This window comes from Novosphingobium sp. B 225 (genome assembly GCF_002198665.1).
Taxonomy (GTDB): Bacteria; Pseudomonadota; Alphaproteobacteria; order Sphingomonadales; family Sphingomonadaceae; genus Novosphingobium.
In genome coordinates this window covers 1-110763 of the sequence record NZ_MWLM01000054.1, presented here as the reverse complement: position 1 = coordinate 110763, position 110763 = coordinate 1, and the positions used below count along the sequence as shown (strand labels likewise).

Here is a 110763-nt window from a genome sequence, read left to right as displayed (position 1 = left end):
GCATTTCCCTTGCCCCCCACCCCCTTTATCGATCCAAGCACACCCTTCGTCGAAGCTTGGTCGCGCCGGTGCGCGGAACGTGCGTTCGGCGGGGGTATTGGGCTGCTTGATACCGGGGCGGCCATCAGGGGAATTTCAGGAGCATGGTCATGTCGAGATTCAAAGCCGCACTGCTGTCCGCTTCCACCATGGCGCTGCTGCTGGCCACCGCGCCGGTCCGCGCTGAGAATGCACCGGCGGAACCCGGTGCGGAGATCGTCGTGGTCGGCCATCCGCAGATCGGCACTTTCGGGGTTGATCTGGCCGCGCGTGATACCGCGGCCAAGCCGGGAGACGATTTTGAACGCTATGCCTCGGGCGCGTGGATCGACAAGACCACGATCCCGTCTGACCGGCCCAGCACCGGTTCCTTCGCCAATTTGCGTGAAGACGTGCAGGCCCAGGTGCAGAAGCTGATCACCGATGCTCCGGCCGGGACCAAGTTCGGCGCGCTTTATACCGCGTTCCTCGATGAAGGCCGGATCGAACGCGCCGGGCTGAAGCCGCTGATGGCGGATATCGCTGCGGTCCAGGCAATTTCCGACAAGAGCGAATTCGCCCGCCACATGGGCAGCACCTATGCCAAATTCGGCTCCACCCTGTTCAATTTCGGCCCTTATGCCGATACTGCCAATCCCGAAATCAACGTCCTGTGGATGAGCCAGGGCGGGCTGGGCCTGCCCGAGAAGGACTATTACTTCAATGCCCAGTTCGCCAAGCAGCGGGGGGCCTATTACGCCTATGTCGAACGCACCATGCGGGCGCTGGGCAAGGCCGATCCCAAGGCGGCTGCGGCGCAAGTGATGGCGTTTGAAACCGAAGTGGCGGCGCTCAGCTGGGATTCCGATCAGAGCCGTCAGATCCAGCTGATCAACAACCCCTATTCCACTGCCGCGCTCAAGGCCTATGCCCCCGGGCTCGATTGGGACGCATTCTTTGCCGGAGCCAGTCTGCCCGAGCAGCAGCGGATGATCGTCAACGAAAACACCGCGATCCGCGCGATTGCCAAGCTGGTGGAAGCGACCCCGCTTGACGTGCTCAAGCTGTGGCAGGAATTCCACGTCGCCGACCAGGCCGCGCCGTACCTGAACAAGCAGATGGTCGACAGCCGGTTTGCCTTTACCAGTTCGATCTCGGGCGTGACCCAGAACCGTCCGCGCTGGAAGCGGGCGGTCGATCTGGTCAATACCTCGCTGGGTGAACTGGTCGGCCAGGCCTATGTCGCGCAGCATTTTCCGCCGCTGGCCAAAAACCGGATGGAAGCTCTGGTCGCCAATCTGAAAGTGGCCATGGCCGGGCGGATCAAGACCAACAGCTGGATGAGCGAACCGACCAAGCTGGCCGCGCTGGAAAAGCTGGCCAAGATGGACGTGATGGTCGGTTATCCCGACAAGTGGCGTGATTACAGCGGGGTCAAGGCTGACGCCGCAGACCTCTATGGCTCGGTGGCCAGTGCCACGCGTTTCAACGCCGATTACCAGATGAGCCAGCTGGGCCAGAAGGTTGACCGCAAGCTGTGGGGCATGTTCCCGCAGACCGTGAATGCCTATAACGGGGGCCTTGAAAACAAGATCGTGTTCCCGGCCGGGATCCTGCAGGCCCCCTTCTTTGATCTCAACGCCGACATGGCGGTCAACTATGGCGCGATCGGGGTGGTGATCGGGCACGAGATCAGTCACGGCTTTGACGATCAGGGCCGCAAGATCGACGCGGCCGGTGCGGTGCGCGACTGGTGGACGCCGGAGGACGGCGAACGCTTCAATGCCGAAGCCAAGATCTTTGGCGCGCAATATGCCGCGTTCGAAGTGGTGCCCGGTGCCTTTATCAACCCGGACCTGACCATGGGCGAAAACATCGCCGACTTTGCCGGGCTCAGCGTCGCCTATGATGCCTACAAGCACGCGCTGGGCGGCAAGGAAGCCCCGGTGATCGACGGACTGACCGGCGATCAGCGCTTCTTCCTGGGCTATGCGCAGGTCTGGCGCAGCAAGGCGCGCGAGGATTCGCTGCGCAATCAGGTGACCACCGATCCGCACAGCCCGGCGCGCTATCGCACCATCGCCCCGCTGCGCAATCTTGAGGCGTGGTATCAGGCCTGGGGTATCCAGCCGGGCGACAAGATGTACATCCCGCCAGAAAAGCGCGCCAAGATCTGGTAAGGCACGGCATTGCGGGACAGCTGGGGGGCTTTACCCCTCCACCACCCGCTGCGCGGGCGGTCCCCCTCCCCAAATGCGCTGCGCGAATTTGGGAAGGACCTTGCCTTGATCCTTCCCATTTTTGGCGAATGCTACAAATGGGGAGGTGGCAGCCCGTCAGGGCTGACGGAGGGGTAACGGGTTTAAATGATCGCCAGCGCCCGCGCGCCGCGTTCCCCCAGCCACTGCGCCTGCACCCCCCAGTGCCGCGCAATTGCTTCACTGCGCAGCGCCTGCTGCGGCGGGCCATCTTCCACCAGCGCGCCGCCGCTCAGCACCAGCACCCGGTCGGCGTGGTTCATTGCCTGGGCCAGATCGTGCAGCACCAGCACCACCCCCGGCCCGCGCTCTGCCAGGGCGCGGAAATGGGCGAGCAGGGCCAGCTGGTGCGCCAGATCGAGGTTGGCGAGCGGCTCGTCGGCCAGCAACCAGCGCGGCTCTCCGGCCAGCACCCGCGCCAGCAAGGCGCGCGCGCGTTCGCCGCCTGACAACTGCGATACCGCACGCTGGCGCAGCGCGCCCAGCTGCATCGCCGCAATCGCGGCTTCGACCGCCGCGTGATCCTGTGCTCCGCCGGTGCGCCACGGCAGCCGTCCCAACGCAACCAGCGTTTCCACGCTGACGTCCCAGGCCACATCGGCGCTCTGCGGCAAATAGCCGATCTGCTGCGCGCGCTTGTCCAGCGGCAGGGCGGACAGCGCCGCGCCATCCAGCATGGCTGCGCCCTGATCGCCCGCCAGCAGTCCGGCGAGCGCCGCCAGCAGCGAGCTCTTTCCCGCGCCATTGGGGCCGCAGATCGCGGTGACCTCGCCGGGATGAAGCTCGGTGGTAATCCCGGCCAGCCGCCCTGCGAGCGTAAGGTTCTGCGCGGCGAGCATCACGCCAGCTCCCGCTTCATGCGCAGCAGCAGCGCCAGAAAGAATGGCGCGCCCAGCAATGACAAGGCGATCCCCAGCCGCAGTTCTCCGCCCGCCAAAGGCAGCACCCGGCACAGGCAATCCGCCACCAGCAGCAGCAAGGCTCCGGCAAGCGCCGACGGCACGATCAGCTGCGAGGGCCGCCGGTCGGTAAACGGGCGGACGAAATGCGGCACCATCAGGCCGACAAAGCCGATGATCCCGGCCACCGCCACCCCGCTCCCCACGGTCAGCCCGACGCCGCCAATCATCAGCATCTGCAAGCGGCGCGGGTCCATCCCCAGCGAGCGGGCTGCCAGTTCGCCCAGCGTCAACGCATCGAGCGCGCGGCCCGCGAGCATCAAGGCCGCGATCCCCAGCGCGGTCAGCGGCGCGGCGATCCATACCTCGGCCCAGCTGCGATCGGCCAGCGCGCCCATCAGCCAGGTCACGATCTCGCTCATCGCAAAGGGCGTGGGCGACAGGCTGATCGCAAGGCTCATCAAGGCCCCGGCCAGACTGGCAATAATCATCCCCGCCAGCGTGAACAGCAACACGCCCCCACTGCGCCCGGCAATCAGCCCCAGCAAAGCCATCGCCCCGCCTGCACCGATCAGCGCGAACAGCGGCAAGGCCCAGCCCGTCGCCGCCCAGCCGGTCCAGAAGCTCAGCACCGCGCCCAGCGCTGCCCCGGGGGCGATCCCGAATAGCCCCGGATCGGCCAGCGGGTTGCGCAAGTACCCCTGCATCGCCGCCCCCGCCGCGCCCAGCCCCGCGCCCAGCGTGAGCGCCAGCATGGCGCGCGGCAGGCGCAGTTCCATCAGGATCGTCGCGGCGTGGGGGATGGTCGTTCCGGTGGGGTCGATCCACACCCGCCCCGCGAGCAGTGACAGCGGCACCAGCACGGCGAGAGCGATCAGGAGGGTAAGGTTGAGGCGGGTCATCGCGCTGCCCCCAAAATGTTGTGTGGGCGGCCACCACCCCCAACCCCCTCCTCTGAAGAGGAGGGGGCTTCACTGATGCTCCCCCTCCTCTTCAGAGGAGGGGATTGGGGGGTGGTGCGCGTCATGGCTCTGCGCACCTCGGCCAGTCGCTCCGCCGCACGCACGATGGTCGGCCCGCCGCACCACAGCAGGCTGGGGTCAAGCCGCGCGCGGGCGGTGCCGGTCAGGCTGGCCAAAGCCGGATGGCGCAGCAGGCGGTCTTCGTTGCCGTGCAGGTTCCCGGCGGTCAGGATCACTTGCGGTGGCCGCGCCAGCACGCGTTCCAGCGGCAGCAGATCGGCCTGCTTCAACCCCATGTCGCCGGCCACATTGGCAAAGCCGGTGCGCGCCAGCAGCTGCGAAATCATCGTGTCCTGCCCCGGCACCATCCCGCCCGATTGCCAGACCAGCGCCGGGATCGGCTGAGCGTCCGGCGGCGGGGCGGCGGCTGCTAGCGCGGCCTCGATCCGCCGCACCAGTGCCTCACCGCGTTCGGGATGGCCCGCGATCCGCGCGATCTGGCGGATCTGGGCATAGCTGTCCGCAACGCTGGGGGCCATGCCGACCCGTTCCAGCCGCATTCCCATCCGCTCCAGCGCGCGGGCGCTGGCGGGGGCCATGAAATTGGTGGTCAGCACCAGATCGGGCCGCACCGCCGCCACTTCCTCCACGCTGTCCCCCAGCGCCGCGAACCGCCGCGCGGTGGCGATATCCATCGAGCTGGAGGCGGGATCGCTGGAGTAACTGGAAAGCCCCGCGATCTGCGCCGGATCGGCCACTTCGGCCAGGATCGCATCGCTGCAGGGGTTAAGGCTGGCGATCCGCAGCGGCGCTTGCTGCGCGGCTTCCTGTGCCGGGGTGGCGGTGCAGGCGGTGAGGATCAGGGGGAGAAGACAGACCTTGATCCTCTCCATTTTGCGGAGCCAAATGGGGAGGTGGCAGCCCGCAGGGCTGACGGAGGGGCTGCGACGCTGGCGCCGAGGCCCCTCCGTCAGCGGCTTGACGCCGCTGCCACCTCCCCATTTGCGGCATTCGCCGAAAATGGAGAGGATCTGGTTTTGCTTCACCACTTCGCCCTGACCCCGACGGTGCCGGTGCGGCCATAGGTGCCGTAGTCGGCGACGGTCTGGTACTTGGCATTGCCGAGGTTTTCGACCCGGCCATACAGTTCAAACCCGCCCGGCAGCGGCACACTGGCGCGCAGGGTGACAAGGCCGTAGCCATCCAGCCGCCGGGTGTTCCCGGCATTGTCAAAGCTGTCCGAAACCAGCCGCACATCCGCACCCAGCTTCATGCCCGCCAGCGGCGTGGTCCAGTCCAGCCCGGCGGAAACCGCATTGCGCGGGCGGCGGGGCAGGTCTCTGCCAGTGGCACGGTCAGTGGCCTTGGTATAGCTATAGGCCGCACGCGCCTGGAAGGTGTCGCTGAGCGTCCAGCCGCCTTCCACTTCAAACCCCTGCGCGCGGGTGCGGCCGGTGTTGAAGTAGCCCGCCGGAAAGACGTAATCGATCAGGTTGGTTGAATCCCGCCGGAACAGCGTCAGCGCCAGATGCTGCCGGGCATTGCGGTCGCCCAGTTCGATTGCAACATCATAGGCCTTGCTGATTTCGGGCTTGAGCTTTTCATTCTTGCCAAAGCCGTAAAGCTGACTGAGCGTGGGGGCCTTGAACCCTTCGCCATAAGAGGCGCGCAGGCGCAGCCCCTCGGCCAGTTCGACCGAACCGTTCGCGCCGAAGGTCCAGTGGCTGCCGAACCGGTCGGAATCGTCCACCCGCACCCCGCCCGACAGGTTGAGCCCGCCCGCGTGATAACCCAGCAACATGTGCCCGCTGCTCAGCCGGGCATCTTGCTGCGGATCGAACATGGTTTCAAACCGGGTCCATTCGCTGTCCGCTCCGAAATCGAGCGAGACGCTTTCGGCCAGATCAGCGCGCCCGGTAAAATCCGCGCGCCAGCTGCGGCCCTTGGTGGTGAAGTTGGCCGCGCTGCCAAAGGTCGGATCGAAATAGGCGCGACGGGTGTCGCTATAGGCCATACCGCCTTGCAGGTTGAGGCTGCCGTCGTTGTAGGCCAGCCCCAGCCGCCCCGAACCCTGCTTGGTCGTCTGATATTCGGGCGTATCGGCAAAGCTGTAGAACGGCGCAGGAAAGCCATCGAAGTGGACCTTGCTGTCAGCATAGCGCGCAGCAGCATTGACCCACAGGTCACCCGCCAATTGCGCTTCCCCGCGCAAATTGGTGTGCCACTGGCGGAAGCCGTCCTTTTCAGTGCCCGGCGCAAAAGCCGAAATCCCGTCGGTATCGACATAGCCGCCCGATGCGGTGACATTGTAGCCCTCGCCCGCCATGCCCGCCGTGGCATCGGCGCTGACGGTCTCGTTCGAACCGTATTCGACCCCGGCCTTCACGCCGTTGAAGCGCTCGCTGGTCAGTGCCATGACCCCGCCCATTGCCGCCGAACCCCAGACCACCGAGTTGGAGCCGCGCAGCAGTTCGATCTTGCCGATCCCGCCGGGCAACATGGTGCCAAGGTCAAACCCGCCTGACGGCGCGGCGGCATCTTCCAGCCGCACTCCGTCCAGCGTCACCAGCAATTGCTGTGAAGGTGCGCCGCGCACGAACACCGCGGTCTGGCTGCCGAGCGGGCCGGAGCGGGCCATGGTCACTCCGGGCAACCGTTCGAGCACGCGGGTCAGGTCCGGACCCTGGATCGAGGCCAGTTCAGCCGCGCCGATCACGCTGATCGATTGGCCAGTATCGGCAATGCGCTGGGTGGAGCCTGATCCGACCACTACGATCTGGGTATCGGGAATGCGGCTGCCAGTGATCTGGTCGATCAAGCCGTCCAAGCAATCATTGGCCAGACGTGGCGAGCAATATGCCGGATCGGCGAGGCTCGCCTCTTCCTCAGCCACCTGCGCCCAGGCAGGAGCGGCAACGCACAGCGAAGCGGTCAGCGACAACAGATATTTCATAGTCAGTCCTCAACACATGAACGGAACGCCGTTCATGGCGAGGCGGCCAGCACGAAATCGCTGGTCCCTGCCTGCACCCGGTACACCCCGCCCGGCTGCGGAACGACCGTCATGGGCAGGTCTACTGGCTCCCGGATCAAAGCTTCGTCCCGCCTTCCCAGCTCTCCCGAAGGGCGGCCAGTGGCATAGTGGGACGTCGCTCCCCGGTCACAGTTGCGGGGGCAGCGGAGGTATCGCACCTCCTTCCCTCTTAGGTCCGGTCACCCGGACAACCTATGACGCGGGCCGCGCTTTACGCCTTTTGCGGGATCGGGGCAAGCGGGGGCGGAGAGCAGGGGATAGTTCACGCAGAGACGCGGAGAAGAAAGGGAGACGCAGCGGGCTAGCCCTCGCGGCGAAGCCGCCTTCCTTCCCAATCTGGCCGCAAACCGCCAGGTAGGGATTGGACAAGAGCCTTCGGCTCAACACACCATCTCCGCGCCTCCCTTTCTTCTCCGCGTCTCTGCGTGAACCATTCAAACCTCACATTGACCTGTTCTTTAACCGCTTCCCGCTAAGCCCCCCAGACCTGTCCCGGTTCGGCACGGCGCGAAATGCGGCGTGGCGGGGTGGGGCGTATCCGGCTTACGCGCGAAGGCGCGTAACCAAACCAAGGCCCGAATGACCCGTTTGCTGCCCCTGCCCTATGAACCCAAACCGCGCGATTTTGCCGCGCGGTTCAGCAACGCGCGCCACCGCACCGTGGGCATGCGGGGCCAGCGGCGGCATTGGGGCCGGCGGGCACTTGTGCTGCTGGCGGCGGTGGCAGTGCCCGCGATCGCCCGGCCCGATGCCTGGCAAAGCCTGGGGATCGGCAATGCCGGAGAAGCCCAGGTGCGGATCGACCCGATGCCGTTTGAGAAGCTGGGTGAAAGCTTCCCGGGTTCGGCCTTTTACTATCTGGCGCAGGACGAAGTGCTGCCGCCGCTGGTCGAAGGGATCCATTCCGACGCCGAAAACGCGCCGCTGCTGGTCGATCCGATGGCCGGGCCGATTGCGCGGGCGATCCGGATCGACAATTCCGGCGTCGATCGCGGCCGCGCGGTCGATTGCCTGACCGCCGCGATCTATTACGAAGCCGCCAGCGAGAGCGATCAGGGCCAGCGCGCCGTGGCGCAGGTCGTGCTCAACCGCGTGGCCCATCCCAGCTATCCGAACACGGTCTGCGGGGTGGTCTATCAGGGGTCGGAACGCAGCACCGGCTGCCAGTTCAGCTTTACCTGCGATGGATCGCTGGCCCGCATTCCCAACCGCCAGTTCTGGGCCCGCGCGATGATGACCGCGCAGGCCGCCTTGTCTGGCTATGTCGAGCGCAGCGTGGGTCTGGCCACCCATTACCACACCATCGCGGTGCATCCCTATTGGGCGCCCAGCCTGTTCCATATCACCACCATCGGGGCGCACCGGTTCTATCGCTTTAACGGTTCGGCCGGCCAACCGGGCGCGTTCCGCTTTGCCTATCGCGGGTCCGAACCGCTGCCCGGCCCTCACGCCCGCACCGCCACGGCTGACAAGGCGGCAGAGATCGCGCTTGATCCGCTGGCGATCCAGAAGGCCTTCGATGCCGGCCTGAAGGCGGCGCAAGGCGGCGCGGTAACCCCGGTCGCGGGCGGCGGTGTCGTCCCGGTCAGAGCCGCCCCGCCTCCGTCTTATTCCAGCGAAGTCGCCCGGCGCGGCGGCGAAGCGCTCTACCGCGCCGACAAGCTCCCCCCCAGCGTCAGCACCGTGCGGCCCGAGTTCGAGAATTCCGGGCGCTGGATCAACCAGCCGGGATCAAGCAGCGGGAATTAGGTTCCAAAAAGTCTCAATGTCACCGTTCGTGTCGAGCGAAGTCGAGACACGCTGACGCAGCGCTGCCGTGTCTCGACTTCGCTCGACACGAACGGACGTTTCCTTTGGTTTTGAGTTCATTTTTTTCTCACCCCAAACAAGGTTAAAACCTGGCAACCATAGCGCGGAACACTCCCTTAGCGGCCCCGGCGCTAGGGCTGCGGACAGTCGCCAACAACGCCGAGTCCGCTTGCCTATGTCGATCCGTTTCGCCGCTGCTCAACGCGCCATGTCGGTCCTGACCGGGCCGGCCGGTCATGCAAGGCTGACGGCCCGGGCGGCAAACGATAATGCGCCGACGGGCCGTGATGTGCTGCTGCGTGACGCGCTCAAGCACTTTGCGCAGCACGGCCTGCGTGCTGCGCAAGTGGCGCGGGACAATGCCATGGAAGCGCACCGCCAAAGCGACGCGGCCGCCTGCACCCACTGGACCGAGATTTGCCGCGCGCTCGATCGCCGCATGGCCATGGCCCTGGCCGCGCGGATCGAACCGGCGGATTGACACCACCAGATCCTCCCCCACCGGGGGAGGTGTCGAGCGTAGCGAGGCGGAAGGGGGCGAACGGATTTGCGCGCGGCAGCGCGCAGCCGCTGACGCGGCATCTGCTGATCAGCCCCCCTCCGTCTGCCCTGTGGGCTGCCACCTCCCCCCGAGGGGGAGGATCGGCAGGGCCGAAACATCGCTCAGACTTTCAATTGCTATTGCGAACCATTATCAGCAAATAGTTCTGCCTAGGTCCTTTTACAGCCTTGCATTCGTATCCGCACCGGCTTAGGGCCGCTGCATTAACCGGACAGCCTGCACCAGCGGGATGGAATGGGCTGCCCCTTTTTGCCAGACGTGATCCCGCACTTCAGGGAAGGACATCGTCGAATTATGGCTCGCAAGAAGATCGCCCTTATCGGCGCCGGCATGATCGGTGGCACGCTCGCGCACCTCGCCGCGAAGAAGGAACTGGGCGACATCGTCCTGTTCGACATCGCCGAAGGCATCCCCCAGGGCAAGGCGCTCGATCTGTCGCAGTGCGGTCCGGTCGAAGGGTTTGACGCCAGGGTCACCGGTTCGAACGACTATGCCGATATTGCCGGTGCGGATGTAGTGATCGTCACCGCCGGTGTCCCGCGCAAGCCGGGGATGAGCCGCGATGACCTGCTGGGCATCAACCTAGGCGTGATGAAGGCCGTGGGCGCTGGGATCAAGGCCCACGCTCCCGATGCTTTCGTGATCTGCATCACCAACCCGCTGGATGCGATGGTCTGGGCACTGCGCGAATTTTCGGGCCTGCCGCACAACAAGGTGGTTGGCATGGCCGGTGTGCTGGATTCGGCGCGCTTCGCCACTTTCCTCGCCTGGGAATTCGGCGTCTCTGTCAAGGACGTCAACGCCTTCGTGCTGGGCGGCCACGGCGATACCATGGTGCCGGTCACCAACTACACCACCGTCTCGGGCATCCCGGTCGACGATCTGGTCAAGATGGGCAAGTCGAGCAAGGAAGCGATCGACGCGATCGTCGCGCGCACCCGCGCCGGCGGCGGCGAAATCGTCGGCCTGCTCAAGACCGGCTCGGCCTATTATGCCCCCGCCACCAGCGCGATCGCCATGGCCGAAGCCTATCTGGGCGACCAGAAGCGCATCCTGCCTTGCGCGGTTTATGTTGACGGCAAGTACGGTCTCGACGGGCTCTATGTCGGCGTCCCGACCGTGATCGGCGCGAACGGCGCAGAAGAAGTGATCGAGATCGCGCTCGACGCCGAAGCCAAGGCCAATTTCGACGTGTCGGTGGGCGAAGTGCGCGGGCTGCTGACCGCGTGCAAGGCGATCGAGCCGAGCCTGGCGTGAAAGGTCGGGGCCCTAATCTGAAGAGAATTGGATGCTGGCTGTTCGTGCCATTCGCCGGCGCGACGCTGCTGTCCTGGATTTCTCCTCAGTTAGGGCTTCTGATCGCCCTGCCGCTGGCCGCTTTCGGGATCTTTTTTGGGATGCTTGCATTGACAGTCCACCGCGCTCGGGAAGCCTTTTTGGGGTGGCTCACGCCATTTGCTTTTGCCGCGCTGGGAACTGCCGCAGGCACACTTCTTAATCACACAGCGACCCATTAGGAATCGCAGGATGACTTGTGTTGACCTCAATCATATCAAACGTTTGGCTCTAATTCTCCGGAATTCCGCCATGCGAATGCTTGCGGTTTACAGCAAGGCCGAACCTTCAAGAGCCTGAACCATGGTAGCCGTCCTCCCCCTCCTCGCCGCAGTCGCTGCAGCCACACCCGCCCCACCCGCAGATGACCGCGCGCTGTTTGCGGCGTTCAGGGGCGTATGCAGCAATGTCCGCAAGCTGGACGCGATGCAGGCGGCGGCGAAGCGGGGCAAGTGGCAAGCGGTGGAGCCCAGCGCCCATCCCAACCTGCAACTGCTGGTCGAACAGGGCCTGAAAGCCGCAAAGCGGGATGAGCCCGACGCGACCTATACCGGCGGGCAATACCGCAAGATGGTTGGCGGGCGGTCCTTGTGGATGGTCCTGTCGCGCTACCGCGACAGCGAGGGTTACTGGTCGAACGGCTGCCGGATCTATCATTTCGAGGCGACTGCAGCGCTGCCGGGTGATGAGCTGACCCAGCTGATGGGCAAAAGCCCTTCCGGCACCCAACCGCTGCCCGATGATCAGGTCAAGTACCTGTGGGAACCGGGCTGGCGCAGCGGCCATTCGGTCGAAATCAGCTATATCGTCGGTAACGACGCCACTTCGCGCAAGTATGGACTCAAGGGTCAGGTACTGATGAGCCAGGCGATCGGAACCCCGCGGCGATGAGGATTAAGCGTGCGGATTACCTCCGCGCGGATCAGCAAGTTGTAATTCAGCAGTTTTTGGGAGTGTCTCTATGTCCATTCTGATCAACAAGCATACCAAGGTCCTGACCCAGGGCATGACCGGGGCGACCGGTTCGTTCCACACCCAGGCGGCGCTCGATTACGGCACGCAGATGGTGGCAGGCGTTACCCCCGGCAAGGGCGGGACCGAGCATCTGGGCCTGCCCCAGTTCGACACCGTTGCCGAAGCCAAGGCGGTGACCGGCGCGACTGCCAGCTGCATCTACGTGCCGCCTCCGGGTGCGGCCGATGCGATCCTTGAAGCGATCGACGCCGAGATGGAACTGATCGTGTGCATCACCGAAGGTATTCCGGTGCTCGACATGGTCCGCGTCAAGCGCGCCCTTTCGGGCAGCAAGAGCCGCCTGATCGGCCCCAACTGCCCCGGCGTGCTGACCCCCAACGAATGCAAGATCGGGATCATGCCCGGTTCGATCTTCAAGCAGGGCAGCGTCGGCGTCGTCTCGCGCTCGGGCACGCTGACTTATGAAGCCGTGTTCCAGACCACCAACATCGGTCTGGGCCAGACCACTGCGGTGGGTATCGGCGGTGACCCGGTCAACGGCACCAATTTCATCGATGTGCTGGAACTGTTCCTGGCTGACGATGCCACCAAATCGATCATCATGATCGGCGAAATCGGCGGTGATGCGGAAGAGCAGGCCGCGCAGTTCCTGATCGACGAAGCCAAGCGCGGGCGCAAGAAGCCGATGGCCGGGTTCATCGCCGGGCGCACTGCCCCTCCGGGCCGCCGCATGGGCCACGCCGGGGCGATCGTTTCGGGCGGCAAGGGCGATGCCGAAAGCAAGATCGCGGCGATGGAAGCTGCCGGGATCCGCGTCTCCTCCTCGCCCAGCCTGCTGGGTGAGACGTTGGCGGAGGTGCTCAAGGAACTGGTCTGAGCCGGTTTCCCTGAGCGCATTCCTAAGCCAGCGTTAACCACGTTTCGGGCATAGCGGACCTCCCCAGGGAACGTCTTTGCCCCTGAGTACTTTAAGCAAGACACGGGCGGTCCGGTGGACCGCCCTAGCCAAAGGGCGATGCTTACGATGGGCAACGAAAGCCACGATTTTCTTCCCGATGACCCGCAGCCGGGTCCAAGCTGGGGCCGTGCCGACTGGCGCAGCGCCAGCGATGATCTGACGGTCGCGCTCGATCCCACCCAGATGCAGGCCGCGATCAAGCAGGCTGCGGCCAAGGGCGGCGCACAGCTGGATGGCCGCGCGGTAGAGGAAGCCGCAGCGGATTCAATCCGCGCGATGATGCTGATCCGCACCTACCGGGTGCGCGGGCATCTGGCCGCCGATCTCGATCCGCTGGGCCTGTCGCACCAGAACCTGCCGGCCGATCTTTCGCCGGAATACCACGGCTTCGTCGGTGCGGCGCTGGATCGCAAGGTCTATGTCGGCGGCGCGCTGGGGCTGGAATGGACCACTGTGCGCGAACTGGTCGGCGTGCTGCGGCAGAACTACTGCGGCAAGGTCGGCTTTGAATACATGCACATCGCCGATGTGGAGGAACGCCGCTTTATCCAGGAACGGATCGAAGGCGGCGACAAGTCGATCGACTTTACCCCCGCCGGCAAGAAGGCGATCCTGCAAGCAGTGATCCGCGGCGAACAGTACGAGAAATTCCTCGGTCGCAAATATGTCGGCACCAAGCGCTTCGGGCTTGATGGCGGGGAATCGATGATCCCGGCGCTGGAAGCCGTGATCAAATACGGCGGCCAGCGCGGCGTGCGCGAAATCGTTTACGGCATGGCCCACCGCGGCCGGCTCAACGTGCTCGCCAACGTGATGGCCAAACCGTACCGCGTGATCTTCCACGAATTTTCGGGCGGCACCGCAAACCCCGAAGACGTCGGCGGTTCGGGCGACGTGAAGTACCACCTGGGCACCAGCACCGACCGTGAATTCGACGGGGTGAAAGTGCACATGAGCCTGGTCCCCAACCCGTCGCACCTTGAAACCGTGGACCCGATCGTGCTGGGCAAGGCCCGCGCCAATCAGGTGTTCCGTGACGATATCGGCCCCGGCAAGCACAAGCAGGTAATGCCGATTCTGATCCACGGCGACGCGGCCTTTGCCGGGCAAGGGATCGTCTGGGAATGCTTCGGCTTTTCCGGCGTGAAGGGTTACAACATCGGCGGCTGCATCCACTTCATCATCAACAACCAGATCGGGTTCACCACCAGCCCGCAGTTTTCGCGCGGCTCGCCCTATCCTTCAGACGTGGCCAAGGGCGTCATGGCCCCGATCATCCACGTCAACGGCGATGATCCCGAAGCCGTGACTTTCGCCTGCAAGCTGGCGATCGACTACCGCCAGACTTTCGGCCGCGACATCGTGGTGGACATGTGGTGCTATCGCCGCTTCGGCCACAATGAAGGCGACGAGCCCGGCTTTACCCAGCCGCTGATGTACCAGCAGATCCGAAAGCACCCACCGGTCAGCAAGCTCTATGCCGAGCGGCTGGCCAAGGAAGGCGTGATCGCGTCCGGGCAGGAAAACGAAATGGAAGCCCATTTCGTCGCCGCGCTGGAACAGGAATTCGAAGCATCCAAAAGCTACAAGAGCAACCATGCCGACTGGTTCGGCGGGCGCTGGCAGGGGCTGCACGCCCCGGCTGACCCGGAAACCGCGCGGCGCAATGTGCATACCGGGATCGAACAGAAGCTGTTCGACAGTCTGGGCCGCACTTTGACCACGGTCCCTGCAGGGCTGACCATCCACAAGACGCTGGCGCGTGTACTCGACGCCAAGCGTGAGATGTTCAGTTCAGGCCAGGGGTTTGACTGGGCGACCGGTGAAGCACTGGCCTTTGGCAGTCTGGTGTCGGAGGGTTACGGGGTCCGCCTGTCGGGGCAGGATTCGGGCCGCGGCACTTTCAGCCACCGCCATGCGGTGTGGGTCGACCAGACCGACGAGCACAAATACGTGCCCTTGACCACGGTGCCCCACGGCAAGTTCGAAGTGCATGACAGCCCGCTGTCCGAATACGGCGTGCTCGGTTTCGAATACGGCTATGCCAGCGCCGATCCCAAGAGCCTGGTGATCTGGGAAGCCCAGTTCGGCGATTTCGCCAATGGCGCGCAGATCGTGATCGACCAGTATATCGCCAGTTCGGAATCGAAGTGGCTGCGCGCCAATGGCCTCGTCCTGCTGCTGCCGCACGGCTATGAAGGGCAGGGTCCGGAGCACAGCTCGGCCCGGCTTGAACGCTATCTGCAACTGTGTGCGCAGGACAATATCCAGGTCTGCAACATCACCAGCCCGGCGAACTATTTCCACTGCCTGCGCCGGCAGATGCACCGTCCGTTCCGCAAGCCGCTGATCATCATGAGCCCCAAATCGCTGCTGCGCCACCCGATGGCGAGAAGCGAGGCCAGCGAGTTCGTGGGCGAAGCGCATTTCAAGCGAATCCTGTCCGACCGGAACGGCGCGGAGGATAGCAAGACCAGGCGCGTGATCCTGTGTTCGGGCAAGGTCGCCTATGACCTGATGGAAGCCCGCGACGCGGCCGGGCTTGACGATACCCAGATCATTCGCCTTGAACAGCTCTACCCCTTCCCCGGCGAACCGCTGGCGCTGCGCTTCTCCAAGATGCCGCAGCTGGAAGAAGTGGTCTGGTGCCAGGAAGAACCGCGCAACAACGGGTCGTGGTTCTTCGTCGAAAGCCTGATCGAGGAAGCCCTGATCGCCGCCAAGCGCAAGGTAACCCGGCCCCGCTATGCCGGCCGCGTCGCCAGCGCCTCGCCCGCCACGGGCCTGGCCAAGCGTCACGAAGCCGAACAAAGCGCCCTGATCAGCCATGCCCTGGGCCTGTCGGTCCGGAGCGAAATGCGTCGCCGTAAGAAGGCCTGAGGAAGAAATCATGTCCACCGAAGTCAAAGTCCCCGTGCTGGGCGAAAGCGTTGCCGAAGCCACCATTGGCGAATGGCTGAAGCAGCCGGGTGATCCGGTTGCGGTCGATGATCCGATCGCCAGTCTGGAAACCGACAAGGTCGCGATCGAAGTCACCGCCAGTGTTGCGGGCGTGATGGGGCAGCAGATCGCCAAAGTGGGTGACAATGTCGCCGTCGGCGCAGTTATCGCGACGATTGAGGCCGGTTCTGGTGCGGCTCCCGCAGCATCGGCCGCCGCTGCTCCGACCCCTGCCCCGGCGCCAGCTGTCGCAGAAGCCAGCGAAAGTGCGGTCCTTTCCCCCGCCGTGCGCCGCGCGGTGCTGGAACACGGGATCGACCCGGCGCAGGTCAAAGGCACCGGCAAGGACGGCCGTCTGACCAAGGAAGACGTGCTCGCCGCTGCCGCCGCCAAAAGCGCGGCCCCGGCTCCGGCAGTCGCCGCGCCGGTCGCAGCGCCTGCCCCGGCGGGTGCCCGCGGCGAGGAACGCGTCAAGATGACCCGCCTGCGCCAGACCGTCGCCAAGCGATTGAAGGAAGCGCAGAACACCGCCGCACTGCTGACCACGTTCAACGATTGCGACATGAGCGCGGTGATGAAAGCACGCGACACGTTCCGCGATGCTTTTGAAAAGAAGCACGGCGTGCGGCTCGGCTTCATGAGCTTCTTCGCCAAGGCTGCCTGCCTCGCGCTCAAGGACTTCCCGGCAGTCAACGCTAGAATCGAGGGCGACGAGATCGTCTATCACCCCTATGTCGACCTCTCGGTCGCGGTCAGCGCGCCCAACGGGCTGGTCGTGCCGGTGGTCCGCGATGTTGACCAGCTGAGCTTCGCCGAAATCGAAAAGGCGATCGCCGGGTACGGCAAGAAAGCCAAGGAAGGCACCCTGACCATGGCCGACATGGCCGGCGGCACTTTCACCATTTCCAACGGCGGCGTGTTCGGCGGGTTGATGTCCACCCCGATCATCAACCCCCCGCAGTCGGCCGTACTCGGCCTGCACCGGATCGAGGACCGCCCGGTCGTTCGCGACGGGCAGATCGTGATCCGCCCGATGATGTACCTCGCGCTGTCCTATGACCACCGCCTGATCGACGGGCGCGAGGCGGTGACCGCGCTGAAGACGATCAAGGAAGCGATCGAGGATCCCACCCGCCTGCTGATCGACCTCTGAGGAATTCGAAATGAGCGAATACGACTACGACCTTATCGTCATCGGTGCCGGTCCCGGCGGCTATGTCGGCGCGATCCGCGCGGCGCAGCTGGGGCTGAAGACCGCCTGTGTTGAGGGCCGCGAGACGCTGGGCGGGACTTGCCTCAACGTCGGGTGCATTCCTTCCAAGGCACTGCTGCACGGGTCGGAGAAGTTCGAGGAAGCCGCCAGTGGCACCCTCGCCCGCTACGGCGTCAAGCTGGGTAAGGTTGAGCTTGATCTGGCCGCGCTGCAGGCGGACAAAGCTGATGCGGTCAAGGGGCTGACGGGAGGGATCGAATTCCTGTTCCGCAAGAACAAGGTCGACTGGCTGAAAGGCTACGGCGCGTTCAAGGACGCGCATACCGTAACCGTCGCAGGCAAGGATTACACCGCCAAGAACGTGGTGATCGCCACCGGATCGAGCGTTACCCCGCTGCCGGGGGTTGAGGTTGACAACGACAAGGGGATCATCGTCGACAGCACCGGCGCGCTGGCGCTCAGCAAAGTGCCCGCGCACTTGGTGGTGATCGGCGGCGGGGTGATCGGGCTGGAACTCGGCTCGGTCTGGCGGCGGCTTGGCGCAAAGGTCACTGTGGTCGAATACCTTGACGCTTTGCTGCCGGGGATGGACGGCGAGCTCCGCAAGGAAGCGGCCAAGATCTTCAAGAAGCAGGGCATGGAGCTTAAACTTGGCACCAAAGTCACCGGGGCTGCAGTCAAGGGCAAGCAGGCCACGCTGACGCTGGAACCGGCCAAAGGCGGTGGGGCTGAAACCATTGAGGCAGACTGCGTGCTGGTCGCGATCGGGCGCCGTCCCAATGTCGATGGTCTGGGTCTCTCCGCGATCGGGCTGGAACTCAACGCGCGCGGACAGATCGAAACCGACCACGACTTCCGCACCAAGATCGGCGGCGTCTGGGCGATCGGTGATTGCATTCCGGGGCCGATGCTGGCGCACAAGGCCGAGGACGAAGGCATTGCAGTTGCGGAAAACATCGCGGGGCTGACTGGCATTGTGAACCACGATGTCATTCCCGGCGTGGTCTATACCAACCCCGAATTCGCGGGCGTAGGCCTGACCGAGGAAGCCGCGAAAGAACTGGGTGAAATCAAGGTCGGCAAGTTCCCGATGATGGCCAACAGCCGCGCCAAGACCAACCATGAACCGGACGGCTTCGTCAAAGTCATTGCCGATGCCAAGACCGATCGTGTGCTGGGCGTCTGGGCCATTGCCAGCGTCGCCGGCACGATGATCGCCGAAGCCGCCCTGGCGATGGAATTCGGCGCGACGAGTGAAGACATCGCCTATACCTGCCACGCTCACCCGACCCACAGCGAAGCGGTGAAGGAAGCGGCGATGGCGGTGACCGGCAAGCCGATCCATATCTGACGCCAAAGATCCTCCCCGTTTTGCGAAGCCAAATGGGGAGGATCTTGTTTTGACGCGCGCTGCCGCGCTCGATAGGCTCCCTGAAAAAGTGGGAGCCTGCGATGATCCTGAAACTCACCGACGAACCCGGTGCGATTGCCACCGCAGCGCGGATTGCGCGCGGCGATCAGTCCCCGCTTGAAGCCGTTGATGCCGCGATCAGCCGGATCGAGCGGTTCGATCCGCAGGTCAATGCCGTGGTGGTGCGCGATTTTGACCGCGCGCGCGCGGCAGCCAGGGCGCTCGATGGGCAGCGCCCGCGCGCCGACCAGCCGCTGCTGGGCGTGCCAATGACCATCAAGGAAGCTTTCGACATCGAGGGCCTACCGACTACTTGGGGATTGGAGGAATATTCTGGCCTGATCGCCCGGCGCGATTCCGCAGTGGTGCGGCGGCTCAAGGCGGCAGGCGCGGTGTTTGTCGGCAAGACCAACGTGCCGCCCTTGCTGTCAGACTGGCAGGCAGACAATCCGATTTACGGGCGCACCCACAACCCCCACGCCGTTGACCACACCCCCGGCGGCTCTTCCGGCGGATCGGCCGCAGCGCTGGCGTTGGGTATGGTTTCGGCGGAATATGGCAGCGACATCGGCGGATCGATCCGCGTGCCCTCGCACTTCAGCGGCACCTGGGGGCACAAGACCACCTGGGGTCTGGTAAGCAGTGAAGGGCACGAATTCCCCGGCAGCGACGGGCACGATATTGCGCTGGGCGTGGTCGGGCCGATGGCGCGCGATCCGGATGACCTGGCACTGCTGCTGAACCTTACCGCCGATCGCCCGCTGATCAGCCGCCCGCGCCCGGTGGGAGCCTGGCGGGTGCTGTACCTGGGCGATCATCCGGTCTGTCCGGTAGACAGCGCCGTGGCAGGCCCGGTTGAGGCAGCGGTTACCGCAGTCGAGGCCGCCGGAGCCATGGTTGAGCGCAGCAGCGATCTGACCCCCGATCTGGCGCTGCAGTACGGCGAGTACATGCGCATGCTGATGATCGCGATGAGCAAGGGTGCGCCCGGCCCTGAGGGGCAGCAGGCCAGCGCAGCAGACTGGTTCGCACTGATGGATGCGCAGGCGCGCTGCCAACGCAGCTGGCGCGCGCTGTTCGAACGCTATGACTTCGTACTCGCCCCGCCCGCGCCGGTCGTCGCGCATCCCTATGACCTGACGCCAATGGCTGAACGAACATTGACGATCAATGGCCAGCAAGTGCCATATGGCGCGGCATTGGCCTGGGCTGGGATGGTGACCTATCCTGGACTGCCTTCCACCGTGCTGCCAGTGGGATCGAGCGCGGGCAAGCCGGTGGGCATGCAAGTGATCGGCCCGGCCTTTGCCGATCTGGATTGCATCGCGGCAGCCAAGGCGATCAGAAATTTGCTGGATTAGGGCTGGCAATCACCGCGCGATCCGGGCAATGCCGCCCGCCTGACTTTCCAACACAGGACCCCTGATCATGGCCGATACCCACACCGTGAAGCTGACCGAAGACGAAGTCGGCATTCTGGTCGACGCGCTGGAAGCCGACATGGAAGGCTACGTCGAAGCCGCCAAGGAAGCGCGCGGCAACAACCGCCGCGATGAAGTGGCAACCTTCACCGAAGCTGCCCAGCGCATCCTCAAGCTCAAAACCCGGCTGGAAGAACTGATCGAGGAATAGTTCCCTATCCCACCCCACTGTCCGTTCGTGTCGAGCGAAGTCGAGACACCTGATGCTGGGGTGTCTCGACTTCGCTCGACACGAACGGCAAAGGGTAGGGATGGTTCAACGCCGCACTTTGCTGACCGGCCTCGGGCTGGCGCTCTTGCCGCAGCGCCTGTTCGCGCAGGGCCAGACGCTTGACACCCTGCTCAGCGGCACCATGTCCCCCGCCCTGCTCCGGTCCCTGCGCGTCGCGCTGGCCACACCCGCAATGGTGGCAGGCTGGCAACGGCGAGGCTATGCCGCCGAATTGCTCGCCGATGGCCTGCGCGCCGCCGGGCAGCCTGCTGCGGTGACCGTGCAGGACAAATGGCATATCGGATCGATCACCAAGGGCTTCACCGCCCTGTTGTTCGCCCGTGCGGTTGAAGCCGGGGTAATCGGCTGGGACACGCGGCTGGGCGATCGCTTATCCGGAGTGCCGCGTCCCTATCGCAAGGTCACGGGAATCGAACTGCTGAGCCACCATGCCGGTTTGCCCGCCGACATCGCCTTGCCCGATCTGCTCGCCCTGCCCCGGATCGAGAACGATGCCCGCGCCAGCCGCCAGCGCTATGTCGAACTGGCGCTGGCCCTGCCGCCGGCAGCCAAACCGCGCAGCACTTTCAGCTATTCAAATTGCGGACCGGTCCTGGCGGCGCGGATGCTGGAAGTGGCGACGGGCAAATCGTGGGAGGACCTGCTCCAGCAACAGGTGCTCGATCCGCTCGGGCTGACCAGTGCGGGCTTTGGCGCGCCGACCGGCGACCAGCCGCGCGGGCACGATCGCGGCGTGCCGATCCTGCAGGACAATCCCGCCGCGATGGGCCCCGCCGGACGGCTGCACATGAGTATGCCCGATCTGCTGACCTACCTGGCCGCGCACCGCGACCGCAATGCCCTGCTCAGCCAGGCGGGCTGGGCGCAGCTTCACACTCCGCGCTTTGCCAGCAATCATGCGCTCGGCTGGTTTGTGGGCAGGCAAGGCGCGCTGTGGCACAACGGGTCGAACACGGCGTGGTACGCCGAAGCGGCGGTTGAACCGGGGAGCGGACTGATCATGGCACATTGCAGCAACGACGCGGCCCTGCTGAACCGCCTGCAAGTGCTATTGCCCGCGATCCGCCGCGCCGCCGGGGTGCCTGCGTGAGCGCTACCTTGCCCGCCCTGCCGCCAGTGCTTGATCTGATCGGCACGGCCGTGTTCGCGCTGACCGGGGCACTGCTCGCCGCGCGGCTTCGGCAAACGTTGGTGACGATGAGCTTTTTCGCGCTGGTCACCGGGGTCGGAGGCGGATCGGTGCGCGATCTGCTAATCGGCGCACCGGTGTTCTGGGTGCGCGATCCGTGGGTGGCTCCGGTCTGTCTGGGGGTGGCGCTGCTGGCGTGGTTTACTCCCCGCAAATGGTGGGACGGTCAGCTGCTCGAATGGGCCGATGCGGCCGGTCTGGGGACCTATGCAGTGCTGGGTACGGCCAAGGCGCTGGCGTTTGGCGTGGCGCCGGTTCCGGCAATGGTGATGGGCGTGGTGACCGGCTGCGTCGGCGGGATCATCCGCGATGTACTGGCCGGACGACCATCGATCTTGATGCGGCCGGAGCTTTACGTCACCGCCGCCGCGCTCAGCTCAGCGTTGGTGGCGCTAGGGCAAGTCGCGGCCTTGCCCCATGCGCTGGTCTGGCCGCTGGCTGCACTCGCCGGATTTGCCCTGCGCGGCATGGCAATCCGGTTCGGACTGGCCTTGCCCGCTTACCGAAAGGGCTGAGCAAGGCGGCGCACGCGGCCGATGGTCAGCGCCAAAGCCCCCGCAGCTAGCAGCATAAGCGGGGTGATCCACAGGCCGAGTTGTTCGGTGGCACCGGAAGGCACGTCCTTGAACACGCCAATCGCGAAACCATCATGATCGATGAACAATCCAGTCTGGTCCGGAATGACGAACTTTGCCGCCGCGACGAGTGCGAATTCAACAGCCAGCAAAAGTCGCAGCCCGTCGAAGCCGTAGCTGGCCGAGCGCCGGGCCGATCCGACCATTTGCGCACCAATCTGCTGCCAGGGCGATTGGTCCTGCGTCACGGCCTGCGGCAGAGGATCATGGATGATGTCCGCGCCGAAGATAGTCAGCAACGCCTTGGTGCTCTCCAGCGATGCGGGGTGACCGGCCTCGATCCGCTGGATCGTGCGTGCGCTGAGGTCGGTGGCGATCGCCGCTTCTTCCTGCGACATTGCGCGGGCCAGGCGGGCCTCTGCCAGTTTTACCGGGTCAATCTGCATTGCTGCCTCCTGTCTTGACCCGGACTTTCTGCGCGCTGCCGACTGGCCTGACCACGACATCTTCACGACAGCGCCCGATTTTTCGCCCGTCACGCGCGCGGCAGCTCTTTTAGCGGGCGCGATGTGTCGGCCAAATCTTCCGCCGCAATCACTGCGCCTTCTTCCACCAGCTTGCGGGCCTGGACATAGTCCTTCATCGCATTGACCGCATCGACCGCGATCAGCTTGCCCGCTTTCAGGTATAGCACCGAGAATGAGCGCTCCGCCGGATCGCCGCGCAGCACAGTCTGATCGTGCCCGCCCGACAGGCCGACCGTCTGCAGTTTGAGGTCATACTGGTTCGACCAGAACCACGGCGTCGCCATGTAGGGCTGCGGATCACCCAGGATCGATGCGACCGCGATCTTGGCCTGATCGTTGGCGTTCTGGACGCTTTCCAGCCGCATCACCGCGCCGTCGGCAAAGCCATTGGCATGGGCGGCGCAATCGCCGATCGCATAGACATGCGGCAGGCTGGTGCGGCAGAACTCATCCACGTCCACCCCGTTGCCGCCAGCGGCACCCGCAGCCAGCAGCGGGCCGACTGCCGGGATGATGCCAATGCCGACAATCACCAGCTCGCAGGCCACTTCGCTGCCATCAGACAGTTTGACCCCGCTGACGCGGCTATCGCCCAGCACCGCCTCGATCCCAGTTTCCAACCGCAAATCGACGCCGTGGGCGCGGTGGTCGGCTTGGTAGAATTCGGACAACTGCGGCCCGGCGACCCGCGCCAGGACGCGCGGCAGCATTTCCAGCAAGGTTACCTCCTTGCCCAACTTGCGCAGCACCGCCGCTGCTTCCAGTCCGATATAGCCGCCGCCGATCACCACTACGCGGTTCACCGCGCCCAGCTCGGCCAGGATCGCATCGGCATCCTCGCGCGTGCGCACGCCGTGGACGCCGGGCAGGTCTGCGCCGGGGCAGGTCAGCCTGCGCGGATCGCCGCCGGTCGCCCAGATCACATCGCCATAAGTGCAGGTGCGGCCATCGGACAGAGTGACACTCTGCGCTTTCGGATCGAGCGCGGTCACTTCCACGCCCAGCACCATGTCGATGTCCTTGGTCGCCCAGAATTCGCGCGGTCGGACCAGCAGCCGGTCGAACGTTTTTTCGCCCAGCATGTATTCCTTGGACAGCGGCGGACGTTCATAGGGCGGCTCTGTTTCACGCCCGATTACCCCGACCGATCCGGTGAAGCCCTGCTGCCGCAACTGGATCGCCGCCGCCCCGCCGCCTTGCCCGGCGCCGACAATCACAACGTCATAATGCATAGGTCCGACTCCCTTTGGACTTCCCATAGCCGCGACAGGTGGGGCCGCAAGCGGGAATCAAAAAGAAGCCCTCTCCCCTTTAGGGGAGAGGGTTGGGAGAGGGGGTGTGAGCACACTTCCCCTCTCAACTTCGGCTAGTTCGCTACGCTCACAAGCCTGCGTATCTCTCCCCTGAAGGGGAGAGAGCATGTCTGGTTCAAACCCGTTCGATGATGATCGCCGGGGCCATGCCGCCCGCGGCGCACATGGTGATCAGGCCGTACTTGCCATTTATCCGTTCCAGTTCATCCAGCGCGGTGCCGATCAGCATCGAGCCGGTGGCGCCAATCGGGTGGCCCAGGGCCATCGCGCCGCCGTTGGGGTTCACCTTGGTGCGATCAAGATCGAGATCGCGGATGAACTTTTCAGCGACCACGGCGAAAGCTTCGTTGATTTCGAACACGTCGATATCTTCCGTGGTCAGCCCGGCCTTGGCCAGCACCTTCTTCGCCGCGGGAACCGGGGCGTTGAGCATCAGCGTGGGATCATCGCCACAGTTGACGTAGGCCACGATCTTGCCGCGCGGCTTGAGGCCGTGCTTGTCGGCATATTCCTTGCTGGTGATCAGCACAGCGGCCGCGCCATCGACCACGCCCGAGCTGTTGCCGGCATGGTGCACGCCCTTCCATTCCAGATCAGGATAGCGGCGCTGGATCTGCTTGCGGAAAGTGGTGCCGCCCAGATCGAAATCGGCGATGCCATCGAAGCTTGCCTTGAGCCCGGCGAGCCCTTCAGCAGTGGTTTCGGGGCGCGGGAACTCTTCATGGTCAAGCGCCACGGTGCCGTCATCGTTGTAAACCGTGACCACCGACTTGTCGAAACGGCCTTCCTTGATCGCGCGAGCGGCGCGTTCCTGGCTGACCAGTGCAAGCGCGTCGAGCGCCTCACGCGGGATGCCTTCCATCGCCGCGATCGCATCACCGCAGACGCCCTGGTGGCTTTGCGGGTGAAGCGCGTCGAGCGCAAGGTTGCCCGAGCCCATGCCCATCGGCTTGATCCCGGCATTGGCCTCTTCCGCGCCGACCTGCGCGGTATAGCTCATCATTTCGGTGCCGCCCGCGATCACGCAGTCTTCCATACCGCTCATGACCGCCGCAGTGGCGAGGTTGACCGAAGTGATGCCGCCGCCGCAGAACCGGTCGAGCGTCATGCCGCTGGCGCTGGTATCATAACCAGCGGCCAGCGCAGCCATGCGACCCAGATCACCGCCCTGCTTGCCCTTTTGGGTGGAAGTGGACCAGATCACGTCATCGACGGTGCTGGTGTCAAGATTGTTACGCTCTTTCAGTGCCTTGAGCACGGTGGCGGCAAGGTGCTGCGGGTGCAGGTGCGAAAGCGCGCCTTTGCCGGGCTTGCCCACCCCGCGCGGGGTGCGGACTGCATCGATGATATAGGCTTCGGCCATGTCAGTTACTCCTTGAAATCGAATATCAGGCGACCATGCCCGCAAGGCGGCCACGGATAATTGCTTCAGCATCGGCGACGATCCGGCTGACCAGCTCGTCGCAGGTCGGGATGTCGTGGATCAGGCCCTGGATCATGCCGGCGGTCCAGATGCCGTGTTCGGTATCGCCAGTGGTCAGGCCCTCGCGTCCGCGCACGCCCTTGACCAGGTCGGCCACGGCGCTGAATTCCTTGCCTTCAGCCTCGGCGGCAACCACCTGCTGGGCGATGCCGTTCTTGGCGACGCGGGCGGTGTTGCGGAAAGTGCGGAAGATCAGGGCGGTGGCGCGTTCATCATTATCGACCATCGCCTGCTTGAAGTTCTGGTGGATCGGCGCTTCGACCGTCGCGCAGAACCGCGTGCCCATATTGATCCCTTCGGCCCCGAGCGTCAGCGCGGCGGCAAGGCCCCGGCCATCGCCAAACCCGCCGCTTGCAAGCAGCGGAATCTTGACCTTGTCGGCCGCTGCCGGGATCAGGATCAGGCCCGGAATATCGTCTTCACCCGGGTGCCCGGCGCATTCGAACCCGTCGATGGAGATCACGTCTACCCCGGCCCTTTCGGCGGAGAGCGCATGACGCACGGCGGTGCATTTGTGCAGGATCTTGATCCCGTGGGGCTTCATCATCTCCCACAGTTCGCGCACCGCAGGGGTCCCGGCGGTTTCTACCACCTTCACACCGCTATCGATGATCGCCTGGGTATAGGCCTTGTAATCCGGCGGGTTGATCGCGGGAAACACGGTCATGTTCACGCCGAAGGGTTTGCTGGTCATGCCCTTGCAGCGTTCGATTTCCGCGGCCAGCGCTTCTGCGCTCGGCTGGGTCAGGCCGGTGATGATGCCAAGCCCGCCGGAGTTGGAAACGGCGCTGGCCATCTCCGCCGTGCCGACCCACTGCATCCCGCCCTGAACAATCGGATGTTCGATCCCCAGCAGTTCGGTAATCCGTGTCTTGATTGCCATAGTTGCTGCCCTCCTCAGGCTGGAATCTGGTTGAAAGCCACACCCTTGTCCGGGCGGTGGTCCTGCGGCAGGCCCAGAATCCGCTCGGCAATGGTATTAAGCAGCACTTCGTCCGAACCGCCTGCAATCCGCCCGGTCGGCGCATTGAGCCAGCTCGCGCCCCAATCTTCCTTGACGTAGGCGTGCGGATCGAAATGCAGGCCAAGGTTGCCCTGTAGGTCCATCGCCAGTTCGGACAGCTTTTGCCGGCTGCGCACCGCGACAAGTTTCTGCAACGATCCTTCCGGTCCCGGCTCCATCCCGGCCTGCAGCATCTGGAAGGCACGACTGGTGATCGAGTCAAGCCCGGCGCGCATGGCATGATTGCGGGCGATCTGCTGGCGCACGCGCGCATCCTTGAGCGCGGGCTGGCCGTTCAAGTCCAACCCTTTGACAAGATCGGTGAACACATCGAGATGCGGGCCGAAACCGCCGCTGTCGGTGGCGATGTAGCGTTCGATCATCAGCGTTGCTAGTGCAACGCCGAAGCCTCCGCCAACCGGGCTCATCCGCTGGCTGTCTTCCAGCCGGACATCGTCGAAGAACACTTCGTTGACGTGGCTGTCCCCGCCCGCGAGCTTGATCGGGCGCACATCGACACCCTTGGCCTTCATATCGACCCAGAAGTAAGTCAGGCCCTTGTGCTTTTCGACATTGGGGTCGGTGCGGACGACGATCACGCCGTAATCGCAATACTGCGCCCAGCTGGTCCAGATTTTCTGCCCGGTCATGCGCCAGCCGTTGCCGTCCGGCTCGGCCTTGGTGCGCAGACCCGCCAGGTCCGATCCGCCTGCGGGTTCGGAGAACAGCTGGCACCAGATCTCCTCGCCGCGCAGCGCCTTGATCACGCGCTCCTTGACCCAGGGGAAATGTTCCTTGTTTTCACCCATGCCGAACCGCATCAGGATCGGCACTGGCATACCCAGCGAAATGCCGAAGAACACGGTCGGCATGCCGTAGTTCATTTCCAGGCCATCGTAGGTGATCTTGTGAAGGTGGGTCAGCCCCTGCCCGCCAATTTCCTTTGGCCAGTTGATCCCGGCATATCCGGCTTCATACTTCAGCGCCTGAAATTCGCGGCCCATGGCCAGCGAATCCACTTCGCTCATTCCCCGGCGCGCGTCACGGCCATATTTGGGGGCCATCGTATCCAGCCAGGCCCTGGCCTGATCCCGGTAGGCGTCCAGATCGCTCATGCCGCTTCTCCCGTCAGCTGTTCGACCAGCAGGTCTTCCCAGAAATAGAGGTTGCCCAGTTCCACCGCCAGGCTGCGCGCGCGGCGCATGTGGAGGTGAAGGCCAAGTTCCCAAGTCACCCCGATCCCGCCGTGGATCTGCACACAGTCGCGCGATGCAGTGTCATAGCCATCGGTTGCGGAAATCCGCGCATCGGCGGCGGCGATCAGGAAATTCGGCTTGCCCTCGCTCGCGGCGGCATGGATGCAGTTTGCGCGGGCCACTTCGACCAGCCCATACATTTCGGCAATGCGGTGCTTGATGGACTGGAACGCACCGATCGGCTGGCCAAAGGCCTTGCGGGTCACGGCATATTCGCGCGCGATCTTGAGCAGTTCTTCTGCCCCCCCGACCTGTTCGTGCGCCGTAACGACGGCCATGCGGGCCAGCAGGTCCAGCGCGAGCGTGCGTGCCGCTGCGCCTTCGGCCAGCAAGGTCGCAGGCGCATCGGCAAAGGCGATGTCGGCATAGACGCGCGAATTGTCGTAACTGTCGACCGGCGCGCGCGCTGCGCCCGCCAGTTCAGCCAGCACCAGCGCGGGCTGCCCGCCATGGCTGGCCCAGACAATCGCCAAGTCCGCCTTGAGCCCGCCGGGCACGGCTTCCTTCGCGCCGGACAGCTTGCCCCCGGCATAGACAGTGGCCGGCACAGGCGGCAGCGGGCAGGTGCCTTCGCCAAACGCCACTGTGCCAATTGCTTCGCCGCTGGCCAGCTTGGGCAGCCAGGCAGTCTGCAGTTCGGTATTGCCCGAAGCCACCAGTGCCTGTGCCGCGCCATAACCAAAGGTCAGGAACGGCGCACCTGCCGTGGCCGCACCGCTGGCGAGTGCCACCAGCCCCAGCTCAACCAGGCTAAGTCCCAGCCCGCCGTGCTCTTCCGGGATCGCGAGCGCGGTCCAGCCTTGTTCGACCGCCGTATCCCAGAAGCCTTGGTCATAGTCCCCAACCTGCTCGAGCAGTTTGAGCAAGCGGTCCTTGGACACGCGCGCATCCAACACGCGGCGTGATTCGGTAGCGATGGCCTGTTGGCCTTCGTCGTACAAGATCGACATGGGCGAATCTCTCCCTTCGATTTCCCGTTTAATTGCTCGATTAAATTTGGCAATGGACTAGGTAACAGCGAGTGCCATGGAGGATGTGATGCAGGACGAACGGTTGCCGGTGATCGTCGGGGTCGGTCAAGTGAACGATCGCCCCACCGATCCGCTGACCGGACTGGACCCGGTCGAACTGATGGCCGCTGCCTTGCGCAAGTGCGAGACTGACGCAGGGGCGAGCCTGATCGCGGACGCCGATTTTCTGGGGGTGGTCAAACAGATCGCTTTTCCCGCAATTGCCGATGCCTGCGCGCCCCTCGCGACCACGCTGGGGATCGCCCCGGCGCAGGTGCTGCAAAGCGAAGGCCCCAATGGCGACAGCCCGGTGATGCTGCTCAACGAAGCCGCCAACCGGATCGGCGCGGGCGAGGCGAAGATCGCCCTGATCTGCGGGGCGGAAGCCCTGCGCACCGCCGCTGCGCGCACCGCTGCGGCACAGGGCGGCGTCAAGCCTGACCAGCTGCGCGACGCATCACACCGCCGCAAGCTGGGCTATGCGCAAAGTTACGGTCTGGTCGCCCCGGTCGATGTCTACCCGCTCTATGAGAACGGCCTGCGTGCCAAACTTGGCCAATCGCTGGAGGAAGCACAGGCCGAAAGCGGGGCGATCTGGAGCAAGTTTTCCGAAGTCGCCGCCGCCAACGAAAACGCCTGGATCAGGAAGCCGGTCAGCGCAGCCGATGTGGTCACGCCCGGCGAAAGCAATCGCCCGATCGCATTCCCCTATACCAAGCTGCAAGTCGCCAATTCGGCGGTCAACCAGGGCGCGGGGTTCATCGTTACCAGCGTGGGCGAGGCGCGGCGGCGGGGGATTCCGGCAGCGAAGTGGATCTATGTCGGCAACGGCGCGGCGGCGCACGAGGACGACAGCTGGATGCGGCGTGACACTTATGACCATTCGGCCAGCATGGACGTGTCGATCCTGAAGGCGCTCGAATTGAACGCGGTGTCGCCCTCTGATCTGGACGCAGTGGAACTCTATTCGTGCTTCCCCTGTATCCCCAAGCTGGCGCGGCGGATCATCGACTGGCCGCTGGGCAAACCCGCCACGGTGTTCGGCGGGCTGACCTTTGGCGGCGGTCCAATCGGCAATTACATGAGTCACGCCGTCGCCAGCATGGTTGATCATTTGCGCGCCGCGCCCGGCACCGGGTTGCTGTTCGCCAATGGTGGCTATGCCACGCACAACCATTCGATCGTGGTATCAAGCCAACCGATTGCAGCGGCGAGCTTTCCCAAAAGCTATGACTTTCAGGCCGAAGCTGACGCCGCGCGCGGGGCCATTCCGGGGCTGGATAAGGACTATGCCGGCCCTGCCACAATTGAAACCTTCACCGTGTTCTACGGCCGCGACAGCCAGCCGCGCTCGGGCGTGGTCGTTGCACATACCCCGGCGGGCAAGCGCGTGCTGGCGCAAGTGCCCGGCGATGACACAGACACACTTGCCCGCCTGACCAGCGCGCAGGGCACCCCTGTCGGCGCAGCCGGAACCATCACGCGCGGCCAGGACCTCAGCCGCTGGACTTTTGCGTAAGGATTCGCCCCATGTCTGATCTGTCCCCCATTTCCGACCACGCCCGCCAGATGGCCGCGCAGGTCGAAGCGTTCGTGCGTGAAGTGATCGCGCCCTATGAGCAAGATCCCCGCCGCGACCATCACGGCGCGCCGACCGACGAACTGGTCTATGAAATGCGCGCAAAGGCCCGCGCAGCCGGAGTGCTGACCCCGCATATCCTGCCCGATGGTGGTCACCTGAACCAGCGTGAAACCGCGATCGTGTTGATCAAGTCGGGTCTCTCCCCGCTGGGCCCGCTGGCCTGCAACACCATGGCGCCGGACGAAGGCAACATGTACTTGTTGGGGCATAAAGCCAGCGCCGAACAGAAGGAACACTTCCTCAAACCACTCGTCGAAGGCCGCGCCCGCAGCGCCTTTTTCATGACCGAACCGGCTGAGGAAAACGGCGCGGGCAGTGATCCCGGGATGATGCTCACCACCTGCCGCCGCGATGGCAACCACTGGGTGATCAACGGCCGCAAGTGCTTCATCACCGGGGCCGAAGGGGCCAGCGTGGGGATCGTCATGGCCAAGGACGAAGCGGGCGGCGCCTGCATGTTCCTCGTCGACTTGCCCGATCCCGCGATCCGGATCGAGAGCGTGCCCAACACCATCGACAGTTCAATGCCCGGCGGCCACGCCACCGTGTTGATCGATAACCTGCGCATTCCCGCCGACCAGATGCTGGGCGAAGCAGGCGAAGGGTTCAAATACGCCCAGATCCGCCTCAGCCCGGCGCGGCTATCGCACTGCATGCGCTGGCTGGGGTGCTGCGTCCGCGCGCACGAAATTGCCAGTGATTACGCCTGCCGTCGCATGGCCTTCGGCAAGCCGCTGATCGAGCACGAAGGCGTGGGCTTCATGCTCGCCGAGAACCTGATCGACATCAAGCAGGCCGAACTGATGATCGACTGGTGCGCGAGCGTGCTCGACACCGGCAGCCTGGGCACCACCGAAAGCTCGATGGCCAAGGTCGCGGTATCCGAAGCGCTGATGCGCATCGCTGATCGCTGCGTGCAGGTGATGGGCGGAACCGGCGTGTCCGGCGCAACCGTAGTCGAGCAGGTGTTCCGCGAAGTGCGGGCCTTCCGCATTTATGATGGCCCGACCGAGGTTCACAAGTGGAGCCTGGCCAAGAAGGTCAAGCGCGACTGGCGGGATCGGACTGCTAACGCCTGAGCTGAACCTCCCCCTCCTCTTCAGAGGAGGGGGTCGGGGGGTGGTGGCGGCACGGCACCGTCACTGGGGAACCACACCACCCCCAACCCCCTCCTCTGAAGAGGAGGGGGCTTATATGCTCACTCCTGATCTTCTCACCCCCGCAGCCACGCCCGTTCGCGCCGGAACCGGCTTGGCTCGATCCCGGTCCGCGCCTTGAAGAAGCGGCTGAAATAGGCCGGATCGGCGAAGCCCAGATCCTGCGCGATCTGCGCCACCCCGGCGGCGGTGAAGGTCAGTGCGCGCATCGCCTCGCGCAGCAGGCGGTCAAGCGCCAGTTCGCCGGGCGGCTTACCGGTCACCTGGCGGCAGGCGCGGGTCAGGGTCTGCGGCGTGGTGCCGAGTTCGCGGGCATAATCGGCCACGCCCCACTGCGCGCCGTAATGCTGATCGAGCAGCGCGGTGAAGCGGCGGACCAGCGCGAGGCGGCGGTCCGGCGGTCCCTCTCCAGACTGCGCCCGCGCGGCGGCCTCATCGACCAGTGCCAGCAGCATCGCCAGGGTTGCCAGCGTTGCCGAGCTGGCATCCGGTCCGCGCGAATGCAGCGTTGCGAGCAAGGCATCGGCCAGCGCCACCTCGCCCAGCAGCACTGGCCGCACCCGCCCGCCGCGCAGCGCCGATCCCGCCGCGAAGGGCGCCAGCCGCGGGTCGTCGAGCAGGGCTTCGGCCAGACTCAGCACCCAGCCCTGCGTATCAGGCGCAAACCGGAAGGCATGGACCAGCCCGGACGGTGCCACGGAGAGTGATCCGGGCGGCAGTGCCGCCTCCCCCTCGCCATCGGCCAGCACACCCTGCCCCGCCACCACCAGCAGCAGCTGCACGATGCCGGGATGGGCATGGGGCGAAATGGTCCATTCATACAGGCTGGACCGGGCTGAAATCGGCTCGATATGCACAAATTCAGGCGCAAGATCGCCACCGACCTCTCCATAAAGGCGAAATTGCGTGATTTCAGTTGGCTGACCCATGGCAACGGCCAGCATGGCTGAATGATCGAAAAGTGCAAGTAATTGTCGCAAAGCTGAGTGGCCGCAGCCGCCGCATCCTGTCATTGTGGCACGATAAGCCAGTTGTGAGAGGAGCCCGCCATGGCCTTCCGGTTCGACCCCTACGATCCGGCCTTCGATGCCGATCCGTTCCCCGCCTACAAGGTGCTGCGTGACGAGCACCCCTGTTTCTATTCCGAAGAAGCCGGGATGTGGGTGCTGTCGCGCTATGACGACATCCTTGCCGCGCTCAGCAACTGGCGCACATACAGTTCGGCCAAGGGCAACCTGATCGACGAATTGCCGGGCCGCGCCGGATCGACGCTCGGCTCCAGCGATCCGCCGCGCCACGATCGCCTGCGCGCGCTGATCCAGTCCGCCATGACCAAGCGCGCACTTGACCATGTGATCGAACCCGCGCGTGCGTCCTGTCACAAGCATCTGGCCGCACTGCGCGACCAGTCGGTGTTCGATTTCGTCGGTGACTATGGCTCGAAGATGACGGTCGACCTGCTGTTCTACCTGTTCAACCTGCCCAGGGCCGATGCCGAAGTGGTGCGCGACAACGCCGTGCTGATGGTGCAGACCGACGCGAAAACCCGGCAGAAAACCGAGGCGCACCTCGCCGCGTTCCGCTGGATGGCGGACTATGCCGAAAACCTGGTTCAAGAGCGCAAGAAGAATCCGGGCGACGATCTGCTGTCAGGCTTCATCACGGCCGAAATCGACGGCGAAAAGCTGCTCGACAAGGAAGTGCAGCTGACCGTGACCACCCTGATCATGGCCGGGATCGAAAGCCTGTCCGGCTTTCTTGGCATGTTCGCCTATAACCTCGCCAACGAACACGACGCGCGCCGCGCGGTGTCTGCCGACCACGGGCTGATCCCCGATGCCATGGAGGAATCGCTGCGCTTCAACACCTCGGCCCAGCGTTTCAAGCGCTGCCTGCAGGTGGATACCGAGTTGCACGGTCAGACCATGAAGGCCGGGGACTTCGTTATGCTCGCCTATGGCAGCGCCAACCGCGACGAACGGATGTTTGAGAACCCCGATTCATACGACGTCGCCCGCCGCCCCAAACGCCATCTTGGCTTTGGCGGCGGAGTCCACGCCTGTATCGGCTCGGCCCTCGCCCGTGTGGCGACCGAGGTGATTTTCAGTGAATTTCTGAAAGCAGTGCCCGAATTCACCCGGGTGGATGATGTGCTGCCGTGGGTGCCCAGCTCCAACTTCCGCAGTCCGCAAAAGTTGCGATTGGCCCGGGGCTAGGCCGCCAAAAGTATTGGCCCGCCGCACCAAGGGGTTGGTGCGACGGGCCAGCTTTCCTCCCCAGGAAAGACAGAGCGGCGTCAGGCCGCGAACTGATTCATCGTGTTGTGTTCGCCGCCAGCCTTCAGTGCAGCTTCCCCGGCGAACATTTCCTTATGGTCGTCGCCAATGTCGCTGCCAGACATGTTCTGGTGCTTGACGCAGGCGATGCCCTGGCGGATTTCCTCACGCTGGACGTTCTTGACGTAACCCAGCATCCCGGCATCGCCGAAGTATTCCTTCGCCAGATTGTCGGTGCTGAGCGCCGCGGTGTGATAAGTCGGCAGGGTGATCAGGTGGTGGAAGATCCCCGCCTGCGCCGCGGCATCGCGCTGGAAGGTACGGATGCGTTCGTCGGCTTCGTTCGACAGTTCCGTACCGTCATAATCCACGCTCATCAGTTTGGCGCGGTCATAGGCCGACAGGTCCTTGCCCTCTGCGGTCCAGGCATCGAACACCTGCTGGCGGAAGTTCAGCGTCCAGTTGAAGCTGGGGCTGTTGTTATAGACCAGCTTGGCATTGGGGATCACTTCGCGGATCCGGCTGACCATGCCGCCGATCTGGCCGATGTGCGGCTTTTCGGTTTCGATCCACAGCAGGTCCGCGCCGTTCTGGAGCGAATTGATGCAATCGAGCACGCAGCGGTCTTCACCGGTGCCGGTGCGGAACTGGAAGAGATTGCTGGGCAGGCGCTTGGGCCGCATCAGCTTGCCATCGCGGCTGATCAGCACGTCGCCGTGGCCGATCTCGGTCACTTCCTCACAGTCGAGGAAGGCGTTGTACTTATCGCCGATGTCGCCGGCTTCGCGGGTAAAGGCGATCTGCTTGGTCAGTCCGGCGCCCAGCGAGTCGGTGCGGGCAACGATGATCCCTTCTTCGACGCCCAGTTCCATGAAGGCGTAGCGGATCGCGCGGATCTTCGCGAGGAAGTCTTCATGCGGCACGGTGACTTTACCGTCCTGGTGGCCGCACTGCTTTTCGTCCGAAACCTGGTTTTCGATCTGAATTGCGCAGGCGCCCGCTTCGATCATTTTCTTGGCGAGCAGGTATGTCGCCTCGGCATTGCCGAACCCGGCATCGATGTCGGCGATGATCGGCACAACATGGGTCTGGAATTCGTCAATCTTGTGCAGGATGCGGTGGGTATTGACCGCGTCCGCAGCGGCCTTGGCGGCGTCAAGTTCGCGGAACAGGCCGCCCAGCTCGCGCGCATCGGCCTGGCGCAGGAAGGTGTAGAGTTCCTCGATCAGCGCCGGAACGGTGGTCTTTTCGTGCATTGACTGATCGGGCAGCGGCCCGAATTCGCTGCGCAGCGCGGCGATCATCCAGCCCGAGAGGTACAGATAGCGGCCCTTGGTGGTGCCGAAATGCTTCTTGATCGAGATCAGCTTCTGCTGCCCGATGAACCCGTGCCAGCAGCCCAGCGACTGGGTGTAATTGGCCGGATCGGCATCATAGGCGGCCATGTCCTTGCGCATGATGGACGCAGTGTAACGGGCGATGTCGAGCCCGGTCTTGAACCGGTTCTGCAGCCGCATCCGCGCCACGCTGGTCGCGTCAATTCCGCTCCAGGTCGTTTCGAACGGAGCAATTTGCTTGCCCGCTTCGGCGATGGTCTGCGAATAGGTCATGGCTCGTTTCCTTAATAAGGCTGCGACGCTTTCGGGCCGCTGTGATGCCCGGGGAATGACGCCAATGCTGCGCTGCGGAAAGGCGGTGCGGAGTCAGTTTGTCAATCATTACAACTATTCCTTGTAAAGTTGTGTAGCTATGACAAAAGGTGGCTATGGCCGATTCCCGCCCACTCTATCTTGGCCCGCGCCTGAAACGCCTGCGCCGCGAACTGGGGCTGACCCAGACCGCGATGGCGCAGGATTTGCGCATTTCACCCAGCTATATCGCGCTGATCGAACGCAACCAGCGCCCGCTGACTGCCGATCTGTTGCTGCGCCTGGCCAAATGCTATCGTCTCGATCTTGCCGAATTCGCCGGGGACGATGCCGAAGCCTATGAACAGCGGCTCGCCAAGGTGTTGCGCGATCCCCTGTTTGCCGACATCGAACTGCCCGCGCTTGAAGTGGCGGACCTGGCGGGGAGTTTTCCGGGTGTAAGCGAGGCGCTGCTGCGCCTGCACGAAGCCTACAGCCGCGAACAGCAAGCCCTGGCAGAACAGCGTGAAGCCCCCGGCGTTGGCGACCCTGTTGCCGAGGCACGGCGGTTTGTCGCGCGCGAACGGAACTACTTCCACGCACTCGATACCCGGGCTGAGGAATTGGCAGCGGAGATTGCGCGCGCCGAGTCCATGGCCGACTGGTTGGGCAAAACGCGCGGCACCAGGGTGCGCTATCTTCCGCCCGACGTGATGATGGATGCATTGCGGCGATACGATCGGCACAACGAACAGTTGCTGATCGACGATACGCTCGACGCGGCGAGCCGCCAGTTTCAGGTTGCGATGCACATTGCCTATACCACGCTGCGTAAGGAGATTGCGGCGGTGCTGGCCAGCGCGGATCTGGCCAGCCAGACCGCCTCTGCCTTGGTCAAGCGCGAGCTGGCGGCCTACTCAGCCGCCGCGATCCTGATGCCATATGATCGTTTCGCCCGCGCGGTTGAGGCGCGCGCCTATGACATCGAAGCGCTGAGCCGCCAGTTCGGCACCAGCTTCGAACAGGTCACCCATCGCCTGACTACGCTCAACAAGCCGGGCATGCTGCGTGTGCCGTTCTTCTTCATCCGGGTCGATCCGGCGGGCAACGTGTCAAAGCGGCTCGACGGTGCGGGTTTTCCCTTTGCCGCACATGGCGGGGGCTGCCCCCTGTGGAACGTCCATACCGTGTTCCGCACGCCGGGAGAGATCGTCACCCAGTTCCTTGAACTTCCGGACGGTCAGCGGTTTTTCTCGATCGCGCGAACTGTTTCGGCAGGCGGTGGTAGCCATCTGCGCCCCCGCGTGACTCGCGCCATCGCGCTGGCCTGCGCCGCCGAACATGCGCCGAAGCTGGTCTATGCGCTAGGCTGCGATCCGCGCGTTGTCGCGGCGACCCCGATCGGCGTCACCTGCCGCTTGTGCAACCGCGCCACTTGCCCAGCCCGCGCTGCACCGCCCATGGGCCGCGAAATCATTGGCGATGACAATCGCCGGGGCATCGCGCCGTTCGGGTTTGCAGAGGGGTAGTCACCCCATTTCCTTCGGCTCCCACAGTTCCACCTTGCGCCCATCGGGATCGAGCAAGTGCGCAAATCTGCCGTTGAATTCATCTTGCACCGGGCCGAGCGGCTCGACGCCCTCCGTCTTGCAGTGCTGCAGCATGGTGTCGAGATCATCAACCATCAGGTTAAACATGAAATCACCGGTCGATGGAGCGAAGTAGCCGGTCGTCGCTTCAAACGGGCTGAACACCGTGCCCGCGCCGGGCTGCGCGGCGGCAGCGGCAGGATCGAATACCGTGCCACCCCAATCGTCGAACGCAATGCCCAGAACACGAGTGTACCAGGCGCGGGTTTTGGCTGGATCGGGACTTTTGAAGAACAGACCGCCCAGCCCGATCACTTTGGCCATATTTGCATCTCCCTCCAGTCACCTTTCCTGCAGGCTATCAGGCTCTGGTAGAAAGTCCAATTCACCGTTGTTCTATTAGGATTTCGCGATATTCGGATCAGTTAACTAACGGGAATGGACAGCGGTCCGCGCGTTACATAGATGCTGCATTGCAATGAACGGCGCATCCGCCCGGATCGCCCGCAACAGGTAAGCAGGTTCAGTCGCAAATGTGCGGAATAGCCGGAGCGTGGTGGCCCGCGGGTCAGCCTGCCGAACACCTGGAACAGACCGGCCTGGCTATGGCGCGTGCGCTGCGTCATCGCGGTCCCGACGCGCTGACCGCATGGAGCGAGCCGGCCGCCGGGCTTGTGCTGGGCCATTCGCGGCTGGCGGTAATCGATCTGACCGAAGCCGGGGCGCAGCCGATGCATTCGCATTCGGGGCGCTACGTGATCGCCTTCAATGGTGAGATCTACAACCATCTGGAAGTGCGCCAGCGGCTGCTTGCCGGAGGACACTCACCGGCCTGGCGCGGGCATAGCGATACCGAAACGCTGTGCGCAGCGATCGACGCCTGGGGGCTCGAAGCCGCGCTGACCGCATGCTGCGGGATGTTTGCACTGGCGTTGTGGGACCGGGAACGCCGCGTGCTGACCCTAGCGCGTGACCGGCTCGGCGAACGGCCGCTCTATTATGGCCGCGTTGGTAAAGGGTTCGGCTTTGCCTCTGAACTGCGCGCGCTGCGGCTCTTGCCGGATTTCGATGCTGCACCCGATCCACAGGCGGTGCTGGCCCTGCTGGCCTACCAATACATTCCCGATCCGCTTTCGATCCACCCGGGAATAGCCAAACTGTTGCCCGGCCATCTGGTTGAAATCCACGCTGGCCAGGCAGGCACCCCGCACGCCTGGTGGACCGTCGAACAATCGGTACTGGCCGCGCGAGACCATCGCCGGGCCGGACATGGCGATTTGGTTGGGCGGCTTGAAGCGGTGCTTGGCGACGTAATCGGGTCCCAGATGCTCAGTGACGTGCCGCTGGGTTGCTTCTTGTCCGGCGGAATCGACAGTTCGCTGATCGCCGCGATGATGCAAGTGCGCAGCCGCACTAAAATCCGCACCTATGCGATCGGTTTCGCCGATTCCGCCTATGACGAGGCACCGCATGCCCGCGCGGTGGCAGCCCATCTGGGAACCGACCATACCGAAGCAATCCTGCACGAAGAGGATGTGCTTGCACTCGTCCCCGAAGTACACCGCCGGTACGATGAACCTTTCGCAGATTCTTCACAGCTGCCAACGCTGTTGCTCGCCCGGCTGGCACGGCAGGACATCACTGTGGCCCTGACCGGCGACGGTGGAGACGAAATTTTCGGCGGCTATCCGCGTTACCTGTCAACGCCTCGGGTCTGGGACAGGCTTCAGTCCATCCCTGCGCCCCTGATTGGCGCAGCAGCCCTGGGCGGCAGCGCTGCGGCAAGGCTGCTCGGCCTGCTGACCCCTCTGCTGGGAGCCAGTGGCCTGGCCCGCAAGTTGCCCGACAACTTGCCCGCCCGACTTGACCGAGCGGCACGAATCCTGCGCAGCCGGGGTGATCCCGTCCAGTTCAACACCCAGTTCAACCGCGTGGCCAGTGATGCCCGCGCGCTGCTGAACCCGGATCTGCGCGACGGGCTGGAAGTGCCCGGGGTGCGCGGCATGGATCCGGCATTGCTGCCGGATCTGGGCATGGCGCGTTGGATGATGGGCAACGATTTGCTGGGCTATTTGCCGGGCGATATTCTGGTCAAGATGGATCGTGCCGCGATGGCCGCCTCGCTTGAAGCGCGCGCGCCGCTGCTGGACGTGCGGCTGCTCGATTTCGCCTGGACCATTCCCGACCGCGAACTGCTCGCCGCGGGCGGCGGCAAAGGTGTGCTTCGCCGGTTGCTGGATCGCTATGTACCCCGCGCACTGGTTGACCGGCCAAAACAGGGCTTTGCAGTCCCGATGGATCAATGGCTGCGCGGGCCGCTGCGTCCCTGGGCCGAAGACTTGCTCGGCCCAACGGCGCTGGCCCGCACTTCCTTGCTCAATCCTCGTTCGGTCACGCGGCTGTGGCGGCGGCATCTGGCCGGCGAATCCGGACTGGGACAGACGCTCTGGGCAGTGCTCATGCTCCAGGGCTGGGCCCTCGGCGATACGGATCCGATCTGACCGCACTGGTAGAGGCTCCGCACCCTGCAGAGCTGCCCGAATTACAGGGTCAAAACCCGATCGATTACTTGCGCTACCCCGGTCAAATCCGCCAGAATGGCAGGATCAGATGGAGGCATGCTTGAAGACTTCGATTGCGACGGTTTCGGTTGGCGGAACGCTCGATACCAAGCTTGAAGCGATCGCCCGCGCCGGGTTTTCTGCTGCCGAAATTTTCGAGAACGATTTGCTATCCAGCCCGCTACCCGCGCTCCAGATCGGGGCCTTGATGCGCGACCTGGGACTGGATTGCGCGATGCTCCAGCCGTTCCGCGATTATGAAGGGATGCCGGGTGACTTGCGCGATGCGGCGCTGGAACGGATGCGGCGCAAGTTCGCAGTGATGGACGATCTGGGCACCGACCTGATCCTGCTTTGCTCGAACTGCTCCCCCCATTCCAGCGGAGAACGGCAAAGGCTTCTGGATGACCTGCACCTGCTAGGTGAACTGGCTGCCAGCCACGGCAAGCGCATCGCTTATGAAGCCCTGGCCTGGGGGCGGCACGTGTTCGACCATCGCGACGCCTGGGCGCTGGTGCGCGATCTGGACCATCCCGCTATTGGCCTGACCCTGGACAGTTTCCATTCGCTGGCGCGCGGGGTTCCCAGCGCGAGCATTGGCGATGTCCGCGCTGACAAGTTGTTCATCGTCCAACTGGCTGATGCTCCGATGCTTGAGATGGATTTCCTGAACTGGAGCCGCCATTTCCGCTGCATGCCTGGACAGGGCGATTTCGCGCTGGATGAATATGGCGCCGCGCTGAACAAGATCGGGTACCAGGGATACTGGAGCCTTGAGATATTCAATGATCGTTTCCGCGCCACTTCGGCCGGCCAGATTGCGCGCGACGGGGTGCGCTCGCTCAAGGCGATGCACGAACGCGCGCGGCTTCGGCTGGGGCAGCTCCCGGCAATCCCCGCACCAATCGATCCGGACCGCTTCGAATTCATCGAATTCGCAGCCAGTCATGAGGAAGCTGAGGATTTCGGCCGGATGTTTGCCGCGCTCGGTTTTGCTCCGACCGCGCGGCATCGCAGCAAACAAGTGGTCCGCTGGCAGCAGGGCGGGATCAATCTGGTAGTAAATTCAGAGCCTGAGGGACTCGCTCACAGCTTTGACATTGTCCACGGCGGCTCGGTCTGTGCGGTCGGGCTGGCGGTGCCGGATCAGGCCGGAGCAATCGCACGTTCCGAAGCGCTTGATGTGCAGCGCCACGAACAGACGATCCAGCCCGGCGAGTGGCAAATTCCGAGCCTGCGCGGGGTTGGCGGCAGCCTGCTCTACCTGGTCGAAAGCCAGACCAGTACGCAGATGTGGCAGGACGAATTTCCTATCACACTCGATTGCCCGGCCCCACGGACTGACCTGACCGTGATCGACCACGTTGCGCAGACAATGCAGTATGAGGAGTTCCTCAGCTGGCTGCTCTACTACACTTCGTTGTTCGATTTTTCCAAAACTCCACAGCTCGAAATCGCCGATCCAATGGGCATCGTCTATAGCCAGGCGGTGGAAAGCCGCAGCCGCGCAGTGCGCTTTACGCTCAACGGATCGATGGCCGCGAACGCGCTGAGTTCGCGGTTCATCCAGAACTATTTCGGCGCAGGTGTGCAGCATGTGGCCTTTGCCACTCAGGACATCTTCGCCGCCGCCGAAAATGCCCGTGCGGCAGGCTTGCCGATGCTGGAAATCGGACCCAACTACTATGCGGATATTGAGGCACGCTTTGCGCTCGATCCGGCGCTCGTCGCGCGCATGGCAAGTCTGAACCTGCTGTATGACCGCGATGGTGAGACTGAATATTTCCAGTTCTACAGCCGCGCGGTGGCCAAACGCGTGTTCTTTGAAGTGGTCGAACGGCGTGGCTATCAAGCCTATGGGGCAGCCAATGCGCAAATCCGCCTGACCGCACAGGCCGCCCACCGCGACCCGGTTGGAGTCTGATCAGGCTGCTGCGCGGACCCGCTCCGCAACGAAAGCTGCAAAGCTGCGCGCCATCCGCGCCCTGTCGGGCTGGCGATCAGTGAAAATCTCAAACGCATCTGCCGCTTGACCCACCGCCATGCCGCTGCCGTCCAGCAGGCGGCCATGCTTGCGTCGGGCTTCGGCGAGGAATTCGGTAACCAGCGGGAAATAGACGATATCGCCAACCCAGTGACGTGGCTCAATCGCGCTGGCTGGCAGCGGCATTCCGGGGAACTTGGCCATACCCATCGGTGTTGCATTGAGCAGCCCGTCCACCTCTGCCGCGCCCGCAACCGGGTCATCGCAAAGCGCTACACGGTCTTCGCCATAGGCTTCGGACAGCTGGGTATAGAGCGCTGCCGCGCGGACCGCGTCGGTATCGCTCAGCAGCAGCCGTTCTGCCCCCAGTGTGCCAAGCAGAGCATGGGCTGTGGCGCTGCCCGCCCCGCCGCACCCCAGTTGCAGGACGGTGCCTGGCGCGTCCTGCCCCAGGACAGCGCGAAAACCATCGGCAAACCCGGTGACATCGGTGTTGTACCCGATCCGCCGGCCATCACGGAACGCCACGGTATTGACCGCACCGATCGCCCGCGCGCCACCTGACAGTTCATCCAGCAGCGGGATCACCGCTTGCTTGAAGGGGAAAGTTACATTGATCCCGGCAAAGCCGACCTGCTGACAAGCATCGAGCAACCGTGGGAGTTCAGCGTCCGACCAGTTTCGATCGGTGAAATCGAACAAGGCATAGGCCAGCCGCAGCCCCTGCGCCTCGCCTTCACATTCATGCATCCACGGGGTGCGACTTTCCAGGATACCGCGACCGGCCAGGCCGACCAGGACCCGCCCATTGCCAACGCCGATCGATTGTGCGGAGCTGGTCAAAGTCGGAGTTCCTGCAGGCAATTTGGAAAAGGACCCGCCCCGGACAGAGAATGCCGGGGCGGGTAAGGGTGGAAGGATCAGAATTTGGCCCGGAAGCCAACGTAAAAGTAGCGTCCGATCACGTCATACTGTGCCGTGTCGGTGCTGGTCTGGTTGCTCGACACGATCGGCAGATCCTTGTCGAACAGGTTGTTGACCCCGCCGCGCAGTTCGAACCGGCTGCTGACCTTGATCGAGCTGAACAGGTCCCAGGTGGCATAGGCCGGAACGCCAACCGCAACATTGGTGGGCGTGTTGACCTTGCTGACATCGTCGATGGCGTTCTGGTACTTCCAGCGCAGACCGCCGCTGAAGAAATCGGACCTGTAGCCGAACGTCGTCAGCGCTTTCCACTTGGGCGTGGCACGCGGCGGCAGGCTGCCGTCACCGGCGCTGCCGTTGCTGATCCCGGTGTAATCCAGGAAAGCCGCGCCGGGCAGCAGCTGCACCTTGTAGCTGTTGAGGTAGCCAATCGCGGAATCGATGTAGAGCTTGCCGCTCTGCGCCAGGAACGTGGCCGGCACGCCCCAGTGGACCTGCACTTCGACGCCGTCGGTCTTGACCGCGCCAAGATTGCGGAACGGGGTGTTGACGGCAATGATCTGCCCGGTCAGCGTATCGCGGGTGATCAGCTGGCAATTGGAATTGGACGTCGCATAGCTGGGGTTGCTGCCATCAAGGTTATAGCAGCTCGACAGCACGGTCAGACCCGGCACCGGCGAGATCACGTTGTTGATCTTGATGTTGTAGTAATCGACCGAGAGCGAGAAATCGCCCAGCAGCCCGCTGCCACGCGGTGCGTTGAACACGAATCCGGCGTTGAAGGTATCGGCCTTTTCCGGGGTGATCGCAGTGCTGCCCGGGATCAGCTGGCCAACCGCGGTGGTCGGGAACTGATAGGTGGCAATACTGGGCACACCCTGCGCGGTGCACAGCGCGGCAACCTGCGCGGCGTTGGCGCCGGTGCGGGCGGTGGAGCGGGTATCGCACGGATCACCCAAAGCGGCCGGAGGCGTACCGATTGCCAGCTGCGAACCCTGCGGGGGCGAGAACAGCTCGGCAATGTTGGGCGCACGCACCGCGCGCTGATAGCTGCCGCGGATCAGCAGGTTGTCGGTCGGCCGCCAGCGCAGGTCCGCTTCATAGCTGCTGACCGAACCGCTGACCGAATAGTCCGAAATACGGCCCGCTGCACCAATTGCCAGTTCCTTGAAGAACGGCTTGTCGGCAATCAGCGGCACGTCGATCTGGCCGGCGAATTCCTTCACGCTGATCGCCTTTTCAGGCACGGCCAGCTGAACGGTGTAGCCTTCAATGTTGCCTGCCGGGGCGAACCCGGAATTGGCGGTCGAATCTGCATCCGGAGCATAGGAATAGGTGTTCTTGCGATAGTTCGCGACCATTGCGATCTGCGCCGGACCAGCCCCCAGATCGAACAGCTTGCCGTTGACCTGGCCCTGAATCTGGCTCTGGCTCACGCGTTCCTGGCTGAAGGCATCCTTGGTGATATAGGCCTGGCAAGCGTCCGACAGACTGCGGGCATTGGCATCACCGAACGGATTGAACCCGCCCGCGCAGATCGACTTGCCGCCGTCCGCCGCGTTGAGCAGCGTCTGGACCCGGCTCTTCAGCACGGCATGACGCATGATCGAATTGTGGATCGAGCTGTCGTAGGAACCAAACACGTCAAAGGTCCAGCCCTCGGTGATGTCACCTTTCAGCCCGGCCATGTACTGCTGGATCGTGTAGTTTTCGTCCCAGCCCTTGTAGGGCACGCCAACATACCGCGCGCTCCAGTTGAACGTCGCCGTGGGGTTGGGACGCGAAGCAAGCACGGTCTTGAGGTCGGTCGGGATGAACGGGTTGGTCACCGGGATGGTGGTCAGCGTCGGGAACTGGGTGAGGCTGCCGCCTGAATGGGTCACGGTGGTCAGGTCGACATACATGAACTGGCCATAGGCGGTCAGACCGGGGGTGAGTTCATAGTCCGCCTTGACGAAGGCCGACTTGCGTTCAAGCCCGTTGATATAGTCGATCTGCTGGCCGACCGGCATGCGGACGTTGCCGCCAACCACGGCATAGCCGCCCGTGCCGTTCGGTCCCTTATAGTTGAGCGCGCCAGTCTGGGTGAACAGGGTGCCGTCGTTGTTGAAGGCCAGGTTGGACGCCAGCGGGTTGCGTGCACCGGCAATGCCATAGGAATTGAACAGCGTGGTCAGTACGGCCGCGCTCGGGGCATTGGCACTGCTTGGCACGAACGCGCCGCTGCCGATGAAGCCCGACGGGGTGCGGGTGAAAAAGAAGTCACGCTCGCTGCCGTTCAGCGAGTCCTGCTTGGCATAAGCGAAGGCGGCAACCACGTGGCCGCGATCATCGGCAAAGTTCGAGCCGAACGCGACCGAACCCTTGAACTTGAACGCGTCCCCGCGCGAGCTGATCCCGGTCTGGGCGTCAAGCACCACGCCTTCAAGCGAACGGACCGACTTGAAGTTGACGACGCCCGACATCGCGTCCGAACCATAAACCGCCGAAGCACCACCCGAAATCGCATCGACCCCGCCGATGATCGCATCGGGCAGGATGTTGATGTCCACGTTGCCGCGAATATCCGAAACCGGCAGACGGCGGCCATCGAGCAGCACGAGGTTGCGGTTGGTACCCAGGCCGTGCAGGTTGATCGTCGCGCGGCCGCCGGTGCCCTGCCCGCCGGTCGCTTCGTTACCGCCGACGGTGAAGCCGGGCAGCTGGTTGAGCGAATCGACCAGGCTGGTCTTGCCGCTTTCACGGATCGCCGCTTCGCTAATCGAAACGATCGGGCTGACCGCAGTGTTGTTCGGGCGCTGGATCAGCGAACCGGTGACGACGATTTCCTGCGGCGCGGCATCAGCCGATTCAGCATCATCGGCGGCCTGGGCCCATGCGCCACTGGCAAAGCCAAGGCTTAGCGCAACGGCAGAAGTCTGGACGGCAAAACGGATCTTAGAACGCATCGGGCTCCCCTCCCATGGGACGACCGGCACCCGCGCGGCGCCGAATTAACCGATTGGTACATGAACTAACTGGTACATGTCAATACCGCGACTGAGCCATGGCCCGGCGAGCCGCAGCCGCGATTGGCGCGCAGCAACTCGCGGCGCAGCGCACGCGCCCTGCCGACCCGCAGCAGGCGGCCTCAATCGAGAGCTTGAATTAGACCCTGTTTCACTTAGGTGGATGCATCGTCATCGCATCAGGAAACCCGCTGGCAAGGCGCGGTGTGCAGCAGGGGCTGGTTGCCCCTGCAAGCAAGGCAACGCTGTCCAGCGGGTTTCCTGATGCGACCCGCAGGGCGGGCCTGATTTGGCCCAGCGCTGCGTTGCTTGTCGGTCACTATGCGATGGCATGGCTCCCTCCTCGCGCTGAGCCAAATCAGGCTCCGTGCCGATGCTTCCACCTAAGTGAAACAGGGTCTAGCCTGCAGGGTTCAAGCAGCCGGGGGATCGGCCTTGGTGTGGCGCCCGACCAGCAAGGCGCACAGCGCGCAGAGCAGCAACGGTGCGCAATAGATTGCCAGGATGGTCGGCAAGCTGATCTTGGCGGCCAGCAGGTAGCCCGCCATGATCGGGCCAACCACCGCCCCGCCGCGGCCGATCCCCATCGCCCAGCCAATCCCGGTCGCCCGGTTCCCGGCGTCATAAGCCCCAGCCGCCAGCGGCCACATTCCGTTGTAGCCCCCTTGCAGGGTCAGCCCGATAACAAAGGCCATGAACAGCGCCCCGCCGACCGACAGCGATGCATTGCCGAACACCAGCAGGGCTACCGCAGCACAGGTCATCAGCGCCGGGGCCAGCACGCCGGGCCGGAACTTCAGCGTCAGCAGTCCCATGCTGATCGTGCCGACAAAGGCCCCGAAGTTATAGAACGCCCCGGCATAGATGCTGTCCGCATCGGATAGCCCGGCACCGCTCGCCAGCTTGGTAATCCAGCTTAGCATTGAATAGAGCACCAGCAGCCCGGTAAAGATCGCCAGCCATAAAAGCAGCGTGCGGGCACGCAGCCGATCCCCAAACAGGGCCGCAACGGCGGCACGCGCCGATAGGGTCGCCTGCGTCGTACTCGCCATCCGTGCCGGCAGGACCAGCCAGGCCAGCGGCAGCAACGCAACGGTCAGATAGGCCGCCCAGCGCAGCAGCGCTTGCCAGCCGACCAGCGGCTCGGCCCAGGCAACGACAAAGCCCGTTCCCACCGCAGCCAGCGGAAAACCGGCCTGAACAAAGGCCACAGACAAGTCCTGCCAGCCCGGCGGGGCCACTTCTGCCGCCAGCGCGGCCATGGCTGCCAGCACCGTGCCGATCCCCATGCCCACGCACAGCCGCGCCAGCATCAGGGTTTCGATCGAGGTCGCATAGCCGCTCGCCAGCATGCCCAGGCTCATCAATGCCAGCGCGGTCATGATCACCGGCTTGCGGCCATGGCGGTCTGCGAAGGGGGCGATCAGCAGTGCGCCAAAGCCCATGCCCAGCGTGCCCGCGCTGAGCACATAGCCCATCGCATCGTCGGCCACCTTCCAGTCCCGCGACAGCGCGGCGCGGATGAAGGACAGGATGTTGACATCCATCCCATCGACCATGTTGATCAGAAAGCACAGCGCAACTATCCCGGCGGCACGGATCGTCCAGCGCCCGCGCGTTTCGCTCACTTGCCGCGTTCCCGCAGCCAGATCACGTGGCGCACCGCCAGTTCATAGCCTTGCACGCCCAGCCCAGTGATCATCCCCGTGCAAACCTGGGTCATGATCGATTTGGATCGCCAGGCCTCTTCCCGCCGGTGGACGTTGGAAATGTGGACTTCGATCACCGGGCAATCGGCAAGCTTGATCGCATCGAGCACCGGATAGGCAGCATAGCTGAAGGCTGCCGGATTGATCACGATCCCGGCCATGCCTTTGCGCCCGGCTTGAAGCCATTCAACCATTTCGTGTTCGGCATTGGTCTGGCGGAAATCGATGGCATAGCCTTCTGCTTCCGCCACGGCCCGGCATGCCGCTTCGACATCGGCCAGGGTTTCATGGCCATAGATCGCCGGTTCCCGTTCACCCAGCAGGTTCAGGTTCGGCCCGTTGAGCACCAGAATCGTGCGGCCCATCGTCATTATCCCCTCAGCTTCGTGGGTACCGGTTTAATCGGAACCGATCCGCTTGCAAGCCAGTTTATGTACTAACTGGTTAATAAAACGAATTCGGGCCCTAATCACGCGCCCTGCCGGCGGCGGCAGGGCGATCTGGCGGAGATATCGCGGCCTCGCTCAGCAGCGGCAATGCTGCGACGTTTGGCCAGCCGATCACTCTCACCTCTTCCCCCAGCGTCAGCACCTTGGGCGCTTTCGGATCGAACCGGGGCCAGTCTGCCCGGGGCACGCCGCTGCGGGCAAAGGACAGGATCAGGCCCGACATGGTATCGCGCAACTGCAGGTCCATCGGGGTCCAGTCACGCGTCTGGCGGAACAGGTTCAGGCTATCCAGGTTGCGCAGGAAATAGGGCACTTCCCCGGTGTGGTAGGCTCCGACCGTGGCCGGATCGTGATCGACAAAGGTGATCCCGGGGGCATAGGGCTGGCGGCGGGTGAAGAAATAGCCCCAGACCGGCTTGGTCCCGCTGCGCGCGGCGGCGCTGGCCCAGTTGAACATTTGGCTGCCGACCGACATGTCGCGCGTGATGTCCACCACGGCGCGCGCAGTGGCGGCATCGTCCTTCGCCGGATAGGCCTTCAGCACCTGTTCGGCGGTCTGCGGAAAAGCCTTGCGCACTGCCGCCTGGTATTCCGCCAGAGTGCCAACCGGCCCTAGGCTGGCAAAGCGTTCGTCGCGGGTGAAGCCCAGCATGACCGCAACGTCGTTCTGCTGCCGGGCGGCAAAGACCGCCTCTGGCTTGCCGGTAACTTGTGCGCCATCGATCACGATCGGGTGGCGCGGAACCCCGGCGGCGATGGCCAGCACACGATCCCCCGGCAGGTCGCGCATCGCCTCGATCCCGGTGGCACCTAGCGCCTTTTGCAGCGCCAGCCCCTGTTCCTCACCCGTCGCCAGCGGCACCGGGCCAACCAGCGGGCCGAACGGACTGACGCTCATCCCCACAGCCTTGTGGAACAGTCCTTTGGCCTTTGGGTTGATTTGCAACAGCGCGACCGAGGCCGAGCCTGCTGACTGACCCATCACCGTGACATTGCCCGGATCACCCCCGAACTGCGCAATATTGCGCTGGATCCATTCGAGCCCGGCAACCTGGTCCATCAGGCCATAATTGCCCGAATGCCCCCCGCCCTCGCGGGTCAGTTCGGGGTGGGCCAGAAAGCCGAGCGGCCCGACCCGATAGGCGATCGACACATAGACCACCCCTTCGCGCGCCAGGTTGGCCCCGCCGTAATTGGCCATGCTGGCCGAACCGACATTGAACGCTCCGCCATAGACCCAGACCACCACCGGCAGCTTCCGCCCCGCAGCACCGCGTGGGGCCCAGATGTTGAGGTAAAGGCAGTCTTCGCTGATCGCTTCGTTGCCGAAATAGTGGTTCATCGTCCGGCTGCGCAGCGGCTGCAGGCACATCGGTGCGAACCGGTCGGCATGATAGACGCCCTGCCACGGCTCGACCCGCTGCGGGGCGCGCCAGCGCAGTTCGCGCAGCGGCGGCCGGGCGAACGGCACGCCGAACCAGCCGTCCACCCCGTCGGCCAGTTGCCGCCCCTCGATTTGCCCGCCTTCGATCCGGACCGGATCGGCTGCCAGCGGGCTGGCCAGCACGGCCAACAGCAGGATCAGATAGCGCAGCACTCTGGCAGCCTTACTTCGCGGGGCGATCGAGCTGCTGGTGGAAGAAGTCGAACGTCGCGTTGACGGCCCGCAGTGTCGCGGTGCGGGTTTCCGGGGCAGTCTTGCCGATGAAGCTGTGGTCCACACCGGGGATGAAGATGCTCTGCACCGGCACCCCGGCGGTCTTGAGCCGGGCCTCGGCCAGATGCGATTGCGCCGCGGGGACCACCTTGTCCTCATCACCGTGGATCAGCAGGAACGGCGGATCCTTGGCATCGATGTAAGTCACCGGGCTGACAAGCGCGAGGCTTTCGGGCTGGCAGGCCCCGTTACAGCCCAGCAGCCGCGCTCCGGCAGAATCGACCCCGCCCGGGCGGCCCGCCGAAAGCGCGGCGAAATCGAACACTCCGTACCAGGTCACCACCGCCTGAGCGCATTCGCTGCCCGCTGCGGCCTTGGTGCCAGCCGGATCGAGGTAGCCCACCCCGCAGGTCAGCCCGGTCAGCGCCGCCAGATGCCCCCCGGCCGATCCGCCCCACAGGCCGGTGCGGGCGGGATCGATCCCGTACTTCGCCGCATTGCCCTTGAGGAAGCGCAATGCCGAGCGCGCATCCTGCAACTGCGCGGGAAAGCGCGCTTCATCGGCCAGCCGGTATTCCAGACTGGCGACCACGAAGCCCTCGCTCGCCAATTTGGCCAGCGCCGCCGGGAAGTTCGCCAGCGCGCCGGAATGGCGGGTATGCCCGCCGATCCAGCCGCCGCCGTGGATGTAGAGGATCAGCGGCTTGGGCCCGCCCTTTTTCGGCGGCATGTAGATATCGACCACCATCGGGCGATAGCCGGTGACCGTGGCATAGGTCACATCGGCCAGGCTGGTCACCCCGCCGGGCCACTTGGTTACCTGTGCCGGATAGCGATCTTCCAGCACCGGCGCGGCATCCACCGGGAATTGCCGCTCTGCCGCCTGGGCCGCGCCGCCCAGCAGCGCCAGTGCTGCCAGGCCAAGAATGAATGCCCGCATCGATTCCTCCACCAAAATTATGCGTACCAGTTCGTACACACCTTTGCGCCGGGAGCAAGCCCGCGGCTTCGCTCCCTTTCTCAATCAGCCCGGCCTAGTGCCGACGGACCCAGCCCAGCACACAGTCGATAATCTGTTCGCGGCGCTTGGCGCGCACGGCCGGAGCGGCGAAATCGACCCCGAAATTGTGCTGGAACGTATGGCGGTTCGACACGTTGTAAAAGCTGAGCGCGGAGATCGTGGTGTGCAGATCGACCGGGTCAATTCCGGGCCGGAACACCCCCTGCTCCACCCCTTTGACCAGGATCGCGCGGAGCTGTTCGATCGCGCTCTGGTTGCGCTGCTTCATGCTTTCGATCTGGGCAATATGTTCGCCGTGGTGAACGTTTTCGTTCATCACCAGGCGCACGAATTCGGGGTGTTCGAAGTGATAGTCGAAATTGTGCCCGACAACGGCCCGCAGCGCTTCCTCGGGCTGCAATTCCTCAAACTGCGCGGCCTGTTCCTGCGCGCGGATCCGGGCGTAGGCGCGTTCAAGAACGGCGCGGTAGAGTTCGTCCTTGCCGCCGAAATAGTAATAGATCATCCGCTTTGACGAATTGGTCTTTTCCGCGATCTCGTCAATCCGGGCCCCGGCCAGACCCTTGTCCGCATATTCGCGGGTCGCGACTTCCAGAATGTTCTCGCGGGTTTCGAGCGCTTCCTGCTTGCGGCGCGATCCGGCGCTGGCGGGTTCATGTACCATGGGTGTGAAGTAGCCCGGCAAGCGCCAAGGTCAAGCCGCACGGCAGCATTATCCGGGATGGTCATGGCCAGACTGCCCGGTTGAATTCGATTGCGGCATTTGCACCCGCGCCAAATCGCTGCTTGATGACACCAGCCACGCGCAGACAGGAGGACGGACTGACCATGGCGGAGCAACTGATTGGGGCAATCGAGGCTGGCGGGACGAAATTCGTCGTCGCTCTGGCGCGCGCGGATGGGACGGTGCTGGCGCGCGAGCGGATCCCTACCGAAACGCCCGCCACTTGCTTTCCCGCGCTGGCCGCGTTTTTCGGACAGGCAAGCGCCGCGCACGGCCCGATCGCGGCGTTCGGGGTGGCGAGCTTCGGTCCGATTGACATTGACCCGGCATCGCCCGGCTATGGCACTTTCACCACCACACCCAAACCCGGCTGGTCAGGCGCGCGGTTTCACGATGTGCTGGGCCGGTTCGGTGCGCCGATCGTGGTCGATACCGATGTCAACGGCGCGGCGCTGGGTGAATGGCAGGCCGGCGCGGGGCAAGGCTGCCGGACGCTGGCCTATACCACGGTCGGCACCGGGGTGGGCACCGGGGTGCTGCGCGACGGCAAGTCGCTGATGGGCTTTTCGCACTTCGAGAGCGGCCACATCCCCGTGCCGCACGACCGGACGGCAGACCCCTATGCCGGGTTCTGCCCCTATCACCACGATTGCCTGGAAGGGCTGGCAGCGGGCCCGGCGATCAAGGGCCGCTGGGGGCAGAGCCTGTCCGAGCTTGGCAGTCCGTCCGACAAGGTTGAACTGATCGCCGGCTATGTCGCGCAGCTGGCGGTCAGCCTGGTCTTGCTGCACATGCCCGACCGGCTGATCTTTGGCGGCGGGGTGATGAAGACCCCGGGCCTGATCCCCGCACTGCGCAAAGCGACCGAGGCGCGGCTGGCAGGCTATATCAAGGCCCCGCAGCTCGATCCCGGGCTGGAACGCTACATCGTTGGTCCGGGTCTGGGCGACGATGCCGGGATCACCGGCGCGATCGCACTGGGGCGGCAGGCGCTGGGCTGAACCGGGGCCAAAGGTCACACGGTTGACACGGTTGACACTGTTCTGGGCAAAGTTTCCCCCACCCCCCGGCGGTCCTTGCCAAAGGGGCCAGTGGAAGGGGCTGGATCGACAATTTCAAAGAGCGAATCGGCTTGTAACACTTTGCCGGGATGTAGGAAAATCAAGCCGCGACAGCAGCCACGGCCATTGCCCGGGTCAAGCTTTTGCCCGGGCAGACCGCGCCGCGAACCGCGCGATCAGTTGGCCCAGTAGACATATTCCTGATCCCCCTGCCACGGCGCATTGAGCGGAACATCGATCCGGATCGGGGCTTCGAGCAAACCGGGCCAGAGCGGCTTTGGCATCGGCGCATTCTGATCTTCGATCAACTTGCGCAGCTGGGCAACGCGCGCCGGTTGCTGACCGGCGAGATTGACTTGCTCGGTCGGATCGCTGGCAAGGTTGAACAGCCAGACCTTGTCCGGCCGCTTTGACACTTGCAGCTTCCAGTCACCCGCGCGGACCACGCGGTAATCGCCCGAACGCCAGAAAGTGACATCGCGCCGGGGCCCGCTGCCCAGCAGGTTGAAACTGTCCATCACCCGGTCACCCGGCATCTGTGCGCCTGCGGCTGCGGCAATCGTGGCGAACATGTCAAGGTGCTGGGCCGTGTCGCTGCGCACCGTTCCCGGAGCAATATGGCCCGGCCAGCGCATCAGCAACGGCACGTGAATGCCGCCTTCAAAGAAGGTTCCCTTGAACCCGCGATACGGCTTGTTGAGATCGGGTATCCCGGCATACCAGGCCCCGCCATTGTCGCTGGTGAAGATCACCAGCGTGTTCTGATCGATCCCGGTATCCTTCAGTTTCTGCAGCACGTCGCCGATCCGCCGGTCCAGCTGGCGGATCATCGCGCCGTAAACCCGCTGGGTGTGATCCTTGATCTGCGGCAGCGCATCATAGTCTGCCCTGGTCGCCTGCAACGGAGTGTGCGGCGCATTATAGGCCAGGTACATGAAGAACGGGCGGTTCTTGTTGGCATCGATCGCAGCGATCGCATTGTCGGTGAAATAGTCGGTCAGATGGCCCTTGGGTCGAAACCGCTGATCATCGCCCCAATGGACCGAATAGGGCAGGTTGGCCCACAGGAACCGGTCGATCGGATCCCACGGCAGCTTCGCGTCAACCACCTGCCCATCGCCCTTGGCGGCGTACATTCCGCCGCCTGCGCGCAGCCCCAGACTTTCGTCAAACCCCTGCGAGGTCGGGCGCAGCGGCTGGGCTTCACCCAGATGCCATTTGCCAATGTGGACCGTGTGATATCCGCGCGGCTTCAGGATTTCAGGCAGCATGATCTGATCATGCGGCACGCCCATATCGGCATAGGCGGGCAGATCGTGGTTGAGTTCCTTGTGATAGATCGCCGGATAGAGCTGATTGGTGCCGGCATGCGCCATATTGCCCACGAAAGCGGCCGGGACGGCGGTGAATTCAAAGCCAAAGCGGGTCGGGTAACGCCCGGTCATCAGGGCTGCGCGCGATGGCGAGCAGGTGGCATTGGCGGCATAGCCGTTGGCAAAGCTGACGCCCTGTCTGGCGATGGAATCGATATTGGGCGTCGGCACCGCCCCACCAGCCACGCCGCCGCCATAGAGCGAGATGTCGTTCATCCCCAGATCGTCTGCGACAATCAGGATCACATTGGGCGGACGTTCACCACGCGGCGGCTGGGCCGGGCCGCGCGCCCAGGCAACCGGATGGTTTTCCGCAATCGGTTCACGCAGTTCCGCAAGCTTGCCAGGAATGTAGATCCCGTATTTCTGCAGGCCGAGATAGCCCGCGCCGATCACCAGCGCTGCCGCGCCGAGCCATTTCAGCTTGCGGGTCATTGCAGGCCTCTGGATTGATTTGCGGCAGGCCGCAGGGCGAGCGCCAGGAACAGCAGGATCACCGGCACCAGAACCAGGCTGGCATAGTGTTCGGGCGGATGGTGACCACCGGCTTTCCCTGCGCCAATCCAGGCCGACCAGCTCAGCAAGCTGCGTTCCAGCAGGCTGACCAAAAGGAATAGCGGCACCAGCGAGCGATAGAACAGAGCGACAATCAGCGTCACAATGCCGTGGGCAATCTGCGTCGCGCCAGCCCAGGCAAACAGGCCCAGAATCAACCCGCGATTGTGACTAAGGTCGAGCCCGGCAATCGTGCCCGCACCGCCATCGGGCAGGAAGCTGTGGATCATCCCCGGCACGGTCCAGCCGATCCCGTAGAGCGCCAGAAACCAGGCTGCATAACGCGAGCCGTGATACTGGCGGTTGGTGCCGGGTGGCAGCAGCGCGGTCATCAACTGAATGTCAGCAATGCCAGGTGGCCCAGCGCGGCGGCCAGCGCCAGCGCCAGCGCCACGGTTACGCGCGGACTGACATAGAACGAAACCACCCGCTGGGTCGGGAAGGAAAAGGTGGCCAGCGTGCCCAGTATCTTTTCCGGGTGGGCATCCATGAACGACGGGTCCAGCGCCAGCTTCATCATGTCCCGGCGGCTGCGGTATCGCATCAGGCCGAAGATCGTCCAGCCGGGATCGGGCTCGGTATTCCAGGCATCAACATAGCCGCCAACCTTGCGGCCAACCATCCCGGGGTGGCCGCCATTGCGGAACAGCACGGGCATGAAGCGCTTGGAATAGCGTTTGAGCAGTTCGAACCCCTGGATCATTTCGCCGCTGGCCGGATCCCTGACCTGGTCCATCTGCGCCTTGACCAGATTGAGCATCACGAATTCGCGGCCATCATCGGCTTCCAGAAATGCGCGCATCATTCCCGGGCTGTTGCCGGTGCCTTCATAGCGGCCTGCCATTTTGGCCAGAAAGGCATCGACTTCAGCCGGTTTGAGCGGACCTGACCAATTGTCATACCACAGCCGAAACAGGACATAGGCGGCCAATGCTGCGATCCAGATCATCCACGGCGTCATCCCGCCCACTCCCCATTCCCGACTCAATTGACATTGGTTGTGCCATAATCTAGCGACATTGGTCAATCAATCTCAGCCCGAAGGTGCATGTGCGGTGATCAAACCGGCGATGGCTGCAACGAAACTTCCCCCTGCCTTGTCAAAGCAAGCCCCGCTTGGTGATGGCCGCCGCGAACGCAGCCGCTCCAGCCGGTCAAAGATTGTCGCCGCCTTGCTCGATCTGGTCGGTAAAGGTGATGTTTCGCCCAGCGCGGCCCGGGTTGCGGAAGTGGCCGGGGTTGGCCTGCGGTCGGTATTCCGGCATTTTGAGGATATGGACGCGCTATACCGCGAAATGGGGGAAGTGATCGAGGCACGGATCCTGCCGATCTTGCTCCAGCCGCCAGGCGGCGCGACCTGGAAGGAGAAAGTCTTCGATTTAGCGGAACGCCGGGCCAAGGTGTTCGAAACGATCATGCCCTATCGCATTTCGGCCAATCTTCGGCGCTTTGAATCGCCTTATCTGATGCACGACTATCGCCGGATGCTGCGTTTTGAGAGCGAATCGATCGAGGCGCATCTGCCCGAAGCAGTCCGGGCTGATGCCGCCGGGGCACGCGGGCTGAACGTGATCCTCAGCTTTCAGACCTGGCGCCTGCTGCGCCATGATCAGGAGCTGCCGGTTGCAGCGGCCAAAGACGTGGTCCGCCGCCTGCTGGGTGCCGCTTTGGCGGAACTCCCCGGCGATTGACCCCTGATCGACCTTATGGCAGTTATCGTGCCATATTATTGAACCGACGGAGCATCCCATGAAAGTCCTGCGCACCCCCGATGCGGCCTTTGCCGGGATCGCTGATTTTCCGTTCGCGCCGCACTATCTGGAAATCACCGATCCGGATGATGGAACCAGGTTGCGGGTCCACTATCTGGATGAAGGGCCGCGCGACGCGCCGGTTGTGCTGATGATGCATGGCGAGCCGAGCTGGTGCTACCTCTATCGCAAGATGATCGCACCGGTGGTCGCGGCAGGATTCCGGGTGGTAGCGCCTGACCTGATCGGGTTCGGCAAGTCGGACAAGCTCAGCAGGAAAGCCGATTACAGCTATGCCCGCCACGTCGGCTGGATGCGCCAGTGGGCCGAAGCGCTGGACCTGACGCGGATGACGCTGGCGTGCCAGGATTGGGGTTCGCTGATCGGGCTCAGGCTGGTTGCCGAAATGCCGGACCGGTTCGCCGGGGTGGTGCTCTCCAACGGCGGCCTGCCCGAAGGCGGAACCCCGCCGCGCGCCTTTGCGATCTGGCGCGCGTTCTCCAAATGGAGCCCGGTGTTTCCGATCGGCCGGATCGTCAACGCCGGGGCCAAGCGCGCGCTCAGCCCGGCGGAAATTGCCGCCTATGACGCGCCGTTCCCCGACAGCAGCTATAAAGCCGGGGCGCGGATTTTTCCCAGCTTCGTGCCGTTCGAGAACAACGTCGCGGTGCCCGATCAGAAGCGCGCCTGGCAAGTGTTTGAACAGTGGGACAAGCCGTTCCTGTGCTGTTTCAGCGATGGTGATCCGGTCACGCGCGGCGGCGAAGCGCGCTTCATCGGGCGTGTTCCCGGCACCAAGGGCCAACCGCATTGCACACTGAAGGGCGGTCACTTCATTCAGGAGAATGATCCGCAAGGCTTCGTTGACTGCATCCTGAAAGTGGTCAGGGCGTGAAGGGGCTGAGCGCCGCCGGCACGGCTTTCGCATAGCTTTCGGACGATCCGGTCGGGTCTAGGTCACAGACCCCGATCAAAGTTCGAACGCGGTATTCCGGATGTCCAGACCGGCCGCGCAAGCACTGCACTTGGGCTGCAGGCCCAGCGGCTGCCCACAATTGCGATGGGTCAGGAGCAAGGGTGGCCCCTGCTCGTCGGCAAACCAGCGGTCGCCCCATTGCAGCAGGGCAAGCAGCACAGGATAGAGGTCGCGCCCCTTTTCGGTCAGGCGATACTCAAACCGGTCCTGATGCGCGGAATAGGGCACCGCCTTGATGATCCGCTGAGCAAGCAATTGCTCGATCCGGCCAGACAGGATGTTGGTGGCCATCAGCGTGTCGCGCTGAATATCGTCAAAGCGGTGGATCCCGGTGAAGCAGGCGCGCACCACCAGCGTCGCCCAGCGATCGCCGAACAGTTCGATGACTGAATCGACCATGGTCTGGTTGCCGCGTTTGGCGCTGGCCGCGGCGGTTTGCTGGCGGCGGCGGGTATAGACCGGGGTGACCTGGGCTAGGCCGGGCCCCGGAGCCCAATCAACCGCGCGTGGATCGATCTCTGTCTGGCAAGCGGCGCAATGCGGGACCGGCTCCATCGCCTGGCCGCAGCCGCGATGGACCAGCCGTACCGAAAAGCCGCGTTCGCCCGGTTCCCAGCGGTGCTGCCAGCGCAGGATCATCAGCGCGACCGGAAACAGACCGCGGCCCTTTTCGGTCAAGGCATAACCGGCCTGCCGCTGCGCCGCCTTGCGCAGCACTCCGGCCTCGACCAGTTTGGCCAGTCGGCCGCTCACGACCGAACGCGCCAGCCCGGTCTGCTTGACGAAATCGTCGAACCGGTGCCGGCCGAGAAACGCCTGCTCAAGGATCAGGAGCACCGCCACGTCGCCGACCACGTCGAGCGCGCGCCAGATCGAGCAGGCCCTGATGGTTTCGTGCTTCACTTTCCGCCCATCAATCGCTCCGCGATGGCCTGATAGGCAGGCAGCGAGATACCGTCAAAACTGCTGTTCGTTGCACGCGGGTTCGATGCGAAACGGACGATCACCATTTCCGCAGTCGGATCGATGTAGATCGTCTGGCCATGCACCCCGCGGGCATTGAACGCGCCGTGGGCATTGTGAGAGATCCACCACTGGCTCTTGTAGCTCCAGCCCGGAAGCAGCTTGTACCCGGCCTTGGCGAAATCGCCTGGGCTGCCGCCGGTCCGGATCTTGGCGATCACCGCAGCCGGAACGATCTGCTGTCCGTTAAACCGCCCGCCGCGGCGGATCATTTCGCCAAAGCGGGCCATGTCACGCAAGGTAAGGTTGAGGCCGCCTGCGGTAAACGGCGTGCCCGCGCTGTCGACGATGATCGAAGCGTCATGCTCCATTCCCATTCTTGACCAGATGCGTTCGCTAAGCACGACGTGTGGCAGCTTGCCGGTAATCTTGGCGATCAGCCAGCCGACCACTTCGGTGTTGACCGATCGGTAGGTAAAGCCTTCGCCGTGCGCCCCTTTTTTGGGCACGGTCGGCAAATAGTCATAGGCCGCGCGCGGACCGGCATATCCTGGCGGCGCGGGGCCTGCACCAACCGCCAGCGAGAATTTCGCGATGTCAGCATCCGGATTTGTATAGTCTTCGGAAAAGGCGAGACCGGTTGTCATGTCGAGCACCTGACGCACCGTTGCATCACCAAAACCGCTGCCGCTGAGTTCGGGGATGTAGCGCGATACCAGCGCGGTTTCATCAAGCTTGCCTTCGGCAATCAGCATCTCGGCCAGCGTGCCGAAATAGCTCTTGGTGACCGAAAATGCGATATGCGGCTGGTCCGGCCCCATCACGCCGTTGTAGCGTTCGTAGACGATCCTGCCCTTGTGGAGGATCAGCACCGCGTCGCCATAAACGGCTTCATAGGCCTGCGACCAGCTCATCGCGGCACCACCGCCGAGCGGCGTGAAGGTTACGCCATCGAGATCCTTGCGCAGTGCCTTTGGCAACGGGGACACCGAGCCCGGCCCCCGCGCGATCGCCGCAGTTGGCATGAGTTCGCGGATATGCGCGAACGACCAGCGCAACCTGGGGAAGGTAAAAAAGCTGCCATCGCGAAACAGGATGCGTTTCTCTGGCGGGGGCGGACTGCCTTGCATCCAGCCCAGTTTGACCGGATCGCTATCGGCAGGGCTTGACGGGGCCTGCTGCGCCTGCGCCGAAGCGCAGGTCAGCAGCAGGGCACCGACCAAGAGAGCAGCGGTGCGGCGCACGGCCAGGCTCAGAACTTGCCCTGGAACTGCACCGCAATGTTGCGCGGACGATCGAAGATCCCGGAATAACCCGTTCCGGTATTGCCCGTCAGCGTGTTCGAAAGCGGAAGCTGGCCTGATGTCAGAACGATCCGCTTGTTGGTCAGGTTGCGGCCGACCAGGGCGATTTCCCAGTTGTCATCGATATGGCCGAGCCCAAGGCGCGCGCCGATTCTGGCAAAGCCAGCCTGATCGGTGAACGGATCGAGCACGTTGCCCGAACGATAGGCGCTGGAAAAGTCCGCGTTGATATTCAACGAGACTTTCATGTTCGTCCCGACCGGATAGTTGAAGTCTGCAGCCGCATTACCAGACCATTTCGGGGCAAAGGTGGCGCGTGTGCCGGTATAGTCGCAGAAGTTTCCGGGCTGGACATTGGCCGCAAGCCCGAACGGGCACTGCCCGCGCCGCCAGTCGGTGTACTTGAAATCGAGATAGGCAAGCGCACCGCTGAGCTGGAGATGATCACCAATCGCCACCCGCGCCTCGGCCTCGATGCCCTGCACCTTTGCCGCCGAAGCGTTGTCCACGTTGAACCCGATCCCGCCGTCGAAGGTGCTCGTCTGCAAGTCCTTGTAGGTGGTATGGTAATAGCTGACCGCGAGCGAAAGGTTGCGGCTGCGATACTTCAAACCACCTTCAAAGCTGTCAGCCTTTTCGGGACGGAAGATGAACGAGCCCGGGAACGTGGGATGCGTCGGCGCGGCGTTGGAACGGATATCGAAACCACCTGCTTTCGCCCCGCGAGCATAAGACGCATAGGCCATCAGTTCATCGGTGATATCATATTGGATATTCGCCATCGGAGTGGTCGAATCTTCCGAAATTCGGCCACTAAGCGAATGCTCGGCCACGCGCACTGCCCCCCACACTGCCCTGATCGTCGTGATCGGGAACAGGTTGGTCGAACCGGCGACGATCCCCAGCTTGCGCGAACCGTCCTTGCTTTCATGGTTGAAGCGCACGCCAGCGGTCAGGCGAAGCTGCTCGGTCAAGGCATAGGTTGCCTGGGCAAAGCCCGACCACAGCGTCGACGTTTGCCGGAAGGCCCGAACCGACCTTGAATCACCCAAAGGCCTGAAGGCGGCAAACGGGCCGCTCAGCCCCTGAAAGAACGAACCCAGCTGAATCGTGTCATTGGCCGAAAGTTTCGAGGTCTGGAAATAACCACCCAGAATGTAGGTCAGCGGGCCTTCATTAGGCGAGGTCAGCCGCACTTCCTGCGAAAGCTGGTCATACTTCTCGTCCTGGTTGGTCCCGTCGAGCATCGGCAGCGCGGTGAAATCTACGTCGAGGATTTCCGCAGCCGAATAATGGACATAGCCAGAAGTCAGATTGAGCGTGTGACTGCCGATCCCGACATCGACGTTGAGAGTCGAGTTGAAGATCTTGGTCTTGCTGTCAAAGCCATTGTTCTGGCTTCTCCAGTCGAGCACGGTGTCCACGCCGCTGAAAAACGGTGAGACGCTATAGGTTCCGCGCGGGCTGAAGTTCTCGCGCGCTTGGCCAAGCACCTTGAAATCGGCATATTCAAGCTTGAGCGTCGCCGATATCGGACCGTCGTCCAGCGCAAAGGTTCCGCGCAGGAACGTGGTGTCGACATGCGGTTCGTCACGATTCAACGTGGTGTTGAACATGTAACCGTCCATGCTCCGGTGATAGCCCACCAGGCGCATCCCGGCCTTGTCACCCATCGGCACGTTGATCACGCCGGTAACCTGGGCCTCCTTGTGTTCGAATTCGTAAGAGGCATTGAGCGACCCCCCGAATTCGTCGGTCGGCTTGCGGTTGATGATGCTGATCGCGCCGGCGATGGCGTTCTTGCCGAACAGGGTCGGCTGCGGGCCGCGCAGCACTTCGACGCGCTGGACATCGACGATCGGCATGCGGACCAGCTGGTCACGGCCATAGTAGACGCCATCGACAAACATCGCCGCCGACTGCTCGAAGCCCTTGTTGTCGCCCGAAGAGATGCCGCGGATCGCGATGCGGTTGGCGATCCCGGTCTGGGTGATGCGCAGGTTGGGAACCGTCGAGGACAGCTGCTCAAGGTTGGCCGTGCCCTTTTCGGCGATGGCATCTCCGCTCACCGCCGCGATCGAGATCGGCACGCGCGAAAGACCTTCCTCGCGCTTCTGCGCGGTGACCACGATTTCTTCAAGCCCGCCTGCTTCCTCGGCAGGTGCTCCGTCCTGGGCCCAAACCATCTGCGGCGTAAGCAATGCGGTGCAAGCGAGCAGCTTGAGCGAAAATCTGGTCATCAATTCCCCTCCCATGTCATCCGACCTTCCTTGTGTCGGCTCCGAAAGTATGTTTATGCAAGCAAGTCCGGTTAGGCAAGTCGATTCAGAATTTGTCACCGGCGGGAGATGCGATGTCAGTACCGGCCTCCTTGCAAAGGAATTTGGCGCTCCCGGCGATTGCCGCGCCAATGTTCCTCGTTTCCGGACCGGAGATGGTGATCGCCGCCTGCCGCGCCGGGATGATCGGCTCGTTCCCCGCGCCCAACGCGCGGACCTCGGCCGATCTGGAGGACTGGATCGGGCAGATTGAAGCCGCGCTGGCTGAAACACCCCAGGCCGCGCCCTGGGCGATCAATCTGGTGGTCCACCCATCCAATGATCGCTTTCCTGCCGATCTTGAATGCGTGGTCCGGCACAAGGTACCGCTGGTGATCACTGCGCTGGGCTCACCCACCCGGGTGATTGACGCGGTGCACAGCTATGGCGGGCTGGTCTTTGCCGATGTCAATTCGGTCGGCTTTGCGCGCAAGGCCGCTGCCGCCGGGGTCGATGGACTGGTGCTGGTTGCCGCCGGTGCTGGCGGCCATACCGGGCAGACCGCTGGCTTCGCCTTTGTCGAAGAAGTGCGCCAGTTCTGGAGTGGCCCGATCGTGCTGGGCGGAGCGATCTCGACCGGCCAGGCAATCCGCGCCGCAGAAGTGCTCGGTGCCGACCTCGCCTATCTCGGCACTTCGTTGATCGCCTGCGAGGAAAGCCTTGCCGCACCCGATTACAAGGACATGGTGGTCGCCGCCGGAGCAGAGGACATCGTTCCTTCAAAGGGCATCACGGGCGTCACCGCCAACTGGCTCCGGCTGAGCCTGGTTGCAGCAGGGTACGATCCGGCCAACATGCCCGAGGACAAGCAGCCTAATTTCGAGAATGCCCAGGACGATGCCAAGGCGTGGAAAAACGTCTGGTCTGCCGGGCAAGGGGTTGGCGCAGTGCGCGCGGCCGAACCGCTTGGCGCAATCGTCGAACGTTTGAAATCCGAATATGCCGCGGCATGCAGCCTGCCGCGCTTCGCTGCGAAGGAGTGATGCAAATGACGGTGGAACTGGTCGGGACCGTGCGATCGACGCTGAAGAACACGGACCATCCTTATATGCAGGGCGCCTGGCGCCCAACCTTCAATGAATGGAACGCAATCTTCGCCAATGGCGACGCGGAGGTGATCGGCACGATCCCCGACGATATTGACGGTGTCTATGTCCGCACCGGTGAAATCCCCGTGCACGAACCGATTGGCCGCTATCATCCGTTTGATGGCGACGGGCAGATCCACAGCATCAGCTTCAAGAACGGCCGCGCCAGCTATCGCAGCCGGTTCGTGCGGACCAAGGGCTTCCAGGCCGAACAGGAAGCTGGCCAGGCGCTGTGGGCCGGACTGATGGAGCCGCCGCACAAAAGCACCCGGCCAGGCTGGGGCGCGCAGGAATGGCTCAAGGATTCGTCTTCGACCGACGTGGTGGTCCACGCCGGCAAGATTCTCTCCTCGTTCTACCAGTGCGGCGAGGGCTACCGGCTCGATCCCTTCACGCTCGAACAGTTCGGGACTGAAGGCTGGGTCCCGCTTGATGGCATTTCCGCGCATACCAAAGTGGACGAGGCAACCGGCGAGCTGCTGTTCTTCAACTATTCGAAGCATGCCCCATTCATGCATTACGGGGTGGTCGGGCCGGACAACAAGCTAAAGCACTATATTCCGGTGCCGCTGGCAGGCCCCCGTCTGCCCCACGACATGGCCTTCACCAAGAACTATGCCATCATCAATGACATGCCGCTCTACTGGAACCCGGAGCTGCTGGAACGCAACCTTCACGTGGTGCAGTTCCATCCCGACCAGAAGACCCGGTTCGGGATCATCCCCCGCATGGGTCAACCCGAAGACATCCGCTGGTTCGAAGCTGAGCCGACCTATACCCTGCACTGGCTCAACGCCTGGGAGGAAGGCGACGAGGTGATCCTTGACGGCTATTTCCAGGAAGAGCCCCAGCCCAAATCGCATCCCGATGCGCCCGATGGCCTGGAACGGATGATGGCCTATCTCAGCCAGGGTCTGATGAAACCCAAGCTGCACCGTTGGCGCTTCAATCTGAAGACTGGCGAGACCAGCGAAGAGCGGCTGGACGACCGGATTCTGGAATTCGGGATGTTCAACCAGAAATACGCCGGCCGCAAATACCGCTATGCCTATTCGGCCGTGCCCGAACCGTACTGGTTCCTGTTTACCGGGCTGGTCAAGCATGACCTTGAAACCGGCAAGAGCGAGGAAATCAGCTTTGGCCCGGGCCGCTATGGCAGCGAAACGCCCTTTGCCCCGCGCATCAATGCCAAGGACGAGGACGATGGCTACCTGGTCTCGTTCATTGCCGATGTCGAAGGTGACCGCAGCGAATGCGTGCTGATTGATGCCAAGAACTTCGCCGCCGGGCCGGTCTGCCGGATCGTGCTGCCCGAACGGTTCTGTTCGGGCACGCACTCGGTCTGGGCCAATGGCGACGACATCGGCATGGGCCCCAACACGGTCCTGGCCGGATAGGATGATCGTCGCAGGGGAGAACAAGCGCGCGGCATATCGGAACAGCGGCTGGTGGGGCGACAAGACCCTGGCCGACATGTTCGAAGCCAACGCGGTGGCGCATCCGGACCGGATGGCGCTGGTCGATGCACCCAACCGCGGGCAATTCGCCTTTGGTGAGCAAAGGCGGCTGACCTATGCTCAGATGAAGGCCGAGGTGGATCGCTATGCCGGGGCACTGCTCGCAGCCGGAATCGGCAAGGATGACGTGATTGTCATCCAGTTGCCGAACATCAGCGAATTCGTCTCGCTCTATTTCGCGGCGGCGCGGATCGGGGCCGTGGTCAGCCCGGTGGCGGTGCAATACCGCAGCCACGAGCTGTCAGCGATGTTCGGGATTGTCGAGCCAAAGGCGTTCATCTGCGGCACCCGGATGCACCACGCGGATCACCTGGGGGTGGTACGCCCGTTGCTGGGCGATGCTATCAAGCTGATGACCGTCGGTCCCGATGCGCCTGCTGACGCAGTCGACCTGTGGAACGAACCGGCCCGCCCTGAATTGCTCGCCGCGCACCTGACCGCGACCAAGATCGACGCCGACGATGTCTTCACGATCTGCTGGACCTCTGGCACCACCGGCGTGCCTAAAGGCGTGCCGCGCAGCCACAACCATTGGGTGGGGATCGCGCCCGGCACCTATGTCACGGCGCGGCTGCAAGACGGGGATGTGATGCTCAACCCCTTCCCGCTGATCAATATGGCCTCGATCGGCGGGATCACCATGAGCTGGCTGCGCGTCGCGGGCACGATGGTGCTGCATCATCCGTTCGATCCGCAGGTTTACCTCGCCCAGATCGCCAGCGAGCGGCCCAGCTTCACTATCGCCCCGCCCGCCGTGCTCAACATGCTGCTGCAGAACGAGGCGCTGCTGGCGCAAGTGGACCTGTCCAGCCTGCGCACGATCGGCTCGGGCTCGGCCCCGCTGGCCCCGGCGATGGTCGCAGGCTTTCAGGAACGGCTTGGCCTGCCGGTGATCAACATCTTCGGATCGAACGAGGGGATGACCCTGATTACCGGACCCGACGATGTCCCCGATCCTGTCGAACGCGCCAGCTATTTCCCGAACGGACTAAACCTGACACCCTTCTTTGGTGATGCCCCCCAGCGGATCATGGAAAGCCGGCTGGTCCCGCCCGAAGGCGGGGAGGCGATCACGGCCGAAGAAGTGCCGGGCGAACTCCAGATCCGCGGGCCTGCCGTGTTTGAAGGCTACTGGAAAGCGCCAGAGCAAACTGCGGCGGCCTTTACCGAGGACGGCTTCTTCAAGACCGGCGACCTGTTTCAGATTGAACAGGGCGGCCGGTTCCTGCGCTTTGTCGGGCGCTGCAAGGATCTGATCATTCGCGGCGGGGTGAACATTTCGCCCGAAGAGATCGACCAGCTGCTGGGCGGGCATCCGCTGCTGGCCGAAGCCTGCGTGTTCGGCATCCCCGATGCTGTAATGGGCGAACGGATCGGGGTTGCTGTGGTGCCGCGCGGCGATTCCACGGTCAGCTTCGGTGATGTCACTGGCTACCTGCGCGAACAGGACCTCGCCATGTTCAAGCTGCCCGAACGAATGTTCGTGTTTGATAGCCTGCCGCGCAATGTGACAAACAAGGTGATGCGCAGCGAAGTGCGCGAACTGGCGCTCAAGATGATGGAACAGGGAGGCTGACCATGGCCGCAGAAGTTTTCGTATTGGGCGGAGCCCAGAGCGATTTTGCCCGCAATCTCGAACGCGAGGGCGGCGGGATGTTTGAACTGTTCCGCGATGTTGCAGAGGCTGCCTTTGCCGCGACCGGGATTGAACCCAAGGAAGTCGAGACTGCTCACGTTGGCAACTTCGTGGGCGAGCTGTTCGCCGGGCAAGGCCAGCTCGGCGGGTTTTTCGGCCACGTCCATCCGGATCTGGCGGGTGTTCCGGCATCACGCCACGAAGCCGCTTGCGCCTCAGGCTCAATCGCGTTGTTGGCTGCCGGTGCCGAGATCGAGGCGGGCCGTTATGGCCTGGCGCTGGTGCTTGGGATTGAGCTGATGCGCAACGTGCCCGGCCAGCGCGCCGCCGAGTACCTCGGTTCAGCCGCCTGGGCCGGGCGCGAGGCGCAAGAGGCACGATACCTCTGGCCCTACATGTTCTCCGACGTCGCCCGCGAATATTCCGAACGTTTCGGGCTGGACCGCGCGCACCTCAATGCGATCAGCGAAATCGCCTTCAGCAATGCCAAGCGTAATCCCAATTCGCAGACCCGCAGCTGGGCGATCACCCCCGAACACCTCAGCGATACCAACGATGAGCTCAACCCACCGATCGAGGGATCCTTGCGCAAGTCCGATTGTGGGCAGGTGACCGACGGTGCCGCTGCCATCTTCCTCGCCTCGCGCGAGGTGGCTGAACGCTATGCCAAGCGGCGCGGGATCGCGCTCGACAGCTTGCCCCGGATCAAGGGCTGGGGCCACACCACTGCGCCTCTGCTCTATTCCACCAAAGTCAGCGCCAGCCGCGGCCAGCCCTATGTCTTCCCCAGCGTGCGCAAGGCGATGCTGGACGCGCTGGACCGCGCCGGAATGGCGGATGTCTATGGGTGTGACGGGGTTGAGGTGCATGACTGCTTTTCGATCACCGAATATATGGCGATCGACCACTTCGGAATCACCCCGCCAGGCGAAAGCTGGCGCGCGGTGGAAGACGGCACGATTGCGCTGGGCGGCAAGCTGCCGGTCAACCCCTCGGGCGGACTGATTGGCCTTGGCCACCCGGTTGGCGCCACCGGGGTCCGCATGATGCTCGACGCCTGGCGGCAGGTGACCGGCAATGCCGGTGATTACCAGGTCGAAGGCGCGAAGAACTTCGCCACCTTCAACGTCGGCGGCAGTGCAACCACATCGGTCAGCTTCGTGGTCGGCATCTGACTTGGCGCATCCGGTTTTCATCTATGACGCGCTGCGCACCCCGCGCGGCAAGGCACGGGCTGATGGCGGGCTTGCCGCGCTGACCCCGCCCGGGCTGGTTCAGGCGCTGGTTGATGCGCTTGCCGAACGGACCGGCGGAGCCTCGCGCGATCCCGGCGCACTGCTGCTTGGCTGCGTGACCCAGGCCGGAGCTCAGGGCGGCAACATCGCGATGGCGGCCAAGCAGCATGCCGGCCTGCCCGATACCTGCGCTGCCCAAACACTCAACAACTATTGCGCCTCGGGCCTGTCGGCGATCGGCCATGCCGTGGCCACGGTTGCTGCTGGACACGAACGAGCCGTGCTGGCCGGCGGTGTCGAGATGATGAGCCGGGCGCCGTTCCTCAGCGACCGGGCGGAATTTTATGGCGACACAAGCCTGCCGCCGGCCCGGCGGTTCTTGCCGCCGGTGCTCGCCGCCGACCGCCTGGCTGCGAACGAGGGGATCACCCGCGCCGAACTCGATGCCTGTGCCTTCACCTCGCAGCAGCGCGCGGCGGCAAGTGACCGCGACCCTCTGCTCCAGGCATCCCGGCTCGACCTTGGCGCGCTGGCTGGCGAGGAATGCATCCGGCCCGGGACCACCCTGGAATCGCTTGCCCAGTTGCCTCCGGCTTTCGGGCAGCTGCAGAATGACTATGCCGAGGCGCTGGAAGGACGGAGGTTCGATCCGCTCCACACGCTCAGCCACGCCCCGCCAGTCTGCGATGGGGCGGGCCTCGCCTTGATCGGAGACGAAGGACTGGGCGACCGGCCGCGCGCCCGGGTCCTGGCCTATGCCGAAAGCGGAGGCGATCCCGCCGCCTCGCTCACCGCCGGGTTCGCGGCGATGGACAAGGCGCTTGCCCGTGCCGGTCACCGTCTCGAAGACATGGACCGGATCGAGTTCATGGAAGCCTTCGCGGTGACCATCGCCAGGTTCATGCGGGATCGTTCGCCCGATCCGGAAAAGGTCAACGTTTGTGGCGGTCATCTGGCCAAAGGCCATCCGATGGGTGCCACGGGTGCGATCCTGACTTCGACACTGCTGGATGCGCTGGATGCCAACAATGGGCGCTTTGGCCTCATCGTCACAACCGGTGCAATGGGCGTTGGAGCGGCCATGGTGGTTGAAAGACTGGCGCCCTATGCGGCTTAAGGCTGAAACACTTACCTCCTCATGGCAATTCGAAGCATGGCAGATGGCCTGTTCCGATCGCGGCATGTTCAGGCCATTTCGATGGTGTGCAGATCCGGGTATGGCGTAAGCGACCCTGTCCCGGCAGGTGAAGGGGATTAAAGGCCGCTGCCTGGTCGGCTTCTGGACAGCGCCGAGAATCTGATGCGTGAGACACAACGGCTCTTATGCTAGTGCGCTCATCATGGCCGATCCGCATGAGATCATGATCCGCGTTGCCGCACTGGAAGGGTTCAGGACATTTGTGTTCGAACTCGGCCATGATCCCGTGCCGATCCTGCTGCGGGCCGGGATTGATCCGGCACAGCTGGGAAATCGCGATTTCAGGATCCCGACCCGGTGTTTCAGGCTAGCCTTGAACGAAGCAGCCGCGGCGACCGGGCTGGCCCATTTCGGCTTGCTGCTTTCCCAGCGACAGAGCTTTTCCAAGCTGGGCGCAGTGGGATTGCTGGTGCGCCATGCGGCGGACCTGAGCCAGGCGATCGATCGGCTGGCGCGCTATACCCGCACCCATGATGGCGGAACGCTCAGCCAGTTACAGATCGATGGGCAATCGGCGATGTGGCTCTATGGCCTGGCCGGGGTAGCGGGCGATTCCGCGATCCAGCAAACTGAATTGACGGTTGGTCTGACCTGCAATTTCATCCGCTCGGTGTTTGACGAAGGCTGGACCCCGCAGGCGGTCTATTTCGAACATGATCGCCCTGCCGATGTCCGCCTGTTTGACCGGGTATTTCGCTGCCCGGTGCTGTTCGGGCAGGCCGCGACCGGCATCGAGCTGAGCCGCGCTGACCTTGGCCGCTCGCTGCGCACCGCCGATCCGCAGCTGTTCGGGATACTCCACGACTATCTTGACCGGATCGACCGCGAGATGACCGAAGATTTCATCGCCCGTTCAAAGCAGGAGATTCAGCGATTGCTTGGCGACAGCGTCAGTCTTGAGGCGGTGGCCGCTGCCCTAGGCGTCAATCGCCATGCCTTGCAGCGACGTTTGAAGACTATGGGAACGAGCTATCAACAATTGCTGGATGATGTCCGGTTTGAGATGGCTCAGCACTATATGCGCGATACCGGCCTCTCGCTGGGCGAGATCAGCGCCATGCTGGGCTATTCCGAACCAGCAGTATTCACTCGCGCATTCCGCCGCCGCGCCGGGCAATCACCGCGCGGCTGGCGGCAGGCACGGCTGGGTTGATCGCGGTCAGGACACAGTCAGCCGATCAGGTGGCGTTGCCCCACTCAGGAAGGTCAGCAGATTGTTCAAGGCCCGCATCGCCATGTCGGTCCGGCAAGCCGAGGTGGCCGAGCCGATGTGGGGCGTCAGGACAACCTGATCCATCGCCAGCAGCGCCGCCGGTACGGCCGGTTCCGCTGCAAATACATCCAGTCCGGCAGCGGCCAGGTGACCCGATTGCAGGGCTGCGACCAGCGCCGCTTCATCGGCCACACTGCCGCGTGCGGTGTTGATCAGGACTGCACCGGGCTTCATCGCGCCCAACCTCGCGGCGTCGATCAGAGCTTCGGTCTCTCCGGTCAGTGGCAGGTGAAGCGACACGAAATCGGCCTGACCCAGCAGCTCGTCCAGATCAGTGCAGCGGGTCACACCCAGCGCGGTAGCCGCATCATCGCGGGCGCTGCGGTTCCAGTAGAGCACTTTCATCCCAAACCCAGCAGCGCGGCGGGCCACGGCCTGGGCAATCGCGCCGAACCCGACCAGGCCCAGTGTGGCTCCGCTAACCCGCTGGCCAAGTGTCCATGGTTCGCCAGCGCTCCAGCTTCCGGCCCGGACATAGCGGTCACCCCGCGCTACCCCGCGTGCCGCCGCGAGGAGCAAGGCAAAGGCCAGATCGGCGGTATCCTCGGTCACCACCGGCGTGTTGCTCACCACGATCCCGCGCGCGGCGGCAGCAGCCAGATCGATGTTATCCACGCCCACCCCGATATTGGCGATCAGTCCAAGCGATGGGGGAAGCTGTGCAATTGCCGCGGCATCGAGCCGGTCGATTGCGGGAACCACGATTGCCCGCGCGCCAGCAGGATCGCCGTCACCCAGCACGACAAAGTCAATCGGTTGGTCCCCGCACTTGAGCGGAGGCAGCGGCAACAGCCGGGTGGTCAGAACCTTGATGCTCATGCCGCTAGATCTCCCGAATCCCGCCCTTGTCGGCGCTGGCAGCAAAGTGGGCATAGGCCCTGAGAGCCTTCGAGATCACGCGCTTGCGCGGCTCAGTCGGCTGCCAGGGATTGGCGCGTGCGGCCATCGCGGCGCGGCGCGCAGCGAGGGTCTCCTCATCCAATTCGATCCGGATCGCCCTGCCGGGAATGTCGATGGTAACGGTATCGCCTTCCTCAATCAGCCCGATCCCGCCGCCCGCAGCCGCTTCGGGTGACATATGCCCAACCGACAGTCCGGACGTAGCACCCGAATAGCGCCCATCGGTAATCAGAGCGCAAGTTTCGGCCAGCCCCATGCCCTTGAGCATGGTGGTGGGCAGCAGCATTTCCTGCATTCCGGGGCCGCCCTTGGGCCCTTCATAGCGGATTACCACGACATCGCCGGGCTTGATCTGCCGGGTGCCGATCGCATGGACGGCTGTTTCCTGTGCATCGAACACACGCGCCCGGCCCGAGAACACCAGCATGTGATCCTTGACCGATCCGGTCTTCACCACGCAGCCGTGCTCGGCGATATTACCGGTCAGGATCGCCAGCCCGCCTTCCTTGCTGTGGGCGTGATCCACATCGCGCAGGCAGCCGTTGGCCCGGTCCGTATCCAGTTCGCCCAGCGTAGCGTGCGAGAGCGACTGGGCGCCCGTCCGGCCCGAGGCATCGGCGCGGTACCAGTCGAGCGTGGCGGGATCGCTGCTGCGCAAGATGTCCCATTGTGCCAGAACATCGGCCAGGGTTCCGCCGGGGCTGGCCAGATGCGGGGCCGAGGCATCGACATGCCCGGCGCGCTCAAGCTCGCCCAGAATGCCGATCACCCCGCCGGCCTTGTGAACATCCTCCATGAAATAGTCGGGCGTGGCCGGGGCAACCTTGCACAGGAACGGCACCCGGCGGCTCATCGCGTCAATATCGGCCATGGTGAAATCGACTCCGGCTTCATGCGCCAGCGCCAGCAGGTGCAGGATCGTGTTGGTCGATCCGCCCATTGCGATGTCCATCGCCATCGCGTTCATGAAGGCCGGCCGGGTCGCCACAGCGCGCGGCAGCACGCTGGCATCGCCATCGAAATAGTGGCGCTTGGCCAGACTGACGATTTCGCTCGCTGCGCGCTGGTACAGCGTCTTGCGGTTGGCGTGGGTGGCTACCAGCGATCCGTTGCCGGGCAGTGCCAGCCCCAGTGCCTCGGCCAGGCAGTTCATCGAATTGGCGGTAAACATGCCGCTGCACGAACCGCAGGTCGGGCAGGCGTTGGCCTCAACCTCTTCCACCTGCCCGCCGAGATGGCTGGGATCGAGCGCTGAGATTACGGTGTCGGTGGCATCCATGCGCCGGACCTGACCGTTGACGGTAATCCGGCCGGCTTCCATCGGCCCGCCCGAAACATAGATCACCGGAATGTTGAGGCGCAGCCCGGCCATCAGCATTCCGGGCGTGATCTTGTCGCAGTTCGAGATACAGATCAGCGCGTCGGCCAAGTGGCCCTGCACCATGTATTCGATCGAATCCGCGATCAGATCGCGGCTGGGCAGCGAATAGAGCATCCCGTCATGGCCCATGGCGATCCCGTCATCGATCGCAATGGTGTTGAATTCGCGGGGAATCCCGCCTGCCTCCCAGATTGCATCGCAGACGATCCGGCCGATCGTGTTGAGGTGGACGTGGCCGGGCACGAACTCAGTGAAGCTGTTGGCCACAGCGATGATCGGCTTGCCAAAGTCGGTGCCCTTGACCCCGCCAGCCCGAAACAGCGCCCGTGCGCCCGCCGAAAGCCCGCCAGTGGTAACGCGGTCAGAACGAAGTGCCATGTCAGTCCCCCTCAAAGTGCAGTCCCGGCGATTTTGGTGCAACAAATGGCGCGGTGCTTGGCGCAAGACCGCACTCTTGCGCTGAAAAATCAATTAAAGCACTTTTCGGTCAATTTCAGACCTGAGATTGTGCCATGGTAGAGCCTTGGGAATCCGGAAATCGGGAGGGGACTGGTTGTGAGCGAAACTAGGTTCAAGGGACTGGCGATACTGGCAGCCGGACTGGTAACATTGTCTGGCTGCGGCGGCGGTCTGTCAGACGAGGCCGCGACGCGGGCGATCGCCGAAGCCGCCAAGACCGGCAAGGAATGGCTGACCTATGGCGGCAGCTATGACGAGCAACGCTATTCGCAGCTGGGCGCGATCACCAAGGACAATGTCTCCACGCTCGGCATCGCCTGGTCCTATGACATGAAAGTCCCGCATGGGGTTGAAGCGACCCCGATCGTGTCGGACGGCGTGATGTATGTCACCAGCGCCTGGTCGATCGTCTATGCGCTTGATGCCAAGACCGGCAAGGAGCTGTGGGTCCACGATCCCGAAGTGCCACGCGAAACGCTGGCCAAGGGCTGCTGCGACGCGGTCAACCGCGGGGTCGCGATCTATGATGGCAAGGTCTTCGTCGGCACCTACGATGGCCGCCTGCAGGCACTCGACGCCAAGACCGGCAAACTGGTGTGGAGCAAAATCACAGTCGATCAGACCAAACCCTATACCATCACCGGCGCGCCGCGCGTGGTCAAAGGCAAGGTGCTGATCGGTAATGGCGGGGCGGAACTGGGCGTGCGCGGCTATGTTTCGGCCTACGACGCGGCTGATGGCGATCTGGCCTGGCGGTTCTACACCACGCCCAACCCGGAGAAGAAGGCCGATGGCGCGGCTTCCGATGAAGCACTTGCCGCGCAGGGCAACGCCACCTGGGGCGACAAGGGCGGCTGGCAGACCGCAGGCGGCGGCACCGTGTGGGACACGATCGTCTATGACGAGGTCAATGAAAGCGTGCTGATCGGCACCGGCAATTCATCGCCGTGGAACGACGAAGTGCGCGATCCCGGCGGCAAGGGCGACAACCTGTTCGTCTCTTCGATCGTCGCGCTTGATCCGGCGACCGGCAAGTACAAGTGGCACTTCCAGGAAACCCCGCGCGACAAGTGGGACTTTACCGCGACGCAAGGGATCGTGCTGGCCGACCTGCCGATTGGCAAGGACGGCGCCAAGCAGCGCGTCATCATGCACGCGCCCAAGAACGGCTTTTTCTATGTGCTCGATGCCAAGACCGGCAAATTCCTGAGCGGCAAGGCCTTTGCGCCGATGACCTGGGCGACCGGGCTTGATGCCAATGGTCGGCCGATCGAGAATCCCGCGGCACGCAATCCCGATGAAAAGGGCACATTGGTCGTCCCCGGACCTCCGGGCGCGCACAACTGGCCACCGATGGCCTTCAACCCCGATACCGGGCTGGTCTATATCCCGACCGAGGTGAACGGGCAGCTCTACCAGGTCAAGCCTGGCGAAAAGCTGGCAAAGAGCTTCTGGAATGTCGGCTACAACATGGCTGGCGGCATTCCGCCAGGCCTGCCCAAGGGCATGCTGCCGCAGGTCCAGTCGGGCCAGAGCGGCGGACTGCTCGCCTGGGATCCGGTCAAACAGGAAGCGCGTTGGTCGGTTGATCTGGGGGCCCCGGGCAACGGCGGCATCCTGACCACCAAGACAGGCCTGGTGTTCCAGGGCACCAAGGCCGGACTACTCCGCGCCTACGATGCTGCGAATGGCAAGGTGCTGTGGGAAACCAATCTCAAGCGCGGGGCATCGGCCGCACCGATGACTTATGAGATTGACGGTGAGCAGTACATCGCGATTGCCACCGGATGGGGCAGCGCCTGGGGGCTCAACCATGGCCTGTTCTGGAAGGAAAAGGTCAACCGCGAAATTGGCCGACTGGTGGTTATCAAGCTGGGCGCGAAAGGCACCCTGCCCGACAACGCCCCGCTCGCGGTCGAAGCCAGCCCCAAAGGTGCCGCCTTTGGCACGCCTGAACAGGTCGCCTTGGGTTTCCAGCGCTATGCTGAGAACTGCATGGTCTGCCATGGCCCGATGGTGCAGAGTTCTGGTGTGCTACCAGACCTGCGTTGGTCGGCGGTTACTGCCGATCCAGCCACCTGGCGTCAGGTGGTGATTGATGGGGTACTCAAGCCCAATGGCATGGTTGCCTTTGGGCAAAATCTGACGCCGCAGGAGGCCGAAGCGATCCGCGCCTATGTCCTTGGCCAAGCCTGGATGGCAGTCGCCAATGGCGATGCCAAGCCGCCTAAGAGCAAGTAACTGCATCTGAAATGGGCCGGACCTGCGGGTCCGGCCAGTTTGCATTTGTACCTCCAATAGCCCTTGAGGAATCCAGCCATGAACGGTGCCGAGGCCCTGATCGAAACCCTGCAACTATGCGGTGTGGAAGTGTGCTTTGCCAATCCGGGCACGTCGGAAATGCAATTGGTTGCCGCGCTCGACAGTCACGCCCGGATCAGGCCGGTGCTGGGGCTGTTCGAAGGCGTGGTGACGGGCGCTGCGGATGGCTATGGCCGGATGGCCGACAAGCCTGCCGCCACCTTGTTGCACCTGGGTCCGGGGTTGGGCAACGGACTTGCCAACCTGCACAATGCGCGTCGCGCCGGATCGCCTATTATCAATCTGATCGGCGATCATGCCACCTATCACCTGCACTATGATGCGCCGCTGACTTCGGATGCAGCAGGTGTAGCTCGGCCGATGTCGGACTGGGTCCGGGTAGCGCGTTCGGCGCGGGATCTGCCGCAGGCCGGAGCCGAAGCCTATGCTCAGGCGATGCGTTACCCCGGCGCCATTGCTTCGCTGATCGTCCCTGCCGACCACGCCTGGGATGAAGGGGCGAGCACGGTCGCCGCAGCGATCCCGGCCGCGCCGCCCAAAGCGCCAGCCGCCGTGGTTGCCGATGCCGCCGAGGCCTTGCTCAGCACAGGACCCACCGCACTATATCTCGGCGGTCGTGCCCTGCGCGGCCAAGCGCTCATTGCAGCCGGGCGGATCGCCGCCGCCACTGGAGCCCGGCTGATCTGCGAAACGTTTCCAGCCCGGATGGAACGCGGGGCAGGCCGGGTCGCGGTCGAAAAGCTGCCCTATTTCGGCGAGCAAGCGGCTGACTACCTGAAGGACTTTACCGCAATCGTATTTGTCGGGGCTGAACCGCCAGTCTCGTTCTTTGCCTATCCCGGCAAGCCCAGCTGGCTTTCCCCCGATGGTGCGCGGCTTGTCCGGCTCGCATCGCTGCGGGAAGACGCCGAAGATGCGCTGAGTTCTCTAGCCGCAGCATTGGACGCCCCGACTGAGCCTGGTCTGATCCAGCCAGCCGGAATCCCACCGGCGCCTGATGGTCCGCTCAACCTAATGAGCATGGGGGCAATCGTGGCCGAACGGATGCCAGCCGATGCAATCGTTTCGGACGAAGCCGCGACGGCGGGGCTGGCGCTTTATCCGATGACTGCGGGCGCGGCCCCGCACGACTGGATGACGCTGACCGGCGGCGCGATCGGCCAGGGCTTGCCGTTAGCGGTGGGCGCCGCGATTGCCTGCCCAGACCGCAAGGTTCTGGCGCTCCAGGCCGATGGCTCGGGCATGTACACGTGCCAGGCGCTGTGGACCATGGCGCGCGAAAAGCTGGATGTAACCACGGTGATCATCAACAACGGCTCCTACGCCATCCTCAACATCGAACTTGCCCGGGTCGGGGTGCAGAACCCCGGGCCCAAGGCCCTGTCGATGCTCAGTCTGCGCGATCCGGCGCTAGATTGGGTGGCGATCTCGCAAGGCATGGGGGTCCCCGCGGTGCGTGCGACCACAGCCGCCGAATTTCGCGCTGCGCTGGCCGATGCGATTGCCCACAAGGGCCCGCGGCTGGTTGAAGCGATCGTCTGAGGAACACCGATGCCCAGCCTCAATCTCGTACCCGCAACTGTCGCCGATTATCGCCGCGAAGCAGAGGCGCGACTGCCACGCTTCCTGTTCGACTATCTCGATGGCGGTGCTGGTGAGGAAATGAGCTTGGCGAGCAATATGGCCGATTTCCGCGCAATCCAGCTGGATCAGCGGGTGATGCGTGACGTTTCCGAGATCGACATCAGCATCGAGTTGTTTGGCGAAAAACTGACAATGCCGGTTGTGCTCGCTCCGGTCGGTCTGGGCGGGATGATGGCGCGGCGGGCCGAACTGCAGGCCAAGCGCGCGGCAGACGCGGCCGGCATCCCGATGTGCCTTTCAACCGTCGGCATCTGTTCGATCGATGAAGTGAGACAGGTTTCCGACCGGCCGTTCTGGTTCCAGCTCTACATGCTGAAAGACCGCGGCGTGGTGCAGGAGATTCTGGACCGCGCCTGGGCAGCGGGGGTTCGCACCTTGGCCTTTACCGTCGATCTGGCCGTATTGGGCGCGCGCTACCGCGATGTCCGCAATGGCATGGCTGGCGGAGCGAGCGCCTGGGGCAAGTTTCGGGCTGGTCTCGGCGATTATCTGCTGCATCCACGCTGGCTCTATGACGTCGGCATCAAAGGCGGGCCGCACACCTTCGGCAATCTGCAATCGTATGTCCCGGCGGCCAAGAACCCCGAACAGTTCAAAGTCTGGGTCGACAGCCAGTTTGATGCTTCCACCAACTGGAAGGACATCGCCTGGCTGCGCACCATCTGGAAAGGCAATCTGGTGCTGAAGGGCGTGCTCAACGCCGATGATGCCAAAGAAGCCGTTGCCAATGGCGCCGACGGCATGGTGGTATCCAACCACGGCGGTCGCCAGCTTGACGGTGTGGCATCGGGGATAGCCGTGTTGCCTGAGATTGCCGATGCGCTGGGCGGATCTTCGACCTTGCTGGTCGATGGCGGGGTTCGCAGCGGTCAGGATGTTGCCAAGGCTCTGGCGCTTGGCGCCAAGGCAGTGATGATTGGTCGGCCCTGGGTCTATGCCGTGGCCTCGCGCGGCGAGGCAGGGCTTTCAGCACTGCTGGCCAGCTTCAAACACGATCTGAAGACCGGATTGGGCCTGACCGGCACAACCAGCGCCGCTGCAGTTGGACGTGACATTATCCGAAAGCGCTAACCGCGCCGTTCGGATGGGATCTTGAGGGAGAGAACCGATGACGAAGGCAATGCGAATCCCGTTTGCTCTTGCGCTGGCCACAACGGCGGCTTCGGTGGCCATGGCTTCCAGTCTGGTCCAACTTCAGTCCAGTCCAGAGCATCATGCCGCCGCCAGCGACAAGCCAGCTGCCGCGCCGGCTGGCGGCGGCAAGCATCTCTATTGGGGTGACACCCATTTGCACACCTCGCAATCGTTCGATGTGTACCTGTTCGGAACGCCGACTTCGACTGCCGAAGCCGCCTATCGCTTTGCCCGCGGTGAAAAGGTCACCAGCCCGACAACCGGTAAAGACTGGCAGCTGTCGCGACCGCTCGACTTCCTGGTGGTTGCCGATCACGCAGAGCTGGTTGGCAGCGTGCCCAAAGTCTATGACGGGGAGCACGGCTATGCCGATACAGACACCGGCAAGGCGCTGCTGGCCCAGCCGGGTATTCCGGGTGCCGATCAACTGCTCCACGCTTATCATTACCTTGTCAAAGTGGGAACCGGCACGACAGGCCCGGGATTTGTCACGCCGAAACAAGCCTATGTCGATCTGCACGGCGGTACCAAACGGCAGTCAGCGTGGTACAACTACATCGATACTGCCGAGCGCTATAACGAGCCGGGTAAGTTCACCACACTGATCGGCTGGGAATGGTCCTCAATGCCCGGCGGCGGCAATCTGCATCGGGTCATTTTCACTCCTGACGGCGCCGACAAGGCCAAGCAGTTCATGCCGTTCAGTCAGCTCGAGAGCGAACGGCCGGAAAAGCTGTGGGAATGGCTTGGAGCGACCAGTAAGGCGACCGGCGCGGATTTCGTGGCGATCCCGCACAACTCCAATCTCAGCTGGGGCAAGATGTTCGCCGGAACTGACAGCGACGGGAAGCCGATCACTGCAGAATACGCGCAAAAGCGGATGCGCTGGGAGCCGGTGGTCGAAACCACCCAGATCAAGGGCGATTCCGAAACCCACCCGGCGCTCTCTCCAACCGATGAATTTGCCGACTACGAAAAGTACAGCTTCGTCATGGTCCCGACCGGCCCGATCGCCAAGCCGGACGAGGCTGACTATGTCCGCGCGGCGCTGCGCCGTGGGCTGGAAGTTGAAGCAAAGACCGGCGTCAATCCATTCAAGTTCGGACTGATCGGATCGACTGACGCCCACACTGGCATGTCCGCAATCGAGGAAAACCGCTTCGCCGGCAAAGGTCAGCACGACGCGACACCGCAGCAGCGCAAGGAGCCTACCGGGCTGGGATCGGCACGCGGTTGGGACATGGGCGCTGCGGGATTGGTTGCCGTCTGGGCGCCCAGCAATGATCGCCGTTCAATCTACGAAGCTTTCAAGCGCAAAGAGGTCTATGCCTCGACCGGACCGCGCATGGCAGTGCGGATGTTTGCCGGTTGGAACTTTACCCGGCGCGATCTGGATACGCCGCGCTTTCCCCAGTCGGGCTATGATCGCGGCGTACCGATGGGCGGCGATCTGATTGGCCGAGGCCGCGCGCCGAGCTTCATGGTCGAAGCCATGAAAGATCCTGAAGGCGGCAATCTGGACCGGATCCAGATCGTCAAAGGCTGGGTCGATGCCAGCGGCAAGGCGCACGAAACGGTATTCAATGTGGTCTGGTCGGACGCGCGCAAGCGCGGGCGTGATGGCAAGCTGGCGCCGGTCGGCAATACGGTCGATCTGAAGACCGGGGCCTATACCAATACGATCGGGGCTACGTTCCTGCGCACCTTGTGGCGCGATCCGGAATATCGGCCGGGCCAAAAGGCGTTCTACTATGCCCGGGTCCTGCAAATCCCGACCCCGCGCTATTCGCTGTTCGACGCGATCCAGCTGGGGATCGATCCTAAATCAACCGGCAAACCGCTGACCATTCAGGAACGTGCCTATACCTCGCCAATCTGGGTTGCGCCCAAGTGATGCGCCATGTGATGATTTTTGCCGGTGCGATCGGGCATGATTGAAGCACTGACCGGACTTGCACCGTTATCGATGCTGATGGTTGCGGGGATCGTGCTGATCGCGGGGTTCGTACGAGGGCTTACCGGGGTAGGACTGGCAGTAGTGCTGGTGCCGCTGGTCAACCTTGTGTTGCCACCCGAACGGACTGTTCTGCTGGCAATTCTGGTCGGTTGCCTGGCAGGCACGATGGGCTATCGCGCGGCCTGGCGAAACGTCAACCGACGGCAAGTGAGCATTATTACCCTGGCAGCAATCGCAGCAACACCGTTGGGGCTGGCACTGCTGTTCAACACACCGCCCGACATAGCCCGACTGGCAATCGCCGTGATCGCATTGGCGGCTTTCGTCGTGATCGTTATTCCGCGCCCACCGCTGCCACCATCGGGCATCGGCCCGATGATCGTAACCGGCTTGTTGACCGGGCTACTCGGATCTTTCGCCGCGATCCCTGGGCCGCCCGTGATCTACTATTTCGTGCGCAGAGGGGTTCCTGCTGCCTTGACCCGCGATTCCTTGATCGTGATATTCCTTTGGGGCCCCTTGTTCGTCGCGCTCGCGGCGCTGGCGCTGGGCAAACTTGATTGGCAACTGGGCGGGCTTGCCCTCGCCTGCTTTCCAGCGCTTGCCATCGGGAATGCGCTGGGCAGCCGGTATTTTGGCAAGATTCCCGATCGGCACTGGCGGGCGCTGGTAGTTGGCTTGATTGCGATTGCCACCCTGGGAGCGATGTTGCGGATGGCGGGGTAGTTGGCTGCCGTCAAAGGTCAGCTGCCGAACCATTCATGTCGCCCCCTGCCAGCTCAAGCGCTTCGTCAGCCTTTGAGTTGATGAGCAACCGACAGGTTCCAAGCTGCACCGGACGAACGTTGAGCGACCGCAATGTTAGCGGGAGCCGGCATCGAGCCTTCTCTCACCTTGAATGACCGCTTCCGCTACCATGGGTCTGAAAAGTGCCATTCTGGATCCGACAACATCGCCGACAAAAACCCTCCACAGAAACCTTGTGGCCGATCTTGTTTACCTCTCACCGGAAGAAACGGTGCCTGGTGAGGGCGACGAGGGGCGATGGCTTGTCGTCGAAGCAGTGAGCGACAAATATTTCGGTTCCGGCGTTTCATGGAAGCTGGCAGGGGAGCATCGCCGGCATGGCTAGTCCGTCAGGAAATCCTTGGTTTCTTGAGTTTTTTTAGAGATTTGATAGACCCAACATCATAGGATCGGATTGGATAGCACCCCGCCGCCGCATTCAGCATAAATCAGCGTTGGTTGACAGCTTGCGCAATTGCTCTTGCGACCGAGGGGTCTTCGATCGTGGGCGGGATCGTGTAGTCTTCGCCATTGACGATCTTGCGCAGCAGGTTGCGCAGGATTTTACCCGATCGGGTCTTGGGCAGCGCGGTGACCACGAAGGCAGTCTTGAGTGCGGCGACTGCGCCCAGTTCATTGCGAACTGCCGCGATGACCCGGCCGTGCAGCGAGGCATCGCCTTCATGACCGGCGCGCGCGACCACAAAGGCGACCGGAATCATCCCCTTGATCGCATCGTCGGCACCGATCACCGCGCATTCGGACACGCCGTCCTGGCTGGCGACGATCTGTTCCATCTGCCCGGTCGAGAGGCGGTGGCCCGCAACATTGATGATGTCGTCGGTGCGGCCCATGATATGCAGGAACCCTTCGTCATCGAAATGCCCGGCATCACCGGTTTCGTAATATCCCGGAAAGCCCGCGAAGTTCTTGTCGAACCCGGCCTGATTGTTCCACAGCGTGCGAAACGCGCCCGGAGCCAGCGGGGCCTTGATCGCCACCGCGCCGCTTTGCCCGGCGGGCAGGGGCTTGCCGCCCTCGTCGAGAATTTCGAAACGGTAGCCGGGGACCGGAAAGCCCGCGCTACCGCGCTTGCGGCGCAGGTCGCCAAGCGCAAAGCAGGAAGCCACCCCGGGCCAGCCCAGTTCGGTCTGCCACCAGTGATCGATCACCGGTAGACCGCTGTGCCCTTCTAGCCAGCCGATCGTATCAGGGTCGGCGCGCTCGCCGGCGAGGAAGATCACCCGGCAGTCACCCGTGCCGATCTCCTTCAGCAGTTTGGCATCGGGATCTTCCTTGCGCACCGCACGGATCGCGGTGGGGGCGGTGAAGAAGCTCTTGACCTGGTGGCGGCTCATTACCCGCCAGAATGTGCCCGGATCGGGGGTGCCGACCGGTTTGCCCTCGAACAGCACTGTGGCGGCACCGACCAGCAGCGGGGCATAGACGATGTAGCTGTGCCCGACGACCCAGCCGACATCGCTGGCCGCCCAGAACGTGTCGCCAGGGCCGATCCCATAGATGTTGGCCATCGACCAGGCGAGCGCCACTGCATGCCCGCCGTTCTCGCGCACCACACCCTTGGGGGTGCCGGTAGTGCCCGAAGTGTAGAGGATGTAGAGCGGATCGTCGGCGGCAAGCTCGGCCGCCGGCGGGACCGGATCGGCGGCGCTGGCGCCGCGCAGCGCTTCCCAGTCGAGGTCGCGGGGGGCCTGAAGTTCGGCGCTGATCTGGTCGCGCTGGAGCAGCACGACATGTTCAACCTGGTGACTGGCGAGGGTCAGTGCCTCGTCGACCATTGGCTTGTAGGCCAGGATCCGGCTGCCTTCGATCCCGCAACTGGCGGTCAACAGCACCTTGGGCGCGGCGTCGTCGATCCGTTTGGCGAGTTCGAGCGGGGCGAAGCCGCCGAACACAACCGAGTGGATCGCCCCCAGCCGCGCGCAGGCCAGCATTGCGAAGACGGTCTGCGGGATCATCGGCATGTAGATGATAACCCGGTCACCCTTGTCCAGGCCCAGCCGGACCAGCATCGCCGCGACCCGGCCGACCTCGTCTTGCAGTTCGCGGTAGGTCCAGGTGCGGACGGTATCGGTCACCGGGCTGTCATAGATCAGCGCGGTGCTTTCACCGCGGCCGGCCTCGACGTGACGGTCGAGGCAATTGGCGGCAGTATTGAGTGTTCCGCCGGCAAACCAGCCGCGCACATCGTCCCAGGCGCGCTGGGGCGGTGTGGTCCAGTCGATCGCGCGCGCGGCCGTGCTCCAGAACAGTTCCGGATCGGCGATGCTTTGCTGCCAGGCGTCCAGGTATGCTTGGCTCATTGCATCACGCTCCCTTGATCTAGCGGAAGGTCTTCGAAAGGATCACGAGCGTTGGATCACCGTCAAACGCTTCGGGAGTAAAGCCCTTTTCGCGTTCAAGTTCGATCGCTGCGTGATTGTCGCGGCTTTCGATCGCGATCACCCGGCGCACACCGCGCCGCTGCGCTTCGCTGCCGAGCAGGTCGAGCAGTGCCCAGCCAACGCCTTTGCTCCGGTAATCGCTGCGGACCGAAACCGCGATCTCGCCAGTGTCGAGCGCCTTGTCGCAGGCCAGCAGTGCCGATCCGACCAGTTCGCCATTGGCCTGATCGAACGCCAGAAAGCTCTCCGACTGGAAATGGTCGGAATGGATCAGGGGATCGAGCTGTTCGTGGCTGACGTGCTCGGCTGCGGCCAAAAAGCGAAAGCGCCGGTCCTCATCGCTGACCGAATCGAAAAAGGCTGCCAGCGCCGGCTCGTCGGATTCGCTGGCGGTGCGCACGTCGAGGACAATCCCGGCCCGGGTACTGAGCTTGGTAGTCATGATATACTCCATTTGGTCGAGGCACTGCCTATGCCCATGGCAAAATGCCGCGCCATGATCGGGATCAAGGCGCGGCATCTTCCTGGGAGAACGGGTCAGTCGTCGATGTTCCGCTTGAACGTTTCAGGCAGGAACAGCAGCCCGATCACCACGGTGGCGGTGGCAATCGCGACCGGGTACCACAGGCCGTAGTAGATGTCCCCCTTGGCCGCGACCATCGCAAAAGCCGTGGTGGGCAGGAACCCGCCGAACCAGCCGTTGGCAATGTGATAGGGCAGCGACATCGAGGTATAGCGGATCCGGCTGGGGAACAGTTCGACCAGCATTGCCGCTATCGGGCCATAGACCATGGTCACCAGCAGCACGAGGTAGAACAGGATCGCGATCGCCAGCGGCTTGTTGATCTGCGCCTTGTCGGCGAAGAACACCAGCTTGGCGGCCTTGGGATCCTTGGCAGCTGCGGGGTTTTCCTTGATCGGATAGCCTGCATCCTTCAGCGCGGTGGTCAGTGTGCCGCCGAACTTCTTGATCGCATCGTCGCGGTCCTTGCCGGTCACCTGGGTCGGGTTGGGCACTTCGATCACCTTGTCGCCGACCTGGACTGTCGCCGCTGTTCCGGCCGCAGCCTCGACATTGACGTAGTTGAGGCCGTTGCGGGCGAAATAGGCCTTGGCGATATCGCAGCTGGAGCCATCAAACTTGTTCTTGCCGATCGGATCGAATTGGAACGAGCACTCACCCGGAGCAGCGGTCACCGAGACCGGGCTCGATTCAGTTGCCGCGTTGAGCGCCGGGTTGGTGGCCAGCGCCAGCTGGTGGAAGGCCGGGAAGTAAGTCAGTGCAGCCAGGGCGCAGCCGCCCAGGATGATGTACTTGCGACCGATCCGGTCCGACAGCCAGCCCCAGAACACGAAGAACGGAGTACCCATCAACAACGCAGTGGCGACCAGGATATTAGTGGTCGCGCCATCGACCTTCATGGTCTTTTCAAGGAAGAACTGGGCGTAGAACTGCCCGCCGTACCACACCACGGCCTGGCCCATGCCGGCACCGAACAGGCAGATTAGCACGAACTTGAGGTTGCTCCAGCGGCCGAAGGCTTCGGTCAACGGAGCCTTCGACGTGGTGCCCTCGTCCTTCATCTTCTGATAGACCGGGCTCTCGTTCAACTGCATTCGGATCCACATCGAAACCGCCAGCAGCACGATCGAGATCAGGAACGGCACGCGCCAGCCCCAGGCGGCGAAGCTTTCCTCACCCATCCAGGTGCGGAAGCCCAGCACCACCAGCAGCGCCGCGAACAGGCCAAAGGTGGCTGTGATCTGGATGAAGCTGGTGTAAAGCCCACGCTTGTTGTTGGGGGCATGCTCGGCCACGTAAGTCGCTGCGCCGCCGTATTCACCGCCCAGCGCCAGGCCCTGAAGAATGCGCAGCAAGACCAGAATGATCGGTGAAGCGACACCCCAGCTTTCATAGCCGGGCAGCAGGCCGACCACGAAAGTGGACAGGCCCATGATCCCCATGGTGACCAGGAATGTGTTCTTGCGACCGACCAGATCGCCGATCCGGCCGAAGAAGATCGCCCCGAACGGGCGCACCGCGAAACCGGCGGCGAAGGCCCCCAGCGCCAGGATGAACCCGGTGGTTTCGTTGACGCCGGCAAAGAACACCTTCGAGATGAAGGTGGCCAGAAGGCCATAGAGATAGAAATCGTACCATTCGAAAACGGTGCCCAGCGACGAAGCGGTGATCACCAGTTTCTCGTCATGGGTCGGCTTATGGTGCTTGGGCAGCGAGCTTATATCCTCGGCCGATTCTCGCATTTGCAGGTCCATTGGTCCTCTCCCCGATGGTCTTAGAAGCTATACTTTGCGACGACGTCAACACGGTTGGTCGACCCGTCCGCCTCATTGACCAGCTTGCGCTCGCCGTGACAGACCTCGCCGCCGCAGTCGATCGCTTTGACCGGTGAGTAAAACAGGTTCGCCGCCGCGCTCCACGCCTTTTTGTCAAACGTAGCAATGCTGGCGGCGCGCAGACTTCAGGAGCAGTCCGATCTTCGGCCAGAATTTGCAAGTACGGATGCTCAGGCGGCTCTGGCGACGGTTGGATGCTGGTGAACCAACGATCCTCTTCTGAACTTAACGCTTGGCAACCTGATACCGTCGTTCTCGCGCGCCAGATCTGCCTGCGGCGCTGAGGTCAAATCTGTCGGCCGATATTGCGCAATCCACTTGACCAGCGTCGACTTGCCGATCCCCAAATCCACTGCAACCCGCTCTCGCGGCAGACCGCTGGTGAGCGCAATGCGTACCGCCTGCTGCTTGAACTCTTCTGAATGCTTCATCATCTCATCGGTCTCCTGTTGCGAGCTCTAAACGCTCAGGTGACCGGCGCAAAACCGTTACAAGTCCAGTACAGACCCTCGGAATCGGCGAGCTTGTAGTCCCGCTCCCTAGCCTTGGCGTTCTTCACTTGCATCTCGGTCAGCATCGATGCCCCCGGATCTCCGGACGCTGCCCCCAGCCGTGCCCCCGGATCGATGTGGAAGCACATGGAAGCAATGAAACGAACAGGGAACAACAATGCTCACAAATCGGCGAAAATGCAAGAGAAATAAGCGCTTAGGGGATATTTGCGGAACGCAAGCTGGCGGAGAGGGTGGGATTCGAACCCACGGTACGGTCACCCGTACACCGCATTTCGAGTGCGGCGCATTCGACCTCTCTGCCACCTCTCCGCGAGATCGCCGGTGTCTGGCCGTGGGGCCGGACGGGTCGGGAAGCGCGCGGTTAGCCTAAGCCGGGGCGCTTGCCAAGCCCCCTTGGCCGGGAAATACGGGGACCGGCAAAGGTCCGGCGTTGTTTCGGCGGCCTGAACACCCTATATTGCGACTTATGGACCGAGCCACCTTCTTCTCGCCCCAGGCTGGCCGCAAGGTCGATGCCCCGCTGCGCACCAAGTCACGGTTCGGGATCGGCGATGTTGTACGGCACAAGGTGTTCGATTTCCGCGGCGTGGTGTTCGATATCGATCCGGTCTTCGCCAATAGCGAGGAATGGTACGAATCGATCCCGCAAGAAGTGCGCCCGCACCGCGAACAGCCGTTCTACCACCTGCTCGCCGAAAACGGCGATTCGAGCTATGTCGCCTATGTCAGCCAGCAGAACCTGCTGTCCGATGGCGAAGCCGGGCCGATCGATCATCCTAGCGTCGCCGAACTGTTTGAGGATTTTGACGGCGGGCGTTACCGCCTGCGGCGTTCGCTGACGCATTGATAGCGGCCAGCCGCGAACCGGAGCTGCCGATGACCAGCTTGCACATCGCCCTTGCCGGACTTGGTCTGGCTTTGCTGGCCACCAGCCCCGCCGGTGCCGCCACCTGCAAAGCTCAGCCTGCGCTGTCCGGCACCTTCAAAGCCAACGACGGCGGCACCTATCGCATCCGCAGCACCGGCAATGCGGTGTGGTGGCAGGGCAAAAGCAAAGACGACGGGGCCAGCTGGACCAACCTGTTCAAGGGCACCCGCAGTGGCAATGTGGTAACCGGCCAATGGGTGGACCTGAACGAGGGCGCCAGCGGCGCCGGCACCCTGACGCTCAAAGTAACCGGAAACTTCCAGTTGCAACGGATCGGCGCCACCGGCAGCGGGTTTGGCGGGACCATCTGGCTGCGTCCCGGCTGCACCTATTCCAACGCGGTGCCGATCGACTGAGCCTTCACCCGCTTTTGCGGTAGCGCAGCACCAGCGATTGCGAGGCGGTTGCCATCAGCGTCCCGTCTTCGGCAAACAGCCGCAAATGACCATGAGCAAAGCCGCGCCCCGCCGCACTCATCTGGATATCACACAGCACCCAGCGGGTCGGGACCACGCTGTGCAGGCGCAGGGTGTTGTCGAGGCTGTTACCGCCGCCATCAAGCCCAAGCGAAACCCCAGCCCCGGTTGGCACGAAATCCCCCATTAAGGCCAGCACGGCAGCGTCCACTGGCAAATCCTCGCGCGTACGCAGCCACATTTGCATCCGGCCCGACGGATCGACCGCGCCGTCGCGCGGGCGCAGTGCGATGCTATCTGGCGCGATCCGCTTTTCCAGCCGCTGCAGCAAGGTGCCCTCGCCTTCATGGTCCCATGGGGCCCACACTTCGCACTGATCGGGTGCGGGCACTTGCGGCAGATCGAACCACTGCGCACTGGGATGGCCTTCGCGCTCACCCAGCGCGGCGGTGGCGGAAATGATAACCTCCTCCCCGCAATGCAGGGTAATCACAGCCTGAGTGATGTTTCGCCCCTGCACCGGCAAGCGCACATCCGCTTCGATCAGCGAACCGGGTCGGGCATAGGACAGGTATTGCGCGGTCGCCCAGATCAGTTCCCGCCCCGCGACATGGCGCGCGCAAGCAACCGCCGTGGCCAACCCTGCCCCGCCGAACAGGAAGATGTGATCCTTGCGACCGACACACAGATCCGCAGTGACTGGCAGGCGGAATCGCAATGGGTCGCCGGTCGGTTCGATCGCCAGAAACGGGTGGATCATCAGCTTTTTAGCTTCCACCCGCTGCGCAACAACAGATACAGCGCCGCGCCCATGACCACATTGAGCAGCCCGACATACAGCGCGCCATTGAACACCGCCGCATTGGTTGCGCCAATGTCACTCTGCCCCAGGAAACCAAAACGAAAGCCGCTGATCACATAGAAGAATGGATTGAGCCGGCTGACCACCTGAAATGCCGGATGCAGGTTGTCGATCACATAGAATGTGCCTGAAAGCATGGTCAGCGGGGTGATCACGAAATTCGTCACCATCGCGGTATGATCGAACTTCTCAGCCCACAGCGATGTCATCAGGCCAATGATCGCCAGCAGGATTGATCCCATCAGGCCGAACCATACGATCGCCCACGGATGAGCAGCTGACAAATGCACACCCGGCCACGGCAGCATCGCCGCACTGATCGCCAGGCCAACCAGCACCGCGCGGGTCACTGCCGCGCCGATCAGGCCCAGCATCAGTTCGCCATTGGAAATCGGTGGCATCAGATAATCAACTATTGTCCCCTGGATCTTGCCGGCCAGGAAATTGAAGCTGGTATTGGCGAAAGCACTGTTGATCATGCCCATCACGATCAAACCCGGCGCGATGAAGCTGGCGAAGGGTACACCCAGCACCGTATAGCCTTCACGTCCCATCGCCACGGTGAAGATCATCAGGTACAACAGCGTCGTTATCGCAGGTGCCCAGATCGTCTGGGTCTGCACCTTGAAAAATCGGCGCACTTCCTTCATATAGAGCGTCCACAGCCCGAGCCGGTTGACCCGGTGGATCAAGGGCACTCCCTGGGCCGGAAAATTGCGCTGCCCCACGCTCATGCCGAGCGACGGGGCGGAGGCGGTTGACGGTGCAGGAACAGGTTGATTGGCCATGAAGTGGCGACTATCGGCTTGCCGCGCATGTGGCAAGCGTCAGGCCCGCTTGGGGCCGCACGCGAAGGAACTGGACGGGCAATGAGCTGGACCGACGAACGGATCGAAAAGCTGACCAAGATGTGGGAAGGCGGCGCTACGGCCAGCCAGATCGCCGACGAACTGGGCGGGGTCAGCCGCAATGCCGTAATCGGCAAGGCGCACCGCCTGGGGCTGAAAGCCCGCCCCAGCCCGGTCAAGCCCAATGAAAAGGAAGCCGCTCCGGCCCCGGCCAAGCCGCCCAAGGCAGAGGCCGCGCCCCGGCCTGCCCCGACCCCACGTCCCGCGGCCGCTCCCGCAGCTCCGCGCCCGGCCCCGCAGGCCGCTGCACCCAGCGTCGGCGATGCTCCCGCCGTGCCAGCCGCGCCTCAACCGCGGATCGTCTCGGTCGGCCCCGGAGGGTTCCTGCGTCAGGGCCCCGGCGATCAGCAGGCTCCGATTCCCCCCGCCCCGCCGCGCCGCCTGGTTCCCGCCAAGCCCAGCCCTGAAATGGCTGACAAGACCAGCCTGCTTGATCTGAATGACCGGATCTGCCGCTGGCCGATGGGACACCCAGGTGAACCGGATTTCCATTTTTGCGGAGACAAGGTGAACCCTGGCTTCCCGTACTGTGTGGAACATTGTGGCCGCGCCTATCAGGCGCAGCTGCCGCGCGGACACCGCCGCCCGCCGCCGCCGCTCCCATTTGGCGGACCGCGCGTCCGCTAATCGCGTTTGCAGGTTCGTTCAGTCCGGCTTAGCCGGGGCGCTGACCTTGCTGACTGCAGGGGCGAAAACGACGTCTCCGGTGGACGAAACGGTAAAGCGATAGGCTTCGTTCATTCCTTCCTTGCCCGAATGGGTAAAGGCCAGAACCCGTTCGCCATCGGTGCGGATGTGGACGATGCCAAAGTTGGTGCGCTCAAAGGCAAATACCTTGCGCGGTTTCTTGCCTTTGGCAGGCGGAGCATCGACCCAGCCCAGTGTCTGGAAGAACGCCGCGAGTTCGGTACAAAAAATCACCCCTGGCGTAGTTCGGCTGGCCTTGCCGAGTGCAGACATCAAGGTGGCGCGCGGGTGGATGTATTCCTTGGTCTGGTTTTCATCACCCGATGAAATCAGCGAGACCACCGGCCCCGCCTCTTTCAGGAATTCCATGTCGAAATCTGCCGAGCCATGGTGCGGCGCCTTCAACACTTCGCAGCGCAACGATGCATTGGGCAGTGCCTGGCGCAGCCGCTCACCCGCTTCCTGGTTGAGATCACCGGTAAACAGGAAGCGGACATTGCCGTAACGCAGCCGGAAGGCGATCGAATGCCCGTTGATGGTGTGGCTGGCCGACAAGCTCTTGCCCTTTCCACCCGGTTTTGATCCCAGCATCAGGTTGGCATCGTCGGGCGGGCTGGTCAGAAAACGCAGGCCCGGCGCGCCGCCCGCATCTTCGGTGATCGGGCCATAGAGGTCCACTCCGATCCCTTCGCCTTTCAGGAAATCGAACGCATCGCCACGAGTCTGGTCCAGCCGCCGCCGCTCGATCGGTTGCCCCCAGACGCGCTGAACCCGCGGCTCCCACGCCGCCAGGGTGTTGACCCATGTCTTGAACGGATCGTTGCGCTCGCTGCCCGGCAAGGCACCCGGATCCTCGACCAGGCCGGTAATGAACGTGTCCTTGCCGACTCTCGTGGTTTCCCCCAGCAGTTCGACATCGGGCACCTTCTTGCCGCCCTTGCTGCCCGGCCGCTTGACGATACCGTTGTGATAGTACCGACCGGGGGCAACGAACACGCGCTTGCGCAAGGTCTTGTGGCTTTCCGATTTGAGCAGCTGGTTAAGCCCGTCAAAATGATCGGCATCGCCGTGAGTCACCAGCATCAGGTCTACCTTGAGCGGATTGGTATCGCTGGTTCCGGGGTAACGCGCTGCGACATGGCGCGCGAAAAGCTGGTTATCCCCGCCGTCGATGAAGATCACTTTGCCCGTCGGCGTTTCGATGATCAATCCGTCCCCCTGCTGAACATCAATCATCGACATCCGCAACAGTCCCGGATTGCGCAGCTTGGCTTTGGGAGAGATAACGCCTTCACCCCGGTCTTTGGCAACGCCGGGCAATTTTACCCGCACTTCGGTGGCGCTACTGGACAGCACTTCAACCTCGTCTCCCCAAAACAGTTGGCGGACCGCGCCGCTATCAAGCCGCATCCCGACCACGTCGTCATCGATAAAAGGCATGAGTCGCTCCTTCGCCAACCATGACCCTGTGTAACCGGACTCAGCTCATCCGGCGGTGCGCTAGATCACCAAATTGGTCGCCGACCTTAAAAATTCGGGCAAGGCGACGTTAACCATGCCATGACTGTCCATGATCCCTCGCTTGGCCGTTCCGGCGGCCTGCTCGGCTGGCTCGGGCTTGGCTCGAAGCCGGTTGACGAAACCGATTCCTCCACGGATGCTGCCCCGGCGGTGCCTGCACGTGAGCGGCGGCAATCGCTGCGCGAACGTCAACTGGACGAGATCAATCGCTTCCTGGCGACGCACCAGCTGGAAGTAACAGCGCATACACTCTCGATTGCCCATGCTTATCTGACCAGTGCAGATCCGCATCTGGTCCGGCTGATCGACCGTCAAGTCCAGACGCGCAAGCCGGTGACAATCGAATGGTTGGACGAAGTGTTCCTGCGCAACACCAGCGAGGACGAGGTCAAGACCTTGGCTGACCTTATGCAGCGGCTGGAAACCAGCATCGACGAATTTGGCAAGACCAGCCACGATGCCCAGCAGGCCACCAGCGAATATCACAGTGCGCTGGAGGAGCACGTTGGCGAGCTGGAACAGGTCACTGCCGCAGGGGCAGTTATTTCCGAACTGGCCTCAATCGCCAAGGTCATGCTCAAGCGAACCCGCGACATCGAAAAGCAAATGTTGCGCAGCGAAGCCCAAACCCGTGCCTTGCGGCGGCGACTGGATGAAGCCAAGCGCAGCGCCGAAGAGGACCACCTGACCGGCCTGCCCAATCGCCGTGCGTTTGAATCCCGCTTTGAAGCAGAATATCGCGAAGCGTTTGCCGCCGCTGAGCCGCTGTGCATCGCGTTCTGCGACATCGACCACTTCAAACTGGTCAACGATACCCACGGCCATGACGCCGGGGATCGGGTCTTGAAACTGGTGGCGGACAGCCTGGCCAAGATATCTGATGATCGCTGCCACGTGGCTCGCCACGGGGGTGAGGAATTTGTCGTGTTGTTCCGCGACACTCCGGTCGCGCAAGCCTATGCCAAACTCGATCAGCTGCGCGAAACACTGGCTGCGCGTCGCCTGGTCAATCGCGCTACCGAGCAGCCGTTCGGGCAGATCACATTTTCCGGTGGAGTGGCCGATGCCTTTGCCTTTGCCGACCGGCGTTCTGCGCTGAAGGCCGCCGATACCGCACTATACCGGGCCAAACAGGCTGGCCGCAACCGGATCGAATTGGCCACAACGGAAGACGGCAAGCCAGCAGACCAGCCCGCCGCCGCCTGACTAGATCCCGCGCACGGCTGCGTTTTCAACATCTGGGGTGGCATCGAGCACAGCCTGCGCCCGGGCGCGCTGCCAATCCTTGAAGATGCCGTGGGTGACGATGTAAGTCTGGTTCGCCAGGATCCCGTCGGCGACCAGATGGCCGACCTGCTCGGGCTCCATCCAGTTGTCACCGACCTGTCGCCGCGCCAGTTGCGCCTCGCTTTCGGCAAAGCCGCTGCCGCTGCGCAGATGTTCGGGGCGGTTTTGCTGGGCCTGGTGGATGTTTGATTTGATCGGTCCGGGCAGTAGGATCGAAACCCCGATCCCCTGTTCGCCTAGTTCGCCTTTCACCGCCTCGCAATAGTGGCACACCGCCGCTTTGCTCGCGGCATAGATCGCAAGGTGTGCGGGCATTACCACTTCGGCGGCGAGGCTGGCGGTGGAGACAACATGCCCGCCGCGCCCATGCGCCAGCATCTGTGGCAGAAATTCAACGAAGCCGTTGATCACTCCCCCGATATTGACCCCGAATCCGAAATCATAATCGGCATAGGTGGCCTTGAGGATCGGCCCTTCGAGCCCGACCCCGGCATTGTTCACCAGGATGTCGATCCCGCCGAATTCCGCCAGCATTCGCGCCGCCACTTCGGCATAGGCCGCACGGCTGGTGACATCGAGTTGCAGCGCAGAAACGGCATTGCTGCGCCCGCCCCCGGAAAATTCAGCCAGCGCCTTGTCGATATGGTCCTGACGCAAGTCGGCAATCACCACCCGCGCGCCCCGCTCGACCAGAACTTTCGCAATGCCGAGGCCAATCCCCGATGCGCCCCCGGTAATGAAGGCAGTGCGACCGGCGAATTCGGTGATGGTCATGGGCCTCTCTTAGCTGAATCAATTTGTATGCATTGCTAACAAATTTCAACCCGGGTTGACAAGGAAGACCACATAGCCGCGAAATAAGGGATCGACGCGTAATCCGGGCGGTTCGCGCCACTGGCCGCCCTGCACCAACGCAACCTTGTGCGGCACTGGCACACGGGCCAGTCGCGCAAGGTAACGGTCATAGCCGGGGATCGTCTCGGTCCCCTGGTAGCTTTGCACCACCACTTCATCGACCACGCCCGCCAGCTGCGCCAGCGCGGCCGGGTCAGCATTGGCACTCCAGTCCATCAGCCCGGTCACCGACAGCTTGTAGCGCGCAGGCAATCGGGCGCGCAGTTCCTTCAGAAACCGCGCATAGTCCGCCAGACCGGGGGTTGAGGCATCAAAATCAAGCTGGAGCCCGTAGGCCTGCCATTGACCCAGATCGCGCTCCAGCTTGCGCCACACCCCCGGCCCCCAATCGAGCCGCGCCGCGCGCACCACCAGCCACAGCCGCTTGTCCGGATGGCGCGGCACCGAAGCGCGCAGCGGCACCAGGGCAGAACCGCTTTCGCGCTGCACTTCGCCATCGAGGATATAGAGTTCCTTCGCTTCCGCCACGACCGGCTGCGGTCGGACCCCGGCCCACAGGAAGAAGCTGCTGTAATCTTCTGCCCGCACCCGGTCCGGCGCTGACTTGCGGCACCCGCCCAGCAGGGCAAGCGCCGCGATCATGGCCAGCGCGATGCGTCCTCTCACCAGTAGAAACGCAGCTTTTTGGCCCAGGGACTGCCGGGATAATCACGCTTCAACTGGTTGAACCAGGCCTTGCGCTGATCGATCTCCACATCCTGCCCGCCGCAGCTGTTGCTGCCCGAAGGGGCATAGCAGTTGATCTGACGGAATAGAGCATAGGCACGATCGTTCGGAGCTGCCTTGGCGTTGGCGATCACTGAGGCATAGATTGCCCCGCGTTGCACCGGTTTGCCGCCAAAGTCCTGCCGCGCACCGCCCAGTTCGTCCTTGCCTGGCGCATCGTCCAGAGCAGTAAACCCGTCGAACCCGTTGAGCCGCAGGAATTCCCCCACACACAGCCGCGCAGCCACGTCCTGCGGGTTTCTGGCCAAACCTAGCACGGTCACTGTCAACGCCGGGCAGGGGTAGCCACCACTGGCGAAACGCCCCTTGGTGAACAGGCCAACGGGAGCGTTGTCATGATCATAGAAATACCAGAAGTTGGCTTCGGTCGAAGCCTTGGCCGGGACCATGGCGACATTGCCTGCAAACCCGGCATAATCGCCACGGGTCAGCTGCTTGTAGAGCAGAGTGAAGAGCGCCGTATCACGCTCCACTTGCGGGCGGGCCGTGTCCTGCGCTGCGGCGCGCAGCACGTCCTTGCCCGCCGAATAGCCCAGCAATCGCTTGCGGATGGCCGTATCGGTTACGGGCGAATCCTTGGCAAAGACTGCTGCGACCTGCCCGCTGCGCTCAAGGCTCATCGCCAGGCCCAGCTCAACCGTCGGGCGCTGCCACAGCGCGTTCGATCCGCCCAGCAGATCGCGCCAGAACCCGGCCTCGTTGCGGTCCTTCAGCGCGGCCAGCGCCTGCCCGCGCAGCACCTGGCGGCTGAACTGGACTTGCGAATAGTCTCGCCGGTGCGAATCGTCGGGGATCAGCGTCAGCACCGCGCGCGGATCGTTTTCCACGTAATAGGCGTGCATGCCCTTGAGCAGCCCATAGAGGTCCGGCTCACCTGCAAAGGCCGGAGCCTGCGCATCGAGGTCTGCCCTAGTCAGCGTGGGGCCCTGGCCCTGCAGGATGCCGTCATCATCCTTGTAGCGATCATCCCGCATCTGGACGAGATCGAGCGCAGCCAGCAGCAGCGGGCCATTCGCTTCGGCCTTGCGGCCGCTGGCGAACAGCAGCTTGTTGTCGATCTCCTGGATCAAGTCGAGCGCTTGCGCACTCCCAGCAGGAACCGCGCCCAGCGCGCTGGCATAGGTCGCAGCGAGTGCCTTGGTATCGCCCGACAGCCAATGGACCCGTCGCTGCAAGCCACGCGCCGAATCCGCATAGCGTCCGTTCGGCCAGGCCTTGAGATAGCTTTCCAGCGCCGAATGCGCGGCGGCAATCGCCCGTTGATCGACGTTCTCTGTGCCCGACGACCAACCTTCATCTTCAAACGTCTTGGCCTGTGCGGCATTCAGCTCCACCCGCCCGGCCATGTAGGCGGCGGTTTCCTTGAGCCACGGGTCGCTTGCCCCGGACAGACCTGCGAACAGGCCGCGCGCATCGTCCCAGCGTTCAGCATAGAATGCTTCTGCCGCCTGAAGATAGCCAAGATAGGCCTTGCCCCCGGCGCTGGCGATCCCTTCAGGCCAGGCGGGCAGGGTTTGGTCTGCCGGGCCATCGCAGGCCAGGCTGACCCGCCCCCGCGCCGCCAGCAGCTTGGTCCGCTCCGCAGCGGGAACGCTCGCATTGGCAGCCAGCGCCGTCTGGAAGGCAGAGGTGGCCCCGGTCAGGCTGATACAGCGCGAACCGTAATGATCACTGCGCCCGGCAAAGGGATCTTCCCCTGCCTTGGCCGGAAACAATCCGATCCGCAGCAACTCCCAATCGAGGAAGGTGTGGCCATAGCCTTCGGAATCGTATTCGCGGGAAGGATATTTGTCGGCCTTGATCGCCAGTCCGGCCTTGCCGCGCAGCAGGAAGGCCAGATTGATCCGCGAATCGTTACCCGGCGAAAGAAAGGCCCGGCTGGCGCAATCAAGCGTTGTCCCGCCTAGCTTCCACGATGGTTCGCAGGTTGTGTCGGCACAGGCCCACAAGGCCGCAGGCACCGCCGCAAGTCCCAGCCCCGTCGCCAGCAACAGCTTCCGCTTCATTCCGAATTCTCCAACCGATCAAGTGCGCGCGACGCGGAGTGAGAATTCCAGACAAAGCCATGTCCTGACAAGCGAAAAGGGGGCCGCCGCAGCTGCCCCCTTTCCTTTTTTTCACAGTCTTGTCGCAGCGATCAATCGTCGCCCTTGAGGAAGGCCGGCATGTGATCCGGATTGCCGCCTTCTTCACGGTCACGACGAGGGCCGCGATCACCGCCATCGCGGCGCGGACCACGGTCACCGCCGCCATCACGGCGCGGGCCTCGATCACGATCGCCGCCGCCACGCGGGCCACGACGGTCACCACCGCGATCACCACGGTCCCCGCGCGGTTCACGCGGTTCGCGCGGCGGACGGGTATCTTCCAGCTCGGCACCGGTTTCCTGATCGACAACGCGCATCGACAGGCGAACCTTGCCGCGCGGATCGATCTCGAGGACCTTGACCTTCACGGCCTGACCTTCGGAAACGACATCAGTCGGCTTTTCGACACGCTCATTGCGCATTTCCGACACGTGAACCAGGCCGTCCTTGCCGCCCATGAAGTTCACGAAGGCGCCAAAATCGACGATCGTAACGACCTTGCCGTCATAGATCTTGCCGACTTCGGCTTCTTCCACGATCCCGCTGATCCACTGCCGGGCAGCTTCGATCTGCGACAGGTCGGACGAGCTGATCTTGATCAGGCCTTCATCGTCGATATCAACCTTGGCACCGGTGGTGGCCACGATTTCGCGGATCACCTTGCCGCCGGTACCGATGATGTCGCGGATCTTCGACTTGTCGATCTGCATCGTTTCGATGCGCGGAGCGTGAGCCGACAGTTCGGTGCGGGCCGTGCCCAGCGCCTTGGTCATTTCACCCAGGATGTGCGCCCGGCCTTCCTTGGCCTGGTTGAGCGCGGCCGAGAAGATTTCCTTGGTGATCCCGGCAACCTTGATGTCCATCTGCATCGTAGTGATGCCTTCGGAAGTCCCGGCCACCTTGAAGTCCATATCGCCCAGGTGATCTTCATCACCCAGGATGTCGGACAGCACAGTGAAATCTTCACCTTCGAGGATCAGCCCCATGGCAATGCCCGAAACCGGACGGGTAAGCGGAACGCCCGCGTCCATCATCGCCAGCGCGCCACCGCAAACGGTCGCCATCGAGGACGAACCGTTGGACTCGGTAATGTCCGAAACCACGCGGATTGTGTAGGGGAAGTCTTCCTTGCTGGGCAGCACCGCCTGCAGTGCGCGCCAGGCGAGCTTGCCATGGCCCACGTCGCGGCGGCTCGGTGCGCCGAAGCGGCCCACTTCACCGACCGAATAGGGCGGGAAGTTGTAGTGGAGCATGAAGTTCGAGTAGCTCAGGCCTTCCAGCCCGTCGATCATCTGCTCGCTGTCCTTGGTGCCCAGGGTGGTGGTGCAGATCGACTGCGTTTCACCGCGAGTGAACAGTGCCGAACCATGGGTACGGGGCAGGAAGCCGACCATGCTTTCGATCGGGCGGACCTGGTTGGTCTTGCGTCCGTCAATGCGCTGGCCGTCCTTGAGGATGGCACCGCGCACGATATCGGCTTCGACCTTCTTGACCGACTTGATCGCGACCATCTGGGTCTGCGCGTCTTCAGATGCGAAAGCTTCCTTTGCCTTGGCGCGGGCAGCATTGAGCGCATTTGAGCGTTCCGACTTGTCGGTGAGCTTGTAAGCTGCGGCAATGTCTTTGCCGATCAGCTTCTTGAGCTTGTCCTTGATCGCGGTGTTATCCGAAACGGCGACGTCCCAGGGATCCTTCGCGGCTTTTTCAGCCAGATCGATGATCAGGTTCACAACCTTCTTGCACTCGTCATGCGCGAACATGACGGCGCCGAGCATGACTTCTTCGCTCAGTTCGCGGGCCTGCGATTCAACCATCATCACCGCGTTGCCGGTTGCGGCAACCACCAGGTCGAGCGCACCGGCAGCGGCCACGTCCTGACGCGGGTTGAGAGTGTATTCACCATCGACATAACCGACGCGCGCAGCGCCGATCGGGCCCATGAAGGGCACGCCCGAGATGGTCAGCGCAGCCGAAGCCGCGATCATCGCCAGCACATCGGGCTCGATCTCGCCATCATAGCTCAGAACCTGGGCGATGACATTGATTTCGTTGTAGAACCCTTCTGGAAACAGCGGGCGAACCGGACGATCGATCAGGCGGGAAACCAGCGTTTCCTTTTCGGTCGCGCCGCGTTCACGCTTGAAGAAGCCGCCCGGGATGCGCCCGGCGGCGAAGAATTTTTCCTGATAGTGCACGGTCAGCGGGAAGAAGTCCTGCCCTTCCTTGACCGACTTGGCGGCCGTGACAGCGCACAGCACGACAGTTTCGCCATAAGTGGCGAGGACCGCGCCGTCAGCCTGACGGGCAATGCGGCCGGTTTCCAGCGTGAGGGTCTTTCCGCCCCACTCCATGGATACGGTTTTGACGTCGAACATTGTATTTCCTTCAGCCCGCCAGCCCTATTGCCAGCGGGTTTTGCTGCCGGGGATTCCGTCCCGGTCCGGTGTGGGGCGCTCCTGGCCCCGTGATGGCCTGCTCGCCGGATTGCGAGCCAGGTCCAAATGCAAGAAGCGGCCCGCTTGGGGCCGCCTCCGCGTGGTTACTTACGCAGACCCAGCTTCTGGATCAGGGCGTTGTACCGGTCCACATCCTTGCGCTTGAGATAGTCAAGCAGGCTGCGGCGCTTGTTGACCATCATCAGCAGACCACGGCGCGAATGGTTGTCCTTGTGGTGCTGCTTGAAGTGTTCGGTCAGCGTAACGATACGGCTGGTCAGGATCGCCACCTGTACTTCCGGCGAACCGGTGTCGCTGGCCTGGCGGGCGTTGTCCTGGATGATTTCCTGCTTCTTTTCGGGGCTAACCGACATATCATTCACTCCGCGACATCGGAAAGGTTGAACCCCCGCGATACGCGGGCTTCACCGGAGGAAACCTCCAACAGCGCAACAGGCACGCGGCCTGCTTTCGCCCAGTAAAGCCCGTCATCGTAGGGCAGCCCGGTCAGAACCCGGCCCTGGCGGACCATGCTTGCCTGTTCCGGACCGAGGTTGAGAGCCGGGATGTCGACCAGCCCTGCCTCCAGCGGCAAGAGTACGTTCTCAAGCCGCGCGCCCTTACCCACTTCGTTCAGTTTGTCCAGCGAAATCGCCTGTTCGATCCCGAACGGCCCCGCCTTGAGTCGGCGCAGCACGGTAACATGGCCAACCGTGCGGAGCGCCCGGGCGATGTCGCGAGCGAGGCTGCGGATGTAGGTGCCTTTGGAAACGTGGGCAATCAGGGTGACGCTGTCCCCCGCCCCGCCTGACAGTTCAAGCAAATGGACCGTCACCGCGCGGCTCTTTAATTCCACCGCCTCACCCTTGCGGGCCAGATCATAGGCGCGCTGGCCGTCGACCTTGAGCGCGGAATATGCGGGCGGGATCTGGTCGATCGGCCCGGTAAAGCAGGGTAGCACGGCCTCGACCTCGGCCAGGGTTGGCCGGGCCGGGCTGCTGGCAATGACCTTGCCTTCAAGGTCCAGCGTATCGGTCTCCTCACCGAACTTGATCGTGAAAGCATAGATCTTGCTGGCATCGAGCATCCGCCCGCACAGCTTGGTCGCCTCGCCAAGAGCGATCGGCAGGACACCGGTTGCGAAGGGATCCAGCGTACCGCCGTGACCCACCTTGACCTTGCCAAAGCCCGCCTCACGCAAGTTGCGCTTGACTGCACCGACCGCCTGGGTCGATCCAAGCCCGTGCGGTTTGTCGAGGATTATCCAGCCGTGGGGCAAAGGTTCAGCTCCGCGCAACCGCGACGGCAAGATCAAGATAGTGACCGGTCAACCATTCGACCGGCGGAAACACCAATGCGCCAACCACGTTCAGGCTGGGCGAGATCCACGGCAGCACTACCAGCAGCAAGATCATCACCAGCAGGGCCTGCTGGTGCATTCCGGCGAACTTTTCCGCCAGCGGCCGCGGCAACAGTCCTTCGACAATGTGACCGCCATCGAACGGCGGCACGGGCAGCAGGTTGAACAGTGCCAGGAACACGTTGAGCGCGATGAAATTTGTGAGGTTGAGGGCCGTGAACTGGACCAGAGCAGAGGTTTCTTGCACCTCCTGATATTGCCGCAGCAACAGGCCAAGCAGCACCGCACCGATCAGGCCCATAACGAGGTTGCTCGCCGGCCCCGCCGCAGCGACCAGCATCATACCCTGCCGGGGATTGCGCAGCCGGGCCTTCATTACCGGGACCGGCTTGGCAAAACCGAACACCGGCAGGCCTGACAGCTTGAGTAGACCCGGCAGGATGATCGTGCCGAACGGATCGACATGGCGCAGGGGATTAAGGCTCAACCGTCCAAGCTCGGAAGCGGTTGGATCGCCCAGCAGCCGGGCCGTGTATCCGTGCGCCACTTCGTGGAACACGATCGCCACGACCAGCGGGATAATCAGCGAAGCAGCTTGCCAGATGGTATCGTTCATAGTCCCAGTCGCTCCCGATCGCGTTCGACGACCGAAAAGATCGCACTGTCGCGCTCATACCCGGTCCAGGTGATCATGTGATTGCGCAGCACGCCTTCAAAGGTCGCACCGATCTTGCGGCAGGCGGCTTGCGAGCGCTGATTGCGGACATCGACGCACAGCTGGATGCGCAGCAGCCCGCAAGCAAAGCCATGGACGAACAGCAAGCGCTTCATCGCTGCATTAACTGCCCCGCCGCGCTGGGCGGGACGGATATAGGTGTTGCCGATCTCCGCCGAGCGCCGCGCCGGATCGGCATCGATCCAGGCGGTCATCCCGGCCAGTTCACCGTCCACCAGCAGCGCCAGCGGCAGCCGCGCGGGATTGGCCAGCAGCTTGTCAAAGCTCAGGTCAAACTGTGCCGTGGCATAGGAGATCGCATAGATATCCCAGATCGCCGGATCCTCGCCGCAGGCTTCGCGTAAGGCATCGCGGTGACGCTCCTCCAGCGGCTCCAGCCGCAGCGGCCCGTCTTCCAGCACGGCCAGCAGGCCCAATGGGTCAGCTTTCATACCCACCACCCCAGCGCTTCGGTGAAGTGCTTGCGGCATAGCGCGACATAGCGGTCGTTCCCGCCGATCTCGGTCTGCGCCCCCTGCTTTACCGCCACGCCATCGCCATCGACGCGCAGGTTCATGCTGCTCTTGCGTCCACAATGGCACACCGCCTTCAACTCGATCAGCGAATCCGCAATACCCAGCAAGGCCTTGGCACCGGGAAACAGTTCGCCCTGGAAGTCGGTGCGCAGTCCATAGCACAGTACCGGGATTCCGGCCTGATCCGCCACTCGCGCCAGCTGCCAGACCTGGGCCTCGGACAGGAACTGCGCCTCGTCAACCAGGACGCAGGCCAGCGGTTCAACCCGGTGCGCCGCAACGATCCGCTCCCACAGTTGGGTTGCGGCGGAAAACTTGTGCGCTTCGGCATGAAGCCCGATCCGGCTTTCGATGCCGCCGTGCCCAGCGCGGTCATCCAGCGCAGCGGTCCACAGCATGGTCTGCATGCCGCGCTCGCGATAGTTGAAATCGGCCTGCAGCAGCGTGGTCGATTTGCCTGCGTTCATGCTGGAGTAGTAGAAGTAGAGCTTGGCCATGGCGCAACAGATAGGGATTGTGCTGCGAAAGGCCAGTGAGATTGACAGCCAGCTTGCGGACCGGCCATAGCACCACCCGGGCGCGCAAGACGCGAAGGAGTATGTTCTTGCGACGGTTCCGGTATCTGTTTTTGCTGCTGATTTTCGCCCTGGCTCAACCGGCCATAGGGCAGGGATCGGTGCGCCGCTATGTGGTTGACGACGCCAAGAGCCAGGTCGACGCCAAGGTTGCGTTCCTGGGCGTAGCGAGCAAGACCGCACGTTTTCCCGACATGAAGGGGACACTGTCGCTCGACATCAACGATTACCAGCAGGTCAACATGACCGTCGATGTCGATGCCCGCACCCTGACCACGGGTGATTCGGAAACCAAGCGGCTGCGGGGGCGACAGTTCTTTGATGTTGAGCGCTATCCCACCGTCCGGTTCGTTGCACAGAAGCTAGAACTCAAAGGCGATCGCGGCGGAACCGTGACCGGGCTGATGACAGCCAAGGGCGTAACCCGCCCGGTCCAGCTGGTGATCGGTTTTTCGCAAGTGCCTTGGGAAGCAGGGCCGAACGAGCCGCTGTCGATTGTCGGCACCACCACGATCGACCGCCGCCAGTTCAATATGGGTGCTTTCCCGATCCTGATCGGCAACAAGGTCAAGATCACCATCCACGCCCGGCTGGTGCCGGCGATCTAGGGCCAGTATCTATTCCGGATCGAGGTCGCGCTGCACTTTGGGATCGGCCAGCAGGGCATCGATCTTGCTGGCCACGTCAAAGCTTTCATCGCCCAGGAACTTGATTTTGGCGGCATATTTCAGTCGCAGCTTGCCCGCGACTTCCTTCTGGAAGAACGCGGTATGAGTGCGCAGCGCCTTGAGCACCAGTTCTTCATCCGATCCCAGCAGCGGCTTCACGAACACCGTGGCATGGCGCAAATCAGGGCTCATCCGCACTTCGGTAACGCTGACCGAATGCGCAGTCAGCACTTCATCATGCACCATTTGCCGGGTCAGCAATTCACTGAGCACGTGGCGGACCTGTTCCCCCACCTTGAGCAAGCGGACCGAACGGGTTTCGGGCGTGGCGGTTTGGCGGGACATTACAGGCTCCCCGGCCGTGGAGTGGGAATGGCGGTAGAGGTAGCACGAGCCAGGACCTTGCCGGCTGGATCGCACAGTTCCCCTTCAAGGAAAATCACCCGCTTGCCCCGGCGCAGCACCTTTCCGGTGCAGACCAGTGATCCGGCGGGGACCATGTTCAGCAGTGTCATGCTGATTTCCAGGTTGAGCGGTGCCTCAACCCCCTTGGTCGCGATAACGTGTGCCCAGCCCATCGCCTCGTCAAGAAACCCGGCGATCAGACCGCCCTGCACCGCCCCGCGCGGCGTGATGAAGCTGTCCGGCGCGTGGCAGTGCAGCGTCACGGTCTCTGTTGCCGGATCGAACCCGCCAAAGCGGATTCCCATCAGTTCGGCATGGGCCCCGCGCGGTGTGGTATAGTCGCTCACAGCGTCCGTTCGCGCTCCTCGACCTCAAACACTTCGAGCATGTCGCCCGGTTTGATATCGTTGGTATCGGCCAGCACCACCCCGCATTCGAGCCCGGCACGCACTTCGGGGACATCGTCCTTGAAGCGCCGCAGCGAGTGGATGAGCGTCTGTGACACGATAACATCGTTGCGGGTAAGCCGCGCGTTGATGCCCTTCTTGATGTACCCTTCGAGCACCAGCAGACCGGCCGCCTTGTCGCGCTTGCCAGCCGGGAACACTTCCTTGACCTCGGCACGGCCAACCACGTGCTCGATCCGTTCAGGCCCCCAGATTCCGGCCATCTCCTTGGCCACTTCGTCGGTCAGGTGATAGATCACGTCGAAGTACTTCAGCCGTACCTTCTGGCGTTCGATCATCTCGCGCGCCTTGGCATTGGGACGGACGTTGAAGCCGATGATCGGCGCCCCGCTGGCCTGGGCCAGGCCGACGTCGCTTTCGGTGATCGCACCCACACCCGATTGCAGGACGCGGACCTTGATCTCGTCGTTCGACAGTTTGTTGAGCGCATTGACGATCGCTTCGGTCGAACCCTGCACGTCCGAACGGATCACCACCGGGTATTCGATCACGGCCTGCTTGGCAGACAGCGCGGAGAACATGTTTTCCAGGCTGGTCGGTGCGCTGGTGGTGCGTTTGGCAGTGGCACGTTCCTGGCGGAAGGCGGCGACCTCGCGGGCGCGGGCCTCACTTTCGACCACGGTCAGCGTATCGCCGGCCATCGGCACCCCGCCTAAGCCCAGCACTTCAACCGGCAGCGCAGGCGGCGCGGCCTTGATTTGGCGGCCCTTGTCATCAAGCATCGCACGGACGCGGCCTGAATGGGTGCCGACGACCAGAATGTCACCGACCTTGAGCGTGCCGCGCGTGATCAGCACGGTGGCGAGCGGGCCCTTGCCCTTGTCGAGCTTGGCCTCGATCACAGTCGCTTCAGCGGCGCGATCAGGGTTGGCTTTCAGTTCGAGCAGTTCGGCCTGGAGCAGGATCTTTTCGATCAATTCGTCCAATCCGGCCCCAGTTTTGGCCGAAACTTCCACGTCCTGCACTTCACCCGACATGGCCTCGACCAGGATTTCATGTTCAAGCAGGCGCTCGCGGATCTTCTGCGGATTGAATTCGGGCTTGTCGCTTTTGGTGATCGCGACGATCATCGGCACGCCGGCCGCCTTGGTGTGATTGATCGCCTCGACCGTCTGCGGCATCAGCCCGTCGTCACCGGCCACCACCAGAATGACGATGTCGGTGACATTGGCCCCGCGCATCCGCATTTCGGTAAAGGCTTCGTGACCCGGGGTGTCCAGGAAGGTGATCAGTTCACCGCCCTTGGTCTTGATCTGGTAGGCCCCGATATGCTGGGTGATCCCGCCTGCTTCGCCGCGCACCACATCGGTGCCGCGCAGCGCGTCCAGCAGGCTGGTCTTGCCATGATCGACATGGCCCATGATCGTCACTACCGGCGGTCGCGGCAGCAGCGATGCATCATCATCAACGTCCATCGCGGTATCGATATCGACATCGTTTTCGCTCACGCGCTGGATGTTGTGGCCGAATTCCTCGACCAGCAGTTCGGCAGTGTCCTGATCGATCGTCTGGTTGACCGTGACCATCATGCCCATCTTGAACAGCGCCTTGACCAGGTCCGCACCCTTTTCGGCCATGCGGTTGGCAAGCTCCTGCACCGTGATCGCTTCGGGCACGACCACGTCGCGGACCTGCTTTTCACGAGGCTGCGACTGTCCGGCAAAGTGGGCCCGCTTTTCCTTTTCACGGGCCCGCTTGAGCGCGGCAAGGCTGCGAGCGCGCGCACCTTCGTCATCGTTGAGCGCGCGCGTGACGGTCAGCTTACCACCACGGCGTTCGTCGCCGCCCTTGCGGTCGCGAGCGGCGTGTGCCGGCTTCTTGGCGACGGGTTCGGGGCGCTTGGGCGCGGCCACCGGAGTGAAGCGGCGCGGTGCAGGGGCCGCGGCCTCGCTCTTGGTTTCCACTTCGAGCTCGTCGGCCGCTGGCTCAGGTGCGGCAGCGGCAGGTGCTTCAACAGGTTCGACCGCTGCGGGAGCAACTTCGACCACCGTTTCGGCCTTGCGGTTTTCTTCGGCGCGGCGGCGCTCTTCCTCAAGCGCGCGGGCCTTTTCTTCCTGCTCGCGGCGGGTCTGCTCTTCCAGCACGGCCAGCCGGGCCTCTTCAGCCTCACGCAGCAGGCGGGCCTGCATTTCCTGACGGCTTTCGGCCGCAGGAGCAGGGGCGCGCGGCGTGGGAGCAGGCGCAACGGCGGCCGGTTCGGGCGCAGCCGGGGGCGGGGGCGGAGCGGCAAGCGGGGCTTCACCCGGCTTGCCGATCAGCTTGCGGCGCTTCACCTCGACCACCACCTTGTTGGTGCGGCCGTGGCTGAAGGTCTGCTTGACCTCGCCTGCTTCAACCGAGCGCTTCAGGCCCAGGGGCTTCCTGCCCAGCGTCGGTTTGTCGTTGCTATCGGTCATCGCTGTACTTCGCCCTTCACGTCTTCAATCGTCACGACAGGCGGCGCGGCGTGGTGCGCCGTCCGCTTGTCCTCATTCAGTCCGGTCTCGGCCGCCTGCCCCAGAAAGCGCAAGAGGCGCTGGAGCGGGGCCGCAATCCGCCCGGCCGCAGCCGGATCGGTCAGTGCCAAATGGACGACGTTGTCACGGCCCAATGCCACAGACAGCGCCATGCGGTCCAGTGGCAAGGTGATGCCCGTCGTCCCTGATCCTTCGGCTTCGCGCCCAACCCGCCAGGCCTGGTCAAGCTTGCGGCTGCCGTCTTCGCCCGCATCGCGCGCATGCGCCAGCCAGGCAACCACGCCGCCGCGGGCATGTTCCGCGATCCGGTCGGACCCGGTCAGCAACTTGCCGCTTTTCATTTCCAACCCCAGCCGGTCGGTAAAGGCGCGTTGCAGCGCTGCCTCGATCCGCTGCGGCAAGTCGTCTGGAATGCTCAGTGCGGCGCCTTTGTGGGCCCGCGCCAGCGCGCCCTTGAGCTTGCCCTTGGCCATGGCCGTTTCCAGCTCGGCGCGGCTGACCCCAATCCAGGCCCCCCGCCCCGGCGCACGCGCCAGAGCATCGGGCAGGACCAGTCCTTCCGGCGAGATCGCCAGCCGCACCAATGTGTCACGCGTGCCGTGGTCCCCGGAAAGGATGCATTTCCTTTCCGGTCCCCCGTCAGCCTGGTCTGCGCTCAGGCGCTCATTGTGAGGAATCCGCATCGGCGGCCTCCTCGTCAGCGAACCAGTGGGCGCGGGCAGCCATGATGATTTCGTTGCCCTGCTCTTCGCTCAGGCCATATTCGCCGAGCACGCCGCCCTTGTCCTGCTCACGCTCGGGACGGCGCGGGCCGGTCGGATCGCGGCGGCGCTGTTCCTGGCGCTTCTTGGCAATGAGTTCGTCAGTGGCCAGATCGGCCAGATCATCGAGCGTCTTGATCCCGGCCTTGCCCAGCGTGACCAGCATCTGTTCGGTCAGGTGGGGAATTTCGGCCAGATCATCTTCAACGCCCAGCGCCCGGCGCTGTTCGCGGTGCGCTTCCTCGCGCCGATCAAGCGCTTCCTGGGCGCGGCTTTGCAGCTCTTCGGCCAGTTCCTCGTCGAACCCTTCGATCGTGGCGAGTTCCGCCAGCTCGATATAGGCGACTTCTTCCAGCTCGCTGAACCCTTCGGCGACCAGCAGCTGTGACAGGGTTTCATCGACGTCGAGTTCTTCCTCGAACATCTTCGAACGTTCGGCGAATTCCTTCTGCCGCTTTTCGCTCGATTCCGCCTCGGTCATGATGTCGATCTGGCTGCCGGTCAGCTGGCTGGCGAGCCGCACGTTCTGACCGCGGCGACCGATTGCCAGGCTGAGCTGGTCATCAGGAACGACCACTTCGATCCGGCTTTCCTCTTCGTCGATCACCACGCGGCTGACAGTGGCGGGCTGCAGCGCGTTGACCACGAAAGTCGCGGTGTCTTCGCTCCAGGGGATGATGTCGATCTTTTCGCCCTGCAATTCCTGCACCACCGCCTGCACGCGGCTGCCCTTCATGCCAACGCAGGCGCCGACCGGATCGATGCTGGAATCGCGGCTGATCACACCGATCTTGGCGCGGCTGCCCGGATCGCGGGCGGCGGCCTGGATGGTGATGATGCCGTCGTAGATTTCGGGCACTTCCTGCGCGAACAGCTTCTTCATGAATTCAGGATGCGCGCGGCTGAGGAAGATCTGCGGACCGCGGTTCTGGCGCTCCACTTTCATGATCCAGGCACGGACGCGTTCTCCGACACGGGCCATTTCGCGCGGGATCTGCTGATCGCGGCGGATCACGCCCTCGGCGCGGCCCAGGTTGACGATCACGTGGCCGAATTCGACCGACTTGATCACGCCCGTGACCACTTCGCCGGCACGGTCCTTGAATTCCTCGTACTGACGCTCACGCTCGGCATCGCGGACCTTCTGGAAGATCACCTGCTTGGCCGACTGCGCATCGATCCGGCCCAGATCAACCGGAGGCAGCGGATCGACGATAAAATCGCCCAGCTTGGCATCGGCCTGCAGCTTTTGCGCCTGCTTCAGATCGACCTGCTTGAAGTAGTCCTCAACTTCCTCGACCACTTCGACCACACGCCACAGGCGCAGATCGCCGGTACGCGGATCAAGCTTGGCACGGATGTCGTTTTCGGCACCATAGCGGTTGCGGGCGCTCTTCTGGATCGCTTCTTCCATCGCTTCGATGACGATCGACTTGTCGATCATCTTCTCGGTCGCGACGCTGGTGGCGATCGCGAGCAGTTCAGCGCGGTTGGCGGAAATCGGACTGGCCATATCAGTCTTCCTGTTCTTCTTCGAGAATGTCATCGGCCCCGCTGGCGTCCAGCGGGCGGGTTGCAGCGATCAGCCGGTCGGTCAAAACCAGCTTGGCGGATTGAATGTCGGACAGCGGGAAAGAAACCAGACCGCTCTTCTTGTCGTCAAGCGTGACCGTTTCCCCTTCAATCCCCACCAGGTCGCCCAGCAGCGACTTGCGGTTACCATCCACGGGATTAGCCAGCGTGACGCGAGCTTCGTGCCCGGCCCACTGGGCATAATCCTTGGCCCGGGTCAGCGGACGGTCGATCCCGGGCGAGGAGACTTCGAGCCGGTAGGCATCGGTGATCAGCAGTTCGCCGGCTTCTTCCAGCGCGTCGATCCGGTCAGAGATGCGATGCGACAGCGCGGCGCAATCCTCGATCACCAATTGCCCGGTCGCGGGCCGCTCGGCCATGATCTGCAGAGTATATTCCTCTGCATCGGAAAGCGGCCCGATTTCGCCGCCCTTGAAATAGCGCACGCGCACGAGATCGAAGCCGAGGGCCTTGGCCTCGGGCTCGACAATCTCGGTAATGCGCGCGATGTCCGCCACTCAATGCTCCTTGACCGGACGATGTGACAATGGCGTTTCGCGCCGGCCCCTTGCGGCGCCAGCCCCTCCGTTGTGTCACAATGTCGGGATAGGCGGCCAAATAGGCGCGGCGGCGCTCAAAAGCAAGCGGTCATTGCTTTGCTCGTTGTATTTTCGCTTCCGGTGCCCTATATCCCCTTTCGCTAACGTCGCCTGCGACGGAACCTCTTGGCCTGAAGGCCCTCTCGTTCCCTTTCAAGCTACCTTGCTCTCGTGGCTCATTGCTGCGGGGTCACTCATGGTTTCGTGAAAGGAACCCCTCTTATGCCTATCGGCACCGTAAAATTCTTCAATTCCGACAAGGGCTATGGCTTTATCGCTCCCGATGATGGCTCGCCGGACAGCTTCGTGCACATCAGTGCCGTCGAAACCGCCGGGATGTCCACGCTCGACAAGGACCAGCGTCTGAAGTTCGAACTGGAAACCGACAAGCGCGGCCGCACTTCTGCTGTGCAGCTCGAAGCAGTCTGAACGGGTGGCGAAGGAAGACCTTCTTACCCTTGACGGCCAGGTCGATGAAATCTTTCCGGACGGGCGCTTTGGCGTCCTGCTGGAAAACGACCACCGGATCATCGCTTACACCGCCGGAAAGATGCGAAAGTTTCGCATCCGTACGGTGGTGGGCGATCTGGTCCGGGTAGAAATGACCCCCTATGACCTGAGCAAGGGCCGCATCGTTTTCCGGGACAAGGGTCCCGGTGGCGGCGGTCCGCCGGGCGTACGCAAGGGCAAGCGGCGCTGATGCCGCTCCCCAAACGGGAATGCAGCCAGGGCGCTGCATTCCGCACAAGAAAGCGGCGCGCCAGATGCGCGCCGGAGAATAGAATGACCTATAATACCCATTTTACCCTGACCGCGAGCCGGTTTGGCCAGGCCCGGCTGCATGCCGCCCGCCCCGCCATCCAGCCCCGCGGCGCACCCCGTGCGACCCTGACCCGTGATGAGTTGCAACGCGAGGTGATCGCCATACTCGGCTGACGCCGGCCCCAATGACCAGGCCGCACCGGCCGGAAAGACCAGCTCCCATGTCCACCGCCTCGCGCTTTTACCTTGAACAAGCCGATAGCTGCACCAAGGCAGCAGAGGCGGCGGCACTGGCCAACCAGCGCGAGATCCTGCTGCGGTCCCGCGCGGTCTGGCTGGGGCTGGCCGAACGCGAAATCGAAGTCCAGACCGCCCGCGCCGAGCGCGAACGCACCAAACAAGTGGAGACCGCGCATGAATGAAGATTCGATCCGTCCGTTCCTGATCAACCAGGACGTCGAGGGCAACTTCCGCCTGACCGTGCGCGACATCCGCTATAATTCGCAGGGCTACCCGCTGGTCAGCGGCGTGATGCAGGCCGAATGCTTCAAGACTGCGGCAGCGGCCAAGACCTGGGCCCGCACCAATTTCAACGCCAAGGCCGGGCAATATTCGATGAAGTGATGCGGGGCGGCTAGTTGCGGGACACAACCAAGCCCAGCAATGCCACCGCGCCAAGCATTAGCAGCACGCCGAACAAGCAGCCTGCCGCAGCGAGCTTTCGTGCGGACCCGGCCTTATTCGCCGCAGGGGTTCGTTTGAGCAGTGCAGCAAGTGCCTCTACGATGGCCTGAACCAGCCATTCGAACAGCGCTTGCATCACCCCCGCTCCATCAGCCCATGCTTCTTCATCGCATGGCGCAGCTGGTCATAGCTGAGCCCCAGCGCCTTCGCGGTCTGGCGCTGGTTGTAGCGGTGCCGGGCGAGCGCGGTTTCCAGGATCGCCTTTTCGTGCGCATCGACTGCCCCGCGCAGGTCCGTGACCATTTCAATATCGGGCGCGGCGGCGGGTGGCGGGGCTGAGCGATCCGGGTTGCTGTTGTCTGCGCGCGCCGGCGCGGCCGGTTTCCAAGGGCTGACGAAGGGATCGAACTGGATGCTGGCCACCGGCAGATCCCAATTGTCCCAGCGATAGACCGCGCGTTCCACCACATTGCGCAGTTCGCGCACATTGCCCGGCCACTGGTAGTCCTCAAGCTGGCGCCGCGCGAGCTCGGAAAAGCCGGGCCAGGATTCCCAGTGCAGCTCGGCAGCCATGCGGCGGCCGAAATATTCCGACAGCACGCCGATATCCCCTTCGCGCACCCGCAGCGGCGGCAGGGTGATGACTTCAAAACTCAGCCGGTCGAGCAGGTCGGCCCGAAACCGACCGTCGTCAGCCATGCGAGGCAAGTCCTCGTTGGTGGCAGCGACGATCCGGACATCGACCTTGATCGGCCGTGACGATCCGATCCGCGTCACCTCTCCATATTCAACCGCGCGCAACAGGCGTTCCTGCGCCCCACTGGACAGCGTAGCCAGTTCGTCGAGAAACAACGTGCCTTTGTCGGCTTCCTCAAACCGCCCGGCCCGCGCTCTGGTAGCGCCGGTAAAGGCCCCCTGCTCATGACCAAACAGTTCCGCCTCGATCAAAGTTTCCGGCAGCGCCGCGCAGTTCAGCGTGACGAGCGGTTCGGACCAGCGGCGGGACAGCTGGTGCAGGCGTTCGGCGATCAGTTCCTTGCCGGTCCCGCGTTCCCCGATCACCAGCACCGGGCGCTGCAAGGGTGCGGCGCGACTGGCGCGTTCAACCGCGTCAAGGAAGGCAGTGGACTGGCCGACGAACTGCGTGTTGCGCTCCATGACCAATATCTAGTGAAAATTCCCAACATTGGGAAGATATTCCGACATGTCGTTCGTCGATTAGCCACCGAACTGGCGAAAATCCGCCCCGAACCGCATTTGGCACGCCCCTTGCTGAAAGGTGAACAAACCCGCTTCAACGAGGCACATCATGTTCACCAAGTCACTCAAGTCCGCCAGCAAGCTCGACAAGGCGATCACGCTTTCGATCGCCGCAATGCTCGGCATGAACCTCTTCGTCCTGGCCCAGCAAATGCAGGCCGATCCCCTGGTCCAGATCGCGCAGCAGGCCCCTGCCGCGCGGCAGGCCTGAACCGGAAAGGCGCCTGATGGGCAAGGATCCCTTCAATCTAGAGCTTGGGCCGGAACCCGCCCAGCCCCCCGCTGGCGGC

At 63.4% G+C, this 110763-nt stretch carries 97 protein-coding genes, 1 tRNA gene, 1 pseudogene and 1 riboswitch; of the genes and pseudogenes, 45 read left to right on the top strand and 54 right to left on the bottom strand.

The window, feature by feature from the left end; all coding sequences use genetic code 11:
- Nucleotides 1-149: 149 nt before the first annotated feature.
- Complete coding sequence (locus MNBBLIKP_RS09565; RefSeq protein WP_088309877.1) at nt 150-2198, top strand: M13 family metallopeptidase; 2049 nt, start codon at nt 150-152, stop codon at nt 2196-2198.
- A 182-nt stretch (nt 2199-2380) separates the two neighbouring features.
- On the opposite strand, the gene MNBBLIKP_RS09560 is transcribed toward MNBBLIKP_RS09565, so the two are convergent.
- The 4 genes from MNBBLIKP_RS09560 to MNBBLIKP_RS09545 form a co-directional block, all read right to left on the bottom strand.
- The gene (locus tag MNBBLIKP_RS09560) at nt 2381-3115 is read right to left on the bottom strand and encodes an ABC transporter ATP-binding protein (RefSeq protein ID WP_088309848.1); all 735 of its coding nucleotides are present in this window, start codon (nt 3113-3115) and stop codon (nt 2381-2383) included.
- Nucleotides 3115-4077, bottom strand: coding sequence for a FecCD family ABC transporter permease (locus tag MNBBLIKP_RS09555; RefSeq protein WP_088309846.1), 963 nt, complete (start codon nt 4075-4077; stop codon nt 3115-3117). The genes MNBBLIKP_RS09560 and MNBBLIKP_RS09555 overlap by 1 nt, the downstream gene beginning before the upstream one ends.
- Entirely contained in the window at nt 4074-5030 is a 957-nt protein-coding gene (locus tag MNBBLIKP_RS09550; protein ID WP_088309844.1) for an ABC transporter substrate-binding protein, read from the bottom strand. The genes MNBBLIKP_RS09555 and MNBBLIKP_RS09550 overlap by 4 nt, the downstream gene beginning before the upstream one ends.
- Nucleotides 5031-5179: 149 nt before the next feature.
- Nucleotides 5180-7090 carry a TonB-dependent receptor plug domain-containing protein gene (locus MNBBLIKP_RS09545; protein WP_088309842.1) on the bottom strand — a complete coding sequence of 637 codons (1911 nt, stop codon included), beginning with the start codon at nt 7088-7090 and terminating at the stop codon, nt 5180-5182.
- A 97-nt stretch (nt 7091-7187) separates the two neighbouring features.
- A riboswitch (cobalamin riboswitch) is annotated at nt 7188-7382 on the bottom strand.
- A gap of 368 nt (nt 7383-7750) precedes the next feature.
- On the opposite strand from MNBBLIKP_RS09545, the gene MNBBLIKP_RS09540 reads away from it, so the two are divergent.
- From MNBBLIKP_RS09540 to MNBBLIKP_RS09485, 12 genes are all read left to right on the top strand, one after another.
- Nucleotides 7751-8920 (top strand): cell wall hydrolase, encoded by a 1170-nt coding sequence (locus MNBBLIKP_RS09540; protein ID WP_088309840.1) that lies wholly within the window; start codon nt 7751-7753, stop codon nt 8918-8920.
- Between the two features lie 268 nt (nt 8921-9188).
- Nucleotides 9189-9461: a hypothetical protein gene (locus tag MNBBLIKP_RS09535; protein ID WP_088309875.1), complete on the top strand. Its 273-nt coding sequence runs from the start codon at nt 9189-9191 to the stop codon at nt 9459-9461.
- A gap of 375 nt (nt 9462-9836) precedes the next feature.
- Nucleotides 9837-10799, top strand: a complete 963-nt coding sequence (mdh, locus tag MNBBLIKP_RS09530; protein WP_088309838.1) for a malate dehydrogenase — start codon at nt 9837-9839, stop codon at nt 10797-10799.
- Between the two features lie 381 nt (nt 10800-11180).
- Nucleotides 11181-11768, top strand: coding sequence for a hypothetical protein (locus tag MNBBLIKP_RS09525; protein ID WP_088309836.1), 588 nt, complete (start codon nt 11181-11183; stop codon nt 11766-11768).
- A 70-nt stretch (nt 11769-11838) separates the two neighbouring features.
- Nucleotides 11839-12729 (top strand): succinate--CoA ligase subunit alpha, encoded by an 891-nt coding sequence (gene sucD, locus MNBBLIKP_RS09520; RefSeq protein ID WP_088309834.1) that lies wholly within the window; start codon nt 11839-11841, stop codon nt 12727-12729.
- Nucleotides 12730-12876: 147 nt separating this feature from the next.
- Nucleotides 12877-15690 (top strand): 2-oxoglutarate dehydrogenase E1 component, encoded by a 2814-nt coding sequence (locus MNBBLIKP_RS09515; protein ID WP_088309873.1) that lies wholly within the window; start codon nt 12877-12879, stop codon nt 15688-15690.
- Nucleotides 15691-15700: 10 nt separating this feature from the next.
- Nucleotides 15701-16903, top strand: coding sequence for a 2-oxoglutarate dehydrogenase complex dihydrolipoyllysine-residue succinyltransferase (odhB, locus tag MNBBLIKP_RS09510; RefSeq protein WP_088309832.1), 1203 nt, complete (start codon nt 15701-15703; stop codon nt 16901-16903).
- Nucleotides 16904-16913: 10 nt separating this feature from the next.
- A complete protein-coding gene (gene lpdA / locus MNBBLIKP_RS09505) occupies nt 16914-18314 on the top strand; it encodes a dihydrolipoyl dehydrogenase (RefSeq protein WP_088309830.1) in 1401 nt (466 codons plus the stop codon).
- Between the two features lie 101 nt (nt 18315-18415).
- Nucleotides 18416-19735 carry an amidase family protein gene (locus tag MNBBLIKP_RS09500; RefSeq protein ID WP_088309828.1) on the top strand — a complete coding sequence of 440 codons (1320 nt, stop codon included), beginning with the start codon at nt 18416-18418 and terminating at the stop codon, nt 19733-19735.
- Between the two features lie 67 nt (nt 19736-19802).
- Nucleotides 19803-20006 carry a hypothetical protein gene (locus tag MNBBLIKP_RS09495; protein ID WP_088309826.1) on the top strand — a complete coding sequence of 68 codons (204 nt, stop codon included), beginning with the start codon at nt 19803-19805 and terminating at the stop codon, nt 20004-20006.
- Between the two features lie 100 nt (nt 20007-20106).
- Entirely contained in the window at nt 20107-21177 is a 1071-nt protein-coding gene (locus MNBBLIKP_RS09490) for a serine hydrolase domain-containing protein (RefSeq protein ID WP_176399726.1), read from the top strand.
- Nucleotides 21174-21791, top strand: a complete 618-nt coding sequence (locus MNBBLIKP_RS09485) for a trimeric intracellular cation channel family protein (RefSeq protein ID WP_088309822.1) — start codon at nt 21174-21176, stop codon at nt 21789-21791. The genes MNBBLIKP_RS09490 and MNBBLIKP_RS09485 overlap by 4 nt, the downstream gene beginning before the upstream one ends.
- Here MNBBLIKP_RS09485 and MNBBLIKP_RS09480 read toward each other — a convergent pair.
- From MNBBLIKP_RS09480 to MNBBLIKP_RS09455, 6 genes are all read right to left on the bottom strand, one after another.
- Complete coding sequence (locus tag MNBBLIKP_RS09480; protein WP_088309820.1) at nt 21776-22297, bottom strand: helix-turn-helix domain-containing protein; 522 nt, start codon at nt 22295-22297, stop codon at nt 21776-21778. The genes MNBBLIKP_RS09485 and MNBBLIKP_RS09480 overlap by 16 nt on opposite strands.
- 89 nt (nt 22298-22386) lie before the next feature.
- On the bottom strand, nt 22387-23610 hold the full coding sequence (locus MNBBLIKP_RS09475) for an NAD(P)/FAD-dependent oxidoreductase (protein WP_088309818.1): 1224 nt from the start codon (nt 23608-23610) through the stop codon (nt 22387-22389).
- Nucleotides 23611-23806: 196 nt separating this feature from the next.
- Nucleotides 23807-25054, bottom strand: coding sequence for an acetyl-CoA C-acetyltransferase (locus MNBBLIKP_RS09470; protein WP_088309816.1), 1248 nt, complete (start codon nt 25052-25054; stop codon nt 23807-23809).
- 25 nt (nt 25055-25079) lie between these two features.
- Entirely contained in the window at nt 25080-26057 is a 978-nt protein-coding gene (locus MNBBLIKP_RS09465; protein WP_088309814.1) for an NAD(P)H-dependent flavin oxidoreductase, read from the bottom strand.
- Between the two features lie 14 nt (nt 26058-26071).
- Nucleotides 26072-27292 (bottom strand): acyl-CoA dehydrogenase family protein, encoded by a 1221-nt coding sequence (locus MNBBLIKP_RS09460; protein ID WP_088309812.1) that lies wholly within the window; start codon nt 27290-27292, stop codon nt 26072-26074.
- Complete coding sequence (locus MNBBLIKP_RS09455; protein WP_088309810.1) at nt 27289-28383, bottom strand: acyl-CoA dehydrogenase family protein; 1095 nt, start codon at nt 28381-28383, stop codon at nt 27289-27291. Before MNBBLIKP_RS09455 ends, MNBBLIKP_RS09460 begins: the two co-directional genes overlap by 4 nt.
- 76 nt (nt 28384-28459) lie before the next feature.
- Between MNBBLIKP_RS09455 and MNBBLIKP_RS09450 the strand changes: the two genes are divergently transcribed.
- Nucleotides 28460-29962: an acetyl-CoA acetyltransferase gene (locus MNBBLIKP_RS09450; protein ID WP_254912992.1), complete on the top strand. Its 1503-nt coding sequence runs from the start codon at nt 28460-28462 to the stop codon at nt 29960-29962.
- 11 nt (nt 29963-29973) lie between these two features.
- Nucleotides 29974-31164, top strand: coding sequence for an acyl-CoA dehydrogenase family protein (locus tag MNBBLIKP_RS09445; protein WP_088309808.1), 1191 nt, complete (start codon nt 29974-29976; stop codon nt 31162-31164).
- Nucleotides 31165-31298: 134 nt separating this feature from the next.
- On the opposite strand, the gene MNBBLIKP_RS09440 is transcribed toward MNBBLIKP_RS09445, so the two are convergent.
- Nucleotides 31299-32171, bottom strand: a complete 873-nt coding sequence (locus MNBBLIKP_RS09440; protein WP_176399725.1) for a helix-turn-helix domain-containing protein — start codon at nt 32169-32171, stop codon at nt 31299-31301.
- Nucleotides 32172-32291: 120 nt separating this feature from the next.
- Between MNBBLIKP_RS09440 and MNBBLIKP_RS09435 the strand changes: the two genes are divergently transcribed.
- Nucleotides 32292-33458: a cytochrome P450 gene (locus tag MNBBLIKP_RS09435; protein ID WP_088309804.1), complete on the top strand. Its 1167-nt coding sequence runs from the start codon at nt 32292-32294 to the stop codon at nt 33456-33458.
- Between the two features lie 80 nt (nt 33459-33538).
- On the opposite strand, the gene MNBBLIKP_RS09430 is transcribed toward MNBBLIKP_RS09435, so the two are convergent.
- Complete coding sequence (locus MNBBLIKP_RS09430) at nt 33539-35128, bottom strand: isocitrate lyase (RefSeq protein ID WP_088309802.1); 1590 nt, start codon at nt 35126-35128, stop codon at nt 33539-33541.
- Between the two features lie 155 nt (nt 35129-35283).
- On the opposite strand from MNBBLIKP_RS09430, the gene MNBBLIKP_RS09425 reads away from it, so the two are divergent.
- Nucleotides 35284-36675, top strand: coding sequence for a helix-turn-helix domain-containing protein (locus tag MNBBLIKP_RS09425; RefSeq protein WP_088309800.1), 1392 nt, complete (start codon nt 35284-35286; stop codon nt 36673-36675).
- On the opposite strand, the gene MNBBLIKP_RS09420 is transcribed toward MNBBLIKP_RS09425, so the two are convergent.
- Nucleotides 36676-37059 (bottom strand): VOC family protein, encoded by a 384-nt coding sequence (locus MNBBLIKP_RS09420; protein WP_088309798.1) that lies wholly within the window; start codon nt 37057-37059, stop codon nt 36676-36678. It abuts the gene before it with no gap.
- A 209-nt stretch (nt 37060-37268) separates the two neighbouring features.
- Between MNBBLIKP_RS09420 and asnB the strand changes: the two genes are divergently transcribed.
- Nucleotides 37269-39236, top strand: a complete 1968-nt coding sequence (asnB, locus tag MNBBLIKP_RS09415; RefSeq protein WP_088309796.1) for an asparagine synthase (glutamine-hydrolyzing) — start codon at nt 37269-37271, stop codon at nt 39234-39236.
- Between the two features lie 121 nt (nt 39237-39357).
- Nucleotides 39358-41220, top strand: coding sequence for a bifunctional sugar phosphate isomerase/epimerase/4-hydroxyphenylpyruvate dioxygenase family protein (locus MNBBLIKP_RS09410; RefSeq protein WP_088309869.1), 1863 nt, complete (start codon nt 39358-39360; stop codon nt 41218-41220).
- On the opposite strand, the gene MNBBLIKP_RS09405 is transcribed toward MNBBLIKP_RS09410, so the two are convergent.
- The 7 genes from MNBBLIKP_RS09405 to MNBBLIKP_RS09375 all read right to left on the bottom strand — a co-directional run bounded on the left by MNBBLIKP_RS09405 (nt 41221) and on the right by MNBBLIKP_RS09375 (nt 50712).
- Nucleotides 41221-42123 (bottom strand): shikimate dehydrogenase, encoded by a 903-nt coding sequence (locus tag MNBBLIKP_RS09405; protein ID WP_254912991.1) that lies wholly within the window; start codon nt 42121-42123, stop codon nt 41221-41223. It lies immediately after the preceding gene.
- A 77-nt stretch (nt 42124-42200) separates the two neighbouring features.
- Complete coding sequence (locus MNBBLIKP_RS09400) at nt 42201-45152, bottom strand: TonB-dependent receptor domain-containing protein (protein ID WP_088309794.1); 2952 nt, start codon at nt 45150-45152, stop codon at nt 42201-42203.
- Between the two features lie 473 nt (nt 45153-45625).
- Nucleotides 45626-46840 carry an MFS transporter gene (locus MNBBLIKP_RS09395; RefSeq protein ID WP_254912990.1) on the bottom strand — a complete coding sequence of 405 codons (1215 nt, stop codon included), beginning with the start codon at nt 46838-46840 and terminating at the stop codon, nt 45626-45628.
- A complete protein-coding gene (locus tag MNBBLIKP_RS09390) occupies nt 46837-47286 on the bottom strand; it encodes a type II 3-dehydroquinate dehydratase (RefSeq protein WP_088309863.1) in 450 nt (149 codons plus the stop codon). Before MNBBLIKP_RS09390 ends, MNBBLIKP_RS09395 begins: the two co-directional genes overlap by 4 nt.
- A gap of 100 nt (nt 47287-47386) precedes the next feature.
- Entirely contained in the window at nt 47387-48967 is a 1581-nt protein-coding gene (locus tag MNBBLIKP_RS09385) for a carboxylesterase/lipase family protein (protein WP_088309792.1), read from the bottom strand.
- Between the two features lie 10 nt (nt 48968-48977).
- Complete coding sequence (locus MNBBLIKP_RS09380; protein ID WP_088309861.1) at nt 48978-49967, bottom strand: alpha/beta hydrolase; 990 nt, start codon at nt 49965-49967, stop codon at nt 48978-48980.
- A 94-nt stretch (nt 49968-50061) separates the two neighbouring features.
- Nucleotides 50062-50712, bottom strand: a complete 651-nt coding sequence (locus MNBBLIKP_RS09375; protein WP_088309790.1) for a TetR/AcrR family transcriptional regulator — start codon at nt 50710-50712, stop codon at nt 50062-50064.
- 125 nt (nt 50713-50837) lie between these two features.
- On the opposite strand from MNBBLIKP_RS09375, the gene MNBBLIKP_RS09370 reads away from it, so the two are divergent.
- Complete coding sequence (locus tag MNBBLIKP_RS09370) at nt 50838-51773, top strand: ROK family protein (RefSeq protein WP_254912989.1); 936 nt, start codon at nt 50838-50840, stop codon at nt 51771-51773.
- Nucleotides 51774-52009: 236 nt separating this feature from the next.
- Here the strand turns inward: MNBBLIKP_RS09370 and MNBBLIKP_RS09365 are convergent, their stop codons facing one another.
- From MNBBLIKP_RS09365 to MNBBLIKP_RS09355, 3 genes are read right to left on the bottom strand one after another with little or no spacing between them, the layout of a single operon-like run.
- The gene (locus MNBBLIKP_RS09365) at nt 52010-53641 is read right to left on the bottom strand and encodes a sulfatase-like hydrolase/transferase (protein ID WP_088309787.1); all 1632 of its coding nucleotides are present in this window, start codon (nt 53639-53641) and stop codon (nt 52010-52012) included.
- A complete protein-coding gene (locus MNBBLIKP_RS09360; protein ID WP_088309785.1) occupies nt 53638-54093 on the bottom strand; it encodes a hypothetical protein in 456 nt (151 codons plus the stop codon). The genes MNBBLIKP_RS09365 and MNBBLIKP_RS09360 overlap by 4 nt, the downstream gene beginning before the upstream one ends.
- Nucleotides 54093-54722 carry a hypothetical protein gene (locus MNBBLIKP_RS09355; RefSeq protein ID WP_088309783.1) on the bottom strand — a complete coding sequence of 210 codons (630 nt, stop codon included), beginning with the start codon at nt 54720-54722 and terminating at the stop codon, nt 54093-54095. Before MNBBLIKP_RS09355 ends, MNBBLIKP_RS09360 begins: the two co-directional genes overlap by 1 nt.
- A gap of 136 nt (nt 54723-54858) precedes the next feature.
- On the opposite strand from MNBBLIKP_RS09355, the gene MNBBLIKP_RS09350 reads away from it, so the two are divergent.
- Together MNBBLIKP_RS09350 and MNBBLIKP_RS09345 are read left to right on the top strand one after the other, a co-directional pair.
- Nucleotides 54859-55452, top strand: coding sequence for a TetR/AcrR family transcriptional regulator (locus MNBBLIKP_RS09350; RefSeq protein WP_254912988.1), 594 nt, complete (start codon nt 54859-54861; stop codon nt 55450-55452).
- Nucleotides 55453-55510: 58 nt separating this feature from the next.
- Entirely contained in the window at nt 55511-56407 is an 897-nt protein-coding gene (locus MNBBLIKP_RS09345; RefSeq protein ID WP_088309781.1) for a haloalkane dehalogenase, read from the top strand.
- Between the two features lie 75 nt (nt 56408-56482).
- Here MNBBLIKP_RS09345 and MNBBLIKP_RS09340 read toward each other — a convergent pair whose 3' ends face one another.
- The 3 genes from MNBBLIKP_RS09340 to MNBBLIKP_RS09330 are packed head-to-tail and all read right to left on the bottom strand — an operon-like array spanning nt 56483 to nt 60995.
- Nucleotides 56483-57391, bottom strand: a complete 909-nt coding sequence (locus MNBBLIKP_RS09340) for a winged helix-turn-helix transcriptional regulator (RefSeq protein WP_254912987.1) — start codon at nt 57389-57391, stop codon at nt 56483-56485.
- Entirely contained in the window at nt 57388-58695 is a 1308-nt protein-coding gene (locus tag MNBBLIKP_RS09335; RefSeq protein WP_254912986.1) for a serine hydrolase domain-containing protein, read from the bottom strand. The genes MNBBLIKP_RS09340 and MNBBLIKP_RS09335 overlap by 4 nt, the downstream gene beginning before the upstream one ends.
- Nucleotides 58696-58703: 8 nt before the next feature.
- Nucleotides 58704-60995, bottom strand: coding sequence for a TonB-dependent receptor (locus MNBBLIKP_RS09330; RefSeq protein WP_088309775.1), 2292 nt, complete (start codon nt 60993-60995; stop codon nt 58704-58706).
- A 113-nt stretch (nt 60996-61108) separates the two neighbouring features.
- Here MNBBLIKP_RS09330 and MNBBLIKP_RS09325 point away from each other — a divergent pair, with 113 nt between their 5' ends.
- From MNBBLIKP_RS09325 to MNBBLIKP_RS09300, 6 genes are all read left to right on the top strand, one after another.
- Nucleotides 61109-62056 (top strand): NAD(P)H-dependent flavin oxidoreductase, encoded by a 948-nt coding sequence (locus MNBBLIKP_RS09325; protein ID WP_088309773.1) that lies wholly within the window; start codon nt 61109-61111, stop codon nt 62054-62056.
- Between the two features lie 5 nt (nt 62057-62061).
- The gene (locus MNBBLIKP_RS09320; protein ID WP_088309858.1) at nt 62062-63558 is read left to right on the top strand and encodes a carotenoid oxygenase family protein; all 1497 of its coding nucleotides are present in this window, start codon (nt 62062-62064) and stop codon (nt 63556-63558) included.
- A gap of 1 nt (nt 63559) precedes the next feature.
- On the top strand, nt 63560-65254 hold the full coding sequence (locus tag MNBBLIKP_RS09315) for a class I adenylate-forming enzyme family protein (RefSeq protein ID WP_088309771.1): 1695 nt from the start codon (nt 63560-63562) through the stop codon (nt 65252-65254).
- Nucleotides 65255-65256: 2 nt separating this feature from the next.
- Complete coding sequence (locus MNBBLIKP_RS09310) at nt 65257-66489, top strand: acetyl-CoA acetyltransferase (protein ID WP_088309769.1); 1233 nt, start codon at nt 65257-65259, stop codon at nt 66487-66489.
- A 1-nt stretch (nt 66490) separates the two neighbouring features.
- Nucleotides 66491-67666, top strand: a complete 1176-nt coding sequence (locus MNBBLIKP_RS09305) for an acetyl-CoA C-acyltransferase (protein ID WP_254912985.1) — start codon at nt 66491-66493, stop codon at nt 67664-67666.
- Between the two features lie 223 nt (nt 67667-67889).
- Entirely contained in the window at nt 67890-68900 is a 1011-nt protein-coding gene (locus MNBBLIKP_RS09300; RefSeq protein WP_088309765.1) for an AraC family transcriptional regulator, read from the top strand.
- A 6-nt stretch (nt 68901-68906) separates the two neighbouring features.
- Here the strand turns inward: MNBBLIKP_RS09300 and MNBBLIKP_RS09295 are convergent, their stop codons facing one another.
- Entirely contained in the window at nt 68907-69839 is a 933-nt protein-coding gene (locus MNBBLIKP_RS09295; RefSeq protein ID WP_088309763.1) for a 2-hydroxyacid dehydrogenase, read from the bottom strand.
- A gap of 4 nt (nt 69840-69843) precedes the next feature.
- Nucleotides 69844-71679, bottom strand: a complete 1836-nt coding sequence (gene ilvD / locus MNBBLIKP_RS09290) for a dihydroxy-acid dehydratase (protein ID WP_088309761.1) — start codon at nt 71677-71679, stop codon at nt 69844-69846.
- Nucleotides 71680-71856: 177 nt separating this feature from the next.
- Between ilvD and MNBBLIKP_RS09285 the strand changes: the two genes are divergently transcribed.
- The 6 genes from MNBBLIKP_RS09285 (at nt 71857) to MNBBLIKP_RS17770 (ending at nt 79949) form a co-directional block, all read left to right on the top strand.
- Nucleotides 71857-74001, top strand: a complete 2145-nt coding sequence (locus MNBBLIKP_RS09285) for a PQQ-dependent dehydrogenase, methanol/ethanol family (protein ID WP_088309759.1) — start codon at nt 71857-71859, stop codon at nt 73999-74001.
- Nucleotides 74002-74079: 78 nt separating this feature from the next.
- Nucleotides 74080-75624 (top strand): acetolactate synthase large subunit, encoded by a 1545-nt coding sequence (locus tag MNBBLIKP_RS09280; RefSeq protein WP_088309757.1) that lies wholly within the window; start codon nt 74080-74082, stop codon nt 75622-75624.
- A 9-nt stretch (nt 75625-75633) separates the two neighbouring features.
- Nucleotides 75634-76797: an L-lactate dehydrogenase gene (locus tag MNBBLIKP_RS09275; protein ID WP_088309755.1), complete on the top strand. Its 1164-nt coding sequence runs from the start codon at nt 75634-75636 to the stop codon at nt 76795-76797.
- A gap of 37 nt (nt 76798-76834) precedes the next feature.
- Nucleotides 76835-78754 (top strand): DUF3604 domain-containing protein, encoded by a 1920-nt coding sequence (locus MNBBLIKP_RS09270; protein ID WP_088309753.1) that lies wholly within the window; start codon nt 76835-76837, stop codon nt 78752-78754.
- Nucleotides 78755-78790: 36 nt separating this feature from the next.
- Nucleotides 78791-79543, top strand: a complete 753-nt coding sequence (locus MNBBLIKP_RS09265) for a TSUP family transporter (protein WP_088309751.1) — start codon at nt 78791-78793, stop codon at nt 79541-79543.
- 172 nt (nt 79544-79715) lie between these two features.
- A complete protein-coding gene (locus tag MNBBLIKP_RS17770; protein ID WP_140420568.1) occupies nt 79716-79949 on the top strand; it encodes a hypothetical protein in 234 nt (77 codons plus the stop codon).
- 103 nt (nt 79950-80052) lie between these two features.
- Here MNBBLIKP_RS17770 and MNBBLIKP_RS09260 read toward each other — a convergent pair whose 3' ends face one another.
- The 6 genes and pseudogenes from MNBBLIKP_RS09260 to MNBBLIKP_RS09240 all read right to left on the bottom strand — a co-directional run bounded on the left by MNBBLIKP_RS09260 (nt 80053) and on the right by MNBBLIKP_RS09240 (nt 85190).
- Nucleotides 80053-81927, bottom strand: coding sequence for an AMP-binding protein (locus MNBBLIKP_RS09260; protein ID WP_088309749.1), 1875 nt, complete (start codon nt 81925-81927; stop codon nt 80053-80055).
- 19 nt (nt 81928-81946) lie between these two features.
- Nucleotides 81947-82450, bottom strand: coding sequence for a GNAT family N-acetyltransferase (locus tag MNBBLIKP_RS09255; protein ID WP_088309856.1), 504 nt, complete (start codon nt 82448-82450; stop codon nt 81947-81949).
- 95 nt (nt 82451-82545) lie between these two features.
- Nucleotides 82546-84285: an MFS transporter gene (locus MNBBLIKP_RS09250; protein WP_441339270.1), complete on the bottom strand. Its 1740-nt coding sequence runs from the start codon at nt 84283-84285 to the stop codon at nt 82546-82548.
- Nucleotides 84286-84605: 320 nt separating this feature from the next.
- Nucleotides 84606-84800: pseudogene (locus MNBBLIKP_RS18270) on the bottom strand (transposase); the annotation flags it as partial.
- A 32-nt stretch (nt 84801-84832) separates the two neighbouring features.
- Nucleotides 84833-85006: a hypothetical protein gene (locus MNBBLIKP_RS18175; protein WP_217896676.1), complete on the bottom strand. Its 174-nt coding sequence runs from the start codon at nt 85004-85006 to the stop codon at nt 84833-84835.
- A gap of 94 nt (nt 85007-85100) precedes the next feature.
- Nucleotides 85101-85190 (bottom strand) — tRNA-Ser (locus tag MNBBLIKP_RS09240).
- Nucleotides 85191-85347: 157 nt separating this feature from the next.
- Between MNBBLIKP_RS09240 and hspQ the strand changes: the two genes are divergently transcribed.
- A complete protein-coding gene (gene hspQ / locus MNBBLIKP_RS09235) occupies nt 85348-85728 on the top strand; it encodes a heat shock protein HspQ (protein WP_088309745.1) in 381 nt (126 codons plus the stop codon).
- 29 nt (nt 85729-85757) lie between these two features.
- A complete protein-coding gene (locus MNBBLIKP_RS09230; protein ID WP_088309743.1) occupies nt 85758-86165 on the top strand; it encodes a hypothetical protein in 408 nt (135 codons plus the stop codon).
- A 4-nt stretch (nt 86166-86169) separates the two neighbouring features.
- Here MNBBLIKP_RS09230 and MNBBLIKP_RS09225 read toward each other — a convergent pair whose 3' ends face one another.
- A complete protein-coding gene (locus MNBBLIKP_RS09225; protein ID WP_088309741.1) occupies nt 86170-86985 on the bottom strand; it encodes an acyl-CoA thioesterase in 816 nt (271 codons plus the stop codon).
- Complete coding sequence (locus MNBBLIKP_RS09220; RefSeq protein WP_088309739.1) at nt 86985-87875, bottom strand: ABC transporter permease; 891 nt, start codon at nt 87873-87875, stop codon at nt 86985-86987. Before MNBBLIKP_RS09220 ends, MNBBLIKP_RS09225 begins: the two co-directional genes overlap by 1 nt.
- A gap of 81 nt (nt 87876-87956) precedes the next feature.
- On the opposite strand from MNBBLIKP_RS09220, the gene MNBBLIKP_RS09215 reads away from it, so the two are divergent.
- Nucleotides 87957-88622 (top strand): GcrA family cell cycle regulator, encoded by a 666-nt coding sequence (locus MNBBLIKP_RS09215; RefSeq protein ID WP_088309737.1) that lies wholly within the window; start codon nt 87957-87959, stop codon nt 88620-88622.
- Between the two features lie 18 nt (nt 88623-88640).
- On the opposite strand, the gene MNBBLIKP_RS09210 is transcribed toward MNBBLIKP_RS09215, so the two are convergent.
- A complete protein-coding gene (locus tag MNBBLIKP_RS09210; protein WP_088309735.1) occupies nt 88641-90122 on the bottom strand; it encodes a ComEC/Rec2 family competence protein in 1482 nt (493 codons plus the stop codon).
- Between the two features lie 120 nt (nt 90123-90242).
- Here MNBBLIKP_RS09210 and MNBBLIKP_RS09205 point away from each other — a divergent pair, with 120 nt between their 5' ends.
- On the top strand, nt 90243-91409 hold the full coding sequence (locus tag MNBBLIKP_RS09205) for a GGDEF domain-containing protein (protein WP_088309733.1): 1167 nt from the start codon (nt 90243-90245) through the stop codon (nt 91407-91409).
- Here the strand turns inward: MNBBLIKP_RS09205 and MNBBLIKP_RS09200 are convergent, their stop codons facing one another.
- The 9 genes from MNBBLIKP_RS09200 to MNBBLIKP_RS09160 form a co-directional block, all read right to left on the bottom strand.
- Nucleotides 91410-92264 (bottom strand): SDR family NAD(P)-dependent oxidoreductase, encoded by an 855-nt coding sequence (locus MNBBLIKP_RS09200; RefSeq protein WP_088309731.1) that lies wholly within the window; start codon nt 92262-92264, stop codon nt 91410-91412. It lies immediately after the preceding gene.
- A gap of 45 nt (nt 92265-92309) precedes the next feature.
- The gene (locus tag MNBBLIKP_RS09195) at nt 92310-93011 is read right to left on the bottom strand and encodes a DUF3142 domain-containing protein (protein WP_254912984.1); all 702 of its coding nucleotides are present in this window, start codon (nt 93009-93011) and stop codon (nt 92310-92312) included.
- Entirely contained in the window at nt 93008-95137 is a 2130-nt protein-coding gene (locus MNBBLIKP_RS09190) for a hypothetical protein (protein ID WP_088309727.1), read from the bottom strand. Before MNBBLIKP_RS09190 ends, MNBBLIKP_RS09195 begins: the two co-directional genes overlap by 4 nt.
- A 131-nt stretch (nt 95138-95268) precedes the next feature.
- The gene (gene pnp / locus MNBBLIKP_RS09185; protein WP_088309725.1) at nt 95269-97593 is read right to left on the bottom strand and encodes a polyribonucleotide nucleotidyltransferase; all 2325 of its coding nucleotides are present in this window, start codon (nt 97591-97593) and stop codon (nt 95269-95271) included.
- 164 nt (nt 97594-97757) lie between these two features.
- Entirely contained in the window at nt 97758-98027 is a 270-nt protein-coding gene (gene rpsO, locus MNBBLIKP_RS09180) for a 30S ribosomal protein S15 (protein WP_088309724.1), read from the bottom strand.
- Nucleotides 98028-98032: 5 nt separating this feature from the next.
- Nucleotides 98033-98932 carry a tRNA pseudouridine(55) synthase TruB gene (truB, locus tag MNBBLIKP_RS09175; RefSeq protein ID WP_088309852.1) on the bottom strand — a complete coding sequence of 300 codons (900 nt, stop codon included), beginning with the start codon at nt 98930-98932 and terminating at the stop codon, nt 98033-98035.
- 4 nt (nt 98933-98936) lie between these two features.
- Nucleotides 98937-99629 carry a site-2 protease family protein gene (locus MNBBLIKP_RS09170; RefSeq protein ID WP_088309722.1) on the bottom strand — a complete coding sequence of 231 codons (693 nt, stop codon included), beginning with the start codon at nt 99627-99629 and terminating at the stop codon, nt 98937-98939.
- Nucleotides 99626-100180, bottom strand: coding sequence for a GNAT family N-acetyltransferase (locus MNBBLIKP_RS09165; protein WP_088309720.1), 555 nt, complete (start codon nt 100178-100180; stop codon nt 99626-99628). The genes MNBBLIKP_RS09170 and MNBBLIKP_RS09165 overlap by 4 nt, the downstream gene beginning before the upstream one ends.
- Entirely contained in the window at nt 100177-100761 is a 585-nt protein-coding gene (locus tag MNBBLIKP_RS09160; protein ID WP_088309718.1) for a thymidine kinase, read from the bottom strand. The genes MNBBLIKP_RS09165 and MNBBLIKP_RS09160 overlap by 4 nt, the downstream gene beginning before the upstream one ends.
- A gap of 107 nt (nt 100762-100868) precedes the next feature.
- On the opposite strand from MNBBLIKP_RS09160, the gene MNBBLIKP_RS09155 reads away from it, so the two are divergent.
- Nucleotides 100869-101447, top strand: coding sequence for a YceI family protein (locus tag MNBBLIKP_RS09155; RefSeq protein WP_254912983.1), 579 nt, complete (start codon nt 100869-100871; stop codon nt 101445-101447).
- A 9-nt stretch (nt 101448-101456) separates the two neighbouring features.
- On the opposite strand, the gene rbfA is transcribed toward MNBBLIKP_RS09155, so the two are convergent.
- The 6 genes from rbfA to rimP are packed head-to-tail and all read right to left on the bottom strand — an operon-like array spanning nt 101457 to nt 107686.
- Complete coding sequence (rbfA, locus tag MNBBLIKP_RS09150; protein WP_088309714.1) at nt 101457-101852, bottom strand: 30S ribosome-binding factor RbfA; 396 nt, start codon at nt 101850-101852, stop codon at nt 101457-101459.
- The gene (locus MNBBLIKP_RS09145) at nt 101852-102259 is read right to left on the bottom strand and encodes a PaaI family thioesterase (protein ID WP_369678913.1); all 408 of its coding nucleotides are present in this window, start codon (nt 102257-102259) and stop codon (nt 101852-101854) included. The genes rbfA and MNBBLIKP_RS09145 overlap by 1 nt, the downstream gene beginning before the upstream one ends.
- Nucleotides 102256-104775, bottom strand: a complete 2520-nt coding sequence (gene infB / locus MNBBLIKP_RS09140) for a translation initiation factor IF-2 (protein ID WP_088309712.1) — start codon at nt 104773-104775, stop codon at nt 102256-102258. Before infB ends, MNBBLIKP_RS09145 begins: the two co-directional genes overlap by 4 nt.
- Nucleotides 104772-105518: a DUF448 domain-containing protein gene (locus MNBBLIKP_RS09135; protein ID WP_088309710.1), complete on the bottom strand. Its 747-nt coding sequence runs from the start codon at nt 105516-105518 to the stop codon at nt 104772-104774. Before MNBBLIKP_RS09135 ends, infB begins: the two co-directional genes overlap by 4 nt.
- On the bottom strand, nt 105499-107109 hold the full coding sequence (gene nusA, locus MNBBLIKP_RS09130; protein ID WP_088309708.1) for a transcription termination factor NusA: 1611 nt from the start codon (nt 107107-107109) through the stop codon (nt 105499-105501). The genes MNBBLIKP_RS09135 and nusA overlap by 20 nt, the downstream gene beginning before the upstream one ends.
- 1 nt (nt 107110) lies before the next feature.
- A complete protein-coding gene (gene rimP, locus MNBBLIKP_RS09125) occupies nt 107111-107686 on the bottom strand; it encodes a ribosome maturation protein RimP (RefSeq protein WP_088309706.1) in 576 nt (191 codons plus the stop codon).
- A gap of 303 nt (nt 107687-107989) precedes the next feature.
- Here rimP and MNBBLIKP_RS09120 point away from each other — a divergent pair, with 303 nt between their 5' ends.
- The 5 genes from MNBBLIKP_RS09120 (at nt 107990) to MNBBLIKP_RS09105 (ending at nt 109153) form a co-directional block, all read left to right on the top strand.
- Nucleotides 107990-108196, top strand: a complete 207-nt coding sequence (locus tag MNBBLIKP_RS09120; RefSeq protein ID WP_088309704.1) for a cold-shock protein — start codon at nt 107990-107992, stop codon at nt 108194-108196.
- A 4-nt stretch (nt 108197-108200) separates the two neighbouring features.
- Nucleotides 108201-108467, top strand: coding sequence for a translation initiation factor IF-1 (gene infA / locus MNBBLIKP_RS09115; protein WP_088309702.1), 267 nt, complete (start codon nt 108201-108203; stop codon nt 108465-108467).
- Nucleotides 108468-108550: 83 nt separating this feature from the next.
- Nucleotides 108551-108703: a hypothetical protein gene (locus MNBBLIKP_RS18040; protein ID WP_176399724.1), complete on the top strand. Its 153-nt coding sequence runs from the start codon at nt 108551-108553 to the stop codon at nt 108701-108703.
- A 47-nt stretch (nt 108704-108750) separates the two neighbouring features.
- Nucleotides 108751-108951 carry a hypothetical protein gene (locus tag MNBBLIKP_RS09110; RefSeq protein ID WP_088309700.1) on the top strand — a complete coding sequence of 67 codons (201 nt, stop codon included), beginning with the start codon at nt 108751-108753 and terminating at the stop codon, nt 108949-108951.
- Nucleotides 108944-109153, top strand: a complete 210-nt coding sequence (locus MNBBLIKP_RS09105; protein WP_088309698.1) for a hypothetical protein — start codon at nt 108944-108946, stop codon at nt 109151-109153. Before MNBBLIKP_RS09110 ends, MNBBLIKP_RS09105 begins: the two co-directional genes overlap by 8 nt.
- A gap of 10 nt (nt 109154-109163) precedes the next feature.
- On the opposite strand, the gene MNBBLIKP_RS09100 is transcribed toward MNBBLIKP_RS09105, so the two are convergent.
- Both MNBBLIKP_RS09100 and pspF read right to left on the bottom strand, forming a co-directional pair.
- Nucleotides 109164-109349, bottom strand: a complete 186-nt coding sequence (locus MNBBLIKP_RS09100; RefSeq protein ID WP_088309696.1) for a hypothetical protein — start codon at nt 109347-109349, stop codon at nt 109164-109166.
- The gene (gene pspF, locus MNBBLIKP_RS09095) at nt 109349-110371 is read right to left on the bottom strand and encodes a phage shock protein operon transcriptional activator (protein WP_088309694.1); all 1023 of its coding nucleotides are present in this window, start codon (nt 110369-110371) and stop codon (nt 109349-109351) included. Before pspF ends, MNBBLIKP_RS09100 begins: the two co-directional genes overlap by 1 nt.
- Before the next feature lie 151 nt (nt 110372-110522).
- On the opposite strand from pspF, the gene MNBBLIKP_RS18035 reads away from it, so the two are divergent.
- Complete coding sequence (locus tag MNBBLIKP_RS18035) at nt 110523-110684, top strand: hypothetical protein (RefSeq protein WP_176399723.1); 162 nt, start codon at nt 110523-110525, stop codon at nt 110682-110684.
- Nucleotides 110685-110763 lie beyond the last annotated feature (79 nt).

Bases quoted from the DNA above. Each gene is read 5' to 3' on its own strand.
- MNBBLIKP_RS09120 (WP_088309704.1), top strand. From the start codon at position 107,990: ATGCCTATCGGCACCGTAAAATTCTTCAATTCCGACAAGGGCTATGGC.
- MNBBLIKP_RS09190 (WP_088309727.1), bottom strand. From the start codon at position 95,137: ATGAAGCGGAAGCTGTTGCTGGCGACGGGGCTGGGACTTGCGGCGGTG.
- MNBBLIKP_RS09275 (WP_088309755.1), top strand. From the start codon at position 75,634: ATGCCCAGCCTCAATCTCGTACCCGCAACTGTCGCCGATTATCGCCGC.
- MNBBLIKP_RS09475 (WP_088309818.1), bottom strand. From the start codon at position 23,610: ATGCATTATGACGTTGTGATTGTCGGCGCCGGGCAAGGCGGCGGGGCG.
- odhB (WP_088309832.1), top strand. From the start codon at position 15,701: ATGTCCACCGAAGTCAAAGTCCCCGTGCTGGGCGAAAGCGTTGCCGAA.
- MNBBLIKP_RS09300 (WP_088309765.1), top strand. From the start codon at position 67,890: ATGGCCGATCCGCATGAGATCATGATCCGCGTTGCCGCACTGGAAGGG.
- MNBBLIKP_RS09400 (WP_088309794.1), bottom strand. From the start codon at position 45,152: ATGCGTTCTAAGATCCGTTTTGCCGTCCAGACTTCTGCCGTTGCGCTA.
- MNBBLIKP_RS09280 (WP_088309757.1), top strand. From the start codon at position 74,080: ATGAACGGTGCCGAGGCCCTGATCGAAACCCTGCAACTATGCGGTGTG.
- MNBBLIKP_RS09110 (WP_088309700.1), top strand. From the start codon at position 108,751: ATGTCCACCGCCTCGCGCTTTTACCTTGAACAAGCCGATAGCTGCACC.
- MNBBLIKP_RS09265 (WP_088309751.1), top strand. From the start codon at position 78,791: ATGATTGAAGCACTGACCGGACTTGCACCGTTATCGATGCTGATGGTT.
- MNBBLIKP_RS09535 (WP_088309875.1), top strand. From the start codon at position 9,189: ATGTCGGTCCTGACCGGGCCGGCCGGTCATGCAAGGCTGACGGCCCGG.
- MNBBLIKP_RS09470 (WP_088309816.1), bottom strand. From the start codon at position 25,054: ATGGCCGAAGCCTATATCATCGATGCAGTCCGCACCCCGCGCGGGGTG.
- MNBBLIKP_RS09375 (WP_088309790.1), bottom strand. From the start codon at position 50,712: ATGGTACATGAACCCGCCAGCGCCGGATCGCGCCGCAAGCAGGAAGCG.
- MNBBLIKP_RS09100 (WP_088309696.1), bottom strand. From the start codon at position 109,349: ATGCAAGCGCTGTTCGAATGGCTGGTTCAGGCCATCGTAGAGGCACTT.
- MNBBLIKP_RS09445 (WP_088309808.1), top strand. From the start codon at position 29,974: ATGTCTGATCTGTCCCCCATTTCCGACCACGCCCGCCAGATGGCCGCG.
- MNBBLIKP_RS09420 (WP_088309798.1), bottom strand. From the start codon at position 37,059: ATGGCCAAAGTGATCGGGCTGGGCGGTCTGTTCTTCAAAAGTCCCGAT.
- asnB (WP_088309796.1), top strand. From the start codon at position 37,269: ATGTGCGGAATAGCCGGAGCGTGGTGGCCCGCGGGTCAGCCTGCCGAA.
- MNBBLIKP_RS09480 (WP_088309820.1), bottom strand. From the start codon at position 22,297: ATGCAGATTGACCCGGTAAAACTGGCAGAGGCCCGCCTGGCCCGCGCA.
- MNBBLIKP_RS09365 (WP_088309787.1), bottom strand. From the start codon at position 53,641: ATGACCCGCAAGCTGAAATGGCTCGGCGCGGCAGCGCTGGTGATCGGC.
- pspF (WP_088309694.1), bottom strand. From the start codon at position 110,371: ATGGAGCGCAACACGCAGTTCGTCGGCCAGTCCACTGCCTTCCTTGAC.
- MNBBLIKP_RS09315 (WP_088309771.1), top strand. From the start codon at position 63,560: ATGATCGTCGCAGGGGAGAACAAGCGCGCGGCATATCGGAACAGCGGC.
- hspQ (WP_088309745.1), top strand. From the start codon at position 85,348: ATGGACCGAGCCACCTTCTTCTCGCCCCAGGCTGGCCGCAAGGTCGAT.
- MNBBLIKP_RS09325 (WP_088309773.1), top strand. From the start codon at position 61,109: ATGTCAGTACCGGCCTCCTTGCAAAGGAATTTGGCGCTCCCGGCGATT.
- MNBBLIKP_RS09255 (WP_088309856.1), bottom strand. From the start codon at position 82,450: ATGACTACCAAGCTCAGTACCCGGGCCGGGATTGTCCTCGACGTGCGC.
- MNBBLIKP_RS09495 (WP_088309826.1), top strand. From the start codon at position 19,803: ATGGCCGATACCCACACCGTGAAGCTGACCGAAGACGAAGTCGGCATT.
- MNBBLIKP_RS09560 (WP_088309848.1), bottom strand. From the start codon at position 3,115: ATGCTCGCCGCGCAGAACCTTACGCTCGCAGGGCGGCTGGCCGGGATT.
- MNBBLIKP_RS09435 (WP_088309804.1), top strand. From the start codon at position 32,292: ATGGCCTTCCGGTTCGACCCCTACGATCCGGCCTTCGATGCCGATCCG.
- MNBBLIKP_RS09360 (WP_088309785.1), bottom strand. From the start codon at position 54,093: ATGACCGCGCTGCTGCCACCCGGCACCAACCGCCAGTATCACGGCTCG.
- MNBBLIKP_RS09545 (WP_088309842.1), bottom strand. From the start codon at position 7,090: ATGAAATATCTGTTGTCGCTGACCGCTTCGCTGTGCGTTGCCGCTCCT.
- rpsO (WP_088309724.1), bottom strand. From the start codon at position 98,027: ATGTCGGTTAGCCCCGAAAAGAAGCAGGAAATCATCCAGGACAACGCC.
- MNBBLIKP_RS18035 (WP_176399723.1), top strand. From the start codon at position 110,523: ATGTTCACCAAGTCACTCAAGTCCGCCAGCAAGCTCGACAAGGCGATC.
- MNBBLIKP_RS09425 (WP_088309800.1), top strand. From the start codon at position 35,284: ATGGCCGATTCCCGCCCACTCTATCTTGGCCCGCGCCTGAAACGCCTG.
- MNBBLIKP_RS17770 (WP_140420568.1), top strand. From the start codon at position 79,716: ATGACCGCTTCCGCTACCATGGGTCTGAAAAGTGCCATTCTGGATCCG.
- MNBBLIKP_RS09170 (WP_088309722.1), bottom strand. From the start codon at position 99,629: ATGAACGATACCATCTGGCAAGCTGCTTCGCTGATTATCCCGCTGGTC.
- pnp (WP_088309725.1), bottom strand. From the start codon at position 97,593: ATGTTCGACGTCAAAACCGTATCCATGGAGTGGGGCGGAAAGACCCTC.
- MNBBLIKP_RS09490 (WP_176399726.1), top strand. From the start codon at position 20,107: ATGGTTCAACGCCGCACTTTGCTGACCGGCCTCGGGCTGGCGCTCTTG.
- MNBBLIKP_RS09205 (WP_088309733.1), top strand. From the start codon at position 90,243: ATGACTGTCCATGATCCCTCGCTTGGCCGTTCCGGCGGCCTGCTCGGC.
- lpdA (WP_088309830.1), top strand. From the start codon at position 16,914: ATGAGCGAATACGACTACGACCTTATCGTCATCGGTGCCGGTCCCGGC.
- MNBBLIKP_RS09250 (WP_441339270.1), bottom strand. From the start codon at position 84,285: ATGGACCTGCAAATGCGAGAATCGGCCGAGGATATAAGCTCGCTGCCC.
- MNBBLIKP_RS09565 (WP_088309877.1), top strand. From the start codon at position 150: ATGTCGAGATTCAAAGCCGCACTGCTGTCCGCTTCCACCATGGCGCTG.
- MNBBLIKP_RS09225 (WP_088309741.1), bottom strand. From the start codon at position 86,985: ATGATCCACCCGTTTCTGGCGATCGAACCGACCGGCGACCCATTGCGA.
- MNBBLIKP_RS09200 (WP_088309731.1), bottom strand. From the start codon at position 92,264: ATGACCATCACCGAATTCGCCGGTCGCACTGCCTTCATTACCGGGGGC.
- MNBBLIKP_RS09455 (WP_088309810.1), bottom strand. From the start codon at position 28,383: ATGTCGATCTTGTACGACGAAGGCCAACAGGCCATCGCTACCGAATCA.
- infB (WP_088309712.1), bottom strand. From the start codon at position 104,775: ATGACCGATAGCAACGACAAACCGACGCTGGGCAGGAAGCCCCTGGGC.
- MNBBLIKP_RS09135 (WP_088309710.1), bottom strand. From the start codon at position 105,518: ATGCGGATTCCTCACAATGAGCGCCTGAGCGCAGACCAGGCTGACGGG.
- MNBBLIKP_RS09330 (WP_088309775.1), bottom strand. From the start codon at position 60,995: ATGACCAGATTTTCGCTCAAGCTGCTCGCTTGCACCGCATTGCTTACG.
- MNBBLIKP_RS09260 (WP_088309749.1), bottom strand. From the start codon at position 81,927: ATGAGCCAAGCATACCTGGACGCCTGGCAGCAAAGCATCGCCGATCCG.
- nusA (WP_088309708.1), bottom strand. From the start codon at position 107,109: ATGGCCAGTCCGATTTCCGCCAACCGCGCTGAACTGCTCGCGATCGCC.
- MNBBLIKP_RS09555 (WP_088309846.1), bottom strand. From the start codon at position 4,077: ATGACCCGCCTCAACCTTACCCTCCTGATCGCTCTCGCCGTGCTGGTG.
- sucD (WP_088309834.1), top strand. From the start codon at position 11,839: ATGTCCATTCTGATCAACAAGCATACCAAGGTCCTGACCCAGGGCATG.
- MNBBLIKP_RS09465 (WP_088309814.1), bottom strand. From the start codon at position 26,057: ATGGCAATCAAGACACGGATTACCGAACTGCTGGGGATCGAACATCCG.
- MNBBLIKP_RS09210 (WP_088309735.1), bottom strand. From the start codon at position 90,122: ATGCCTTTTATCGATGACGACGTGGTCGGGATGCGGCTTGATAGCGGC.
- MNBBLIKP_RS09355 (WP_088309783.1), bottom strand. From the start codon at position 54,722: ATGACGCCGTGGATGATCTGGATCGCAGCATTGGCCGCCTATGTCCTG.
- mdh (WP_088309838.1), top strand. From the start codon at position 9,837: ATGGCTCGCAAGAAGATCGCCCTTATCGGCGCCGGCATGATCGGTGGC.
- MNBBLIKP_RS09540 (WP_088309840.1), top strand. From the start codon at position 7,751: ATGACCCGTTTGCTGCCCCTGCCCTATGAACCCAAACCGCGCGATTTT.
- MNBBLIKP_RS09500 (WP_088309828.1), top strand. From the start codon at position 18,416: ATGATCCTGAAACTCACCGACGAACCCGGTGCGATTGCCACCGCAGCG.
- rbfA (WP_088309714.1), bottom strand. From the start codon at position 101,852: ATGTCCCGCCAAACCGCCACGCCCGAAACCCGTTCGGTCCGCTTGCTC.
- MNBBLIKP_RS09460 (WP_088309812.1), bottom strand. From the start codon at position 27,292: ATGAGCGATCTGGACGCCTACCGGGATCAGGCCAGGGCCTGGCTGGAT.
- MNBBLIKP_RS09370 (WP_254912989.1), top strand. From the start codon at position 50,838: ATGACACCAGCCACGCGCAGACAGGAGGACGGACTGACCATGGCGGAG.
- MNBBLIKP_RS09450 (WP_254912992.1), top strand. From the start codon at position 28,460: ATGGAGGATGTGATGCAGGACGAACGGTTGCCGGTGATCGTCGGGGTC.
- MNBBLIKP_RS18040 (WP_176399724.1), top strand. From the start codon at position 108,551: ATGACCTATAATACCCATTTTACCCTGACCGCGAGCCGGTTTGGCCAG.
- MNBBLIKP_RS09380 (WP_088309861.1), bottom strand. From the start codon at position 49,967: ATGCGGGCATTCATTCTTGGCCTGGCAGCACTGGCGCTGCTGGGCGGC.
- MNBBLIKP_RS09550 (WP_088309844.1), bottom strand. From the start codon at position 5,030: ATGGAGAGGATCAAGGTCTGTCTTCTCCCCCTGATCCTCACCGCCTGC.
- MNBBLIKP_RS09320 (WP_088309858.1), top strand. From the start codon at position 62,062: ATGACGGTGGAACTGGTCGGGACCGTGCGATCGACGCTGAAGAACACG.
- MNBBLIKP_RS09165 (WP_088309720.1), bottom strand. From the start codon at position 100,180: ATGAAAGCTGACCCATTGGGCCTGCTGGCCGTGCTGGAAGACGGGCCG.
- MNBBLIKP_RS09160 (WP_088309718.1), bottom strand. From the start codon at position 100,761: ATGGCCAAGCTCTACTTCTACTACTCCAGCATGAACGCAGGCAAATCG.
- MNBBLIKP_RS09295 (WP_088309763.1), bottom strand. From the start codon at position 69,839: ATGAGCATCAAGGTTCTGACCACCCGGCTGTTGCCGCTGCCTCCGCTC.
- MNBBLIKP_RS09390 (WP_088309863.1), bottom strand. From the start codon at position 47,286: ATGGGCCGCACGATTCTGGTGCTCAACGGGCCGAACCTGAACCTGCTG.
- MNBBLIKP_RS09430 (WP_088309802.1), bottom strand. From the start codon at position 35,128: ATGACCTATTCGCAGACCATCGCCGAAGCGGGCAAGCAAATTGCTCCG.
- MNBBLIKP_RS09310 (WP_088309769.1), top strand. From the start codon at position 65,257: ATGGCCGCAGAAGTTTTCGTATTGGGCGGAGCCCAGAGCGATTTTGCC.
- MNBBLIKP_RS09220 (WP_088309739.1), bottom strand. From the start codon at position 87,875: ATGGCCAATCAACCTGTTCCTGCACCGTCAACCGCCTCCGCCCCGTCG.
- MNBBLIKP_RS18175 (WP_217896676.1), bottom strand. From the start codon at position 85,006: ATGTGCTTCCACATCGATCCGGGGGCACGGCTGGGGGCAGCGTCCGGA.
- MNBBLIKP_RS09525 (WP_088309836.1), top strand. From the start codon at position 11,181: ATGGTAGCCGTCCTCCCCCTCCTCGCCGCAGTCGCTGCAGCCACACCC.
- MNBBLIKP_RS09105 (WP_088309698.1), top strand. From the start codon at position 108,944: ATGAATGAAGATTCGATCCGTCCGTTCCTGATCAACCAGGACGTCGAG.
- MNBBLIKP_RS09230 (WP_088309743.1), top strand. From the start codon at position 85,758: ATGACCAGCTTGCACATCGCCCTTGCCGGACTTGGTCTGGCTTTGCTG.
- MNBBLIKP_RS09215 (WP_088309737.1), top strand. From the start codon at position 87,957: ATGAGCTGGACCGACGAACGGATCGAAAAGCTGACCAAGATGTGGGAA.
- MNBBLIKP_RS09345 (WP_088309781.1), top strand. From the start codon at position 55,511: ATGAAAGTCCTGCGCACCCCCGATGCGGCCTTTGCCGGGATCGCTGAT.
- MNBBLIKP_RS09515 (WP_088309873.1), top strand. From the start codon at position 12,877: ATGGGCAACGAAAGCCACGATTTTCTTCCCGATGACCCGCAGCCGGGT.
- ilvD (WP_088309761.1), bottom strand. From the start codon at position 71,679: ATGGCACTTCGTTCTGACCGCGTTACCACTGGCGGGCTTTCGGCGGGC.
- MNBBLIKP_RS09270 (WP_088309753.1), top strand. From the start codon at position 76,835: ATGACGAAGGCAATGCGAATCCCGTTTGCTCTTGCGCTGGCCACAACG.
- MNBBLIKP_RS09440 (WP_176399725.1), bottom strand. From the start codon at position 32,171: ATGGGTCAGCCAACTGAAATCACGCAATTTCGCCTTTATGGAGAGGTC.